The sequence below is a fragment of the Pseudomonas sp. HUK17 genome, from assembly GCF_001566765.1.
This window is the reverse complement of sequence record NZ_LSMW01000001.1, coordinates 113,500-227,519: the sequence shown is the minus strand read 5'-3', so window position 1 is coordinate 227,519 and position 114,020 is coordinate 113,500. Positions and strand designations below refer to the sequence as shown.

Here is a 114,020-nt window from a genome sequence, read left to right as displayed (position 1 = left end):
TGCCTGGAGGAACTCCTGCAGCCGGGTCTTGGGATCCTTGTTGGTATCCACCGGCGTCAACTCGCGTAGTTGCGGCCCGAGCCAGGCCATGACCCGATCCTTGGCGGCGTCCATGCCGGCATCCAGATAGATGCCGCCAATCAGAGCTTCCATGGCATCGGCGAGGATGGATTCGCGGCGAAAGCCACCGCTCTTGAGTTCACCGGAGCCCAGGCGCAGGTAATCACCCAGTTCGAAACTGCGAGCCAGCAGCGCCAGGGTCTCGCCCTTCACCAACTTGGCCCGCAGACGGGACAGCTGACCTTCGCGGGCCTGAGGGAAGTGATCGTAGAGGGCTTCGCCGATGATGAAGTTGAGGATGGCGTCGCCGAGAAATTCCAGGCGTTCGTTGTTGCGACCGGCAAAGCTGCGGTGCGTGAGGGCGAGCAGCATCAGGTCCGGGTCCTTGAAGGTATAACCCAGCCGACGCTCGAGGCGATCTAGAGATAAAGTCACGGGAGATTTATACGGAAATCACGATTGAAACGAACGACCAGATCGATGTTGCGGATCAGGTGTTCACGTTTTTCATAGTCGAGGTGGATCTGCAGGTGATTGCCTTCGGCTTCGACGCGCATGGCCTTTTGCAGATCGAGATCACGGATGTCGTTTACCTGCATCCCCTTCCCCACATAGCTGTAGACGTCGGACACGCTGCGAATCTGGTTATCGGGATTGTCGCCGATGGATTCGATGACCTTGGTCAGAGCATTGTAGTCCAGGTAATGGGGCGCGAGTTTCATGGCCGTACTGGCCAGGAAAGCGATGATGCAGAGTGCGAGCAGACCACCGAGAAACGACAGCCCCTGCTGACGCGACGGACGACCAGGCACTCTGCGTTCATTCATCTGATGATACCTACGCGAGACAGGGTGGGCATGCTCTGCAGCTTGGGCTCCGGCCAGCTCAGCCAGACGGCGAAGGCCTTGCCGACGATGTTGCGGTCGGGAACCATGCCGAGCAGGTCACGGGGAATACTGGGATCGTCCCAGTAGCGACTATCGTTGGAGTTGTCGCGGTTGTCACCCATCATGAAGTAGTGACCGGCAGGCACCTTCCACTCATGGTCGGGTTCCACGCGGTAGCGGGTCATCTCTTCGCGAATCAGGTGCTCGGCCTTGCCCAGTTGTTCCTTGAACAGCTTGACGCTGCCCAGCGAACCCGGCTCGTCGCCCACCAGCTCCTCGCTGACGCGCTGGCCGTTGACGTACAGCTGCTTGTCGCTGGTGTAGCGGATGGTATCCCCCGGCACACCGATGACGCGCTTGATGTAGTTGACGCTGGGATCGCTAGGATAGCGGAACACCATGACGTCACCACGCTGGGGATCGCCGATCGGGATGACCTTGAGATCGATCACCGGCAGGCGAATGCCATAGGCGAATTTGTTCACCAGGATGAAATCGCCCACTTCCAGGGTCGGCTTCATGGAGCCCGACGGAATCTGGAAGGGCTCAACCAGGAACGACCTCAGGATCAGCACGATGGCGAGGACGGGAAAGAAGGACTTTCCGTACTCGACCAGCGCCGGCTCCTTGTTCAACTGCTCCAGTACCGCCGGATCGGGCTCGCTGACCTGCTGCCCGTAGGTCTGGATCGCCTTGCGACGACGCGGTGCGAGCACCAGCAGGTCGATGAGGGCCAGGGCGCCGCAGACGGCGACCGCGAGAACCAGCAACAGAGGGAAGTTCAAAGACATGGGCTTCAGCTATCCACCTTGAGCACGGCCAGGAAGGCCTCCTGAGGAATCTCCACGCTACCGACTTGCTTCATGCGCTTCTTGCCCGCCTTCTGCTTTTCCAGCAGCTTGCGCTTACGGGAGACGTCACCGCCGTAGCACTTGGCCAGAACGTTCTTGCGCAGCGCCTTGACGGTGGTACGGGCGACGATCTGACCGCCAATCGCCGCCTGGATCGCCACGTCGAACATCTGCCTGGGAATCAATTCCTTCATCTTCTCGGTCAGGGCGCGACCCTTGTAGTGCGCCTTGTCACGATGGACGATCAGGGCCAGGGCGTCGACCTTCTCGCCGTTGATGAGGACATCGAGCTTGACCAGGCTGGCGGCTTCGAAGCGATCGAAGCTGTAGTCCAGCGAGGCATAGCCACGGCTCACCGACTTGAGGCGGTCGAAGAAGTCCAGCACCACCTCGTTCATCGGCAGGTCGTAGCTGACCTGCACCTGGCTGCTGAGGAACTGCATGTCGCGCTGGACGCCACGCTTCTCGATGCACAGGGTGATGACGTTGCCCAGGTGCTCCTGGGGCACCAGGATATTGGCGCGGACGATGGGCTCGCGCATCTCGGCGACGGAGGCCAGGTCCGGCAGCTTCGACGGGTTGTCGACATAGATGGTGCTGCCATCCTTGAGCACCACCTCGAAGACCACGGTCGGCGCGGTGGTGATGAGGTCGAGATCGTATTCGCGTTCCAGGCGCTCCTGGATGATCTCCATGTGCAGCATGCCGAGGAAGCCGATGCGGAAGCCGAAGCCGAGGGCCTCGGAGCTTTCCGGCTCGTATTGCAGGGCCGCGTCGTTGAGGGTGAGCTTCTGCAGCGCTTCGCGGAAGTCCTCGAAGTCATCGGAGCTGACCGGGAACAGACCGGCGTAGACCTGCGGCTTGACCCGCTGGAAGCCCGGCAGCATGGCCACGTCGGGGGTGGCACTGAGGGTCAGGGTATCGCCGACCGGGGCACCGAGAATTTCCTTGATGCCGGCGATGATGAAGCCCACTTCACCGGCCTTCAGATCGGGCATTTCGGTGTGCTTGGGCGAGAAGACGCCGACGCTGTCGACCTGGTGCACCTTGCCGGTGGACTTGACCAGGATCTTGTCGCCCTTCTTGACCCGCCCGTGCTTGACGCGCACCAGCGAGACGACGCCCAGGTAGTTGTCGAACCAGGAATCGATGATCAGCGCCTGCAGGGGCGCGTCGATTTCCCCTTCGGGCGGCGGGATGACCTTGACCAGTTGCTCCAGCACCTCGGGTACGCCCATGCCGCTCTTGGCGCTGCAGGGCACGGCGTCGGTGGCGTCGATGCCGATGATGTGCTCGATCTCGGCCTTGACCTTGTCCGGCTCGGCCTGGGGCAGGTCCATCTTGTTCAGCACCGGCATGACCTCGAGGCCCTGCTCAATGGCGGTGTAGCAGTTGGCGACCGACTGGGCTTCCACGCCCTGGCCCGCATCCACCACCAGCAGCGCGCCTTCGCAGGCGGCCAGCGAACGGCTGACTTCGTAGGTGAAGTCGACGTGGCCGGGGGTATCGATGAAGTTGAGCTGGTAGGTCTTGCCGTCCTGAGCCTTGTAGTACAGCGTGACGCTGTGGGCCTTGATGGTGATGCCGCGCTCGCGCTCGAGATCCATGGAATCCAGGACCTGGGCCTCCATTTCTCGGTCGCTCAAACCACCACAGATCTGGATAAACCGATCCGCAAGCGTCGACTTGCCGTGATCGATGTGGGCGATGATGGAGAAATTGCGGATATGGCTCAGATCACTCACGAATCAGCACTCGAATAGCCAGCAGCGGAACATCCGCCGGGAAAATAGCGGGGGAGTTTACCTGAATGCGGCAAACAAGGGGACTCGCGCCGTTCGAGCGGACAAAAAGAAGGGGCAGTCACCTGCCCCCACTCCCCTACCCGGTCCTTACTTGCCTGGCAGCTTGAAGGTGATGAAGCTGGCGCGGCCCTCGCGCACCACGCGCATCGAGATGGAGCGACCCGCCGGCAGTGCCGAGGTGATCTTCTCGAAGGCCGTGGCGGATTCGATGGGCTGGTTGTTCAGATGGGTGATGACATCGCCCGGACGCAGACCGATGGCCGCGGCGGGACCGTCGCCACTGAGCTTGTTAATGACCACACCGCTCTGGATATCCATGGTCTTCTTCTGCTCGGCGGTCAGGTTGGCCACGGCGATCCCCAGGCGATTGCTGGCCCGATCGGAACCGCGTTCGCCACCGGACGTGGCCTGGTCGTCCTTGGGCATGTCGCCCACGGTGACGCTGAGGTTCTGCCGCTTGCCTTCGCGGATGACCTCCATGTCGGCCTTGGCGCCCGGCTTGAGGTTGCCGATCAGGTGCGGCAGGTCGGCGGATTCCTCGATCTTCTGGCCGTTGACCGAGAGGATGACGTCGCCGACCTTGATGCCGCTCTTGGCTGCCGGGCCGTCGTCCAGAATCTGGGCGACCAGGGCACCGGCCGGACGATCCAGGCCGAAGGACTCGGCGAGATCCTTGTCCACTTCCTGGATGACCACACCGAGCCAGCCACGGCTGACCTTGCCTTCGGTCTTCAGCTGATTGGCCACGTTCATGGCCACGTCGATCGGGATGGCGAAGGACAGCCCCATGAAGCCACCGGAGCGGGTGAAGATCTGCGAGTTGATCCCGACCACCTCACCCTTGAGGTTGAACAGCGGGCCACCGGAGTTGCCCGGATTGATGGCAACGTCGGTCTGGATGAAGGGCACGTAGCTTTCGTTGGGTAGGCTACGGCCCTTGGCGCTGACGATACCGGCGGTGACCGAATGATCGAAGCCGAAGGGCGAGCCGATGGCCAATACCCATTCGCCGACCTTCAATTGATCGGAGCTGCCCAGCTTGAGGGTGGGCAGATCTTTGGCATCGATCTTCAGCAGGGCCACGTCGGTACGGGGATCCGCGCCGATCAGCTTGGCCGTGTGATCGCTGCGATCGGAGAGACGCACCAGGATCTCGTCGGCATCGGCGACCACGTGGTTATTGGTCAGGATGTAGCCATCGGCAGAGATGATGAAGCCGGAACCCAGCGACTGGGCCTGCTCCTGCTTGCCACGGGGACTGCGCGGCATTTGCGGAATGCTGCGCTCGAAGAATTCACGGATGCCCGGCGGCAGACCTTCCAGGTCCGGCATGGTCATGGCGCCAGCGCCGCGACCTTCGGGAATTTTCTGTCGGGTGCTGATATTGACGACCGCGGGAGACGCTGCCTCGACCAGGCCGGTGAAATCCGGCAGATCGGCCCGAGCCATGGCCGTCAGTCCCATCAGCCAGAGCCCCATCAGGGCCGCCGTGTAATGCTTTAGATTGCGCATGCGCATGCAGCTCCACTCTATCCAATGACTTGAACACATCGCTGGCGACCAGCCCTTCCCGGATGGGAGGCATAGTCAGTGACGACTGGCAGCAGAAATAGCACGCCCTTGCTGAACGATAGCTTTCGAAGCTTTTTTGCGACCTGGTCGAAAATCCTTCAGGCAAAAAAAGGGCACCTGAAGCTTAACTCCAGGCGCCCTTTCTGCGGTGAGACCAGCGAATCAACGCTGGGCAGGAACATCCTGCTTTTCACCAACCGCCGGCTGATCAGCCTTGGCTTCGGCGTTGGCCTTGGTGCTTTCTTCGCTGAAGCTGGCCAGTACGGCCGGGCTACGCGCAGGTTGCGGCACGGTCAGCTGGCTCGGCGCCTGCTGGGCCAGACCCTGGGTAGAGACGTCAGACTGATTGTACATCCGCACACCCGCCAGTACGGCGAAGGTCACGGACGCGGCAACCGCGACACGACCCAGGCTCGACCAGCGACCCTTGCTGACCTGAGCAGCGACGGGCGCTGCCGGGGCTGCGGCGACCTCATCACGCTCCAGCGTGGTGGTAACGCCCTTGGCGATGTCCAGATTCGGCATCATGGGCTCGCCGCGAATCACGGCGCTGACCATGGCGTAGCGCGACCAGGTGGCGCGCAATTCCGGGTCCTTGCTGACCTCGGCGATGACACGCCGGGTTTCGAATTCGTCCGCTTCGTTATCCATAACAGCGGACAGGGATTCCAGCAGGGCTTCACGACTCATACGTATTACCTCTCTAAAAGCTGTCGCCGCTGTCTATGCATCACGCAGCAGGGGCTGCAATGCTTTGTCTATCGCTTCCCGAGCTCGGAAAATCCGAGACCGGACCGTTCCAACCGGACACTGCATGACATTAGCAATGTCTTCGTAGCTGAGGCCTTCGAACTCACGAAGGGTCAGCGCGGTACGCAGATCTTCCGGGAGTTGCTGGATGGTACGGTGCACGGTGGCCTCGATCTCATCCCGCAAGAGGGACCGCTCTGGGGACTCGATATCCTTTAGAGCATGGTCGCCTTCATAAAATTCCGCATCTTCGGCACTGACGTCGCTGTCCGGTGGACGACGACCCCGGGCAACCAGATGGTTTTTCGCCGTGTTGATGGCGATGCGATAAAGCCAGGTGTAGAAAGCGCTATCACCGCGGAAGTTCCCGAGCGCGCGATAGGCCTTGATAAAAGCCTCCTGAGCGACGTCCTGGGCTTCCTGGGTATCGTGGACGAAACGCACGATCAGACCGAGGATCTTGTGCTGATACTTGAGCACCAGCAGGTCGAAGGCACGCTTGTCACCACGCTGGACGCGCTCGACAAGTTGTTGATCCTGCTCCTGGGTGGGCAGGGCTTGCTTGCTGTCCTTGGCTTGCAGCTCTTTATCGTCCTTGCTTTCACTATCGACGCGCGCTGCTAGACTGGGCTGTTGCACGAAAGTTCTCCCCTCCACAGCAGTTGATGAGCGAGCACTAATATGGCTGCTGATCGCTCCTGGGTGTCACTGATTTAGCTTTGGCAGATGGCTCATTCTCGTCTGGGCATTCCCGCCGCACGGATGAGCAATTATCTGTACATAGACCCTGCTCCACGCCCGCGAGTTCCCTGCTCGATGCCGCGCGATGGCTATGCCGTCAGCCGCCTTGTTCCTATACTCGCCGTCTCGGTGAGAAGGAAACGTCATGGCGCGTCATCTGGAATTCGATGTCCTGGTAATCGGCAGCGGCGCCGCGGGCCTGACGCTCGCGCTCAATCTGCCGGCGACGCTGTCGATCGCGGTCTTGAGCAAAGGCGAATTGGCGCAAGGCTCGACCTATTGGGCCCAGGGTGGCGTCGCCGCCGTGCTGGACGAGGGCGATACCGTCGAGGCGCACGTGCAGGATACCCTAATCGCGGGCGCCGGACTGTGTGACGAAGGGGCCGTGCGCTTCACCGTCGAGCACAGTCGCGAGGCCATGCAGTGGCTGATCGACCAGGGCGTGCCCTTCACTCGCGAACAGGACACCGGCAAGGGCGGCCTGGGCTTTCACCTGACCCGTGAAGGCGGCCACAGCCACCGACGCATCATTCACGCCGCCGATGCCACCGGCATGGCCATCTTCGACACCCTGCTGCGCATCGCCGAAGGCCGCCCCAACATCCAGCTGCTCAGCCAGCGCGTGGCGGTGGATCTGATCACCACGGAAAAGCTCGGCCGGCCGGGCGCCCGTTGCCTGGGCGCCTATGTGCTCGACCGGACCAGCGATCAGGTGGACACCCTGCACGCACGCTTCACGGTGCTGGCTACCGGCGGGGCCAGCAAGGCCTACCTCTATAGCACCAACCAGGACAGCGCCAGCGGCGACGGTATCGCCATGGCCTGGCGCGCCGGCTGCTCGGTGGCCAACCTGGAATTCAACCAGTTCCATCCCACCTGCCTCTATCACCCCCATGCGCGGAGCTTTCTGATCACCGAAGCCCTGCGTGGCGAGGGCGCGGTGTTGCGCCTGCCCGATGGCGAACGCTTCATGCCGCGCTTCGACCCCCGCGCCGATCTGGCACCGCGGGACGTGGTGGCCCGCGCCATCGACCATGAGATGAAGCGCCTGGGCGTCGACTGCGTCTTCCTCGATATCAGCCACAAGCCGGCGGACTTCGTGCAGGAGCACTTTCCCACGGTCCATCGGCGCTGCCTGGAGCTGGGTATCGACATTACCCGCGATCCGATCCCGGTGGTACCGGCGGCGCACTACACCTGTGGCGGCGTGCGGGTCGATGCGCATGGGCGCACGGATCTCGCCGGCCTCTACGCCATCGGCGAGACCAGCTGCACCGGTCTGCATGGGGCCAATCGCATGGCCAGCAATTCGTTGCTGGAGTGCTTCGTCTATGCCCGCTCGGCGGCGCTGGACATCCAGGCGCAGGAGGCCGAGATCGTCATGCCGCGCGACCTGCCCGACTGGGATGCCAGCCAGGTGACGGACTCGGACGAGGACGTGGTCATCGCCCACAACTGGGACGAACTGCGGCGCTTCATGTGGGACTACGTCGGCATCGTGCGCACCACCAAGCGCCTGGTACGCGCCCGCCATCGCATCCGGCTGCTGATGGACGAGATCGACGAGTTCTATAGCAACTATAGAGTCAGTCGCGACCTGATCGAGTTGCGCAACCTGGCGCAGGTGGCGGAGCTGATCATCGAGAGCGCCCTTGCCCGCCAGGAAAGTCGCGGCCTGCATTTCACCCTGGACTATCCGCAGCTCGCCAGCGACGCCGCCCGGGACACTATTCTGGTGCCGCGAACCGGCGCGGGGCGAAGCGAAGCCTGACCCGCAGGCGGCGATGGGCGTCCGCGGTCAGGCTGTCACGGGCGATGCAGAGACTGCGAGTGAGTCTTTCGCCAGGCAGGCGATAGCGCAGGACCACCAGCAGCGGCAATGCCAGGCTGTCCGGGCATAATTGCACAGCCTGCCAGCCACTGGCCGGCGACCAGAGCTGCCACCCCTCGGCGCCATGCCGTAGCCGCCGCGGAACCTCCGGATAGCGCTGCTGGAGCTGCCGCTGGCGCACACGCTGCCAGGACCAGAGCACCAGCAGCGTCAGGAGAGCTTTGAGCGTCCAGGGAATGGCCGTCAGCCAGGGGCTGATCCCTGCAGCGAACGCCGCTACGGCATGCAGCCGCAGGAGGCCCGCCGAGGCGCTCCAGCGGCATTCGAAGGGCTCAAGCCGGCTGGACACGGTCCAGGATCATGCGCACGATGATCTGCAGGTCGGCGTCTTCCGGTTCGCCGCGCTGCATGAACCAGTGGAACATGTCCTGATCCTCGCACTCGAGCAGCTTGCGATAGCGCGCCTGGTCTTCGGCAGTCAGGGAGGAATAGACCTCCTTGACGAAGGGCACCAGCAACACATCCAGCTCCAGCATGCCGCGGCGGCTGTGCCAGTACAATCTATTGAGTTCGGTAGCTTCGGTACTCATGGGGACTCCTGCGACAATCGGCGCAGTATAAGCCTGAAGCGCCCCATCGCGCAGTGCGCCTGACATTCACTCTGGGCGCGCCTATGATGAGCGGCTTCACTCGACACGGAGCTGCAGCCGCAATGGCCAACTCGCCGTATTTCTGCCGCTTGACCCACGAAGGCGTCCTGGCCATCCGCGGGGTCGATGCGACCAAGTTTCTCCAGGGGCAGCTGACCTGCAACCTCAATTATCTCGCTGACGACCAGGCCGGTCTGGGCGGTCGCTGCACGCCCAAGGGCCGTCTAGTCTCCAGCTTCCGCATCGTCAAGCAGGCCGACGGCTATCTGTTGGCGATGGCCGCGGAACTGGTCGAGCCACTGCTGGCCGATCTGAAGAAATATGCGGTCTTCTCCAAGTCGACGCTCGCGGATGAAAGCGCCCAATGGCAACGCCTCGGGCTCTCGGCTGCGGGCTTCGCCAGTGCCTATCCCGACATCGCGCTGGGTGACCAGGCCAATGCCGTGGCGCCGCTCGATGACGGCTTCGCCCTGCGGCTGGAGGATGGCCGGGTCGAGACCTGGCGCGCGGCGGACGCAGCGGTGCCGGCCTTGCCGGAGGTCGCGCTCGATGAGTGGCTGCTGGCCCAGGTGCGGGCCGGCGTGGGCCAGCTGTTCGGCGCGACCCGCGAGCTGTTCGTCCCACAGATGATCAACCTGCAGGCCCTGGATGGCGTGAGCTTTCGCAAGGGCTGCTATACCGGCCAGGAGATCGTCGCGCGCATGCAGTACCTGGGCAAGCTCAAGCGGCGTCTCTATCGCCTGGCCGGCAGCGACCAGCCCCCTGCCGTGGGCACCGAGCTGTTCTCGCCAGTCCATGGCAGCAGCGTGGGCGAGGTGGTACTGGCCGCGCCAAGCGCCGAGGGTTGCGAGTTCCTGGCCGTGCTGCAGGGCGATGCCGTGGCTGACGGGCGCATCGCGCTGGGCAGCTCGGACGGGCCAAACTGCCGTTTACTCGATTTGCCCTACTCTCTCGACAGCGATCGTGAAATAAAGCGCTGAAGGTTGGGATCGCCTTTTCCGCTCCTCACACAGGTATGTCATGACTCCTCTTGCTGAAAAAGTTGTTCAGGATCTTCTCCACGCGATAGACACGGACCGCGTGGTGCTGCCCACCCTTCCCGAGGTGGCCCTGAAGGTCAGAGAAGCGGCCGAAGACCCCAACGTGGGCGTCGCCGAGCTGAGTCGGGTGATCGCCATGGACGCAGCCCTGACGGCGCGCCTGATCAAGGTGGTCAACAGCCCGCTGCTGCGCACCAGCAAGGAGATCACCGACCTGCAGATGGCGGTCGGACGCCTGGGCATCAACTACACGGCGAATCTGGCCACGGGTCTGGCCATGCAGCAGATGTTCCAGGCCACCAGCGACGCCGTAGATCGCAAGATGCGCGAGGTCTGGAGCCAGGGCACCGAGATCGCCGCCATCAGCCATGCGCTGTGCAAGAGGTACACCCGCCTGATGGCCGACCGCGCCCTGCTCGCCGGCCTGGTGCACCAGATCGGCGTGCTGCCGATCCTGACCTATGCCGAAGAGCAGGAAGAATTGCTGGCCAACGCCATCACCCTCGATCAGGTGACCGCGCGCATCCATCCGCAGATCGGCGAACGCATCCTCAAGGTCTGGGATTTCCCGGCCGACATCGCCTGCGTACCCCGGGAGTACCTGGCGCTGGAGCGCCAGCCCGCCGCGGCCGACTATGCCGATATCGTGCAGGTCGCCTCGCAGCTGCACGCGCAGCGTCAGGGTCAGGGTCAGCAGGAGAGCTCGGTCCAGACGCTGCCCGCCGGCATCCGCCTGGGGCTGAACAATCAGCCGGACCCCGCTCAGGATCCGGCCTTCTGGGACGCGGTGGAACAGTCGCGCACCCTGCTCGGCTGAGTCTAGGCCTGTCTGAAAAGTCGCCGAGCGAAGGTCAGGGAAGGCAAAAATCCGTGAGGAAGCGGACCGGGCTCGCGAACGAGTTTACGAGTGGTAAATGAGCATTCCGGCCGGGCTGGCGATCCAGCGAATTTTTAACGCAGCATGGCCAAGCACAGGCACTCTTAGACAAGGCCTAGGCTTCCTCGGCGGGAAATTCGACCCTTACCCGTAGCCCGCCGAGCGCGCCGTCCAGCAACTGGATGCGGGCGCGATGGGCGGCGCAGATCTCACCGACGATGGCCAGCCCCAGGCCGGCACCACCGGACTGGGGATCCAGGCGCTGAAAGCGCTCGAAGACCTTGGCCCGCGCGCTGGCGGGAATGCCGGGACCGTCATCCTCGACCTCCAGCACCGCCGGGGCCAACACCCGCACCACGATGTTGCCACCTGACTGGCTGTGGGCCAGGGCGTTTTCCACCAGATTGCAGAGCAGCTCGTTGAGCAGCGTCGGCTCGCCGATCACCGGCGCCTTGGCGAACGGCTCGAAGGCCAGGGCGACGCCCTTGGCATGGGCCAGCGGGGCCAGCGCCATGGCCAGCTCCCTGGCCAGCTCGCTGAGTTCCAGGCGCTCGGCGCCCCCTTCGGCGATGGCTTGGGCACCACTCTCGATCCGTGCCAGCGACAGCAGCTGATTGGCCAGGCGCGCCAGGCGATCGGTGCTGGTGCGGGTTTCTTCCAGGGTGGCGTACCAGGCCTGGGGCTCGCGTTCGCGCAAGCCCAGTTCGACCCGCGCCTTGATCGCTGCCAGCGGGGTGCGCAATTCATGGGCGGCGTTGGCGATGAAGTCGGCCTGGCGCTCGAACAGTCGGCGCAGACGCAGGGTGAAGCCTTCCAGGGCATGCACCAGCGGCAGCAGTTCCTGGGGCGCGCGCACCTCGGGCAGCGGGCGCAGGTCGTCCACCCCACGCTCTTCCACGGCCTGGCGCAGGCGCTCCAGGGGACGCAGAGCGGCGCCCACCGCCATCCACACCAGCAGGATGGCACCCAGCCCCATCAGCCCCAGGCGGATCAGGGTGTCGGTGAGCAGGCTGCGGGCCACCTCTTCGCGGGCTTCGGCGGTCTCGGCGACACGAATCTCGGCCATGCCGGTGAGATCCGGCTGGCTGACCGGCTGGGCCAGGCTGACCACCCGCACGTCCTTGCCGCGATAGGTGCTGTTGTAGAAGCGCGCCAGGGCCGGATAGTCGCGGGTCAGGGCTGCGTCCGGTGGAGGTGGCGGGATCTCCTCGTAGCCGGAAATCAGTCGGCCACGGGTGTCCAGCACCTGGTAGAAGATGCGTCCGACGTTGTCGTAGGCGAAGTTGTCCAGGGCGATGTAGGGCACATCGGCACGCAGGGTGCCGTTGCTGGCGGACAGGCCCGCGGCGATGGTACGGGCCGAGGCCAGCAACGTCCGATCATAGGCCACGTCGGCCAGGCGCCGGCCATTGAGATAGGCGGCCAGGCTGCTGACCGCCAGGATCACCGCGAGCAGGATGACCATGCGCAGCAACAGGCGGCCACGCAGGCTGCCAGCGGCCTTCGCCACGTCAGCCATGCTGCTCTTCCAGCAGATAGCCCAGGCCGCGGAAGGTGACGATGCGTACCGCGCCGGCTTCCAGCTTCTTGCGCAGGCGATGCACATAGATCTCGATGGCTTCGGGACTGGCTTCCTCGTCCAGGCCGAAGACTTGCGAGGCGAGCTGCTCCTTGCTCATGACCCGGCCGGGGCGGGCGATGAGCGCAGCCAGTACGGCGTGCTCGCGGGAGGTGAGCGACAGTGCTTCCTCCGCCAAGGTGAAGCGCGAGGTATTGAGGTCATAGATCAGTGGACCGCAGCGTTGCTGGCGATCCCCGCCCAGCACGCTGCGGCGCAGCAGGGCCTTGACCCGGGCTTCCAGTTCGGTGAGCTCGAAGGGCTTGGCCAGGTAGTCGTCGGCACCGAGATTGAGGCCCTGCACCCGATCCTTGACCTCGCCGCGGGCGGTCAGCATCAGCACCGGCAGGCGATCACCGCGCTCGCGCAGGCGCGCCAGGACCTCGAAGCCGTCCATGCGCGGCAGGCCGACATCAAGGATGGCCAGGGCGTAGCTCTCACTCTGCAGGGCCAGATCCGCGGCCACGCCATCGTTGAGCAGATCGACGTTGAGCCCGGCATTCTTGAGCGCCTGGGCGACGCTTTCGGCCAGTGGCGGATGATCTTCGACCAATAGGATGCGCACGCTGACAGCTCCCGCTCAAAAGATTCGAGTTTACCGGATACCGGCCAGCTGGCCTGTAGCCGGAACCGCACTATTGCTGCCTTTCACGATTGAAAGGCTGTTGAAAGCTTGGCGGTCTAGAGTGAAAGGTAGCGGTCCCAGAACCGCATGATGCTTGCCCAAGCGCCACCCCTGGTTGGCCAACAACAATAACAAGCGGAACGACATCCATGCTCGCCCTCGCGCAGCTCCACGTGCTCACCCTTCTCTTCTGTGAACGATCGCCGCCCTGGCGAGCCTGAGCCGTGTCCGCCTGTCAGCTTCTGAAATAACAACAAAAGGAAGACGTCGATGAGCACCACCTTGCGCAACCTCACCCTGACCCTGGCCGCCTCCGTGCTGCTGTCCGCCCAGGCCGTGGCCGAACCCAAGCGTCCCGAATGCATCGCCCCGGCCTCCCCGGGTGGTGGCTTCGACCTGACCTGCAAGCTGGCCCAGAGTGGCCTGGTGGAAGCCAAGTTGCTGGACAAGCCCATGCGCGTGACCTACATGCCCGGCGGGGTAGGCGCGGTGGCCTACAACACCGTGGTGGCTCAGCGTCCGGCCGATGGCGACACCATCGTCGCCTTCTCCAGCGGTTCGCTGCTGAACCTGGCCCAGGGCAAGTTCGGTCGTTTCGACGAGAAGGCCGTACGCTGGCTGGCGGCGGTGGGGGCCAGCTATGGCGCCATCGCGGTCAAGGCCGATTCGCCCTACAAGACCCTGGGTGATCTGGTCGAGGCGCTGAAGAAGGACCCGAGCAAGGTGGTCATCGGCTCCGGTGGTACCGTGGGCAGCCAGGACTGGATGCAGACGGCCCTGATCGCCAAGGCCGCCGGTATCAATCCCAAGGAACTGCGCTACGTGGCCCTGGAAGGCGGCGGCGAGATCGCCACCGCGCTGCTGGGCGGCCACATCCAGGTCGGCAGCACCGACATCTCCGACTCCATGCCCCATGTCGAGGCCGGCAACATGCGCCTCCTGGCGGTCTTCGCCGAACAGCGTTTCGACGAACCGGCGATGAAGGACATCCCCACCGCGCGTGAGCAGGGCTACGACATCGTCTGGCCAGTGGTCCGCGGCTTCTATGTCGGCCCGAAGGTCACCGACGAGCAGTACAACTGGTGGAAAGCCAGCTTCGACAAGCTGCTGGCGTCCGACGACTTCGCCAAGCTGCGTGATCAGCGCGAACTCTTCCCGTTCGCCATGACCGGTGCCGAACTGGATGCCTATGTGCAGAAGGAAGTCGCACGCTACCGCGGCATGGCCAAGGAATTCGGCCTGATCCAGTAACAGAGCCCCCGCCCCTGGCGCCCCTCCGGGCGCCTTCGAGGATGTCGACATGATCTTCCAACGCGCCTTCATGGCGGTCTGGCTGGTGGCCGGACTCGTCATGCTGTTCATCGCCCGGGATTACCAGGCGCCCTTCTCCTACGAGCCGGTCGGTCCGCGGGCCTATCCGATGCTGATGTTCGGGCTGATGAGCCTGGGCCTGGCCTATCTGATCATTCGTCCCACGCCGATCGGCGACGGCGAGGACCAGAAGCCGCTGGACGCTTCCTCGCTGCGCAAGGTGGTGGCTTGCTGCGTCATCCTGCTGGGCTATGCCCTGACCTTCCAGCCGCTGGGCTTCCCCCTGAGCGCCTTCCTGACCGCCACCCTGTGCGGCCTGCTCTATGGTGGCCGCCTGATGCCCTGCGCCCTGGTCAGCCTGCTGCTCTCGGTAAGTCTCTATGTGCTGTTCGACCGGGTGATGGAAGTCCCCCTACCTCTTGGCGTGCTGGAATTCCTGGAAGGCTGACATGGAAACCTTGAATTTTCTGATGCAGGGCTTCGGCGTCGCCATGACGCCGACCAACCTGATCGTGGCGCTGATCGGCACCCTGATCGGCACCGTGGTGGGTCTGCTGCCGGGTCTCGGGCCGATCAACGGCATCGCCCTCTTGATCCCGGTGGCCTTCGCCCTGGGCCTGCCGCCGGAAACCTCGCTGATCCTGCTGGCGGCGGTCTATCTGGGCTGCGAATACGGCGGCCGGATCTCCTCGATCCTGCTGAACATCCCCGGCGAAGCCGCGACCATGATGACCTGTCTGGACGGCTATCCGCTGGCACGCCAGGGCATGGCGGGCGTAGCCCTGTCGCTGTCGGCCTGGAGCTCCTTCATCGGCGCCTTCATCGCTACCTGCGGCATGGTGCTGTTCTCGCCGCTGCTGGCCAAGTGGGCGATCGCCTTCGGTCCCGCGGAATACTTCGCGCTGATGGCCCTGGCCATTCTCAGCCTCTCCGGCATGGCCGCCGAAAAGCCGGTCAAGACCCTGGTCGCCGCGCTGTTCGGCCTGGCCATCGCCTCCGTGGGCATCGACGCCAACAGCGGCGTCTATCGCTTCACCTTCGACAACGTGCACCTGGCCGACGGCATCGACTTCGTGATCCTGGTACTGGGCCTGTTCTCGGTGAGCGAACTGCTCCTGCTGCTGGAGCAGACCCACCACGGTCAGGTCGCGGTCAAGGCTACCGGGCGCATGCTGTTCAATGTGCGCGAAGCGCGCAGCGTGTTCATGGTCAACCTGCGCAGCTCGGTGAGCGGCTTCATCATCGGCGTGCTGCCGGGCGCCGGCGCGACCCTGGCCAGTGCCCTGGCCTACACCACCGAGAAGCGCATGGCCGGTGCCGATGGCAAGTTCGGCAAGGGTGACCTGCGTGGTCTGGCCGCACCGGAAACCGCCATCGGCGCGGCGGTGTGCGGCAACATGATTCCCATGCTGACCCTGGGCATCCCCGGCTCGGGCACCACCGCGGTGATGATCGGCGCCCTGACCCTGTACAACATCACCCCCGGCCCGCTGCTGTTCCAGAACGAGCCGAATCTGGTGTGGGGCCTGATCGCCTCGCTGTTCATCGCCAACGTGATGCTGCTGATCCTCAACGTGCCCATGGTGAAGATGTTCACCAAGATCCTCGATGTGCCGAACTGGTCGCTGGCCCCGGCCATCGCCATCATCACCGGCATCGGCGTCTACGCGGTGCACGCCACCACCTTCGACCTGGTGTTGATGGTCTGCGTGGGCATCTTCGGCTACATCATGCGCAAGCTGGACTTCCCGCTCTCACCGCTGCTGCTGGGCTTCATCCTCGGCGAGCTGATGGAGACGAGTCTGAGACGCGCACTGTCGATCTCCAACGGCGAAGTGGGCATCCTCTGGCAGAGCGGCATCAGCCAGGCCATCTGGATCGTCTGCATCCTGATGGTGGCCCTGCCCTTCTACCGTGCCTGGCGCAAGCGTCGCGCGCCCAAGGCCGCGACCGTCTGAGGTAGGCGACACCCGCGCCCGCGGCCGGAGTCCTTCCGCCCGCGGGCTTTTTCATTCAGGAAGATTTGAAGCTCTTCTTAGGATAGATGTCGTAGCGGCTGGACTTGCCCTCCAGCACATAGCCCGGCTTTACCCCTTCGATGGCCGGCGCCTTGCGCGGGCGCTTGACCACCACCCGGTGACTGGCGCGGGCCAGGGCAGCGGCGAGCAAGGCCGGGGCGTCCAGGTCGTCGCCCACCAGCGGCCGGAACAGACGCATCTCCTTCTTCACCAAGGCGCTCTTGTCGCGGTGCGGGAACATGGGATCCAGATAGATCACCTCGGGCGTCTCGCCCTGCTCGCCTTGCAGGTAGGCGGTGGAGTCGGCCGGCACCAGGGTCATCAGGGCGGCAATGCCGGCCGCCTCGGGGTCCCGCGCCGCGCGGGCCAGGCCGTCTTCGAGCAGGGCGGCGATCAGCGGCTGGCGCTCCAGCAGCGTCACCGGGCAACCCAGGGTGGCCAGCACGAAGGCGTCGCGGCCCAGACCCGCGGTGGCATCGAGGATACGCGGGCGCACACCCGGCCCGACCCCGACCGCCTTGGCGATCATCTGGCCGGCGCCGCCGCCGAACTTGCGTCTATGGGCCGCTGCGCCCTCGACGAAATCCACCCGCACCGGACCCGGCGCCTCCGGGCCGCGCTGGACCAGTTGCAGGCCTTGAGCGCCGAACTGCAGGGCGAACTCTTCGGTGGTGGCGGTACCCAGGGGCAGGCCCAGGCGCGCGGCCCAGGCAGCGGCAGCCTCCGTGTAAGCGGGTTTCAGGGCTTCGACGATAAGCGCGGGGCGGGCGGTAGACATGGGCGACTCGCTGGCGAAAAGACCGTGCATTCTACCGGCAGACGCGAAAGCCACCCATGTCGACATGGAAATGATCGCGGTGCGCCGCGTTGTAGTCCGGTCCCAGGGTGGTATTGAAGGAGCGGCAGGCCCCGTCGCGTACCAGCCGCAGAAAGCGCTGGGCCTGGGGATCGCCCTTCCAGTCCCGCGCCACGCTGATGCGCCGACCGTCGGCCAGGCGCAGCCCGGCGATGTCCAGCGCATTGGCGGTGGCGTGCTGACTGCGCCGGCCGCTGGCGCGACCGTAGGTGTTGCGGCAGGCGAAGCTGCCATAGTGCTCCACCTCGGCGACCCGCTGGCCATAGACGGCTTCGGCGGCCGGTTGCAGGGCCTGGCGTTCGAACAGCGCGAAACTCACCGCCAGCGGACAGCTGGCGACGAAGCTGCCGTTGAGGCGCACCCCTTCCCCCCGCTGGATGCGTACCGCCCGCTCCAGCGGGCAGTCGGCCGAACCGGGATTGCCGCGCAATTCGCGAAAGCTGAGCGCCGAGGTGGCCAGGGACGCCGCGCAATAGTCGGCATCGGCCTGCAGACGCCAGAGCTTGAGCCGGGTGACGGCATTGGCGGGTGCCTGGATATCCAGTGGCGCCCAGGGGTTATAGGCCGGCGGGATGCGCAGCCAGCCCTGGTCGAAGGCGGTGTGCAGACCGCTGTAGAGCAGGATGACGAGACCGAGCAGGTGTCTGGCTTTCATGCGGCGCGCCGAAGAGGATTCGCAAGGCGAAGTCTTCATCAGACCGGAGCGGCCAGCGGGAATGCCGGCGAAAACGTCGCCAAACGTATCGCGGCGGACGCCAGGGGCTAGAGCAGGCCGAGTTGCTCGGTGTCGGCGGTGCTCAACTCGGGCAACGCCGGCAGGCCGGGCAGGCGTTCGCGCAGCTGGGCATGGAATCTCAGGGCCAGTTCGGGCGCCTGGCGATTGTCTGGGGTGTGCAGGAAGACATAGGGCACCTTGCCCCCTTCGATCCAATCGGCCACCCGGGTCACCCACTTGGCCAGGTAGTAGTCGTTCGCCGCCAGCTCCAGGCGACCGATGAAGCGCACCTGGGGATGCTCGCTGAAAGCCAGGGCACGGGCCGGTACCCGCGGCTTCTTGGCCTGGGCCAGGCGCACGGCCGGCTCACTCGGATCGGCGCTGAACAGGACCGCGGAATCCAGGCCGACGCGTTCCACACCCAGCTCCATGAGCAGGCGATTGAGCGCGCGCTCGGTTTCGCCCTTGTCGAAAAAGGCCAGGTGCCTGACCTCCACGGCCAGGGCGCAACGCGGTGCCATGGCCGAAAGAAAGACCTTCAGCTCATTGAGCCGATCCGGACCGAAGCCCGCAGGCAGTTGCAGCCACAGCGGACTGGCCCGTTCGCCCAGGGGCGCCAGCAATTCCAGAAAGGTGCGGGCGCTGGAGAGTTGCACCCGCAGATCCTCGGCATGGCTGATGTCCCGGGGAAACTTGGCGCAGAAGCGAAAGCCGGCCGGCATCAGCTCGGCCCAACGGCGAATGGTGTCCGCCGAGGGCCAGGCATAGAAGGTGGTGTTGCCCTCCACGGCGTTGAACACCTGGGCATAACGCGACAGGAAGTCACCCGGGCGCAGGCCGTGGTAGAGGCTTTCGCGCCAGGCGTTGTCGTTCCAGGAGGGACAGCCGAGAAAGTACGGCAGCATCAGGCGTAGAGATCGAGGCCCACGACGCTGGAGGAGCCATCCGGCTCGGCGCCGAGGGCGGCGGTGCTGCCGTAGCTGGCCAGCGCCTGTTGCGCACGTGCGGTGAGCTGACTGGCGAAGCGCCCTTCGCGCTCGCTGAGCACCAAGCCATTGCCACCGCCGTTGCCGGTATCGGTCGCCGCGGCCGCCTCGACGCGGCGCACCGGCTCGAGCTTGGGCTGAGCGTTGTTGGCCGCTTCGCGGGCGATGGCGTTTTGACGGGCGGCCTCGTCCTGCGCCACCTCGCGTACGGGCGTGACCGCGCGCGAGGAACGATTCAGGGGGTAAGCAGAGGAGGAATAGCCGCTGTCAATGCGCATGGCAGGTCCCGAACGGATGGCACTACTCTAAGTAGGGTCGAAAGCTATGACAATCAAGGGCCGGACGCCCGTCGCGACCGGCGGACGAGCGGCATATACGGCTTGGACGTCAGACTATTACGCCGGGTTTCCTGACGTCAGACCGACTGCTTGGGAGTGGCGACCCGATCACGCAGATAGACGGGTTGCGCCGCTTCGGATTCGGCCGACACGGCTTCGCCGCGCTGCCAGGCCGAGGCCGCCAGCACCGCCAGATCCTGCGCATGGGGCAACAGGCTGGCATCGCTCTCGACCAGCGGCACGGCCATGCGGCCGGCATAGCCCCAGCCGGTGCCGGCTCCGAACCAGTCACCGGTGGCAGCCTCCGGCAGGGCGATGGCCTCGGGTGCCAGCACGGCTTCCGCCCCCGCCAGCACCATGGCTGCGCCGTCCAGGCGATAGCAGCCCCAGTAGACCTCATCCATGCGCGCATCGATGGCGGCGGCCACCTGGGTCACACCCCGCTCGCGCCAGGCGCGCTGGGCGATGATGGCCAGATTCGATACCGGCAGCACCGGCCGGTCCAGCCCGAAGGCCAGGCCCTGCACCACGCCGATGGCGATGCGCACGCCGGTAAAGGCGCCAGGGCCACGACCGAAGGCGATGGCGTCCACCTGCGCCAGACTCAGACCGGTCTCGGCCAGCAGCTCCTGCACCATGGGCAGCACCCGCTGGGCATGCAGGCGCGGCGCGATCTCGTAGCGATGGATGATCTCGTCGCCCAGATGCAAGGCGACCGAGCAGGCTTCGGTGGCGGTGTCGAGGGCGAGCAGGATGGACATGGGGTAGATCCGCAACTGGGGAAAAGGGCTGCGCATTCTAGAGGAAGACGGGTCGCGAGGGGACCCGCCCATCGATCGTGACGCCAGGACGGCGCCGCGACCGGACCGCCTGCAGGCACAGGCGGTCGTTACCGGCTTTTAGCTCAGGGCCTGCAGCACCTTGGCGGTGATGGCGTCCACCGAACCCACGCCCTCGATGCGGCTGCACTTCGGCGTGCCCTGGGCGGCGCCCAGCTTCTGGTAGAAGTCCACCAGCGGCTTGGTCTGGGAATGATAGAGGTCCAGACGCTTGCGAATGGTGGCTTCGCGGTCGTCTTCGCGCTGTACCAGCGGCTCGCCGGTCAGGTCGTCGGTGTCGGCGACCTTCGGCGGATTGTGCTCGATGTGATAGACGCGCCCCGAACCCGGATGCACGCGGCGACCTGACAGGCGCTGGACGATTTCTTCGTCATCGACGGCGATTTCCAGCACGTGGTCGATCTTGACGCCCGCGGCTTCGAGGGCTTCGGCCTGGGGAATGGTGCGCGGGAAGCCGTCGAACAGGAAACCCTTGGCGCAATCGGCGTCGAGGATGCGTTCGCTGATCAGGGCGATGATGATCTCGTCGGAGACCAGACCGCCATTGTCCATGATGTCCTTGACCTGCAGACCCAGGGGCGTGCCGGCCTTGACCGCGGCCCGCAGCATGTCGCCGGTGGAAACCTGCGGAATGCCGAATTTCTCAGTGATGAACCGGGCCTGAGTACCTTTGCCGGCACCGGGCGCTCCCAGCAGGATTACGCGCATCTGTTGCTCCTTAGAATGGTCTCGGACTGGCAGCCCACGCAGGGCGCTGTCGCGATGATTGTTGTCGACGACACGAGACGGCCAAAGGGACCAACCATACACAGCGCCCCCTGGCCGCACAAGTTACCAAGCGTCGCAGGTGCCGGGCCCGTCCAGACGACCCCGGGCACCGGCAAAAGCGACAGTCTGCTCAACCGGTATTGCGCAGTCCCGCGGCGATCCCGGCCACGCTCACCAGCAGGGCCTGATCGAGCGCCGCCGGCTGGCTTTCGCCCGCCGCCCGCGCCCGGGCCAGCAACTCGATCTGCAAGAGGTGCAGCGGATCGAGATAGGTGTTGCGCACGGCGATGAACACCAGGGTTTCCGGATGGTGTTCGAGCAATTCCCCCTGCCCGGTCAGCCGCAGTACCGCCACGCCGGCCTGGCGCAGCCGCTCGCGCAGCTGGCTGCCCAGCACCTGCAGGTCGGCCTCCACCAGGCGCTGGTCATAGAGCCGCGCCAGTTCGGCTTCGGCCTTGGCCAGCACCATCTCCAGCATGTCGATGCGGGTCTGGAAGAACGGCCAGCCTTCGCGCATCTCGCGCAGCAACGGCGATTCGCCACGGCGTTCGGCCTCGTCCAGCGCCTTCTCCCAGCCGAGCCAGGCGGGCAGCATCAGCCGGGTCTGAGTCCAGGCGAAGATCCAGGGGATGGCCCTGAGGCTTTCCACGCCGCCTTCGCGGCGCTTGGCCGGGCGACTGCCCAAGGGCAGCCGGCCCAGCTCCTGCTCCGGAGTGGCCTGGCGGAAATAGCTGACGAAATGCGGATCCTCGCGCACCACGCCGCGATAGGCCTGCAGGCTGTCGCGGGCCAGGCGATCCATCTGCTCGCGCCAGGCCGGTTCCGGCGCCGGCGGCGGCAACAGGGTGGCCTCCAGCACGGCGCCCAGGTACAGCGCCAGATTCTGCTCGGCGATGGCCGGCTGGCCGAACTTGAAGCGGATCATCTCGCCCTGTTCGGTGGTACGGAAGCGCCCGGCCACCGAGCCCGGCGGTTGCGAGAGGATGGCCGCATGGGCCGGACCGCCGCCACGCCCCACGGTGCCACCGCGGCCATGGAACAGCAGCAACTCCACGCCACGGCTGGCGCAGATGTCCACCAGGGCTTCCTGGGCGCGGTACTGGGCCCAGGCCGCCGTCAGGGTGCCGGCATCCTTGGCCGAATCGGAATAGCCGATCATGACCTCCTGGGGACCGGCCAGACGCGCCCGGTAGTCGGGCAGATCGAGCAGACTGGCGATGGCGCTACCAGCCTGATCCAGGTCGTCGAGGGTCTCGAACAGCGGCACCACGCGCATCGGCTGGCGCACCCCGCATTCGCGCAGCAGCAGCTGCACGGCGAGGACGTCAGATGCGGCACCGGCCATGGAGATGACGTAGGAGCCCAGGGCATCGGGCGGCGAGGCGGCGATGACGCGGCAAGTGGCGAGCACCTCCTGGGTGTCGGCCTCCAGCTCGGCGTCCAGCGGCAGCAAGGGACGCCGGCTGCCGAGTTCGCCACGCAGGAATTCCAGACGCTGCGCCTCGCTCCAGGCGGCATAGTCGCCCAGGTCCAGGTAGCGGCAGATGTCGGCCAGGGCCGCGGCATGGCGCGCGGCGTCCTGGCGGATGTCCAGACGGACCAGATAGAGGCCGAAGGTACGGGCCCGGCGCAGGGTGTCGAGCAGGGAGCCGTCGGCGATGACGCCCAGGCCGCAGTGCTGCAGGGAGTCGTAGCACAGCTGCAGCGGGGCGATCAGCTCGGCGTTGTCGCTGAGAATATGCCGGGCGCCGGCGTGGGGATCGGTGATGGCATGGGCCGCCCAGCTGCGGGTGATCTGCAGCCGCTCGCGCAGCACCTTGAGCACCTTGCGATAGGGTTCGGGATGATCGCCGGCCTGCTCGCGCAGGGCCGGACTCGCCGCCTGCATGGACAGCTCGGCGGCCAGCCGATCGACATCGCGCAGGTAGAGATCGGCGGCCATCCAGCGGGCCAGCAGCAGCACCTCGCGGCTGATGGCGGCGGTGACATTGGGGTTGCCGTCGCGGTCGCCGCCCATCCAGGACGAGAAGCGTACCGGCGCTGCCGTCAACGGCAAGCGCTGGCCGGTACGCTCCTGCAGGCAGTCGTCCAGCTTGCGCAGCAGGCTGGGGATCGCCTGCCAGAGCGAATTCTCGATCACCGCGAAGCCCCACTTGGCTTCGTCCACCGGCGTCGGGCGCTGGCGGCGGATCTCCTCGGTATGCCAGGCCTCGGCGATCAGCCGGCGCAGCCGGGCCTCGATGGCAGCCACCTCGGCGGAAGTCAGGTCGCGATGATCGAGGGCCGCCAATTGCGCGCTGATCTCGTCGTATTTCTGGATCAGGGTGCGCCGCGAAACCTCGGTGGGGTGGGCGGTCAGCACCAGATCGATGTCCAGCGCCGCGACCCGCTCGGCCAGCTCCTGGCCGGAGTGACCGGCCGCGGCCAGGCGCTCCAGCAACTCCGGCAGCACCTGCTGCTCGAAGGGTGGCGGCTCGTCTTCGGTGCGCCGTCTGACCCGGTGATATTCCTCGGCGATATTGGCCAGGTTGAGGAAATGGCTGAAGGCTCGCGCCACCGGCAGCAGTTCGTCTTCGGCCAGGGTATCCAGGGTGTCGCCCAGCTGGCGGGCACCCTCCGCGGAGCCGCCACGGGCGGCCTTGGCGCCCTTGCGGATCCGCTCGATCTTGTCGAGAAAGGCCGCGCCATGCTGGTCGGCAATGGTCTGCCCCAGGAGCTCACCCAGCAACCGCACCTGCTCGCGCAGGCGAATATCGATTTCCACCATCTCGTGCTCCTCGAAAGTACCGGTTCGGACCTCACGGCAACCGCTGCGGTCTAGCGCAGAGGACAGCACCCTAGTGACGCGGTTGCAAGCTCCGGTCGTTGCAGGGTGCCCAGCCGCGTCCGACCTGAATATCCGACCTTTGCCTAAGCCACGGGAGATACCCATGAAGATTCGCGAACTCGCTCACCAATGGGAGCAGCAGGCCACCACCTCCGGCACCACCCGCAGCTACCGCCTCGACTTGGAAGTCGAGACCGCGGCCCGTCTCGAGGCCCTTTGCGAACTCTATCCCCAGCGTACGCCCGAAGCCTTGCTCAGCGAGTTGCTGGCGGCCGCCTTCGAAGAACTGGAAGCCAGCTTTCCCTATGTGCAGGGCGAGGAAGTGGTGGCCACCGATGAACTCGGCGACCCCCTCTACGCCGATGCCGGCACGACGCCGCGCTTCCTGGAACTGGCGCGCAAGCACCTGCATCGACTGCAGTCCGACACGGCGGATTAGCCGCCGACCTGCAGCTTTACCTACGCCGCTACCGCTCTGCCAAGCACCTCCACGCCACGGCAAAATTCGATAGCCAGTGAACATTTTTGTCGGATGAGCGGTCACAGAGTCAGACCGCAGCGCTGGACGAGGGCTGGTTGTCAGCACCCGCCACGGACCTCTCGGGGTCGCGCCGGGCTTGTTTCCACATGCGGCTTTCCATGACCAGGCGCCCGCCCTGCCCGTGCCGGCGGCGCGCTTTTCGGATCAACAACGGAGCTTGAATCCATGAAGAGTGCCACTGCCCAAAAGTCCCTTTCCAAAGCCTGCACCCTGAAACTGGCAGCCCTTGCCCTGGGCAGCTCGCTGTTGCTGGCCGGTTGCGCCGGCAATCCGCCGACCGCGCAGATGGCCGTGACCCAGTCCGCCGTCAACGAGGCCGTGAGCTCCGGTGGCAACCAGTTCGCGCCCATCGAGACCAAGTCGGCCCAGGACAAGTGGACCCAGGCCCAGACCGCCCTCTCCAACGAGAAGTACGACGAAGCCAAGCAACTGGCCGAACAGGCCGAGTGGGATGCCCGCCTGGCCACCCGCAAGACCCAGGCCGCCAAGGCCGACGCCGCGCTCAAGGATGCCCAGAACAGCATCCAGCAGATCCGTGAGGAAGGTCAGATCAACCTGCAGCTCCAGCAGAACCTGCAGAAGAAGGTCCAGCAGTAAGCGACCGCCCCTTTCCTCCCTTCACGAATTCAAAGGACGACCATCATGCGTAAACACATTCTGATCCCTGCCGTGTCGCTGCTCAGCCTGGCCCTGGCCGCCTGCTCCACGCCGCCCAACCCGAACTTGGAACAGGCCAAGTCCGACTATTCGGCGCTGGAATCCCAGCCTCAGGCCGCCCAGCTGGCCGCCCTGGAAACCAAGGACGCCGGTGCCTGGCTGCAGAAGGCCGAGAAGGCCTACAAGGACGGTGAAAACGAGAAGACCGTCGACCAGCTGGCCTACCTGACCAACCAGCGCATCCAGACGGCCATGCAGACCATCAAGCTGCGCATGACCGAAGCCCAGATGCAGAATGTCGATGCCGAGCGCACCCAGGCCCGCCTGGACGCTCGTACCGCCCAGCTCAAGCAGCTGCAGGACGCCCTGCAGGCCAAGCAGACCGAGCGCGGCACCGTGGTGACCTTCGGCAATGTGCTGTTCGACTTCAACAAGGCCGAACTCAAGCCTCAGGGCTACGCCAATGCCCAGAAGCTGGCCGATTACCTGAAGCAGAATCCCGAGCGCAAGGTGATCGTCGAGGGTTACACCGACAGCGTCGGCAGTGACTCCTACAACCAGCAGCTGTCCGAGCGTCGCGCCCAGGCCATCCAGACCGCCCTGGTCAGCGCCGGCGTCGAGCCGAGCCGCATCCAGACCCGTGGCTATGGCAAGGCCTTCCCGGTGGCCAGCAACAGCAACGCTTCCGACCGAGCCCTGAACCGTCGCGTGGAAGTGACCATCTCCAACGACGCCAACCCCGTCGCCCCGCGCATGTAATGGCGGTGTGAAAGCAAAAGACCCCGCCAGGCGGGGTCTTTTTTTGCCTGCGAATCGGCTAGCGGCGCTTGCCGCCCAGCAAGGAGCCGAGCAGCCCACGCACCAGCTGCCGCCCGAGCTGATTGGCCGCCTGGCGCGCCGCGCTCCTGAGCGCGCTCCCCGCGAGCTCCCCCACCAGATCGCTAAGGGCACCGCCCTGCCCGGCCTTGGTCTGTGCCGCTGCCGGCGCCTCCGCCGGTACCCGCTCGGCCTGACGCTCGCGCAGGATCTCGTAGGCCGATTCGCGATCCACGGCCCGGTCATAGCGACCCGCCTGGGGCGACTGGCGGATCAGCGTCTGGCGCTCGGCTTCGCTCAGCGGGCCGACCCGGGATTGCGGCGGGGCGATGGCCACGCGCTGGACCATCGCCGGCGTGCCCTTGTCTTCCAGGCTGCCCACCAGGGCCTCACCGATGCCCAGCTCGGTCAGCACCTGCAGGCTGTCGAACGCCGGATTGGGCCGGAAGCCGTCGGCCACCGCGCGCAGGGCCTTCTGCTCCCGGGCGGTGAAGGCGCGCAAGCCGTGCTGGATGCGCAATCCCAGCTGGGCGAGGATGGCGTCCGGCAGGTCGCTGGGCGACTGGGTGACGAAATAGACGCCAACGCCCTTGGAGCGGATCAGTCGCACCACCTGCTCCAGGCGATCGCGCAGGGCCTTGGGGGTGTCGCCAAACAGCAGATGGGCCTCGTCGAAGAACAGCGCCAGCACCGGCTTATCGGCATCGCCACGCTCGGGCAGTTGCTCGAACAACTCGGCCAGCAGCCAGATCAGAAAGGTGGCATAGACCTTGGGCGCCTCGTGCACCAGGCGACTGGCGTCGAGCAGATGAATGCGTCCGCGGCCGTCGGCCTCCGGGCGCAGCACCTCTTCCAGCTGCAACGCCGGCTCGCCGAAGAAGGCCTCGGCGCCCTGCTGCTCCAGGGTCGCCAGCCGGCGCAGCAGCGCCTGGGCTGAGGCGCCGGTGAACAGAGCACGGTCTTCGCCAAGGATCTCGGGCTGTTCGCGCAGGTGATTGAGGACCGCCTTGAGGTCCTTGAGGTCGAGCAGCAGCAGGCCTTCGCGATCGGCTACGGTGAAGGCAGCGTGCAAGGCGGCCTGCTGGCTGTCGGTCAGCTCCAGCAGATTGCCCAGCAGCAGCGGCCCCATCTCGCTCAGGGTGGTGCGCAGCGGATGACCGCGCTGGCCGTCGACGTCCCAGAGGGTGACCGGATAGGCGCGGGACAGATGCGCCAGGCCCTGGGTGGCGATACGCTCGGCCAGCTTGCCCTGGGGCGCGCCGGCCGCGCCAAGGCCGCAGAGATCGCCCTTGATGTCGGTGGCGAAGACGGCGACGCCAGCGTCGCTGAAGGCCTCGGCGAGGCGCTGCAGGGTCACGGTCTTGCCGGTGCCCGTGGCGCCGGCGATCAGGCCGTGGCGGTTGGCCAGCTTGAGGGGGTGGCCAAGGGGGTGGCCAGCGTTCTGGTCAGCTGAAACGGCGGTACCCAGGATCAGCAGGGTCGTCGAGGACATGGCGCAGCTCCGTAGCGGTTCTGCGCCAGCTTAACCCGAGCGTCCGCGCTCAGGTACGGTTGCGGATGCGCTCGACGATGGCGGTGGTGGAGCTGTTTTCCACCAGGCCGAGGATGCGTACCTCGCCACCATAGGCCTGCACGATCTGGGCGCCGACCACCTCTTCGACGCTCTTGTAGTCACCACCCTTGACCAGCACATCCGGACGCACCTGCTCCAGCAGGCGCTCCGGGGTGTTCTCGCTGAAGGGGATGACCCAGTCCACCGCGCCGAGGCCGGCCAGCACCGCCATGCGCCGGTCGACGCTGTTGATCGGTCGGCCCGGGCCCTTGAGGCGGGTCACGGAGGCGTCGTCATTGACCGCCACGATCAGGCGATCGCCCTGGGCCCGCGCCTGTTCCAGGTAGGTCACGTGACCGGCGTGGAGGATGTCGAAGCAGCCGTTGGTGAAGACGATCTTCTCGCCGTGGGCGCGGGCGTCCTCGATGGCCAGCTGCAACTGCTCCAGGGTCAGGACGCCGCGCTCGGAGCCTTCCGAACGCTGCACCGCGCGCCGCAGCTCGGGGGCGCTGATGGCGGCGGTACCCAGCTTGCCGACGACGATGCCGGCGGCCAGGTTGGCCAGCCCCACGGCCTGGGGCAGGTCTTCACCGGCGGCCAGGGCAGCGGCCAGGGTGGAGATCACGGTGTCGCCTGCGCCGGTGACATCGAACACCTCGCGTGCGCGCGCCGGCAGGTGCAGGGCCGGTTGAGCGGGACGCAGCAGGGTCATGCCATGCTCGCCGCGGGTCACCAGCAGGGCGCCCAGGTCCAGGCGCGACATCAGTTCGCTGCCCTTGGCCACCAGTTCGGCATCGTCGGCGCAGACGCCGACGATGGCTTCGAATTCGGACAGATTCGGCGTGATCAGACTGGCGCCGCGATAGATGGAGAAGTCCTTGCCCTTGGGATCGGCCAGCACCGGGATGTTGCGCGCCTTGGCCAACTGGATGAGGGCCTGGTGGTTCTTCAGCGCGCCCTTGCCGTAGTCGGACAGCACCAGCACCTTGACCCCGGCCAGCATGGCGGCGGTGTCCGAGGCCAGCGCCTGGGCATCGGTGTCGAAGGGCTCTTCGAAGTCGACGCGGATCAGCTGCTGATGGCGACTCATGATGCGCAGCTTGACGATGGTCGGCTGCTGGGCGATGCGCTGGAAGCGCACCTGCACATGGGCGGCTCTCAGGCTGTCGGTGAGGGCATCGGCGGCTTCGTCCTGGCCGGTGACGCCGACCAGATAGGCCGGTGCGCCCAGGGCGGCGATATTGAGGGCGACGTTGGCCGCGCCACCGGGACGATCCTCGTGCTGGTCGACCCGCACCACGGGCACCGGCGCCTCGGGGGATATCCGCGAGGTGGTGCCGTGCCAGTAGCGGTCGAGCATCACGTCGCCGACCACCAGGACCGGCGCGAGATCGAAGCGAGGCATGGTCAGCTTCATAGGGACAGGCTCCAAAGCGCGAAAATGGCGGCGATCATAGCATAGGGGCCAAGGCGCCCCGGAAGCGCCTGCCAGCGGGAGACGCCGGGGTCAGGGCTCGTCGCGGCGGCTTATCCAGAACAGCTCGTGACGGCGCACGGCCTTGCGGAAGAACTCGTCTTCGCCGGTGCGCGGCCAGCGGCGTCCAGCCAGCAGCCACTGGATGGCCCGACGCAGGCGCTTCTTGGCCGGCAGCGGCACCAGCAGGTCGTGCTGCATACCCAGGGCCATGGCCTTGTCCAGCCGCCGCTCGGGCGTCAGCAACGGACTCCAGGGTACCAGGGGCGTGGGCGTTTCGATGGCCGGCGGCAGGGCGATGCCGCCCTCGGCCGGGCCCATGGGCCAGCGGTCGTTGTCGTGCAGGTGGTTGGCGTAGAGCAACTCGAGCTCGGGCTGCCACTGACTGAGGGTCAGGGCCTCGCGCAGGGCCTGGGTGCTGGCCACGTGATCGGCATGGGGATCGATCTGCGGATGCGGCAGCACCACCACCTCGGGGCGAAAGTGCTCCAGCAGCGCCACCAGGTCGGCGACCAGATTGCGCCAGGTGGGGGCGCCGTCGACATCGCCGGGCAGCTGCAGGGGATTGTGGCGCCGGGCGCTGCGCACATCGCTGTCGCCGGACTCGCGTGAGCCGAAGGCCTCCGCCGGCGCCTGGCGCATGGCCGGCAGCTGCAGGCAGTAGTAGCCCAGCTGCACGCAACGCGCTGGCGGTACCCCGCCCCACAGCGGCGTGACCAGACTGTCCCAGGTACGCAGTCGGCCCTTGAGCCGGGCCGCGGCCTGGCGGTCGAGGCCCAGGCGCTGGTAGTGCTCGGCCTCGATCTCGCCCTGAGTCAGGGTGACGATGCTGGCTTCCCGTGCCTGGCTGTAGAGCCCGAAGGCGGCCAGCTCGGCATCGTCGGCATGGGGCGCGATGACTATGACCCTTTTTTCGCGTAGATCCGGCTGGGCGAAGACATGCAGGCGCAACTCGCCCTGCAGCCGACAGAAGCGTGTCCAGAGGTGCAGCTCGCCACGGCGCAGGGCCTCGGCATAGCCGCTGAGATTGACATAGCGCCGCCCGGCGACGCCGCGCTCGAAGTCCTGGCGATCACTGTCGTCGCCCGCCCGCAGCCGCACCTGGGGATCCAACAGTCGGCCGAGCCAGCCGGCACGCAGGCGGCATTCCAGGAACAGCGTCAGCTCGCCCGGCGGTAATTCCACCGCGGCCAGGCGACCGTGCTGCAGATGCAGGCCCAGCACCAGGGTGTCGGTGGGGAACTGGTAGCTGTAGTTGTCACGCGGCGAATAGAAGAGATGGTCGGCGAACCAGGCCTCGTGGCCGAGCCAGACCAGCAGCGCCAGCAGCGGCGCGCTCCACCAGGGCCCCAGCGCCAGGCAGCCGAGCAGCACGACGGCGATGACCGCCAGGGCCAACCGCTTGTGCCGGCGGTGACGTTTGAGCAGGGCTTGTTTGCGGGCGGTCATCTCAGCTCTCGAAGACGGTGACGCGATGGCACCAGCGGTCCTTGTAGTCGCGATCGGCGCGGCCGAAGGAATAGCGCAAGGCCTTGCCCAGGGCGCGGGCATCCTGCCAGGCGGCCTGGGTATTCAAATAGGTGAGGACGCTGCCGGGACTCAGGTCGCTGGAAGCAGGGTCGACACCGCCGTTGACGTATTCGACGCTGATCCATTCGGGCGCTTCCACCCGATAGAGCACCTGGATGGCCACCGGGCGCTCGCCGAGCATGAGCAGCGACCCGGTCATGAACTCCCGCAGCAGGGCGAACACCTCGGCCAGGCGCTCCTTACCCGGGACCTCGAAGCCCCAGCGCGCCTCGAACAGCTCGGCATAGATCCGCGCCTGCTCGGTGCTGTCCAGCTCGGCCATGGGTACAGCACGACCGCCAGCATCTTCGAAGAGCCGCTGCTCGCGACGCTGGTTGTAGCGGAATTTCTTCGACCAGGCTTCCGGCTCGCGGAGCATAGCCAGTTCTTCGCTCTGCCGACGCAGACCAGCGAAACGCTCGTCGCACAGTGGCGACAGATAGCGGGCGCGCTGCCGCAGGGGCGCCGCGCTACCCGGCGCAGCGGGCAGGATGATCTCGGCATTGCCCAGGTCGAACAGGGCGCGCTGGCGGCGCTTCTTCAGCACGCTGCGCGAGAGCGCCAGTTCACGCCCCCAGCAGGGTACCGCGGCCTGCAGACCGTCCGCGCCGGGCCAGCCCAGGTAGCGCACCGGAATGCCGGCCAGTTCGGCCAGACGCGCGACGATCTCGGGGTGAGTCGCGACGCTGCCGCCATGGCGCTGCCAGGTGGCGGCATAGTCGGCCGCGGAGATCGTCGTCCAGCCGCGTTCGCGCCAGAAACGGAAGCTATTCAGCATGGGACGTGGGCGCCACGGGAGCGACTTCCTCGAATTGCTTGGCGTGCAGGCGCGCATAGTAGCCGTTCAGCGCCAGCAGCTCGCCATGGCTGCCACGCTCGACGATGCGGCCATGGTCCATCACCAGGATCAGGTCGGCCTTCTCGATGGTGGAGAGGCGATGGGCAATCACCAGGGTGGTGCGCCCCTGCATGACCCGGTCCAGTGCCGCCTGGATATGGCGCTCGGATTCGGTGTCCAGCGCCGAGGTGGCTTCGTCGAGGATCAGCAGCGGCGCGTTCTTCAGCAGCGCCCGGGCGATGGCCAGGCGCTGGCGTTGACCGCCGGAGAGCAGCACGCCGTTCTCGCCGACCTGGGTGTCGTACTGCTGCGGCAGGCGCTGGATGAATTCGTCGGCATAGGCCGCTTCGGCCGCCGCCTTGACCTGCTCCATGGGCGCCCCGGCCAGATCGCCATAGGCGATGTTGTTGGTGACGCTGTCGTTGAACAGGGTGACGTGCTGGGTCACCAGGGCGATGTGCCGGCGCAGGTTGTGCAAGCGATAGTCCTGGATCTCCAGGCCGTCGAGGAGGATCTCGCCCTCTTCGTGCTGGTAGAAGCGCGGAATGAGATTGGCCAGGGTCGACTTGCCGCTGCCCGAGCGACCCACCAGGGCCACCATCTGGCCGGGCTCGGCGACGAAGTCGATGCCTTCCAGTACGGGCTTGTCGGTGCCCGGGTAACGGAAGGTCAGGTTGCGTACCTCCAGCCGACCCTGGACGCGCTCGCGTTCTTCACGGCCGTCGTCGCGCTCGGCGGGCTCGTCGAGTTGTTCGAAGATGCTTTCCGCACCGGCCACGCCGCGCTGGATGGTGGAGCTGACTTCGGAAAGCTGGCGGATCGGCTTGGGCAAGAGGCCGGCCATGGTGATGTAGGCCACCAGGTCGCCGGCGGAGGCTTCGCCGCGCAGCCAGAGCACCAGGAACATCAGCACCGCCATGGCCGAATAGATGACCAGCTGCAGCATGGGCGTATAGACCGCGCCGGTCTTGGTCATGGTCAGCTGCTTGTCGGTGTTGGCGGTGCTGGAATCGAGGAAGCGCTGCTGCTCGTAGGTTTCGCCGCCAAAGCTGCGCACCACCCGATAGCCCTGGATGGCCTCGGAGGTGATGTGGGTGACGTCGCCCATGGCCGACTGGATCTTGCTGCTCTGCTTGCGGAACTTGCGACTGGCGCTGGTCACCATCAGGGCGATCAGCGGCAGGATGGCCACCATCACCAGGGTCAGCTTCCAGTTCATCCACAGCAGCGAGGCGAACAGGAAGATCACGGTCATGCCCTCGCGGATCACCACCTTGATCGCCTCGGTGGCGGCGCCGGTCACCATGGTGACGTTGAAGGTGATACGCGAGATCAGGTGGCCCGAATTGTTGGCGTCGAAATAGCGATTGGGCAGGCGCAGCATGTGGTTGAACAGCGCCACGCGCAGGTCGTGCACCAGGCCGAGGGAGACCCGCGCCAGGAAGTAGTTGCCGAGAAAGGAACCGACGCCCTGCCAGGCGGCGATGAGGATGATCATCAGCGGCACCGCCTGCACCAGGTGCAGACCACCGACGATGGGCCAGCCCGGGAACATGGAGGCGTTGGGGTTGTTCAGGCCATCGACGAAGTACTTGAGGATGCCCGCCAGCATCGGCTGGGTGGAGGCGAAGATCAGAAAGCCGACGATACTCAGGGCGAACATGCCGATGTAGGGCCGCACGTAGCCGAGCAGGCGGAAATAGATCTTCAGACTGGAGGTCTGCGCAGGGGAGTCTTGGCTCATGGTCTCGTCGTGACGCAAAAGCGCCATGTTAACACGCACCCGCCGCTGACCCAGCCAGGGGATTTTCCGCTAGGCTGGCCCTCCCCCGCCACGGAACACCTAGCATGCCGCCGCTGATCGCCACCTTCGCCGAACTCAAGGATTACTGGCGCCTGGAGGTGCTGGACGCACCCGGCAAGCCCTTGCGACTCAAGCGTCTGCTCCGGCGCGTCACTGCGGGAGAGAGTCCGAGCTTTCTGTTCTGGTATCGCCTGGCGCAATTCCTCTACTGCCGCCCGCGTGGCCTGCTCAACTATCGCAAGCTGGCCGAGCGGATCAATCGCCGGCTGATCCGCCGGCACAACATCGAGATCCTGCTGGGCGCCCGTATCGGGCCCGGGCTGCGCCTGCCCCATCGCATGGGTATCTGCGTGTCCAATCTGGCGGTGATCGGGCGCAACGTGATGATCCGTCAGCACACCACCATCGGCATCAAGAGCGACGATCCGGCGCAACTCGTCGGCATCTTCATCGGCGACAACGTCAGCTTCGGCGCCCACGTCTGCATCGTCGGCGACCACCTGACCATCGGCGACAACGTGGTGATCGGGGCCGGCGCCCTGGTGATGCGCGACATCCCCGCCGACAGCCTCTACTACAGCCGCCACGAGGCGGTGATCCGGCCGCTGCCGGGCGCTACGCCCGGGGATGCCGCCCGCTGAGGATGGTCCGCAGCATCCGCGGCAGCACGCCATACAGATAGAGACGATTGCCTAGCAGCTGCCGCCCCAGGTAGCGCAGCACCTTGCCGCGGGAAGCGCCCTTGTAGTGCAGACGCAGCAGCAGGGCGACATAGAATTTCTCGATGTCGCGAAAGCGCCGCTGGGCCGGGGTTTCCGCTTCCAGTTCGGACAGCGAATGGTCGAGGATGCCCGCGCAGAGCAGCTCGACTGACTCTTCCCGGGCCAGCGCCTGGACGCGCAGGAAAAAGGAGACATCGACGCCATAGAGGGCGAAGCGCTCGTCGAAGACATCGCCGTGGCGGGCCGCGATACGCGCGGCCAGGCCCTGCGTCAGGCACAGGCCCGAACTGATGGTCACGGTGGCCTGGGGATCCAGAGGTCCTTCGGTGGTCACCACCGCCTTGTACTGGTGGGGATAGCGGATGGCGCCGGCCCCCAGCACCAGGGGGACCAGCAACTCGGCCTCCTGGCCGAGCGCCTGCAGATAGCGCCCGTCCACCACGGTGTCCTGGTCGAAGATCACCAGGCGCTCCGCGCCCTGCCGCAACGCCAGGTTGTAGACCCGACTCAGGGGTGGATTGCCGACGTCCTCCCGGATGAGCACCTCCGCCCAGCCCGGCGCGGCCAGCAGGCGCTGCCGCTCGGCGTCTTCCAGAGGCCGAGGACCGTTGTTCCAGACCAGCAGGGCACTGTCGGCCGGCAGGCTGGCCGGGGGCTGGGCCAGCAGGCTGGCGAGGGTGGCCGACTCCCCGGGACGCAAGCCATAGAGGACGACGAGAAAGAGCGTTCGCATGGGCTTTCCTGAGGATGGCGGCCTAGCCGCGCACCCGCTTGCGCAGGTAGTCGAGGGCCGCGCTGGCTTCGTCGGCCAGGTGCGGACGCGGCAGGTCGTTGGGCCAGATGCCTTCGGCGAAGGCCTGGCGATCACCGCCGCCCAGGCGCTCGCTCAGCGCCCGCTCCCACCAGACGTGGCGGCAGGCGCGGGCATAGCTGTCCTGGGGCGCCAGGCAGCCATAGAGCAGCTTGCGTCCCAGGCTCGCGCGCTGTTTGTCCAGTCCGGCCAATTGCCACTTCACCCGCAGCCGCGTCCAGACATCGGGCAGCGGCTTGGTCAAGGGCACCTCTTGCCAGCTGCTCTGCAGCGTTGGGGAATAGTCTTCGCCATAGCGTTCGAAGAAGTGCGCCAGCATGAAGTGCAGAAAGCGCTTTTCCGCATAGTAGTGGCGAATGGATCCCCGGGCCTCGCTGATGGCCAAATCCGCCAGGCTGAATGAGAGGGCGATCTGCTCCAGGGTATGGACCTCCTCGTCGTGGCCATGCCAGTCGTCGATCAGGGCGATGGCCCGCTCGACCCGCGGCAGATGAGCCCGCGCCAGACCGCAGACGCCGCTGTTATAGAGCCGGGTCTCTTCCGCCGGCTCCTGGCCCCGCGCGGCCAGGGCGGCGGCGAAGCGGGCGAATTCCGGGCGGGTACGGGCCTTGCGCCAGGACCACTCCTCGATGTCCAGCAGCCCGCGTCCGCTGTCGATGCCGTCAAACAACGACGCCAGCGGCGCCTGGACCACGGTGTCGCTGTCCAGGAACAGGGTCCTGTCGGCCCGCGGCAAGGCCCAGGCGATGGCGCAGGCCTTGCTGCGGTGCAGATAGCCGTGCTGCCCCTGCCACTCCCTGAGCGTCGCGGCCTCGATGGCCACTACTTCCGCCGGCCAGCCGCGATAGTCCTGCGGCCGATCGGTCAGGATACGGAGGGCGATGTCCTGGCCCTGCCGCCAGTGCAGGGCGCTGAGCAGGCTGAACTTCAGCTCCTGCCGATAGGCCTGGGCACCGCCGTAGACGAAATACAGGAGTTGGCGTGTGGGGCGCATGTAAAGCTGCCGGCAAAAATCTGATTCTAGCAACAAGCGGCCGGATAGGTCGCAGGGGTCACTTCACAGCCTGCCACCTTCGGGTAACATGCACGCCCTGACGTTGACGGGTCCTGCATGAAGCCTCTCGAACATTCGCGCTATCTCGAACTGCGCGACGCCGCCCAGGTAGTGGAAGCCGACCACCACGGCGACAAGGTCCTGCGCCTCACCGATGGCAGCTACCTCAAGCTGTTCCGCCGCAAACGGCTGCTGACCTCGGCCGCTCTGTTTCCCTATGCCCAGCGCTTCGCCGACAACGCCCGCCAGCTGGCCGAACGCGGCATTCCCTGTCCGCGGGTGCTGGAGGTCTATCGCGCCGCCTCGCTGCAGCGCGACCTGGTGCACTACAGCCCGCTGCCGGGCGACACCCTGCGGCAACTGCGCAACTCGCCCCAGGCCACGGCGCTGCGCCCTGCCCTGGGTCGCTTCATCGCTGAACTGCATGACAGCGGCGTCTACTTCCGCTCGCTGCATCTGGGCAACGTGGTGCTGACGCCCGACGGCGAGCTGGGTCTGATCGACATCGCCGATCTGCGCTGCCATGCGCGGCGTCTGCCGCTGCGCCTGCGGGTGCGCAACTTCCATCACCTGCTGCGCTACGGCGAAGATCGCGACTGGCTGTTCGAACCCGGTCGCGAACCCTTCCTCAGGGCCTATGCCGAAGCCTGCCGCCAGCCCCTGGACTGGCGCGAACTCGACCGGCAGCTGCAGGACTAGATCAGGACTGGACCGGCACCGCCTGTCCCAGCGCCAGCTTGCGCCGGCGCTGCACCTCGGCGCCGACGATCATCGCCGCGGGCAACAGCACCAGCGGCCACAACTCGTCCGGATTGCCGATCAGCTTGGCGCCGTCGAAATTGAGCATCAGCAGGGCCACGGCCAGATAGAGTCCCCAGGGATCGCGCTGGCGCAGAGCCGCGCCCAGGCTGGCCAGCATCAGCACGCCGAAGATCAGCAGCGACACCAGGCCGGTATAGATGCCGAAGGAGACGAAGATGTTATGCGGGTGCTGGATGGCCTCGGTGCCATGCAGCAGGTCGTGACTCTGGTAACCCAGGCCGCAGCCCAGCCACCAGCCGCAGGACTCCCAGTCCTTGATCATGAAGTGGAACAGCTCGATGCGTCCGGAATCCGCCCGGCCCCAGAAGGCGACGAACCAGGCTTCGGTATGCACCACCTGGACCACTCCGGCGATGAGGGCACTGACCAGGGCAACCAGCGCCAGGGTGCGCAGCGGAAAGCGCGGAAAGGCGAAGAGCACGCCGAGGGCGGCCAGGAAGCCGATGCCCACCAGGCCGGTACGGGTCTGCAGAGCGAAGGAGATGCCGACGATGCTGACCACCACCGCCGCCAGCAACTCGATCCAGCGCCGTTCGCGGATCCAGGTGGGCGCGGCCAGACCGCCCAGGCAGACCATCCAGATGCTCACATAGATGGGATTGGAGATGCGTCCCGGCAAATGGATGACCCGCTGGCCGACCGCATAGTGGCCGGTGAGCCAGAACACCAGGCTGGAGCCCACGGCATAGGCGCAGACGACCCAGAACGCCAGGCGCACGAAGCCGGGGCGGCGGAAGAAATCGCCATCCACCAGGCAGGCCACGGTCAGCACGAACAGCAGCACATAGAGAATATGCTTGAAGAACTGTCCCTCTTCGGCCCGCACTCCCGGCACGATGAACCAGGCGAGAAACACCAGCCAGAGCAGCAGCAGCGGCGAGCGCCAGTCGATCAAGCGCGGCCGCAGGACGAAGAGGATCAGCGCCGGCAGGGCGATCGCCGCATAGAAGTAGCTGTTGATCAGCTTGGCCGTGGGGATGCACAGGTAGGCGGCCATGAACACCAACACCGCCAGGGTGAAATAGCGGCTCTGCTGCAGGCGATCGAGCAAGGGTGTCACCACAACAGGGCTCCCAGGAGTGCACCGACCAGGAAGGCCAGTGCCAGTTTGATGCGTTCCATCCGCCGACGCTTCTGCTTGTCGTTGCGGTCCTTGTCGCTGACCACGTGCTGGCCGAAGCCGGTATGCAGCACGGCATCGTTTTCCAGGATCAGCGCATGGCGATGGGCGTCGGCATAGCGTCGGGACAGCTCCTTCTCGCCGCTCAACTCGCCATAGGGGGCGTGTAACAGATAGTCGGCACGCCGGCGCAGACCGGGATTGAAGGAAAAGCCCTGCCATTCGGGCTTGTGCGAGCCGACTTCATGGAAGGCGATGCCGGCATGCACCTGCCGCGGCTTGAGATAGACGTAGGGGCTGTGGATCGCCAGGTCATGGGCATGGCTGCGCAGCCAGACCTGCAGCGCCTGGGGATCGGCCTCCAGCAACGCCTGGGAATCCTCAATGAAGCTGGGGCGATAGAAGGCCCAGTCGTCTTCGCAGTGGAAGATCCAATTGGTCTCGACCCGACCATAGGCGGCGTCGACACTGCGCATCTGGCCAAGCTTGGGATTGTTGACGATGAACTCGGTGTGTTCGCGCCAATGGGCGGGGATGCAGTCCCGTACCGCTTCGTCGCCGGAGTCCTCGGTGATGAAGACGCGGCGGATGGGCGCGGTGTTGAATTCGTCGAAGGTCGCCAGCGTCTGCCGGAGCAGGTCGAAGCGCCCGCAGCTGGTGACGACCACAGAGATGTCGCTGTCGGCGGAAAACTGCACGTTCTACCCTTTCTGCCAGTGGAGTCGAAAGCCGGACCTAGCGCGGCGCATCAGCGTCCCAGCCTGCCCAGCAGGCGGTGCAGGAACCCGGGAGCCACTGCCGGTCGCAGCGCTGGGGTTATAGCCGAAACGATGCGCTCACCCAAGTGGCCGAAGGCGAAAGAGTGACGCGCCAGGGCCTCTCCAGCCCTGGCGATGGCCGCGGCGTGCGCCGGGTCCCCGCGCAGCCGGGCGAGTTTCTCGCGCAATTCGTCCAGCGAGCGATAGAGCACCACGTTGACGCCATCCTCGAAACCTAGCGCCCGGTTCTCTTCTTCGCCCTGATCGAAGGTGAAGAGCACGCAGCCGCAGGCCATGGCCTCGAAGTTCTTGATCATGTATTCGCCCATGCCGACATCGGCGCCGACGAAGAAGCGGATGCGGTTGAGGGTCTGCAGGTATTCGTCGCCCGAGCGGGTCTTGGTGATCAGCAGCGGCTCGACCTTGGCCAGGTCTTCCAGCAATTGCTTGCGCCCGCTGTAGGCCACGCTGCCGAGGCTGCCGACGAAGCCCAGTTCGATGTCGCGCTCGACACCCAGGTCGCGCAGGCGGCTGTCGTCATAGCCCTTGGGCACGAAGTGGGCGTCCACCCCCTCCTCCTGCAGCCGCCGCGCCACGCCGGCGCCGGAGACCAGCACCCGGACGTGGGGCATGGCCTGGTAGTAGCGACTGAACTTGCCGGTGTACTTGCAGGGGATGAAATTCTGGTAGGCGTCGTGTTCCAGCTCCACCAGATTGGGCAGGCTGCGGATGAACGAGACCTGCCTGAGCTGCTTCTTGAATCTCAGGAACAGCAGGATGCGGTCGTATTGCTCGGGCTGGGGCACGGCGCGGCGGAAATAGGCGCGCAGATCGGCCTGTTCCTCGTCGCTCAGCCAGCGCAGGTCGCAGTTGCAGTGGGCGGCGATGCTGGCATAGAAGTGGTCCAGCAGGATGCGTTGCTCCTTCTGGACCAGGAACAGGACTTTCACGGCGCCGGGGCCTTGAAGGCGGCGACCATCGGCAGGCGCCAGAAATCACGGCGCACGGCCGCGTCGGAGAAGCGTTCGGCCAGGCGCTCGCGCATATGCTGCACACAGGCACGTCGCTGGCTTGGCGCCAGCCGACCCAGGTGCTGCAGCCCCTGACCGAGGGCTTCGGCATCGCCCAGGGGAAAGAGGAAGCCGACGCCTTCGACGATCTCCCGGGCGCCGCCGCAGGAAGTGGCGATCAGCGGCACGCCGGCGGCCATGGCTTCCAGCAGGACCATGCCGAAGGGCTCGTGATCGGAACTCAGGGCAAAGACGTCGAAGGCCTTGAAGTAGCGCCGGGCGCCTTCCACCTGGCCGAGGAACAGTACCCGGTCGGCGATGGCCAGCTCTCGGGCCAGGTCCTTGAGATCGTCTTCCAGGCGGCCCTTGCCGAGAATCGCCAGCAGGGCATTGGCTGGTAGATTCGGCAAGGCGGCGGCGAAGCCGCGCAACAGAGTGGCCTGGTCCTTGTCCGGATGCAGGCGGCCGACGTTGCCGACGATCCAGGCCTCCTGGGGCAGCTTGAGCTCGGCGCGGGCCTGATCGGCCGGCAGCAGCTCGCGCTCCACCGCCTCGACATCCAGGCGGTTGTAGAGGGTCTCGATACGCTCGGCCGGCCAGTCCTTGAGGCGCTGGCGGATCTCGTCGCGTACCGCATCGGACACTGCCAGGAGCGTCAGGCGCTTGCTCATCAGCTTGGCGAACAGCCGCCGGCCGAGCCGGTCGTAGTCGCCAAAGGCATGGTGCACGCCGATCACCGGCAGATTGGTGGCTAGGCAGGCGATCCAGATCGGCTTGAATCTATGGGCGATGACGAAGCGGATGCCCCGCGAGCGGACGATCTCGCGCAGCGCCTGGATGGCGCCGAGCTTGAGGCCGCGCACGTCGCGCGAGGAATACTCCAGGAACAGCACCTCATCGCTGCCGCAGCCGGCCGCTACCTCGGCGTCGGCGGTGCCGGTGAGAAAGACCGTGGTGACGCGATAGCCGCTGCCCGCGAAGAGGCTGGCGGTCTGGCGGGCGCAGTCGAGGAAGGGACCGTCGTAGCCGTGACAGAACTGCAGCACCCGCGGTTCGGCGGAACGCGTCATACGCTAGCCCCCTCCTTGACCACCAGGATGTCTTCCATGATCAGGTACTGCAGATCCGAGCCGAAGAACATGTTAAGGGCATCAGTGGGCGAGCAGACCATGGGTTCGCCGCGGCGGTTGAGCGAGGTGTTGAGGGAGACGCCGTTGCCGGTGAGCTTCTCCAGCTCGACCATGAGGTCGTACCAGCGCGGATTGTGCCGGCGCTCCAGTACCTGGGCGCGGGAGGTGCCGTCTTCGTGGACCACCTCGGGCACCCGGCTCTTCCACTCCTCGTTGACCTCGAAAGTAAAGGTCATGAAGGGCGAGGGATGATCGACCTTGAGCATCTGCGGCGCCACCGTATCGAGCATGGACGGGCAGAACGGCCGCCAGCGCTCGCGGAACTTAATCTGGGCGTTGATGCGATCGGCCACGCCCGGCACGCTGGGGCAGCCGATGATGGAGCGACCGCCCAGGGCGCGCGGACCGAATTCCAGGCGACCCTGGAACCAGGCCACCGGATTGCCGGCCACCATGATCTCGGCGATGCGCTGGGGCATGTTGTCGATCCGCTCCCACTTGGGCGCGTTGGGATGGCGGGCGCAGGCGGCGATGACGTCTTCGTTGCTGTAGCCGGGGCCGAGATAGACGTGTTCCATCTTCTCCACCGGCACGCCACGGGCGTGGGAGACATAGGCGGCGGCGCCAACGGCGGTACCGGCATCGCCCGAGGCGGGCTGGACGAACAGTTCCTTGACCTCGGGACGGGCGATGATCTTCTGGTTGAGCTTGACGTTGAGCGCGCAGCCGCCGGCAAAGGCGAGCTTGCCGGTCTGGCGGATGATGTCGCCCAGGTAGTAGTCCATCATCTCCAGCGCCAGGCGTTCGAACAGCGCCTGCATGCTGGCTGCGTAGTGGATGTAGGGATCGTCGGCGATGTCGCCTTCCCGCTTGGGTCCCAGCCACTCGATCAGCTTGGGCGAGAAGTAGTAGCCCTTGCCCTTTTCCTTGTAGCGACGGAAGCCGATGACGTTGGCGTAGTCAGTGTTGATGATCAGCTCGCCGTTCTCGAATTTCGCCAGGCGCGAGAAATCGTACTTGCTGGCATCGCCATAGGGCGCCATGCCCATGACCTTGAATTCGCCGTCGAGCATCTCGAAGCCGAGAAATTCGGTGAGGGCGCCATAGAGGCCACCCAGGGAATCCGGGTCGTAGAACTCCTTGATCTTGTGGATCTTGCCGTTCTCGCCGTAGCCGAAGAAGGTGGTGGCGTACTCGCCCTTGCCATCGATGCCGAGGATCGCGGTCTTCTCGCTGAAACCCGAGCAGTGATAGGCACTGGAGGCGTGGGCCAGGTGGTGCTCGACGGCTTCGAGCTTGACCTTCTTCAGATCGAAGCCGAGCTGTACCAGGCACCACTCGATGCGCTTCTGGTAGCGGTGGTAGCGGCGATTGCCGAACAGGATGGCGTCCAGGGCGCGATCCGGGGCGTAGGCGTAGCGCTTGGCGTAGTGCCAGCGGGCTTCGCCGAAGAGACTGATGGGCGCATAGGGGATGGCCACCACGTCGACATCGGCGGGGGTGATCCCGGCCTGCTCCAGGCAGAACTTGGCCGACTCGTAGGGCATGCGATTCTTGGCATGCTTGTCGCGTACGAAGCGTTCTTCTTCCACCGCGGCGATCAGCTTGCCGTCGATATAGAGCGCGGCGGAGGGATCGTGGCTGAGGGCGCCGGACAGGCCAAGGACGGTCAGGGACACAGGTAAAGCCTCTGTACAGGGCGAAGCCAAGAGGAGTTCGCCGGGGTTTCGCGAGGCCGCTGCAGGCCCGCCTCGCCTCAAAAACGGCGAATTATAGCCGTTCAGGCAGGCCACGGGTAATGGCCGCACGCCGGAGCGGGGCCTAGCGCACGGCGATTCAGCCCCGGTACAGATGGCGGGTCGGCGCTCAGGCCGGCGGCAGGCGCTCGTCGAGCAGGCGATGCAGGGCGCTGTCGGCCGGCCAGTTGCGCAGCAGCCGGGCGCGGTCGCGGGCATAGGCGGCGGCGTAGGCACGGTCGCTGCCATGGGCCTGGAGGGCGTCGAGGTCGATCACCAGCCAGCGACCTTCATGCCAGATCAGGTTGGTGCCCTTGAAATCGCCATGGCCAAGGCGCTCGCGACGCAGGGCCTCGACCAGCGCCAGCAGGGCCTCCAGCTCGACCGCAGGCGGCGCCGACTGCACATAGGGCGCGAAGCGCTCCAGCAGATTGGGCCCGTCGACGAAGGGCGTCACCAGATAGGCCCGCCCGCGCAGGCCGAGAAAGCGGCGCTCACGCACGGCCAGGGGCTCGGGGGTGGGAATACCAAGGAAGCGCAGCCGGTGCCCTTCGCGCCAGCTGTGCCAGGCCCGGCTCGGCCGCCAGAAACGCGTCAGCCAGTGGCCGAAGCCCTTGATGTTGTATCGCTTGAGCACCAGGTCCTGACCCTGCCACTGCAGCCGGGCCACGGTGGCGGCGCCGCCGTCCTTGAAGGTCGGCAGACCGGCCAGGGCCGCATCGGGATCGGCCAGCAGGCCTTCCAGGCGATTCAGCCAGGTGCGCCGCACGGCGATCAGGCCAAAGGCGCTGCGGGTGACGGCGAACAGGGTGCACTCCCGGCCGCTCTTCTTGAGGTAGTCGGCCAGGCGCCAGCGACGAATCTCGGCGGTGCGCGCCAGCAGGGCCTCCAGGCGCAGGGCGTGTTCGGCATTGACCAGCAGGTAGTGGATCAGCAGCTCTTCCAGCTGGGCATCCAGGGTTGCAGGCAGCTGGGCGAAGAACACCGCCAGATTCTCCTGCACCTGGGCCTGGGACAGCGGCTGGCCGACCGTTTCGGCCTGGATGTCCGCCGCGTCTATGACCAGGGCGGCGCCGTCCTTGACCAGCAGGTTGTCCAGGTGCAGATCGGCCTGCCAGAGGCCCTGGGCGTGCAACCGCGCCAGGGTGGCGAGGGCCGCGCCGAGCAGGTCGTTCTGCGCGGGAGACAGGGGCGGCTCGCCAGCGATCCGCTGCCAGAGGTGCTCGACGCTGGGCGCCGCCTCGATGAAGTCGAACAGCAACCAGGCGCCCTGCCCGCTCGCCTCGCCGCTGTCCAGCAGCGCGGGGGTCGCCGCCGCGGCTGCCGCCAGCAGGCGACAGCCCTCACGCTCGCGGGCGAATTGCCGACTCGCGCGCTCGCCGACCAGTAGCTTGGCCAGCACTCGCCGGCCCTGCCAGCGGGCCTCGCCGACATAGCGCTGACCGGGCAGCACCCTGAGCAGCGACAGCAGTTCCAACTCGCCACTGGGCAGTTCGATACGCAACGGCAGGGTCAGCGCACGACCGGCCTTGGTCAGTTGCTCCAGGGTCATGCCTTGCGCTCCTTGTGGCGGCGACGCCCGGCCAGACGCCGACTCCAGTCGCGCACGGCGACGCTGTCCAGCGGCTGGTCCAGATAACTCGCCAGCAGGCGGGCGATGTCCTGCTCGCTCCATTGCGGCGCGCGGCGCAGCAGGGGTTCGAGATCGCGCAGGCGATCACGCCGGCCGAACAGCAGCGGCCGGGTCTTTTCCAGATCGATCAGCCGCGCGATCAGGCCTTCGCCCTGACGCTGCAGGAACAGATGCTTGGGATAGAAGCAGCCGTGCACCTGGCCGGCACCGTGCAGCTGGCGCGCCAGTTCGCCGACGGCGACCAGCACCGCCTGGCGCTCCTCGGGGGCCAGGTGCGTCCAGACACGCAGCCAGCTGTCGAGGTCGCGCCAGTCATCCAGCGCCCGGGTCAGCAAGATGGCGCGCCAGCCCTGGTCATCGCGGCGCTCGCCGTAATAGGCCAGCTCCAGCGCCGGGATGCCGCGCTCGGCGTAGCGGCGGATATTGCGACTCTCGCGGGCGAAGGTCGGCTCGCCCAGCGGGCGGGCCAGGGTGCGGGTCAGGTAGTCGCGCTGGCGCTTGAGGTAGTAGCCATGACCGTTAACGTCAAGGCGAAACACCTGGCTGAAACCGCCGCGTCCCTGGTTGGGTTCGTCCACCGCGGTCAGCTCCAGCGCCCACAGCGCCGCGAAGCTGTCCAGGCCCTGGCCGGCCAGCACGGTCCGATCATCGGCCGTCCATACCTCGTTCATTCCCGCCCCTTGAAATAGTCCAGCACCTCGCGGATGCGCCCCTTGTCGTTGTCGCTGAGGCACGCGCGACCGCGGTATTGCAGATAGAACCGGAGGCGCTGGGTGCGTGACAGCTGGTACTTGGCCACCTTGTCCAGGCAGGCTAGGTCCTTGACGATGCGCCAGCGCAACCAGTGGCCGACCCAGAAGGCGCCGGCCGGGCAGTCGATGAGATAGAGCACGCCCTGGCCATCCACCAGCAGGTTGCGCCACTTGAGATCGTTGTGGACGAAATGGTGATCGTGCAGGGTACGGGTCGCCGCGGCCAGCTGACGACTGACCTTGTCCACCCAGACCCGGTCGCGCAGCCGCGGATCCTCGCGCCTGGCCAGTTCGGCGAGATCCAGGGTATCGGGAATCTCGCGGGTGATCATGGCGCCACGGGTGAACCCCCGGGGCGAGCGCTCCATCCCCCAGGCCACCACCGGCGCGGTGGCGATGCCCCACTTGGCGAAACGCTTGAGATTCTGCCATTCGGCCTTGACCCGCGGCCGCCCGACATAGCGCCGCAGTCCCTTGCCGGCGCCGTGGTAGCGCTTGACGTAGTAGCGGATGCCGTCGCGCTCGATGCGCACCACTTCCGACAGCGGATCGCTGGTCAGGCGTTCGCCGGTCAGGGCGAACACCGCGTCCAGGGTCGCGAATTCGGGCAGGTGGGCGACGCTGGAATCGATGCGCCAGTCAGCCATCAGAGCCGGTCCCCGTAGCGTTCCTTGCGCTCCAGCAAGGCGGCGGCCTTGCGTTCCAGCCGCGCCAGCAGCGGCGCCTCGTCGCGCAGGATCTCGCGCAGCGGCCGCTGGAAGTAGCCCTGCAGGAAGCGCAGGAAGTCACGTCGCGTCAGGCCGATGCCCAGGGCGGAGAAATACAGCCCGGCCAGGTCCTTGTCGCGCCAGCGCCGGGGCACCTGGGCGCGGCACTGGGCGCGGTGCAGGTCGATCAGCCAGAGCTGCAGATTGGCCACGGTGACCGGCTGGGCGGTGTCGAGCAGGAAATGGCAGATGTAGCAGTCGCGATGGTTGACACCGGCCCGGTGCATCGCCCCGGTCATGCGCGCCACCTCGGCGATCAGCGCCCGCTTGAGCAGGGGCTCGGGCGGCTGGCGGACCCAGTCGAGACTGAAGTCTTCGAGGCTGACGGTGGGGGCCAGCTCCTCGGTAATGATGAAGGAATGCTGGGTCGCCGGATTGGCGCCGCGCTCGCCAAAGGCCACCGCGGTCATGGTCGGCACGCCGACCTGGTGCAGGCGCTCGATGGCCTGCCATTCCTGGCGCGCGCCCAGCACCGGCTGCTTGGCCTGCAGCAGATTCTTGGCGATCTCGCCCCAGCCGATGCCGCGGTGGATCTTGACGAAGTAACCCCGCCCGGCCACCTCGGTGCGCAGGGTACGGCGCCCGTCCAGCTCGCGATAGACCTGGCCCTGCAAGGCCTCCACGGCGACGAAGGGATCCTGGCCGGCCCAGAGGCTGGCGAAGGGCTCACGCAATTCCAGGGTCATGCCACCCCCAGGATGACATCGGCGGCGCGCTCGGGCAGCGAATAGAGATCGGCGCTGTCGGCGAAGGCCAGGCCGTTGCGACCCTGCACCGCGCGGCGCTCGGGATCGGCCAGCAGTTCGGCCAGCATCCGGTCCAGGGTCTCCTGGACGAAGGGCGACGGCACCACCGCGCCGGCGCGGGCCTCGTCGATGTAGTGGGCATAGCCGCAAACGTCGGTGACCAGCACCGGCAGTCCGGCGACCAGCGCCTCCAACAGCACGGTACCGGTGTTCTCGTTATAGGCCGGATGGATCAAGAGATCGGCGCCGAGCAGGAAGCGCGGGATGTCGCTGCGGCCCTTGAGGATCTGGACGCGATCGCTCACGCCCAGGGCCTTGGCCTGCAGCAGGAAGGGCTTGGGATCGTCCTGGCCGATGGCGAAGAGTCGAGTGCGGCGGCGCAGTTCCTTGGGCAAGGACGCAAGGGCCCGCAGGCTGCGATCCAGGCCCTTGGTCTTGAAGCCGGAGCCGATCTGCACCAGCAGCAGCTCGCCTTCCTCCAGCCCGAATTCGCGACGGAAGTCGGCGCGGATCTCGCTGGCATTGGCCGGCGCGCGGCGGTCGGCGGCGATACCCGGCGGCAAGAGGTGGAAACGCGGTGCAGGCGTCCCATAGTGCTTGACGAACAACGGCTGCTGCACCTCGGAGATCATCAGGATCTCGGTCGGCGACTCGGGGGCGAACACCGCACGCTCGTACTCAGCGAAATGACGATAACGACCCCACTGGCGGTAGAGCGGATTGCGCAGGGTCTGGGCCTTGTCCTCGAAGCAGGGGTCGGCGGCGTAGTAGACGTCCAGCCCCGGCATCTTGTTGAAGCCGATCACCCGGTCCACCGGATCACGGGCCAGGTCCGCCTGCAGCCAGGCGTGGAATTTCTCGTTGCGGCGGTGATTGAACAGGGCGCTGACCCTGGCCACCCGCACGTCGAAGCCCTCAGGCACCGGGCCTTCCCAGATCAGGGTGTAAACGCGGATGGCATGGCCCCGGCGCTGGCACTCCTGGGCGATGCGCAGGAAGTCCCGCTGCAGGCCGCCAAAGGGAAAGTACTTGTAGAGCACGAAAGCCAGGGTCATGCGGGGAGGTCTTCCAACAGCAGGGTTTCCAGTTCTAGTTCGACCCGCTCCGGGGTCAAGGCGGCCAGACTGGCCGCGGGCTGGTCGCGCGGCTCGTCGGTGCCATCCAGGCCCACGGCACTCAGGTGCACCTGGGCGCGGCCATAGGCACCGACCTTTTTCGGACTGGTCGGGCCATAGAGCGAAACGGTGGGCACGTCCAGGGCCGCAGCCAGGTGACCGAGGCCGGTATCCACCGCCACGCAGGCACGGGCGCCGGCCAGCACCTTGGCCACCCCGGCGAGATTCAGTCGCGGCAGCACCTGGACGCCATCCAGGCCGTCGGCGATGCGTTCGGCACGGGCATGTTCCGCCTCGTTGCCCCACAACAGTCGCACCGGCCAGTCCAGTTGGCTCATGCGCTCGGCCAGTTCGCGCCAGTGGGCCTCGGGCCAGTGCTTGCTGACCCAGGTGGTGCCGTGCAGGAACACCACATAGGGTGTCTCGTTGGGGCCGGCCAGGCGTTGTCGATCCAGGCCGTAGTCACCCACGCCCGCCGGCAGTGGATAATCCAGCGCCTGGGCGAACAGCTGGCGGATCCGCTCCAGGGCGTGCTGCCCCTTGGCGACGTGATAGCGCTCATCATAGAAGCGGCTGGCCAGGGGCTCGCGGGCGGAGTTGCGGTCGAGACCGGCCACCGGCGCCTCGGCGTAGCGGGTCAGCCAGGCACTCTTGAGCAGGCCCTGGGCATCGATCACCCGGTCATAGCGCTGCTCGCGCACGCGCGCCTTGAATTCGCCCCACTCGCCACTGGCCCAGGCGGAAAAGGGCTGCTTGCGCCAGCGGCGCAGGGCCACCGGAATCACCTGACTCACGGCCGGGTGCCAGGCGGGAATCTCGGCGAAGCCCTCCTCCACCACCCAGTCGAAGCAGATGCCGGGAATGGCCCGGGCCGCATCGGTCAGCGCCGGCAGGGTATGGATGACATCGCCGAGGGAGGAGGTCTTGACCAGCAGCACGCGCATCTAGCCCACCTCGACCGGATCGGCGACCAGGCGGCCGAGGGCCTCCTGCACTAGGCTCGGCTGCAGCAGACGCAGGCAATCGTAATGGCCGAAGCGACAGGTACGGTCGAAGCAGGGGCTGCACTCCAGCCCCAGGCGCACCACCTCGACCTGACTGGCCAACGGCGGCGTGAAGCCCGGCGAGGTGGAGCCATAGACCGCCACCAGCGGGCGATCCAGGGCAGCGGCCACGTGCATCAGACCGGAATCGTTGCTGATCACCGCGCTCGCGCAGGAGAGCAGGTCGATGGCCTCGGCCAGGGAGGTACGCCCGGCGAGGTTGTAGACATCCTCTTCGAAGCCGGGGGTGACCCATTCGCGGATCTCTTCGCCACCCGGGGCATCCTTCTGCGAACCGAACAGCCAGACCTGCCAGCCCTGACGCAGCCGGGCATCGGCCACGGCGGCGTAGTGCTCGGCCGGCCAGCGCTTGGCCTCGCCGAACTCGGCGCCCGGGCAGAGCGCCAGCACCGGCCGGTCCAGACTCAGCCCGAAGCGCTCCAGGGCGGCGTCACGGCTGGCCGGGTCGATGGCCAGTCGTGGCTTGGGATAGGGTTTGGGCAACTCCGCACCGGGCGCGTAAGCCAGCGCCATGAAGCGCTCGATCATCAGCGGATAGCGCGCCTTGTCCAGGGTGCGGATGTCGTTGAGCAGGCCGAATCTCATCTCGCCGCGCCAACCGGTACGCTTGGGGATGCCGGCGAAATAGGGCACCAGCGCCGACTTCAGCGAGTTGGGCAACAGGATCGCCTGGTCATAGCGACCGCGCAGCTGCTGGCCGATGCGCCGGCGGGTGGCCAGTTCGAAGGCGCCGTGGCCGAGGGGAAAGCTCAGGGCTTCGCGCACCTCGGGCATGCGCTCGAGCAGCGGGCGACTCCACTCGGGGGCGAGGACGTCGATCTGGCAGTCGGGGTGCTGGCGCTTGAGACAGACGAAGAGGGTCTGCGCCATCACCATGTCGCCGACCCAACTGGGTCCGATGATCAGAATATTCATGCTGGAAGGCGATCGGCACCTAGCGGGTGGCCGACTCCCACTCCCTCAGGCCCGGCCTGATCGAAAGCTCGCGCACGGACATCGACATCTTGCCTCTCCTTACTGATGGCGGCCTAAAAGGTGGCCGGATTGCCGGACGGCGTGTCCAGCCCCAGGCCGTGCCAGATACGGCGCACTTCGTCGCGCTCGGCGAGAAAGCCGTCGGCCGGTACCTTGCCCGGCTGCTTCTGCAGGACCAGGCGGTGCAGCGCGGCGCGGTAGGCCTTGTAGGCTTCGCGCAGGGCAATGGCGTCCGTGGCCGGTACCAGACCAGCCGCTTCGAGGGATTCCAGGATGCGGATGTTGTCGGGAAAACGCAGCAATTCGGGATGCTGCCACGACCAGGCCAGAACGGCATATTGGACCATAAATTCGATATCGACGATACCGCCGGCATCCTGCTTGAGGTCGAACAGCTGCTCCGGCCGGCGCGCGTTCGGCCCCAGTCCGCCGGCGGTCACCGCGGTGCCGAGGTTGTCGAGCATCTTGTCGCGCATGCCGGCCACGTCGGCCTGCAGGGTCGCCAGCTCCCGCTGCCGACCGAGGATGCGCGCCCGCACCTCGTCGAAGCGTTCTCCTAGACGTGGACAACCCGCCACCACCCGCGCCCGCACCAGCGCCTGGTGCTCCCAGGTCCAGGCCTCGCTCTGCTGGTAGCGCTCGAAGGCCTCCAGCGAACTCACCAGCAGCCCCGCCGCGCCGGACGGCCGCAGGCGCATGTCCACCTCGTAGAGGGTGCCCACCGGGGTGGTGGTGGTGAGCAGATGGATGATGCGCTGGCCGAGGCGATTGAAGAACTGGGCGCCATCCATGGGCTTGGCGCCATCGGTCTCGGCCAGGGGATCGGCGTCGTGGATGAACACCAGGTCGAGGTCCGAGCCGTGGCCCAGCTCGATGCCGCCGACCTTGCCGTAGCCGACGACGATGAAGTCCGGCTGGCAGGGCGAGCCGTCGCGCCGCTGCGGCGTGCCATGGCGCTGCACCAGCTGGCGCCAGGCCAGGCCGAAGACCTCTTCGAGGATCACCTCGGCCAGCCAGGTCAGGTAGTCGCTGACCTTCATCAGCGGCAGGCTGCCGGCGATCTCCGCCGCCGCCACCCGCAGGCTGTGGGCGCGCTTGAAGTGGCGCAGCACGTCCATCTGCTGCTCCAGGTCCTCTTCAGGCAGGCGCATCAGACGTTCGCGCAATTCGCCAGCCAACTCCGGCTTCTGCGGCGGATGATAGAGCCGACCCTCGTTGAGCAATTCGTCGAGCAACGCTGGATAGCGGGCGATCTGCTCGGCCACCCAGGCACTGGCCCCGCAGAGTTCCAGCAGCCGTGCCAGGGCCGGCGGATTCTCGCTGAGCAGGACCAGGTAGGCGGAGCGTCGCGCCACGGCTTCCACCAGCGGCAGCACCCGCTCCAGGGCGCGATCGGGTTGCTCGTCGGCACTGACCGCATCCAGTAGCCGCGGCATGAAGGCATCCAGGCGTTCGCGACCGGCGCGCTGCATGGCGCGCACCTGGCCACTGGCACGCAGGTTGGCCAGCAGTTCCAGCGCCTGCTCCGGCGTCTGGAAGCCCGCCTCGCGCAGTCGCGCCAGGGACTCCTCGGGGTCGAGCAGGTCTTCCCACAGCGGCAGCCAGCTGTCTTCCAGCTCGGCGCTCTGGGTCTCCTCCTCGGGATCGGCGATGGTCTGCTGGAAATGCCAGTCGATGCGGCTGCGCCAGGCGTCGAGCGCCGCGCTGAATTCATCCCAGTCGGCATAGCCCATGAGGAAGGCCACCCGCGCCCGCCCTTGGGGATCCACCGGCAGGGTCTGGGTCTGCTGGTCGGCGATGGCCTGCAACCCATGCTCGACATAGCGCAGGAAGCAGTAGCCCTCGCGGAGTTCCGCTTCGGCCGCGGCCGGCAGATAGTCGCGCTCGCGCAGACTGGTCAGCACCCTGAGCAGCGGTCGCTGTTGCAGCGCCGGATCACGCCCGCCGTGGATCAGCTGGTAGGCCTGGGCGATGAACTCCACCTCACGGATACCGCCCGCACCCAGCTTGACGTTGTCGGTCATGCCGCGTCGGCGCACCTCCTGGCGAATCAGCTGCTTCATGCTGCGCAGGGCTTCGATGGCGGAAAAATCCAGATAGCGCCGATAGACGAAGGGTCGCAGCAGGGTCAGCAGCTCGGCGCCGCTGACCTGGTCGCCGCCGACCACCCGTGCCTTGATCATGGCGTAGCGTTCCCAGTCGCGGCCCTGGTCCTGGTAATAGAGTTCCATGGCGGCAAAGCTCAGCACCAGGGCGCCGGCGCTGCCATAGGGCCGCAGGCGCATGTCGACGCGGAAGACGAAGCCCTCCACCGTGGTGGCATCCAGCGCCTTGATCAGGCGCTGCCCGAGGCGGGTGAAGAATTCCTGGTTGTCCTGCTCGCGCCGTGCGCCGCGGGTCTCCCCGGCCTCGCCATAGGCGAAGATCAGGTCGATATCGGAGGACAGATTGAGCTCCCCCGCGCCCAGCTTACCCATGCCCAGCACCACCAGTTGCTGTGGCTGGCCACTGTGGCGCCCGGTCGGCACGCCGAACTGGGCGCACTGCTGGGCGTAGAGCCAGGCGCAGGCCTGGTCGATGCAGGCATCGGCCAGCTCGCTGAGGTCGCGGCAGGTCTCCACCAGATCGGCCCGGCGAGTCAGGTCGCGCCAGACGATGCGCACCTGCTGCAACATGCGGAACCGCCGCAGCCGGCGCCCCAGCTCGGCCTCGTCCGGGCAATCGACGAGCGCCTCGCGCAACCGCTGCGCCATCTCGCCCGGTACCAGTGACAGCTCCAGATCGCCACTGTCGACCAATGCCAGGCAGGGCTCGGGCAGGCGGCAGAACTGCTCGACGACGAAGTCACTGAGAGCGGCCACCCGCCGCCAGTCGGCACGCTGCGCCGCGGACCAGTCTGCCTGGCGGGCGGCGGCCGCGGGCAGCGGGGACAGGGCGTCGGCCAGGCGCCGGTCGGCGAGCTCGGCACAGGCGACAAGAGTCGGAGGCAGATCGGGACGAAGGAGGGGTATCATGGGCAGTCCTGCGCAGGGACGGTCGAACCCCACCACCCTGCCGCGAACCCCATGCCAGGGACATTCCGACGGACCACCTGGTCCGAGCGGGAACCGTTTTCACGTCCGCGGTTCGGAGTTCGCGAGCCCATGAGCAGCGCGTTCGACAAACGTCGAATTGTTTTTTATCGCATTACAGCTCGGAGCTGAAACGGATTTGAATTTGTAGTAAAACTACACGCCGATCGGAACCGTCCGGTCATAAATCCAAGAATTTTCGCTGCCCCCAAGAGGCCGGCGGCGACCCTGAGGCGACCGATTTTGGAAGCCTTTCCGCCCTGGAGCAAGCCATGCAAGATCTCGATCCCGTCGAAACCCAGGAATGGCTGGACGCCCTGGAGTCCGTCCTCGACCACGAAGGCGAGGAGCGCGTTCATTATCTGATGACCCGCATGGGCGAACTGGCTACCCGCAGTGGTACCCAGCTGCCCTACTCCATCAATACCCCCTATCGCAACACCATTCCAGTGACCAAGGAAGCCCATATGCCGGGCGACCTGTTCATGGAGCGGCGCATCCGCTCGCTGGTCCGCTGGAACGCCCTGGCGATGGTCATGCGCGCCAACCTCAAGGATCCGGATCTGGGTGGCCACATCTCCACCTTCGCCTCCAGTGCCACCCTCTATGACATCGGCTTCAACTATTTCTGGAAGGCGCCCAACGAAGAGCACGGCGGCGACCTGATCTACTATCAGGGCCATGCCTCGCCTGGCGTCTACGCCCGTGCCTTCCTGGAAGGCCGCCTCTCCGAAGACCAGATGAACAACTTCCGTCAGGAAGTGGACGGCAAGGGGCTGTCGAGCTACCCGCACCCGCACCTGATGCCCGACTTCTGGCAGTTCCCGACCGTGTCCATGGGTCTGGGTCCGATCACCGCCATCTACCAGGCCCGCTTCATGAAGTACCTGGAGAACCGCGGCTACATCCCCGCCGGCAAGCAGAAGGTCTGGTGCTTCATCGGCGACGGCGAGTGCGACGAGCCGGAAACCCTGGGTGCCATCTCCCTGGCCGGCCGCGAGAACCTCGACAACCTGATCTTCGTCATCAACTGCAACCTGCAGCGCCTCGACGGCCCGGTACGGGGCAACGGCAAGATCGTCCAGGAACTGGAAGGCATCTTCCGCGGCGCCGACTGGAACGTCACCAAGGTCCTCTGGGGCCGCATGTGGGATCCGCTGTTCGCCCGCGACACCGAAGGTCGCATGCAGCAACGCATGGACGCCGTGGTCGATGGTGAATACCAGAACTACAAGGCCAAGGACGGTGCCTATGTGCGCAAGCACTTCTTCGGCGCCAATCCCGAGCTGCTCAAGATGGTCGAGGACCTGTCCGACGACGAGATCTGGAAGCTCAACCGTGGCGGTCACGACCCCTACAAGGTCTATGCGGCCTACCACCAGGCGGTCAACCACAAGGGCCAGCCCACCGTCATCCTGGCCAAGACCATCAAGGGCTACGGCACCGGTGCGGGCGAAGCCAAGAACACCGCGCACAACACCAAGAAGGTCGATGTGGAGTCGCTGAAGAAATTCCGCGATCGCTTCGACATCCCGCTGAACGATTCCCAGCTCAGCGAGCTGCCCTTCTATCGTCCGGCCGACGACAGCGCCGAGATGAAGTACCTGATGGGCCGCCGCGAGTCCCTGGGTGGTCACCTGCCCCAGCGTCGCGCCCGCAGCATCAGCATCCCCACACCGCCCCTGGAAACCCTGAAGGCGGTGCTGGACGGCTCCGGTGATCGCGAGATCTCCACCACCATGGCCTTCGGCCGCATCCTGTCGCAACTGGTCAAGGACAAGGACCTGGGCAAGCGCATCGTGCCCATCCTCGCCGACGAGGCCCGTACCTTCGGCATGGAAGGCATGTTCCGCCAGTTGGGCATCTACTCGCCCCACGGCCAGCTCTATGAGCCGGTCGATCGCGACCAGGTGATGTACTACCGCGAAGAGAAGGACGGCCAGATTCTCCAGGAAGGCCTCAACGAGGCGGGCGCCATGTCCTCCTTCATCGCCGCCGGTACCGCCTACAGCAACTACAACCAGCCCATGCTGCCGGTCTACATCTTCTATTCGATGTTCGGCTTCCAGCGCATCGGCGACCTGGCCTGGGCGGCGGGCGATGCCCAGACCCGCGGCTTCCTGCTGGGCGGCACCTCCGGCCGTACCACCCTCAACGGCGAAGGACTGCAGCACGAGGACGGTCACAGCCACATCCTGGCCGGTACCATCCCCAACTGCCGCAGCTACGATCCCACCTATGCCTACGAGCTGGCGGTGATCATGCGCGAAGGCATCCATCAGATGATGGAACTGCAGCAGAGCGTCTTCTATTACATCACCGTGATGAACGAGAACTACCAGCAGCCGGCCATGCCCGAGGGTGTCGAGGAAGGCATCATCAAGGGTATGTACCTGCTGGAAGAAGAAAAGGGCGACTTCAAGCACCGCGTCCAGTTGCTGGGCTCGGGCACCATCCTCAACGAGGTCCGCGCTGCCGCGAGCCTGCTACGCGAGATGGGCGTCGGCGCCGATATCTGGAGCGTCACCAGCTTCAACGAACTGCGCCGCGAAGGCCTGGCCGTGGATCGCTGGAACCGCCTGCACCCGCTGGAAGAGCGCCGCCTGACCTACGTCGAGCAGTGCCTGGGCGAGCGCCAGGGTCCGGTCATCGCCTCCACCGACTACATGAAGCTGTTCGCCGATCAGATCCGCCAGTGGGTCCCCACCGAATTCCAGGTGCTGGGTACCGACGGCTTCGGTCGCAGCGACAGCCGCAAGAAGCTGCGTGATCACTTCGAGGTCGATCGTCGCTGGGTCGCCGTCGCCGCTCTGCAGGCGCTGGCCAACCAAGGCAAGCTGGAACGCAAGGTCGTGGCCGACGCCATCACCAAGTTCGGCATCGACACCGAGAAGCGCAATCCCCTGGATTGCTGATGCGGCACACGGATAAGAGGAAACAATTGTGAGCGAGACCATCCGCGTACCCGACATCGGCAGTGGCGACGGCGAAGTCATCGAGCTGCTGGTGAAGGTCGGCGATACCGTCGAGGCCGAACAGAGCCTGGTGGTGCTGGAGTCCGACAAGGCCAGCATGGAGATTCCGGCCCCCAAGGCCGGCAAGATCGCCGCCCTGCACATCAAGGTCGGCGACACCCTCAAGACCGGTGATCTGCTGATCGACCTGGAAGGCGAGGACGCCGCCACCGGCAGCGAACCCGCCGCCGAACCCAAGGCCGAGTCCAAGCAGCCCCAGGTCGAGGAAAGCGAAACCCCGACGCCAGCCGGCGACGAGGACGCTTCGGCGTCCGCCGGCGAAGGCGAGTCCCAGGAAATTCACGTTCCGGACATCGGCTCCAGCGGCAAGGCCAGCATCATCGAGGTGGCGGTCAAGCCCGGCGACACCATCGCCGCCGAGCAGACGCTGATCACCCTGGAATCCGACAAGGCCAGCATGGAAATCCCCTCCCCCGCCGCGGGCGTGGTGGAGAGCGTTTCCGTCAAGGTCGGCGACGAAGTGGGCACCGGCGATCTGATCCTGGTGCTCAAGGGCGCCGCCAATGCCAAGCCGAGCAAGAGCGTCGAATCCAAGGCCGGCGACAAGCCCGCCAAGGAAGCCGCCGAGCCCGAGCTGCACGAGGAAGCTGCCGCCGAGCCGGCCGGTGAGTCGGTCGAGGAGATCAAGGTCCCCGACATCGGCTCCACTGGTAGTGCCAACGTCATCGAGGTGCTGGTCAAGGCCGGTGAGCAGGTCAAGGCCGAGCAGTCGCTGATCGTGCTGGAGTCCGACAAGGCCAGCATGGAAATCCCGGCGCCCAAGGCGGGCGTGGTGGAAAGCGTCGCCATCAAGGTCAATGACCAGGCCAAGACCGGTGATCTGATCCTGACCCTGAAGGTGGCCGGTGCCGCGCCCAAGCAGGCGGCCAAGCCGGCTGCCGGCAGCACCGCCGCCAGCGCGCCGGCTGCCGAGAAGAAAGCCGAGGCTCCGGCCAAGGCTGCCGCCCCGGCCAGCGCACCCGCCGCCGGCATGGGCAAGAAGGTCCATGCCGGCCCGGCCGTGCGCATGGTCGCCCGCGAGTTCGGCGTCGATCTGGGCGAGGTCACCCCGACCGGTCCCAAGGGCCGCATCCTCAAGGAAGACGTCCAGGCCTACGTCAAGGATCAGCTGCAGAAGAGCAAGGCGGCTCCGGCCGCGGCTGCAGGGGCCACCGGTGGCGCCGGCATTCCGCCGATCCCCACCGTGGACTTCAGCAAGTTCGGTGAGATCGAAGAGGTGCCGATGACGCGCCTCATGCAGGTCGGCGCCAACAACCTGCATCGCAGCTGGCTGAACGTGCCCCACGTGACCCAGTTCGACCAGTCCGACGTGACCGATCTGGAAGCCTTCCGGGTCGGCCAGAAAGCCGTCGCGGAAAAGGCCGGCGTCAAGTTGACCATCCTGCCGTTCCTGCTCAAGGCCTGTGCCCATGTGCTCAAGGAACTGCCGGACTTCAACGCCTCCCTGGCCCCCAGCGGCAAGGCGGTGATCCGCAAGAAGTACGTGCATATCGGCTTCGCCGTGGACACCCCGGACGGCCTGCTGGTCCCGGTCATCCGCAACGTCGACCAGAAGAGCCTCCTGCAACTCGCCGCCGAAGCCGCCCAGCTGGCGGAAAAGGCGCGGACCAAGAAGCTCAGCGGTGACGACATGCAGGGCGCCTGCTTCACCATTTCCAGCCTGGGTCACATCGGCGGTACCGGCTTCACGCCGATCGTCAATGCCCCGGAAGTGGCGATCCTCGGCGTGTCCAAGGCCAGCATGCAGCCGGTCTGGGACGGCAAGGCCTTCCAGCCGCGCCTGATGCTGCCGCTGTCGCTGTCCTACGATCACCGCGTGATCAACGGGGCAGCTGCCGCGCGCTTCACCAAGCGCCTGGGCGATCTGCTGACGGAAATCCGCAGCCTGCTGCTGTAAACGCCACAGGACGGTAATGGCTTCCCGCTACCGTCTTCTGGTGTAGCAAGAACCCCGCTCATGCGGGGTTTTTGCTGCCAGATCAACCGAAAGATCCAGGAAAAAGGTAGGATGAGCGCCCTGAGCGTCGCCCCTTGCATGCCCTGGGCCCTATCGGGCAACCTTGACAGCTATCCCAGAGCGCTGGCGAGACGGAGAGGAAGAAGGATTAATGATTTGTCTGTCCTTTCCGATAACCCTAGGACATTTTTCCGTCTTCACAAGGACGCGGACCCTCGCATGAGTATTCACTCCGATGCTGCCGATGCCGCGGTAGCCGATCAGGCGGGCGCGCTCAGCGCTCCTGCCCGATTGGGCTTGCTGCGCTTCGAGCGTCTGAATGAAGCCTCCTGGGCGATGCTCTATCTCGACTCCCGCTGTGAGGCCAGCCTCGGCCTGCCCGCCCAGGCGCTGTGTTCGCTCATCGATGCCCCCTATGCCAGCCTGATGGAGCCCAGCGTCCGTCATCGCCTGCACGAGGACATCCAGCTGCAACTCGCCGAGCATGGCAGCTATCAGGTGCGTTACCTGTTCCATTCCACCACGGCCCCCTGCCAGGTCGTCGAGGTGGGCGAGAGCCTGCAGCGTCATGGTCGCCCCCTGCTACGCGGCTATCTGCTGCGGGTGATGAACGACGATGCCCTGGCCGGCGAATGGGAAGCCCACAACCTGGCCCTGCGGTCGACCCTGGCGCTCCTGCAGGAAAGCCAGGACCACAGCCAGCAACGGCTGGGGATGGCCCAGGCGCGGCAGACCCTGCTGCTCGAATTGTCCCGGCTGGCCCTGAGACAAACGCCGGTCGACGACGAACTGGTGCAGCTGCTGCGTGCCCAGGGCCCGGCCGCCTTTGCCGTGGATGAGCTCAGCCTGTGGCGCTACGAAGGCAATGGCCTCGTCACCCTGTGCAAGGAAGAGCGCCTGCCCACGCTGTGCAGCGACCACCGCCGCCGGTTGCGTGAGCAGGGCGTGATCGAAGACGCCAGCCAGGTGCTGCACCCTTCCCATACCGGGGGCGGAACGGCCCTGGACGTGGCGCTGCTGCACGAGAATCAGCTGATCGGCCTGCTCTGCCTGAGACGGGACCGGCCAGCTACCTGGGAGGCCGAGGACGTCGCCTTCGCCCGCAGCCTGGCGGAATGTCTGGCTGCCCTGCTCCAGCAGCCGGAGCGCTTGCCGAAGGTCGCCCACCCCCTCACCCGGGTGATGGAAGCCAGCAACGATGCCTTCCTGCTGCTGGATGCCGGCGGTCGCCTAGAGCACGCCACCGACAGCTTCGCCCGCATCACCGGCTATCCCATCGCCAAGCTGCAGGGCCTGCACGTCGAATCCCTGCCGGCCCTGGAGAACTGGAGCGAGCTGCTCTACGAAGCCTGGCAGCACCTGGCGCACCAGGACAGCTGGCAGGGCGAATTGCGGTGCTATCGCCGCGACGGCGAGACCTACTGGGGCCAGCTGTCGCTGTCCAAGATCCAGCAGCCCAACGGCGACCTGCAGGGCTATCTGGGTATCTTCCAGGACACCAGCAAGACCCGCTTCGCCCAGCAGCACAACGACGAGATGGTGTTTCGCGACAGCCTTACCGGGCTGGCCAACCGCAGCCACTTCATCGCCCGCCTGGAAGAGCGCCTGGAGCAGTCCAATCCGAGCAGCGAGCACTCGCTGCTGCTGGTGGACGTCGACAACTTCAAGAGAGTCAACGACAGCCTGGGTCATCGCATCGGCGACCAGCTGCTGGTGGGCCTGGCCCGGCGCCTGCGCAGCGCTCTGGGCAAGGGCGCGCTGATCGCGCGCATCGCCAGCAACGAATTCGCCGTGCTGCTCGACGGCATGGATGCGGTGTCCGCCACCAGCCTGGCTCGCGACACCCTGGTAGCCCTGGATCCGCCGCTCTATGTGGAAGGCCACCCGACCCTGATCAGTTGCTCCATCGGTCTGACCACCGCCAGGCCGCACGAAACCGATCCGCAGACCCTGATCAAGCACGCCGGCCTCGCCCTGCACAGGGCCAAGGCCACCGGCGGCCATCAGGTCCAGGTGTTCACCGAGGCGCTGATCGCCGAGGCCATCAACAAGCTGTTCGTGCAGAACAACCTGCGCCGCGCCCTGGAGCAGAACGAATTGCTGGTGCATTACCAGCCCAAGGTCTGCCTGAAGCGCGCCAAGCTGCTTGGCCTGGAAGCCCTGATCCGCTGGCAGCATCCGGAAAAGGGCATGATCCGCCCGGACCAGTTCATCAGCATCGCCGAGGAAACCGGGCTCATCGTGCCCATCGGCAAATGGATCATCCGCGAGGTCTGTCGCCAGCTGCACCGTCTCGACGCCGCCGGCTTCGACGACCTGCAGATTGCCATCAACCTGTCGCCCAAGCAGTTCACCGATCCCGACCTGGTGCAGTCCTTCGTCACCATCCTCGACGAGGAAGGCATCGCGCCCAAACGACTCGAGCTGGAGCTGACCGAAAGCCTGCTGCTGGATGCCACCGACGCTACCCGCAACACCCTCGAAGCCCTCAAGCGGCTGGGCATGAGCCTGGCGATGGACGACTTCGGCACCGGTTATTCGTCGCTCAGCTACTTGAAAAAATTCCCCATCGACATCATCAAGATCGACAGGAGTTTCATCAAGGACATCCCGGACAACCAGGACGACATGGAAATCACGTCCGCGGTGATCGCCATGGCCCACAACCTGCGGCTGCAGGTGGTTGCCGAGGGCATCGAGACGACCGAACAGCTGGCTTTCCTGCGCCATCATCGTTGCGATATCGGCCAGGGCTATCTGTTCGACAAGCCCATCCCGGCCGACCAGCTCGACGCCGCCCTGGCGCGTTACCTGCCGACGCGCTGACCCGCCGAGCGGACTCGACCCCGCTGCAGCGATTTTGCGTACACTGAGCTTTTCGCCTGGCCCTTTCCCACGAGGTATCCCATGGTCCTGCGTTCCGAAATCCTGACCAAGAAGACCCACCTGCCCGCCGCCGAGCAGGCGCTGCCCGGCCGCGAGACGGCCATGGCCGTACCCGCCGCCCACTACGTCAACGGTAATCCGTTGCAAGGCCCCTTCCCCACCGGGCTGCAGAGTCTGGTGCTGGGCATGGGCTGCTTCTGGGGCGTCGAGCGGCGTTTCTGGCAACAACCGGGTGTCTGGACCACCGCCGCCGGTTACGCGGGCGGCCATACCCCCAACCCGACCTACGAAGAGGTGTGCTCCGGCCTGACCGGTCATACCGAGGTGGTGCTGGTGGTGTTCGATCCGGCCCAGACCTCACTGGAGGCGCTGCTGAAGATCTTCTGGGAAGCCCACGACCCGACCCAGGGCATGCGCCAGGGCAATGATGTCGGTACCCAGTATCGCTCGGCGTTGTATTACAGCGACGACAGCCAGCGCGAGGCCTTCGAAGCCAGCCAGGCCGCCTTCCAGGCTCAATTGGCCGAGGCTGGTTATGGCGAGATCACCACCGAGATCGCTCCTTTGCCGCCCTTCTACTACGCCGAGGCCTATCACCAGCAGTACCTGGCGAAGAATCCCAACGGCTATTGCGGTCTGGCCGGCACCGGCGTGTGCTTGCCGCCCAGTCTGGCGGTCTGATCGCACTTCGCTCGGCTTACCTGGGGATCGTTGGGCTTCGGCGATAGAGCTGCCTCAGCCCAACCTACGCCAAGCTGTTCGTAGGTTGGGTTGAGCGCAGCGAAGCCCAACGTTGCCCCTCCCTTATTCCGCGATCAGCCAGTCCAGCCGCCAGCTGCCTTCGCCCTGGGCCAGATGCTCGGCCAGCCAGGGCAGCAATTCGCGTAGTTCTTCCTCCAATCCCCACGGCGGATTGACGACGGCCAGTCCCGAGCCATTGAGCCGGGTGGGGTCGTCCGCCGCGCGGATCAGCAATTCGACGTTGAGCAGCTTGGGCGCGCTGCTGGCCTGCAGACCCGCATGGAAACGCCTGAGCTGGCGGCGATCCTTGATCGGATACCAGAGGGCGATCACCGTCTGGCGCATCCGGCCGATGGCCTCGGTGACCGCTTTGACGCAACGCTCCAGCTCATCGGCCTTCTCGAAGGGCGGATCGATCAGCAGCAGTGCCCGGCGCTCGGGCACCGGCAGCAGCGCCCGCGGCAGCAGCCAGCCGTCCTTCTGGTGCACCGCCACCCGGCGATCACCGGCCATGTTTTCCTTGAGCAGGCGACCATCCTCGGGGTGCAGTTCGTTCAGCAGCAGCCGATCCTGAGGCCTCAAGGCCTGGCGCATCAACTCGGGCGAGCCGGGATAGTAGCGCAGCGCGCCATCGGGATTGAGCGCCGCCACCGCTTCGCGATAGCCGACGAAGGCGGCCGGTGCGGCGTCCAGCGCCCACAGCCGACCGATCCCTTCGCGCCATTCGTCGGTACGACTGGCCTGGTCGCCGGCCAGGTCATAGCGACCCACGCCGGAATGGCTGTCCAGATAGGCGAAGGGTGCCTCCTTGCGCGCCAGCAGCGCGGCCAGGCGCAACAGGGTGGCGTGCTTGAAGACATCGGCGTGATTGCCGGCATGGAAGGCGTGTCGGTAATTCATGGGATACTCCAGCGTCAGCCCTACAGTGTACCGCCTTCCTCGGGCGCCAGCGGCGTCGCGCTTTGACACCCTGGCCGTGCAGCGGGTTAAATCCCCAGGTTCTTCATTTCTTTGCCCCAGGAGTCACGCTTGGACGCCGTCACCATCAACAGCTTGTTCTTGATCGGTGCGGTGCTGATCGGCCTGTCGATTCTGGTCAGTTCGATTTCCTCGCGGGTCGGCATCCCGATCCTGGTGATCTTCCTGGTGGTCGGCATGTTCGCCGGCGTCGACGGCCCCGGTCACATCGCCTTCGACAACTATCCGATGGCCTACCTGGTGGGCAATCTGGCGCTGGCGGTGATCCTACTCGACGGCGGCATGCGCACCCGGGTATCGAGTTTCCGCGTGGCGCTCTGGCCGGCGCTGTCGCTGGCGACGGTGGGGGTGATGATCACCACTGGCCTGACCGGCTTGGCTGCGGCCTGGCTGTTCGATCTCAGCCTGCTGCAGGGCCTGCTGATCGGCGCCATCGTCGGCTCCACCGATGCCGCGGCGGTGTTTTCCCTGCTCGGAGGGCGCGGCCTCAACGAACGGGTCACCGCCAGCCTGGAGATCGAATCCGGCAGCAACGACCCCATGGCGGTGTTTCTCACCGTGACCCTGATCGAGATGCTCGCCAGCGGCGAGAGCGGCTTCAGCTGGAGCCTGCTCGGTCATTTCGTCAGCGAATTCGCCATCGGCGGGGTGATCGGCCTGGGCGGTGGCTGGCTGCTGCTGCAGCTGATCAACCGCATCCACCTCGCCGACGGCCTCTATCCGCTGCTGGCCATCAGCGGTGGTCTGCTGATCTTCGCCCTGACCAACGCCGCCCATGGCAGTGGCATCCTCGCGGTCTACCTCGCCGGTCTGCTGATGGGCAATCTGCCGATCCGCAGCCGCCATGGCATGCTGCACATGCTCGACGGCATGGCCTGGCTGGCGCAGATCGGCATGTTCCTGGTGCTGGGCCTGCTGGTGGAGCCGCACAACCTGCTGCCCATCGCCCTGCCCGCCCTGGGCCTGGCGCTGTGGATGATCCTGGTCGCCCGCCCGCTGTCGGTGGCCATCGGCCTCTTGCCCTTCCGCGCCTTCCATGACCGGGAAAAGGCCTTTATCGCCTGGGTCGGGCTGCGTGGCGCGGTCCCCATCATCCTCGCGGTGTTCCCGATGATGGCCGGACTGCCCCAGGCCCAGCTGTTCTTCAACGTGGCCTTCTTCATCGTGCTGGTGTCGCTGCTGGTGCAAGGCTCCAGCCTGCCGCTGGCCGCCAAGTTGCTCAAGGTGACGGTGCCACCGGAGCCGGCGCCCTTCTCCCGCGCCGGCCTGCAGGTCCATCCGACCAGCGAGTGGGAGTTGTTCATCTATCGCCTGGGCGCCGAAAAATGGTGCATCGGCGCCGCCCTGCGCGAGCTGAAGATGCCCGAGGGCACCCGCATCGCCGCGCTGTTCCGCGGCGAGACCCTGCTGCACCCCTCCGGCAGTACCACCCTGGAAGCCGGTGACATCCTCTGCGTGGTCGGCCACGAGCACGATCTGCCCGCCCTGGGCCGCCTGTTCAGCCAGGCGCCGCAGCAGACCCAGAGATTCTTCGGCGACTTCGTTCTGGAAGCCGATGCCGAACTCAGCGCGGTGGCCGCGCTGTACGGCCTGCAACTGGGCGAAGTGGACGGTAACCAGCGTCTCGGCAGCTTCATCACCCACCAGATCGGCGGTGAACCCATCGTGGGCGACCTGGTGGAGTGGAATGGCCTGGTCTGGATCGTCGCGGCCATCGAGAACAAGCGCGTGCGCAAGGTCGGCGTGAAGTTTCCCGAAGGCAGCAGCAGCGGACCTGCGCTCTTTCTTTAACGGTGGATGAACGGGGTTCGCGGCTTGAGGGCCGCCGCCTTGCACCCCAGGCAGCCTGGCTTTAACCTCGCGCCTTTCCACTGCCCGACGCCTGCCGCATGCACCGCCTGTCCGCTCTGCTTCGCGCCGCCGCCCTCTGCGGCTGCCTGTTCACCCTTCCCGCCGTGGCTCAGGATTCCGGGCCGCCGGATGCCCAGCAGGTCCAGCAGAATCTGAGCGCTCTGGCCGATCGCAAGCTGCCCGCCGCCGAGCAGAGCGCCGCCCAGGAGAGCCTGCAGCAGACCCTCAAGCTGCTCGACCAGCGCGACCAGTACGTCAAGCAGCTGGCCGATCTGCGCCAGCAGCTGGCCCAGGCACCGCAGCAGACCAAGGATGCCCAGCGACAACTGGCCCGCCTGCGCGCCGAGCCGATCAAGCCCGCCGAGCAGCGCTATGCCGGCGCCACGCCCCAGGCCCTGGAGCAGCGGCTGAGCGAGACCAGTCTGGCGCTCAACAGCGTGCAGGACGATCTGAACGCCGCCAACAGCCTGGTGATCAATGCCCAGACCCGCCCCGAGCGTGCCCAGGTGGACATCGCCAATTTGCAGACGCGCCTGCAGCAGATCGCCGATCTGCTCAAGAGTGGACGCGAGAACGCCAAGGCGTTGACCGCCGAGCGGCGCGGTCAACTGCTGGCGGAGCAAGCGGCGGCGGGCGCGCAGATCCAGCTGTTGCGCCAGGAGCTGGCGGGCAACAGCGTGCTGCAGGATCTCGGCGCCATTCGCCGGGAGCTGTTCACCGAGCAGGTGAAGCGTTACGAGCAGGAGACCCTGGACCTGCAGACGCTGATCAGCGGCAAGCGGCGCCAGCAGTCGGAAAAGACCCTGGCCGAAGCCTCGCGGGAGTCGGAGAAGACCGCCGGGGACGATGTGCTGTCCCAGGAGACCGGGCTCAATCTGCAACTGTCCGACTACCTGCTGCGCGCCACCGATCGACTCAACGATCTCAATCGCCGCAATCTGGAGTCCCGTCAGCAGCTGGATCAGCTCAAGCAGACCAGCGAGAACATGGAACAGCAGATCGGCGTGCTCAAGGGCAGCGTGCTGCTGTCCAAGCTGCTCTACCAGCAGCGTGCCGCGCTACCTTCGGTCAAGGTCAACAAGGATCTCACCGACGACATCGCCGATCTGCGCCTCTATCAGTTCGAGCTCAACCAGCAGCGCGCCCAGATCGCCAATCCGGATGCCTACGTCAGCAATCTGCTGGCCCAGCAGCCACCGGAAAAGACCACGCCGCAGCTACGCCAGCAATTGCTCGACCTGCTCAAGACCCGCAGCGAATTGCAGGAGCGCCTCAACACCGAGCTCAATGCCCTGCTCAGCGAGTCCATCGACCTGCAACTCAACCAGCGTCAGTTGCAGACCACCATCAGCAGCCTGCGCGGCACCCTCGACGAGCAGATGTTCTGGATTCCCAGCAACAAGCCGCTGGACTGGAACTGGGTCAAGACCGCACCCCGCAAGCTGATGCAGCAACTGCGCGACGTGCCCTGGGGCTCCAGCCTGCATGAACTCTATGTCGGCCTGGCCGAGCGCCCGCTGCTGCTGCTGCCGCTGGTCCTGGCCTTCGCCACCCTGATCTGGCAACGGCCCCGCATCCATGCCCAGGTCAGCAAGCTCAACCAGGATATCGGTCACTACCAGCGCGACAGTCAGCTGCACACGCCGCAGGCCGTACTGCTCACCATTCTCCTCGGCCTGCCCGCGAGTCTGGTGCTCTGGCTGGGCGGCGTGGCCCTCGAAGGGGACGAACGCGGCGTCAACGCCGCCATTGGTGCGGCGCTGCTGGAAATGGCCGCCGGCTGGCTGGTGTTCTACACAGTGTATCGCCTGCTGGCCTCCGGCGGCGTCGCCGAGACCCACTTCCGCTGGGCCCGACCCCAGGCGCAGTCCCTGCGCCGGCTGGTCAGACGCGTGGGCCTGCTGGCCCTGGCACTGATGGCGGTGGTGGCCATCGCCGAACGCCAGCTGGCCGGTCTGGCCGACGATGTCCTGGGCATTCTCATCGTCCTGATCGCCTATGCCAGCCTGGCCTGGATGCTGGGTCGCTCCTTGCTCAATGCCACCGCCCGCGAGCGCCTGCCGTTCTTCCGCCTGTTGCTCGGCCTGATGATCACCGCCATTCCAGCCGTGCTGTTCTTCGCCGTGCTCTTTGGCTATTACTACACCGCGCTCAAGCTCACCGATCGCCTGGTGGACACCCTCTATGTGCTGATGGCCTGGATCATCCTCGAAGCCACCCTGGCCCGTGGCCTGAGCGTGGCCGCGCGGCGCCTGGCCTACCAGCGCGCCATCCAGAAGCGCCAGGCGCAGCAGGAAGACGCCGAAGGCGTGGAGGTGGTGCAGGAGCCGACCCTGGACATGGAGCAGGTCAACCAGCAGTCCTCGCGACTGTTGCGCCTGACCCTGCTGCTGGCCTTCCTCGGCGTGCTCTACCTGGTCTGGGCCGACGTGGTGGCGGTGTTCTCCTACCTGGACAACGTCACCCTCTACCAATACACCAGCGGCACCGGCGCCGCCGCCACCCAGGTGCCCCTGACGCTGCGGGTGTTCATCATCGCCCTGGTGATCGCCGGTCTCACCGTCGCCCTGGCGCGCAATCTGCCCGGCCTGCTGGAAGTCCTGGTGCTGTCGCGCCTGAATCTGGCCCAGGGCAGCGCCTACGCCACCACTACCCTGCTCTCCTACGTCATCGTCGGCTTCGGCACCGTGACCACCCTGGCGACCCTCGGGGTGAGCTGGGACAAGCTGCAGTGGCTGGCCACCGCCCTCTCGGTCGGTCTGGGTTTCGGCTTGCAGGAGATCTTCGGTAACTTCATCTCCGGCCTGATCATCCTCTTCGAGCGCCCGGTGCGCGTCGGCGACCTGATCACCATCGGCAACGTGACCGGCACGGTGAACAAGATCCGCATCCGCGCCACCCACATCACCGATGCCGACCGCAAGTCGGTGGTGGTACCGAACAAGACCTTCGTCACCAGCCAGCTGATCAACTGGACGCTGACCGACACCGTCACCCGTATCGTGCTGACCTTCGGCATCAATCGCGGCAGCGATCTGGCCGAGGCCCAGCGGTTGATGATGCAGGCGGTCAAGGAGAATCCGCGGGTGCTGCATGACCCCGAGCCCTCGCTGCACATCACCCACTATGGCGCCAGCACCCTGGACCACGAATTGCGCATCTATGTGCGCGAACTGGGCGATCGCAGCGCCGCCACCGATGAGCTGATCCGCCGGGTCGACCAGTTGCTGCGCGATGCCGGTATCAACCTGCTGTCCACGCCGCAGATGGAGATCACCTTGAAGAATCGCCACGGTGCGGAGAAACAACTGGGCAAAAAGCCTCTCCTACCTGAAGGGGATGCCCAGCAGGAAGCCGAGGATCCCAAGCCATCCAAGGCCTGACGGCCCCCTGCGCGGATATCTCGGGACACCCATGAAACAGCTGCTCGATCTGACGTTCGACAACAGATTCGCCCGCCTGGGCGATGACTTCTCCACCCGCATCGACCCTCGGCCGCTGGACGATCCACGGCTGGTGGTCGCCTCACCCGCCGCCCTGGCGCTGCTGGACCTGGATCCGGCGGTGGCCGAGACTCCTGAATTCACTCAGGTGTTCGCCGGGGCCCAGCTCTGGGACAGCGCCGAGCCCAGGGCCATGGTCTATTCCGGCCACCAGTTCGGCTCCTACAACCCGCGCCTGGGCGATGGCCGCGGCCTGCTGTTGGGCGAGGTGGTCAACGACCGCGGTGAGCATTGGGATCTGCACCTCAAGGGCGCCGGTCTCACGCCCTTCTCGCGCATGGGCGACGGCCGCGCCGTGCTGCGCTCCTCCATCCGTGAATTCCTCGCCTCCGAGGCCTTGCACGCCCTGGGTATCCCGACCACCCGGGCGCTGTGCGTGATCGGCTCCGCCACCCAGGTGGTGCGCGAACGGCTGGAAACCGGCGCCACCCTGCTGCGCATGGCGCCCAGCCACGTGCGCTTCGGTCACTTCGAGTACTTCTACTACACCCGCCAGCATCAGTTGCTGGAGCAACTGGGCGAGCATGTGTTGGTCGCGCACTTCCCCGAACTGCTAGCCACCCCCGAGCCCTGGGCGGCGCTGTTCCGCGAGGTAGTAGAACGCAACGCCCGGCTGATCGCCCATTGGCAGGCCTATGGCTTCTGCCATGGGGTGATGAACACCGACAACTTCTCGATCCTGGGCCTCACCTTCGACTTCGGCCCCTTCGCCTTCCTCGACGACTTCGACGCCCAGTTCATCTGCAACCATTCCGATCACACCGGGCGCTACTCCTACAGCAACCAGGTGCCCATCGCCCACTGGAACCTGGCGGCCCTGGCCCAGGCCCTGACGCCCAAGGTGGCGGTGGAGACGCTGCAGGAGAGCATCGCCCTCTTCCTGCCGCTGTATCAGGCGCACTACCTCGACCTGATGCGCCGGCGCCTGGGCCTGCAGGAGGCGCGAGACGAAGACCAGGAGTTGGTCGAGCGCCTGCTGGCCCTGATGCAGCAGGGCGGTGTGGACTATCATCTGTTCTTCCGCCACCTGGGCGAAGACCAGCCTGCCGCCGCCCTCGCCCGGGTGCGCGAAGACTTCATCGACCTGCGTGGCTTCGACGACTGGAGCCAGGCCTATCGCGCCCGCCTGGACGCCGAAGGCGGTGCGGCAGCCGACCGTACCGCGCGCATGAACGCGGTCAATCCGCTGTATGTGCTGCGCAATTACCTGGCCCAGCAGGCCATCGAACAGGCCGAAGCAGGCGACTACAGCGAAGTGCGCCTGCTGCACGAGGTACTGTCACGCCCCTTCGAGGCCCAACCGGGGCGCGAACGCTTCGCCCAGCGGCCGCCGGACTGGGGCAAGCACCTGGAGATCAGCTGCTCGTCTTGAAGTCCGGCTCCGACCAGGCGCCGGACTTCAGGCGCCGTTGACCTGGAAGACGTGCCGCAAATAGTGCAGGAAGTCCGGTTCGCCGCCCTGGGCCTTGCCCGGGGCGTCGGAGATCTTGGCCACCGGCTGGCCATTGCAGCGACTCATCTTGAGCACCATGTTCATCGGCTGCACACCCGGGATGTCACAGGTGAAATGGGTGCCGATGCCAAAGCTGACGTTGATCCGCTCGCGCAGGGCACGAAACAGCGCGAGCGCCTTTTCCAGATTGAGCGAATCGGAAAACACCAGGGTCTTGGTCAGGGGGTCGATGCCCAGCTGCTGGTAGTGGGCGATGGCCTTCTCCGCCCACTGCAGGGGATCGCCGCTGTCATGGCGCAGGCCGTCGAACAGCTTGGCGAAGTAGAGATCGAAATCGCGCAGAAAGGCATCCATGGTGATGGTATCGGTCAGGGCGATGCCGAGCTGACCGCGATACTCGCGCACCCAGCAGTCGAGGGCGGCGATCTGACTGTCGATCAATCGTGGCCCCAGTTGCTGGTGCGCCATCAACCACTCGTGGGCCATGGTGCCCAGGGGCGCGACACCCAGCTTCCACGCCAGGTGGACATTGCTGGTACCGACGAAGCGACCGGGAAAGTCGTCCCTCAGGCTGCGCACCACCATCTCCTGCACACCATAGGAAAAACGCCGCCGGGTACCGAAGTCGGCCATCTTGAATTCGGCCAACTCGTCGGTGCCCGCTTCCCGCGCCAGCCAGTCGAACTTGCGATAGAGCTGATCGCGTGCCAGCTGCAGGGGTAGGTCGGCATGGCGCTGGCGATTGCGCACCTCGCTGATCAGCGCCAGGATCGGTACCTCGAACAGGATCAGGTGCAGCCAGGGCCCCTTCAGGGTCAGGGTGAAGCGCCCCTCCTCCTCGCCGAGGAACACATAGGAGGGATTGAAACGAAACAGCCGCAGAAAGCGGATAAAGTCGGGGGTGATGAAGGGAATGCGTTCGAGAAAGTCCAGCTGGCGATCACTGATGGCGACATCGGCCAGGTCATCGATCTCGGCCTGGATGGCCGCGTGATAGGGCCGCAGGTCTTCGTCGTTGCGGCAGCGAAAGGCCCACTCGACTTCCGCATTGGGATAGTTGTGCAGGACGGCCTGCATCATGGTGAGCTTGTAGAAGTCGGTGTCCAGCAGGCTCTGCACGGCCTGCTCGGAAAAACTATCGGCCATCATCGGCGGGGGCTCGGCAGCTAGAAGTCAGACGACAGGATGCCGAACTTGCCGGGGAAGCGAAAGGCGCTTGACGGTCCGAGGCCTAACGATTGTGGGTCTGGGTCATGCCGAAGAGGAATAGCAGCAGGTCCTGGCTACCCGTGCTGGAGGTGTTCAGAGTGCGCGCCACGGGGGTCTGGCAGTAGTCCAGGCCTTCGCTACCGACGACCACGGCCGCCGGTCTTAGCCAGCTCGCATAGGCCAGCGTGGTGACCCCGCAAAAAGCCGCGATCAGCAAACCTCGAGTAATTTGTGAAGTCATGGCTCCAACCCTCTGATCTTCCGTCCCAACGCCTGTTGGTAAACGTAGAGCAGAGTTCGCCATTGCGCAGCGTTCCACGACGAATGGCGGCGTAATTGCAGCATATCCCGACGGGCGGCCGTGTCTATAGCCATTCGTTGGCGACATTTCTCCAGATCGAGCAAGGCGATGGAGAATTGCTTGCCCTCCGGCCCCATGCGCTCGGCGACGAAGATATGTTTGGGATAGAGGCAGCCATGCTGCCAGCGGTGACGGTGCATGCGCGCCAGCACCTCGCCCAGAGTGGTCAGGAAGCGCTCGTGCTCGGCTTCGCTGAGCGCCTGGCCACCGCCTTCGGCGTACCAGTGATCGAGATCCTGATAGCCTTCCAGGGCGGCGCTCACCAGCAACGCGCGCCAACCACCCTGGGCTTGCTGGGCATCGCAGAAGAGCAACTCGGGAACCTGGATACCCAGGTCGCGAAAGGCGATCAGCGCATCCCGCTCACGCAAGGCGGTGGGCCGCCCCAGGGGATGACGCAAACTACGATAGAGATGACCGACCTGACGCTTGACGTAGGCCAGGGTCCCGTCGGGAAGCTGCAGGCGCTGGACACCGCTCTCGCCGCCCCGACGGACATTGGGCGCTTCCACCCAGTCGCCTGCGGTGTTCCACCAGCGATCGAAACGCTCTTCGCCCTGCGTCACGGCTCCCATCGGCTGCCTCTCTTATTCTAGATAGCTTCAATTGGCCTTGCGCAGGACATAGACCCGCCACATGGCATAGCCCGGCAAAAAATCCAGGGCTCGGTCGACCACGAAGCCGGCCTGAGCGACTTCCGCCTCGAACTGGCTGCGCTCGACGATGAATCGGTTCTGGTAACCGCCGCGGTCGCGGCCTTCGGCCTGGCGCCGACGTTCCAGTGCCTGGCGACGCCAGGCCTTGAAGTTGCCATCCACCCACAGCGACAGGATGACGCTGTCACGGGTCACCCTGTGGAACTCCTGCAGCAGCGCCAGACGGTCCGCTGATTCGCCCACATGGTGAAACAAACGCATACAGAAAATGCAATCTACAGAATTGTCGGACAAGTCGATAGCGAAAGCCGACGTCTGCAGCGTTTTTACCCGGGCCACGACCTCGGCGGGCTGCTGCGCACGGGCAGTGGCCAGCATGTTTTCCGAGTAATCGGCACCGATGATCAGACGATTGCGCTTCTCCGCCAGCAGCGGCCAGAAACGACCGGCACCACTGGGCAGATCCAGCACCAGATTGGGCTGGCCGGCGATGCTCAGGGCCTGCCGCGCCAGTTGCTGGTCGCGCCAGTTGGACAGGCGCCGGGCCAGACCGTCCTGATGCTTCAGGTAATACTGGCGGGCGTGTTCGGCGTCGTACTTTTGCGAAAAGGGCAGGTCGATGGGCGCTTTCACGGAGGCGGCTCCTGAGGGAGTGGAGAAGTGCCGCTACCCTATCCAGGCCGCTGTCAAACCCCGGTCAAGTCGTTGTGAAAATTCTGTAACGCTAGTCGGCTACCCTTTCGCTGCCAAGAGCGATATCGAAGCGGCACCCCCCTGCCGCGCTGTCGCCCAGGGTCACGCTCCAGCCCTGCAGCTGACAGATCCGCCGGACCAGCGACAGGCCCAGCCCCAGTCCCTCGCCACGGCCCTCGGCGCCACGGACAAAGGGCTGGAACATCGCCTCACGCTGCTCTTCAGGAATGCCAACGCCACTGTCTTCCACCACGAAACCCGCAGCCCCGACCTGCAGGCTGATGTAGCCGCGTTCGGTGTAGTGCAGGGCATTGCGCAACAGATTGCTCATCACCGACCGCAAAAATGGCTCGTGCCAGAGCAAGCGCTCGGCCTCCGGCGCCACGCTCAGGCGCCATTGCAGCCCCTTGGCCTCCACCGCCGCCTGCCATTCCTGCGTCTGGCGCCGCGCCACCTCGGCCAGGGTGGCACGGGGTGCCTGGGTATCGCTGTCGCCCTGGTTGCGCGCCAGAGCCAGAAAGGTCTGCACCAGTTCCTGCATCTCCCGCGCCGCGCGCGTCATGCGCTCCAACGGGCCCTTCGCCCGAGGTGGCAGATCCGGCGTGGCCTCCAGCAATTCGCAGGACGAATTGATCACCATCAGCGGCGTGCGCAATTCATGACTGACATCGCTGGTGAACAGCCGCTCGCGCGCCAGGGCGGCACGCAGGCGATTCAGGGCATCGTCGAAGGCACCGGCCAGTTCACCGACCTCGTCCTTGGCATAGTCCGGCGCCAGGGGCGGGGTCACATCAAGGATCTGGTCACGCCGCCGTACCTGGCGCGCCAGCCGCACCACCGGCGCGATCACCCGCCGTGCCAGGGCCCATCCCAGCAGCCAGGCCAGGGCCACGCTGATCAGGAACCCGATCAGCACCACCTTGTAGAGCAGCCGCTCGCGCGCCTCGAAATCGCTCTGGTTCTGCAGCAGGACGAAATGGTTGCCCTCCAGCTCGGCGACGTAGGCATAAAAGTACTGCTGGTCCTCCTCCACCTCGCTGAAGCCCGCCGGCAGATCGCGCAGGTGCGCGGGCAACTGCGCCACCTCGGCGAGGGGCACGAAATACAGACGCATGTCGGGATCCAGCACCGGCTGGCCACCGCGTCTCATGTCGCGCTGGACCATGCGCTCCAGTTCGTTGTGCAGATCGGTGGAGATCAAGCGCTCCTCGACGGTGTGTACCACCGCGACGATACCCAGGGAAAAGACGCCACCCACCAGAAAGGTCATCAGCACGAAGGCGATGACGATCCGCCGCGACAGGCTCAGGTGATATTCCATGGCTAATCCTGCTCGACCAACTTGTAGCCCACCCCATGGATGGTGCGCAGCAGCGGCTGCGCGAAGGGCTTATCGATCACCTGGCGCAACTGGTGGACGTGGCTGCGCAGGCTGTCGCTGTCGGGGTAGTCCTCGCCCCACACCGCCTCCTCCAGTACCTCGCGACGCACCACATGGGGCGACTTCTGCATCAGCAGGGCAAGGATCTTGAGACCGATGGGATTGAGCTTGAGCGACTTGCCGGCACGACTCACCTCCAGGGTGTCCAGGTCGTAGCTGAGATCGGCGACCTGCAGCTGGCGACGCCCGCCCCCCTTGGTCCGGCGCATCACCGCCTCGACGCGCGCGGCCAATTCCGACAGGGCGAAGGGTTTGACCAGGTAGTCGTCGGCGCCGGAGCGGAAGCCTTCCAGACGGTCATCGAGCTGATCGCGGGCGGTGAGCATGATCACCGGGGTGTCGCGGCGGGCATCCTGGCGCAGCCGCTGGCAGAGGGTGTAGCCGTCAATGCCGGGCAGCATGATGTCGAGGATGAGCAGATCGTAGTGCTCGGTCGCGGCGAGGTGCAGCCCCGACAGGCCATCCTGGGCGCAATCCACGCTGTAGCCCTTGAGACTAAGGTAGTCCAGCAGGTTGCTGAGGATGTCTTTGTTGTCTTCCACCACCAGGATACGCATGTCGCTGACCTCGTTGGCGAGCCACCCGGGGCCCGCACGCTTGCTGTTCGGCACAGAGCCTAACCGCGTCCGCCGGGCGCGACCAGCACCAGGCGGGCCGGAGACCGGCCATAAAAAAACCCCGGTGTCCGCGAGGAGCACCGGGGTTGGGCTCGGCCCGGGGGCCGGAGCGGTTCTTACATCATGCCGCCCATGCCACCCATGCCGCCCATGTCGGGCATGGCCGGAGCTGCGTCGTCTTTCGGCAGCTCAGCCACGATGGCTTCGGTGGTGATCAGCAGACCGGCGATGGAGGAAGCGGCCTGCAGCGCGCTGCGGGTCACCTTGGCCGGGTCGATGATGCCGAATTCCAGCATGTCGCCGTATTCGCCAGTGGCGGCGTTGTAGCCGTAGTTGCCGCTGCCCTGCTTGACCTTGTCCAGCACGACGGAGGCTTCGTCACCGGCGTTGGTCACGATCTGGCGCAGGGGAGCTTCAACAGCGCGACGCAGGATGTTGATACCGGCATTCTGCTCTTCGTTGATGCCTTTCAGATCCTTCAGCGCGTCCAGGGCACGGACCAGAGCGACACCGCCGCCAGGCACCACGCCTTCTTCCACGGCAGCGCGGGTGGCGTGCAGGGCGTCTTCAACGCGAGCTTTCTTCTCTTTCATCTCGACTTCGGTGGCAGCGCCAACCTTGATCACGGCAACACCGCCAGCCAGCTTGGCCAGACGCTCTTGCAGCTTCTCTTTGTCGTAGTCGGAAGAGGTTTCTTCGACCTGGGCACGGATCTGCTTGATACGCGCCTGGATGTCGACTTCCACGCCCGCGCCGTCGATGACGGTGGTGTTTTCCTTGTTCAGGACCACACGCTTGGCTTGACCCAGGTGCTCCAGGGTGGTGCTTTCCAGGCTCAGGCCGACTTCTTCGGAGATGACGGTACCGCCGGTCAGGATGGCGATGTCCTGCAGCATGGCCTTGCGACGATCACCGAAGCCCGGCGCCTTGACGGCTGCGACCTTGACGATGCCGCGCATGTTGTTGACCACCAGGGTGGCCAGGGCTTCGCCTTCGACGTCTTCGGCGACGATCAGCAGCGGACGACCGGCCTTGGCAACGGATTCCAGCACCGGCAGCAGTTCGCGGATGTTGGAGATCTTCTTGTCGACCAGCAGCAGCAGCGGGCTGTCCAGCTCGGCCGACATGGTGTCGGGCTTGTTGATGAAGTAGGGCGACAGGTAGCCACGGTCGAACTGCATGCCTTCGACGACGGACAGTTCGTTTTCCAGGCCCGAGCCTTCTTCGACGGTGATGACGCCTTCTTTACCAACCTTCTCCATGGCTTCGGCGATGATGTTGCCGATGCTGTCGTCGGAGTTGGCGGAGATGGTGCCTACCTGGGCGATGGCCTTGCTGTCGGCGCAGGGCTTGGACAGGTTCTTCAGCTCGGCGACGACGGCGGCGGTGGCCTTGTCGATGCCGCGCTTCAGGTCCATCGGGTTCAGGCCGGCGGCCACGGACTTGAGGCCTTCGGTGACGATGGCCTGAGCCAGCACGGTGGCGGTGGTGGTGCCGTCACCGGCCGCGTCGTTGGCCTTGGAGGCCACGTCTTTCACCAGCTGGGCGCCGATGTTCTCGATGCGGTCCTTGAGCTCGATCTCCTTGGCGACGGACACGCCGTCCTTGGTGATCAGGGGAGCACCAAAGCTGCGCTCCAGCACCACGTTACGGCCTTTCGGGCCCAGGGTGGCCTTGACGGCGTCGGCCAGGGTGTTGACACCGGTCAGCAGCTTCTTGCGCGCGGAGTCACCGAATTTGACGTCTTTTGCAGCCATGTTCTGTTTCCTCTAAGAAATTCGAAAAGTGAGCGGGGATCAGCCTTCGATGACGGCCAGGATTTCGGACTCAGCCATTACCAGCAGTTCTTCGCCATCGACCTTGATGGCGTTGCTGCCGGAATAGGGACCGAAAACCACCTTGTCACCCACTTTCACCGCCGGAGCACGGACGTCGCCGTTGTCCAGTACGCGTCCAGTGCCTACGGCAACCACTTCACCGCGGTTCGGCTTTTCGGCAGCCGAGCCCGGCAGCACGATGCCGCCAGCGGATTTGGTCTCTTCTTCGCTGCGACGAATCACAACGCGATCATGCAGAGGACGAAGCGCCATTGTCGTATCTCCCAAAGTTCTAAGTGTTTCCAGCGCCGATGACTGCATCGGCAGTTTGTTTTTACCGGCTGCGCCGGGTGCGCCCCGTGCATGACAGGACGCGAAACCTGCTCGCCTTGCGGCGACAACCTTGCGGTGTCCGCTACATGAGGTTGTCGCCAGGCATTTCAAGGGCGACGGGCAAAATTTTTAGCGCTTTTGCTCGTCGCGGTGCACTACTTCACCCTCGATCACCTCGGGACGATGAGGTGCGCCCTGCCCAGGGCCCGGTTGGTAGCCCTGGGCACCGGGATTGCGCCGGGTCACCCGACCAATCACCGCGCCCAGCAGGGCCTTGCGGGTCACCGGCAAGAGGCAGATGAGCGCCAGGCCGTCACTGATGAAGCCCGGAAAGATCAGCAGGGCGCCGGCGATCGCCAGGGTCAGCCCCTGGATGACTTCCTGCTCGGGCATCTGCCCCTGAGCCAGGCGCATGCGGATGCGCCAGAGGGTGGTGAAGCCGGCGACGCGCAGCAGGGCGACGCCGACCAGAAAGCTCAGCAGCAGCAGGGCGAAGGTGGCGAGCACGCCGATTTCGCTGCCGATCTTGATGAGCACGGCCAGTTCCACAAAGGGGAACAGCAAGAAGAGTAAGGCGGTCACGCGCATCTCAGGTCCTTCACGGTGGAAACCGATTGAAAGACAGGAGATGGAGGCGGCCGAGCCGATTTCAAGGTGGCTGCCCGGCACCGGCTGGAAACGCGAAGGCCGCGAAAATCGCGGCCTTGACGGGTTGGCGGGCGCCTAGGGAAACATCGGGTTACCAGGAAACGCCGACACCGGCGGTGTACTCGGTCTGGTTGACGTTGCCCTCGGCTCCGCTGGTCAGCTCCTTGGACGCCTTGAGGTTCAGCGACGCCCAGTTGGTCACCTTGTATCTCAGGCCGACATCGCCATCGAAGGTGAGATTGGCGGTGTTGTCCAGCGGCCGGCCCAGTTCACCCGTGGTGAAGAACTGGATGGTCTGTCCATACAGATAGCGGTTGTAGTCCCACTTCATGCTCGCCGAGAGGAACTGGTCGGAGCCACCGTCCGCGTACTGGTAGCGGTTGTGGTTGAGCAGGCCGGTAAGGGAGAAAGAGCCCAGCTCGTTGTCCCAGAACTGGTAACCGGGACCGGTACCCAGGGTGCGCTGCTTGGCCAGGTCCTGGATCCAGTCGCGCTTGTATTCGGCGCGGCCCTGCCAGAAGAATTTCTCGTCGAAGAAGCGATCCAGGGCGTACTGCAGGCCGTACTTGCTGGTCGAGACCACGTCGTCGGTCTTGTAGCGGTCGTAGCTGCCATTGGCGTTGTGCCGCCACATGCCGTGCCGGGCCTGGGTCTTGAAATCGATATCGTATTTTTCGCTGTCCTGGGACGAGCTGATGTAGTCCAGGCCGGCATCGATGTTGCCTTTCCAGGCGAAGTCGCGCAGGAAGGGCCGCGGCGGCACGATCTGGGTAATGCTCGCCAGGGGCACGGTCTGCTGGCCGTCGGTGGTGCTGACCACTACCTGGCCATCCTCGGCCGGCTTGAGGCTTTCCACGGGGAAATCGGGTTCGTACTTGCCGCGCTGGACGATCACGGGCTTGTCACGCTGCAAGGTCTTGATCTTGTCCCACGACAGGGGAATGTTGCCGCCGTATTCGGTCTGCAGGAGCAGCTTCTTGCTGTCGAGCAACTTGATGGTTCCGGTCAGACGATCGCCGTTCTTGAGCCAGACGGTGTCGGCATGGGCGAAGGAGGCGAGTGACAACAGCGCGAGCGAGGAGAGGAATCGAAAACGCATGGGCACCAGGACACCTTTGGGTGGACTTGGGTGGAAAGGTAACGAAACGAGAGGGCGCGATTATCCGGGTGCCAGAGGCCCGCGCAACCATTCCTGGGTAAAACTTAGGCAAGTTTCCGGAAATACTGCCCAAAGGTCGGACATCTTGGGAGAATGTGACAGCTCGACACGTTTCAGCACCACCGTAACCAAACTTTTCGGCACACTGGCACTCTCTCCCCGAGCAGCAGGGCGTCATGAGCGCATCCCCTCCCCCCGAACCCCGTCGCCAGGCCGTGTTTTTGGCGCTGGCCGCCATTCCCGCGGGGCGGGTGGTCAGCTATGGCCAGTTGGCGGAACTCGCCGGTCTGGGCCGCGGGGCGCGCTGGGTGGGCTGGGTACTGGGGCGCTTGCCGGAGGGCAGCGCCCTGCCCTGGCATCGGGTGATCGCCGCGGATGGTCGGCCGAGCCTGCCATCCGACAGCCCCTCTGGCCGGGAGCAACGCGAACGATTGCGGGCCGAGGGTGTGCCGCTGCACGAGGACCGGGTGGACATGCGTCGGTACCGGTGGAATCCAGCTGAGAGTGTCGAGTAGAGTGCGCGTTTTTTCCGAGCCCAAGGGCATGTTTGCACGTTTCTGGCGAGAAGCCGTCACCACCTACAAATCCAAGGCCTGCCTGGCCCTGCTGCTGCTGGGTTTCGCCGCGGGGCTGCCGGCCATGCTGGTGTTTTCCACCCTGTCGGTGTGGCTGCGCGAAGCGGGCGTGAGTCGCGAGACCATTGGCTACGCCAGCTGGATCGGCCTGGCCTATGCCTTCAAGTGGGTCTGGTCGCCCATGCTGGACCTCTGGAAGCTGCCCCTGATCGGCAAGCTCGGCCGCCGACGCTCCTGGCTGGTGCTGTCGCAGATCCTGGTGGGCCTGGGCCTGATCGGCATGGCGCTGTGCAATCCACAGCAGCACCTGGAGCAGTTGATCGCCCTGGCGGTGCTGGTGGCCTTCGCCTCGGCCACCCAGGACATCGCCGTGGATGCCTATCGCCTGGAGATCGCCGACGATGATCGCCAGGCCGCCCTCGCCGCCTGCTACATGACCGGTTATCGCATCGCCGCCCTGCTGACCAGCGCCGGCGCGCTGTTTCTCGCCGAGGAGCTGGGCTCGTCCAAGCTCGACTACAGCCAGAGCGCCTGGGCCACCACCTACATGCTGTTCGCCCTGCTGGTGCTGCCCGGCCTGGTGACCAGCGTGCTGATTCGCGAACCCGAGCCGGTGGCGCCCATGGCCATGGCTGAATCGCGCTTCGGCTTCAATCACCAGCTGGTGGCGGTCGCCCTGCTGCTGGTGATGCTGATCTCCATCCCCGCCGCCATCAATGCGGCCATCGCCCAGGCCTGGCCGCGCGCCTTGCTCTACAGCCTGTTCATCGTCGGTTGCCTGTCGCCCTGGGGCCGTTATTGCTCCAAGCCGCTGAGCGATCTCATGCGGCGCATGCGCGAGCCCCTGCGGTTGCGCGACGCGGCCAATGCCGAGGAGCTGCCGCGCTTCGACTTCGTCCACCAGATGGTCTCGGTGATCCTGCTGATCGTGCTGATCGTGGCCGCCACCGGCGGCCTGTCGGCCCTGGCCGGCGGCTACTGGCCGCGCGGCCTGATGTACGGCCTGATCGTCTGGCTGTGCCTGACCGCGCCCGGGCGTCGGCTGATGGCACCGGTGCTCACGCCCATCACCGAATTCATCCAGCGCTACCAGTGGCAGGCGCTGCTGCTGCTCGGCCTGATCTCCACCTATCGGCTGTCCGATACGGTCATGGGGGTGATGGCCAGCGTCTTCTATATCGACGTGGGCTACAGCAAGGAAACCATCGCCGGTGTCAGCAAGATCTTCGGGGTGTTCATGACCCTGTTCGGCGCGGGCCTGGGCGGCGTGCTGATCACCCGGGTGGGGATCCTGCCGATCCTCTTCCTCGGCGGCGCCGCCTCGGCGCTGACCAACCTGCTGTTCGTGGTGATCGCCTCCACCGGCGCCAACGTGCCGCTGCTGATCGCCACCATCTGCGCCGACAACGTCAGTGGCGGCATGGCCACCTCGGCCTTTGTCGCCTATCTGTCGAGCCTGACCAACCTCAGATTCTCGGCCACCCAGTACGCCATGCTCAGCTCGCTGATGCTGCTGTTGCCACGCCTGCTGGGTGGCTATTCGGGCGCCATGGTGGAGCACGTCGGCTACAGCTCGTTCTTCTCGCTGACCGCGCTGATGGGAGTGCCGACGCTGCTGCTGATCGCGGTGCTCTGGCTGCGCCAGCGGCGGACCGCGGTGCCGAGCGGTTCCTCCAGCGGCGGTCACTGAGGCGGCCGGCGGCCGCCCCATCCCGCTTCAGGCTTCGCCGCGCGCCGCGGCCGCAGCGCGTTCGTCACCCTTGTCGTCGAGCACCTTGACCACCCGGCTGGGCAGCGCGATGTCGATGCCCTCGGCACGCAGCCGATCGCGGATCTGCTCGTTGAAGGTGAACTGGGTGCCCCAGAAGTCACTGTTGGCGGTCCAGCAGCGTAGCGACACGGTGATGAAGGTGTCGCCCAGCCCGGCCACCACGATGGCGGGCGGCGGCGTTTCCAGCACCCGCGGATCCTTGGCCATATCGGCCAGCACCTGCTTGGCCTTCTGCAGATCGGCGTCGTAGCCGACCTTGACGTCGAAGACGATCTGTCGGGTCGGCTGGCGCGACTGGTTGGTGATGATGCCGTTGGACAGGTTGCCGTTGGGCACGGTGATGGTGCGGTTGTCGCCGGTACGCAGCACGGTGTGAAAGATCTGGATCGAATCCACGGTGCCCTGCACGCCCTGGGCCTCGATGTAGTCGCCAATCTTGAACGGCCGGAACAGCAGGATCAGCACCCCGCCGGCGAAGTTGGCCAGGCTGCCCTGCAGCGACAGGCCGATGGCCAGGCTGGCCGCGCCGAGAGCGGCGACGAAGGAGGTGGTGGCGATGCCGATCATGGAGGCGACGCTGATCACCAGCATGACCTTCAGACCGATGTTGACCAGGGTCACCACGAAGGTTTCCAGGGCCTGGTCCATGTGCCGCGCGGTGAACAGCGCGGCCAGGCGCCCGGTCAGGCGATTGATGACCCACCAGCCGATCCACAGGGTGATCAGGGCCAGCACCACGTTGCCGCAATACTGCAGAATGACCGGTAGCCAGGCCATGAAGGCCGTCAGCAGGTGATCGGTCTGGGCACTCAAATCCATCGTCTACCTCTCCACGCACAAGAAAAAGTCGGGCGCGACCTGAATGGCGGCGCCCTATGTGCGACGGACGGTAGACCGAGAGGTTCCGAAGACGGGCTCAGTCGCGGAAGTTGTCGAACTGCAGCGGCATGCCCAGGGATTGGCCGCGCAGCAGGGCGATGACCTCCTGCAATTCGTCGCGCTTCTTGCCGGTGACGCGCACCTGCTCGCCCTGGATGGCGGCCTGGACCTTGATCTTGCTGTCCTTGATCAGGGCGACGATCTTCTTCGCCAGCTCCTTGTCGATGCCCTCGCGCAGGGTGGTTTCCTGTTTCACGGTCTTGCCGGAGGCGTAGGCATCCTTGACCTCCAGGCACTGGACGTCGATCTTGCGCTTGGCCAGGTTGACCTTGAGGATCTCCAGCATCTGTTCGAGCTGGAAATCGGCATCGGCGGTCAGGGTGACGGTAAGGTCCTTGGCCTCGAAGCTGCCCTTGCCGCGTAGGTCGTACCGGCGCTCGAGCTCCTTCATGGCGTTGTCCACGGCGTTGGTGACTTCGTGCTTGTCCAGCTCCGATACGACGTCGAAGGAAGGCATGGATTTTCTCCTCGGTTGCGATGGGGCAGCCTTGACGCTGCAGCCTGACCGACCATTATAACGACTGGCCCTCTTCCTCAGGAATCCGACCATGCGCAAGGAATCGACACTGGAGTCACAGCTGTGAGCTGGCACGTACTGGGCGCCGGCAGTCTCGGCGGACTCTGGGCGGCGCGGTTGTTTCGCGGGGGCGAGCCGGTCCGGCTGATCCTGCGCGATCGCACGCGCCTGGCGCAGTACCGCGCGGGTGGCGGACTGCGCCTCAGCGAAGGCGACACCACCAGCCTCTATCCGCTGCCCGCCGAGACGCCCGAAGCCGGCAATCCGATCCGCCGACTGATCCTGGCCTGCAAGAGCTACGACGCCGAAGAGGCCATCGCCAGCGTCGCCGCGCGCCTGGAGCCGGAAGCCGAGATCCTGCTGCTGCAGAACGGCCTGGGGAGCCAGGACGCGGTGGCCGCTCGGGTACCGCGAGCGCGCTGCCTGAGAGCCAGCACCACCGAGGGTGCCTATCGCGAGACCGACTTCCATGTGGTGGCGGCCGGCGCCGGGCAGATCTGGATCGGCGACCAGCTCGGCAGCCATAACCCGCCGGCCTGGCTGAATACCCTCACCGAGCTGGGCTTTCCGGTGCGCTGGACCGACGACATCGACGCGCGGCTATGGCGCAAGCTGGCGATCAACTGCGCCATCAATCCGTTGACCGTGCTGCATGGCTGCCGCAACGGCGAACTGCGCCAGCATCTGTCGGAGGTGGCGGCGCTCTGCGCCGAACTCACCGCTCTGCTGGAAGCCATGGGACTCGCCCCGGCGGCCCAGGGACTGCAGCAGGAGGTCGAGGCGGTGATCGCCGCCACCGCCCACAACCGCTCCTCGATGCTGCAGGACGTGGAGCGCGGCCAGCGTACCGAGGTGAGTTACCTGCTTGGCCATGCCCTGCCGATCGCCGGACGGCTGCGCCTGGCGGTGCCGCGCCTGACCGAGCTGCAGCAGCGCCTGCAGACCCGGCTCGCGGAGCGCGGATTGCCCGAGGACTAGCTGCGGGCTACCCTGCCCGCTTCCCTGTTGCCACGGCTGCGCCATGATCCTCGCCAAACGCCTGAAGAATCTCCCGGTCGGCCGCAAGTTGCTGGCCGCCCTGCTGGTGATGATGGTCGCGGTGTTGGTGGTGGCCAATGTGACCTTTATCAGCGCCGCCTACTGGATCTCCCAGGAAAGCGTGGCGCCCCAGGCGCTGCAGACCCTGGGCCGGCTGTTCGCCAGTCCGGTGCTCAGCCGTGAGGTGCTGGCCTCGCCAGCGGCGGCCGAGGTGCAATTGCGGCAACTGGACGGCTATGCGCCGCTGCGCCTGGCGGCGGTCTACGACAGCCAGGGTCAGCGCCTGGCCGAGTTGCACAACGGCGATCGGCTACAGGTGCCGGCGCGCTTCGAGGAGTTGCAGACCTGGCGCCTGCGGGAATTCCGCACCAACCTGCTGGTGGAGCTGCCGCGCCCCGAGGGCGCGCCGGGACACCTGCTGCTGGTGGCCAGCAGCGAACTGCCAGGCGCCTTCTATCGCGGCACCCTGACCGCCAGCCTGGCGATCCTGACCTTCAGCATCCTGCTCTGGCTGGTGGTGGCCCGGCAGATCAAGCGACTCATCACCCTGCCGATCCGCGAATTGGAAGAACTCTCGCGCCAGGTGACCCGCGAGGAAAACTATTCGCTACGCGCCAGCAAGGGTAGCGAGGACGAGCTGGGCCGTCTGGCGGAGTCCCTCAACACCATGCTCGGCCGCATCCAGGGTCGCGAGCAACAGCTCAAGCGCGCTCGCGACGATGCCCAGTACGCGGTGCTGCAGGCCCAGAGTCTGGCCGAGGAAACCCGCCGCTCCAACCGCAAACTGGAACTGGAAGTGCAGGTCCGCGGCAAGATCGAGAAGAAGCTCACCGGCTTCCAGAACTACCTCAACAGCATCATCGACTCCATGCCCTCGGCGCTGATCGCGGTGGACGAGCAGTTCTACGTCACCCAGTGGAACCAGGAAGCCACCCACCTCTCCGGCACCCAGTTGGACGAAGCCCTGAACCAGCCGGTGTTTCTCGCCTTTCCCTCGCTCAAGCCGTTCCTGCCGCAACTGAGTCGCACCGCCGAATTGCTGCGGGTGGAAAAGGTGGAGCGAGTGACCTGGGCGCTGACCGACACCCCACGTCACTACACCCTGACCTTCTACCCGCTGATGGGTGGCGCCGGGCGCGGCGTGGTGATCCGTATCGACGACATCACCCAGCGCCTGAACATGGAAGAGATGATGGTGCAGTCGGAAAAGATGCTCTCGGTGGGTGGCCTGGCGGCCGGCATGGCCCACGAGATCAACAATCCCTTGGGCGCCATCCTGCACAATGTGCAGAACATCCGCCGGCGCCTGTCGCCGGAGTTGCCGAAGAATCTCGAGCAGGCGGCCGAATCCGGCGTCGAGCTCAATGCGGTGAACTGCTACCTGGAGAGTCGGCAGATCCCGCGCCTGCTGGACGGCATCCATCAGGCCGGCAGTCGCGCGGCCAAGATCGTCAGCCACATGCTCGCCTTCAGCCGCCGCAGCAACCGCAAGATGGAAGCCAGCGAGCTGCCGCCGCTGATCGACCAGGCCATCGAGATCGCCGGCAACGACTTCGACCTGGCCGAGGGCTTCGACTTCCGCACCCTGTCGATCCTCCGCGAATTCGACCCGGCGCTGGGACCGGTGCCAGTGATCGCCAACGAGCTGGAACAGGTGCTGCTCAATCTGCTCAAGAACGCCGCCCAGGCCATCCACCTGCGCGACGACGAGGAAGAAGGCGAATACGGTCGCATCACCTTGCGCACCAAGCTACGCGGCGGCTGGGCGGAGATCCAGGTGGAAGACAATGGCATCGGCATCCCCGAGGACATCTGCAAGCGCATCTTCGAGCCCTTCTTCACCACCAAGGAGGTGGGCCAGGGCACCGGCCTGGGCCTGTCGGTGTCGTACTTCATCATCACCAATAATCACAAGGGGCAGATGGAGGTGCACTCCACGCCCGGCGTAGGGACCTGCTTCACCCTGCGCCTGCCCCTCGTCCAGGCCGATTTCGAATCCGTCTAGGACCCAGCCAGGAGCCACGCCATGGGTTTTCGCCTCACCGAGATCTACACCCGCCAGGGCGACGCCGGCGATACCGGGCTCGCCGACGGCAGCCGGGTGCCCAAGGACCATCCGCGCATCGAGGCCATCGGTGCGGTCGACGAACTCAACAGCGCCCTGGGCCTGTTGCTCGCCGAGCTGGCGGAGGACGCTCGCCTGGCCGAGGTGAGCGAGGCCCTGGCGCCCTGCCAGCACCGGTTGTTCGACCTTGGCGGCGAACTGGCCATGCCCAGCTATCGCGCCCTGCAGCCGGTGGAGATCCAACGCCTGGAAGGCGCCATCGATCACTGGAACGCCGAGCTGGGGCCGCTGGAAAATTTCATCCTGCCCGGCGGTTCCCGCGCCGTGGCCCAGGCCCATGTCTGCCGCACCCTGGCCCGTAGCGCCGAGCGGCGCTGCCGCAGCCTGCATGCGGCGGAACCCCTGGAAGGCCAGGGCCTGCCCTATCTCAATCGCCTGTCCGACCTGCTGTTCGTCGCCGCGCGCATCGTCGCCCGGCGCCAGGGGGTGAGCGAGGTGCTCTGGCAGGCCGCGCGGCCATGAGTGCGCCGGCCACGCCCGCCGCGCCACCCGCGCGTCGCCACGAGGGGCTGCTGGCCCTCTGGGACGGCCTCATCCTGATCCTGGTCTGCGTGAACCTGGCGCTGATCCTGTTCGACAGCCTCTATGCCCTGGGACCGCTCAACCAGGCCCTGGCCGCCGTGCTGCCCGGTTTCCACGCCTTCTACGGCGAACGCATCCACGCCCACTTCACCCGCATCGACCTGGTGTTCGTCGCCTTCTTCATCGCCGACGTACTGCTGGGCTGGCTGGTGGCGGTGGTCGAGCGCCGCCATGCGCGCTGGTACCACTATCCCTTCATCCACTGGTACGACGTGCTCGGCTGCATTCCCCTGGGCGGCTTCCGGCTGCTGCGGGCGCTACGCATCATCTCGCTGCTCCTGCGCCTGCAACGCCTGGGACTGATCGACATGCGCGGCTGGCGGCCCTATCGACTGTTCAACCACTACTACCAGCTGCTCATGGAGGACCTGTCGGATCGGGTGATGATAAAGATCTGCGGTGAACTGCAGGACGAGCTGAATACCCGCGACGACTTCTCCCAGAGCGTGATCGACCGCGTCATCCGCCCGCGCAAGCAGCGGCTGATCGACGGCATGGCGCTGCGCATCCAGGCGATGGTGGAACAGGGCTACAGCCAGAATCGCGCCACCCTGGAACGGCTGGTAGGCGACGTGGTGCAACGTGCCCTGGACGAGAACCCCGACCTGGCCCGCCTCAAGCGGCTGCCCATGGGCGAGCGCCTGGCCGACACCCTGGACGGGGTGCTCACCGATATCGTCAACGGCCTGGTACGGGAGGCGGCGGCCAGTCTGCGCACCCGCGACTTCCGCGCCCTGGCCAGTCGCCTGGCCGATCACGGCTTCGATCAGAGTCTGCCCAGCGGCGCCCAGGACAATGCCCTGGACGAGGTGCTGGTGGAGATCCTCGAAGTGTTCAAGCAGAAGGTCCTGCAGCGCCGGCTCGATCAGCTCGACGGCGAGCTCTGGCCGCAGGAATGGCAGCGTAGCGAGATCGATCCGATCAACGCGCCCCGGCGCTGATCTGCTGCTGCAGATTCTGCACCTGGGTCTGCAGGGTGGTGATGTTGCGGGTGGTCTGCAGGCGGAAGGCGTCGAATTCCTTGCTGTCCGGTCCGACCGGGCGGGCGTCCAGCTCGCTGCGCAGCACCAGCAGGTCCTGCTGCATCTCGCCCAGGGCCTGACTCTGGGCACTGGGTTTCTTCAAGGCGGCGATGTCCGCCTGCAGCGCCTTGTTCTGCGCGGTCAGGCTGGCGACCTGCTCGGCCAGGCTGCCGGTCTGCGCCAGGCCATTCTTCAGCGCCGCCTGTTCCTCGGCCAGGGCCTTCAGCCGGGTGTCCACCTCGCCACTGCCGGTCTGCAGCGCGCTGGAAAGATTCTGCAGGCGATTGTCCTGGGCCTGCTGGTTGTCGCTCACCCCCTGCTGCTGACGCGTGAGTTCGGCGACCTTGGTCTGCAGTGTCTTGACCTGCAGCAGCAAGGCCTCGCGGCTGGTGGTGCCGGAGGATTCGCTTTCCACCAGCTTGCCGGAGATGTCACGCAGCCGGCCTTGGGCATCCTCGCTGATGCGCGCGAAGTTCTCCTGGGTGGCCACCACCTGCTCCTGCATCAGCACCAGTTGCTGGTGACTCCACCAGGCGACGCCGGCCAGGGCCAGGGTCAGGGCGGCGACCAGTACCCACAGCGGCGCCGTGGAGGGGCCGCGCCGGACCGGGCGGGCATGAACGGCGGCAGGCTCGTGATAGACCTCGTCGGCCTCGACCGGCCGGCGACCAACGGGGCGACGGTCGTCGCGCTCCGGTGTCAGGCTCGGGACGTTGTCCATTTCATCGAGAAGATCGTTGCGCATGGCAGACCTGTGAGCAGAGGCGAAAAGACGGAATGGCGGCCAGTATAACGGTCGTCACGGCCGACGCGGGGCAGTCGGCCGAGGCTTTCGTTGCGGGATCGTGCACCGAAACGCAGTCTGCGTCGACATCACTGCGCCATCACGACGCAGAATCAGCCGCGGTAGCCCTACCAAGCCCGCTGTTCCTGGCGCCAGCGCTCCTGGTACGTGATTTGCGTCACGACCAACCTCAAGCCAAACGGGAGGTGAGCATGGAATACAACAAGGCGTTCTTCGATTGCCTCGGCGCACTGCGTCGTCGACTGCGGCAGGAGCAAGGCATGGTGATTCGCTTCGACGAAGCCGAGGCGGTTCCGCGAATGCTGGCGGCCAGCCAGGCCTCGGACGATCCTGAGACCCGTGAACTCGGCGAGCGCCTGGCGAGGCTGTGCGGCTTGATGCCGGTGGTGACCCCTCTGCCGTCCATGGCGGAGATGGCAGGCTCGACCTATGTCAGCCAGGAATTTCTCGCGGCCACTCGCCGCTACACCGGCCCGCTGCGCGGCTGACGCCGAGCTGGACGATATTCCTCCAATGCTGTCCAGGAGGCGGCCTCCGGACGAAAGCCGAAGGCCTCCTGGGCGGCGCGGATGTCGAGGGTGAAGGGACTGTCGAGCAAGTCGGGCCAGCGAGCTTCCTGGCGCAGGGTACGCAGCCGCGCATAGAGCGCGCGTGGACTCAGGGTCTTCGCCTCGGTCACCGTCGGCAGCTCGAAGCGCCGCAGCAGGAAGTTGACCGCATCCCAGCACACCAGCGGCTGGCCGTCGCTGAGGTTGAACACCTTGCCGCTAGCCGCCGCCGGCTGCTCCAGCAGCAGCGTCACCAGCGCCTGGCGCAGATTGCCGGCACTGGTGAAGTCCCAGCGATTGAGGCCGTTGCCGCGGCGCCCCAGTTGTTTGGCCTTGGCCTGCTCCAGCAGCCCGCGCGCCCAGTCGCGATCGGCCAGGCCGAGCACCTGGGCCGGCCGCAACACCGTGACCTGAGGGCCGAATTCACCGGCGGCCAGGGCCAGGCGCTCCAGTTGCAGACGGCGCTGGGCCTCACGGCCCTTGGGCTTGGCCGGCACCTGGTCTTCCTTGAGCGCCTCGCCACCCCGTTCATAGACACGGGCGGACGACACATAGACGAATTGCGCGACCTGCTGCTGCAGGGCGGCTTCGATCAGCACCTGGCCGTGGTCCAGATCGGCCGCGCTCGGCACGCCGGCCACGTCGGTGCAGTGGGCGATGGCGTCGATGTCGTCGCACAGCGCCAGCACCTGCACGGGCTGGTCGAGCAAGGCGGGATGATAATCGGCGCCACGCTCGACCAGGGCATCCAGGGTCGCACCGGGACGGCCGTGCACCCGCACCAGTTGGCCGCGGTCGAGCAGATCGCAGGCCAGGCCCGCACCGAGCGCCTCGCTGGCGCCCGTGATCAAGATACGCATGTCGCTGGGATTCCCGAAGCTATCCGCGGTCGCCCGCGGCGACCCATCGGCCAGTGTAACCAAAGCTTTCGACAGCCGCCGCTAATCGCGCACCAGCCACTGACCGGCAACCTGTTCAAGGTGCCGGGTCAGGGCCTGCAAGGCGGCGCCACCGTTGCGCCAGTGGTGCCAGAACAGGGGGACGTCCACCCATTGGCCGGGCGCCAGATCCACCAGCTCGCCGCACGCCTGGGCGGCCGCGCTCTGGATATCCGGCAGGAGCCCCCAGCCGATACCGCCCAGGGTCATCTGCAGGAAGCCCTCGGCGGAAGGACAGAGGTGGTAGTCGAAGGGCTGGGTGACGCCGAGCTGCTCCAGATAGCGATGCTGTAAGCGGTCATCCGGGCCGAAGACGATGGCGGGCGCCCGCGCCAGGGCCTGGGGATCAGGCAACCCGGCCAATTGCCGCGTGCGGAATTCCGGGCTGGCCAGGGCCCGGTAGCGCATGGCACCCAGGGCGCTGACCCGCGCCCCGGCCAATGGCTGGCCGTTGGCGCAGAGACAGGCGGCCACTTCGCCGGCGCGCATGCGCCTGAGCACCACATCCTGATCCTCCACCACCAGATCCAGCAGTACACCCTGCGCCCTGACCCAGGGACCGACCGCCAGCGGCCACCAGTTGGCTAGGCTGTCGGCATTGAGGGCGATGCGCAGTCGCTGTGGCGCCTCCTCGGCCAACCCCGGCACCGCGCTGCCCAGATCGGCCTCCAGCAGCCGCACCTGCTGGATATGGCGCAGCAGGCGCAGACCCGGCGCCGTCGGCTGGGGCGGCGTTTCCCGCACCAGCACCGCCTGGCCGACCCGGGCTTCGAGCAGCTTGATGCGTTGGGACACCGCCGATTGCGACAGGCCCAACCGCCGCGCCGCCCGCTCGAAACCACCCTCTTCCACCACCACCGCCAGGGCTTCCAGCAATTTGTAGTCGATCATCGATCTGGCTAATGCTGCATAAGGAATATTGGTTTTTCTTATACACCCAGACCCGGCAAGGTGGCAGCCATTCCAGGATGACAAGGCAAGCCCCCGCCATGAACAGCTACTTCACCGGCCTCTTGACCATGGCCAGTCTCATCATGGCGCTGGGCGCCCAGAACACCTATCTGCTGGCCCAGGGATTGCGCCGCGAGCACCATCTGGCCATTGCCGCCTTCTGCCTGACCTGCGATGTCATCCTGGTGGCCGCTGGCGTGCTGGGGCTGGCCGCGCTGATCCAGCACAGCCCGCTATTGGTGGTCATCCTGCGCTGGGGCGGCGCGGCCTTTCTCATCTGGTATGGCGCCCAGGCGCTGCGGAGGGCCTGGAAGCCGGCGGCAATGGGCAGTCTGGAGACCACGAGTCCGCGCAGCCGGCGCCAGGCGCTGCTCGCCGCCGCCGCCGTCTCCCTGCTCAACCCCCATGTCTATCTGGACACGGTGCTGCTGGTGGGCTCCCTCGGCAGCCAGCAGGCCGCGCCCCTGGCCTATGTCTTCGGCGCGGCCACGGCCTCCATGCTGTGGTTCTTCGGTCTCGCCCTGGGCGCTGCCTGGGCCGCGCCCTATCTGGCCCGCCCGGGGGTGTGGCGGCTGATCGATCTGCTGGTGGCGCTGGTGATGTTCGCCGTCGCGGCGCAGTTGCTGGTCTCGACCTGAGGCTGGTCTTCGCCGGGCGAGCGCCCTAAGCTGCGGCTCTGCGTTTTCTGTCGAGAGTCCCCATGCCCTTCGCCCGTTCGCTCCGTAGTCAGAGCCTGCTCCTGTTTGGCGGCAGTCTGCTGCTGATGCTGCTGATCGCCCTGGCCGGCTTCGGCCTGCTCTCCCGCGAGCTGCACCGCTACCAGCATCTGATCGAAGGGCCGCTGGAGCGGCTGGTGGAGATCGACGACACCCACCTGACCTTCAAGATCCAGGTGCAGGAGTGGAAGAACTTTCTCCTGCGCGGTGGCGATGCCGCGACCGCAGAGCGCTATTGGCAGGCCTTTCTGACCCGCGAAGCGGAGGTCGACCAGCGCCTGCAACAGCTGACCACCCGCGTCGACCCCGAATTGCAACCGCGGCTCCAGGCGCTGCGCGCCCAGCACGGGCGTCTGGGCGAGCGCTATCGCGCCGGCCATGCCGCCTATCTGGCTCATGACCGCGATCCGCGCCGCGGCGATGCCGAGGTTCGGGGTATCGACCGGGAGACCGCCGAGGGCTTCGCCGCCCTGGTCGACGACCTGCATGGACACACCGCCGCGCAGATCGCCGCCATCCGCGCCGAGGCCCAGCGCGACATCCTGCTCGCCGGCCTGGCCCTGCTGCTCTGTGGCGGCGGCCTGCTGTTCCTCGGGGTACGGCTGGTGGAGCGTCGACTGGTGGATCCGCTGGTGACCTGCGCCCGGCAACTGGGTCTGCTGGCCCGCGGACGTTTCGGCGAACGGCTGCCCAGCGGGCGCGATGACGAACTGGGCCGCCTGACCCTCAGCACCAATCTCCTGCGCGAGGCCGCCGTGCAGCACACCCACGACCTGCGCCACCAGGCCAACGAAGTCGGCGCCCTCAGCGCCCTGCTGGCCAGTCAGTTGCTGACCGAACCAGGTCAGCCAGCGCGCGACATCGATCCGCAGGTACTCAAGGACGTCAGCCGCCGCCTCGCCGACATCGCCGGCGATCTGCAGGAGGCCGCCAGCCAGCGGCAGGACTGAGGTGCGGCGCTAGAGCTGCGCCGGTACCTCGCGCCATTGCCCCGGTGCCAGGTCGTCCAGCGCCCAGGGACCGATGCGTATCCGCACCAGGCGCAGGGTCGGCAGACCCACTGCGGCGGTCATGCGCCGCACCTGGCGATTGCGGCCTTCGCGGATAGTCAGCTCGATCCAGGCGGTTGGCACGCTCTTGCGAAAGCGCACCGGCGGATCGCGCTCCCAGAGCACCGGTGGCTCGCCCAGCAGGCGGGCTTCGGCCGGCAGCGTAGGGCCGTCATTGAGTTCGACGCCCTGGCGCAGGCGCTGCAACTGCTCGTCGCTGGGAGTGCCCTCCACCTGCGCCAGGTAGGTCTTGGGCAGCTTGTGCCGGGGATCGGCGATGCGCGCCTGCAACTGGCCATCGTTGGTCAGCAGGAGCAGGCCTTCGCTGTCGCGATCCAGACGGCCGGCGGGATAGACCCCTGGCACCGCGACGAAGGCCTTCAGGGTCGTGCGGCCGTCATCGTCTGCGAATTGGGTGAGCACATCGAAGGGCTTGTTGAGCAGCAGCAGCCGCGGCGTGACCGGCGGTGCCTTGGCCTGGCGACGGGGCCGCTGACCGGGGGTGGAACGGGTATTTCGCGACATGGGGATCGATGGCGGTTAGGGTAATCTGAATGGCCCAGTCTATTCGTCCGAGGTCCCATGCGCATCTTTCGTCCGCTGTGGCTGATCCACCTGCTCACCCTGGCCGGCTGCGCTTCGTCCGCCTACGAGGGTCCGCGCTCCGATCACTTCGACGGCGCGCGCTTCCACAACCTGGCGCCACGCGAGGACAAGAGTCTCTGGACGCTGCTGAAATGGCAGTTCACCCGCACCCGTCCCGAGTGGACTTGGCAGGACGGCCCAGCCGTGCCGACACGGCCGGCGACGCGGGTCGAGGGCGGTGAGTTGCGGGTGACCTTCGTCAACCACGCCACCCTGCTGATCCAGCACCAGGGCCTCAACATCCTCGCCGATCCGGTGTGGTCGGCGCGGGTCAGTCCCTTCAGCTTCATCGGGCCCCGGCGCCATCACGCGCCCGGCGTGGCCCTGGACGACCTGCCGCCGCTGGATCTGATCTTTGTCAGCCACAGTCACTACGATCATATGGATCTGGCGACCCTGAGGCGCCTGGCCGAGCGCGCGCCCCTGACGCCGGTGGTGACGCCCTTGGGCAATGCCGAGCTGATCCGCCGCGAGACCGGCTTCGTCACGGTCAGCGAACTGGACTGGTGGCAGAGTCTGCCGCTCAAGGACGGCATACGCCTGCACCTGGTGCCGGGCCAGCACTGGTCGGCGCGCAGTCGCCTCGACACCAATCGCCGGCTGTGGGGTGGCTTCGTGCTGGAAGCGCCGACCGGGCCGGTCTATTTCGCTGGCGATACCGGCTGGGGCCCGCACTTCGCGCTGATCCGCGAACGCCTCGGCGCACCGCGCTTCGCCGCGCTGCCCATTGGCGCCTATGAACCCCGCTGGTTCATGCAGGACAGCCACCTCAACCCGGACGATGCCGTACGCGCCCATCAGGCGGTGGGCGCTGCCAGCAGTCTGGGCATCCACTTCGGCACCTTTCCACTGAGCGACGAAGGGCAGTTCGCCCCGCCCCGCGATCTGTCCCATGCCCGGACACTGCATGGGCTGGCGGACGAGGCATTCAGGACGCTGGCACCGGGTGAGGTCTGGTCGGTGCCCTGAGGTCAGCCGCCGACCTTTGCTGTTTCGATCAAAGGCGGTAGAGAAGAAGCGCTGAGCCAATCCATGAGGGTGGCTCTCATACCGATTCCCCAATGCTGGTCATAGAGCATCCAGGCCCCGGTGACCACGATGGCCCAGAGAATGCTGAACAGCGAACCGACCAGAAAGTATTCGGCAAAGTCCCGCTGATCCAGCTCCTTGAAGCGAGCGACGGTCTTGAGCGCTATCACCGCCGCGAGGATTTCCCAGCTGTTGCTCAGCAGTCCCGCAGCCAACACCAGGCGTTCGAGCCAACCGATGAGGCGTCCCGCGGAAAAGGCGCCATCGGCGGATGAGTCTGGCACCTCTGGTCGTCGCATGCGGATGAGCATCCTGCGACACAAGGCATTGCCGAGCTCGGTCAACAGGACCAAGGCCAAGAGCGTATAGGCCAGTGCATGCAATCCTTGCAGCAACCCGTTCACTGTTCAGCCTCCCTGCGATCCAGATCTGTCAGTACCTCCAGCACGGCGTTCCACTGTTGGCTATAGGCGTCAAAGTGACCGGAGGTACGTACCTTGTAGATGCTATGGACCGATACCTGACGCTGCTCTGCCAGCTCCGCTGGCGACTGTCCATTCAAGAGTGCCGCGATATCGCTCAACTGACGTTGCGTCCAACCCTTCTCGATAACCGTCAAGCCAACCCCTAGCGCATCGAGGGCGATCTCCAGCAGTGGCTCCTGTGGCAGCGAGAAACCATAGCGGCAGAGCGCACGCTTTTCATTGAGCTTGTGCCGACTGCGGCTAAGGCCCGGCCCCATCATGTTCCAGGCCTGTTGCGGATTCACCGCCGTTTCTATCCGGGCCAGCCCCAGGACGAAGCGGCAGTCGATATCGCGCTGCAGGAGATCCAGCCTGATGTCACGCAACAGCCGAGCGCCGGCATTCAAGGAGGTCACCAGACCCTGAAATTCGTCTCCAAGGGTGATGGTCAGCGGTGACGCCAAGACGTCGGCATAACGCCTGTTGTGCTGCACTACCGCTTCATTGAAGGCCTTGTGTAACTGCGCAATATCGGCGGCGTGCTCGCTGTGCACCAAGTCGCCCATTACCACTGCGAGCGTTCTGGCGGTTTTTACCTGCTTTGGGGTCATTTTCGTGATGTAACTAAAAAAGGGTCAACAAGCGCTTTTTACCCAAAAATGGTATGACTCGCCTAGTGCTAGCTATCACCAGTAACCAGCAGGCAAGAGACAAAGGCAGCCAGAGCTTTTGAGGACACCCTCAACGCCTCGCCGCTTCCGCCCGTTGATTCTGGTTACTCCACCAGCCCCTTGTCCCAGAGCCGCACCAGTTCGCTGGGCGCCCGGTCCTCGGGGATCAGCAGGGTCAGTTCGTCTTCCTGCTCGGCGGGTTGCGGGCGAAAGCGCAGCTCCACCTTGAAGTAGCGCTGATCGCCACGCCCGACCTGGGTCGGTTCGCCGGATTCCGGCAGACAGCGTTCCAACACCGAGCAGATGCGCCCGCGCTGGGCGCTGTCGTATTGGCCGAACTCGATCTCCCGCGGCTTGCTCAACGCATGCAGGGGCGCGAAGCCGCCCTGACGTGAGAGCCGTACCACGGTGTCCTTGCCCAACGGGGGAAGTTCGCGCATTGCCCTGTTCCTCTAGCTAAGGGTGACGCCTACGCCGGCCCAGGCTTCCTCGACGGCCTGGACCTCGGCCGACTCGGCACCGAAGCGGCGACCGGCGTTGGATACGGTCAAGCGGGCGAAGGCGGCGAAATCCGCATCGTTGGCCAGGCGGCTGTCGCAGAGGGTGTCGTACCAGATCGGTCCGGCCTTTTCCCAGGCATGACCACCCAGCGCCAGCGCCGCCAGGTAGAAGGCCCGATTGGGAATACCCGAGTTGAGGTGGACGCCGCCGTTGTCTTCGCGGGTCTCGATGTAGTCGCGCATATGCCCGGGCTGGGGATCCTTGCCCAGGGTCGGATCGTCGTAGGCGGTGCCCGGCTCGGCCATGGACCTCAGGCCCTTGCCGTTGATCTTTTGGGTGAGCAGCCCGGCGCCGATGATCCAGTCCGCCTCGGCGGCGGTCTGCTTGAGCTCATACTGCTTGACCAGGATGCCGAAGACATCGGACACCGACTCGTTGAGCGCACCGGACTGGTTGAAGTACACCAGCCCCGCCTCGCTCTCGGTGACGCCATGCACCAGTTCGTGGGCGATGACGTCGAGGGCGATGGTGAAACGGTTGAAGATCTCGCCGTCACCGTCGCCGAACACCATTTGCTCGCCGTTCCAGAAGGCGTTCTGGTATTCCTGGCCATAGTGGACGGTGCCGGCGAGCGGCAGGCCCTGGCCATCGATGGAGTTGCGGCCGAAGACCTCGTTGAAGAATTTGAAGGTGGCGCCCAGGTAATCATAGGCCTCGTCCACCGCGATATCGCTCAGCGGCGGCTGCCCCTCCTGGCGCACCAGCCGCCCGGGCAGCTGCATGGCATTGCCAGCATCGAAGATGCTGCGCTGCGGACTGGCATCATCGGTGCGCGGCAGAGCCCCAACCGGGGCCTGGCGCACTCCGGGCCGACCCGGATTGTGCAGCAGACTCTGGACATGACTCAGGGTGGTCAGGGCGCAAGAACGCTGGTGTTCGTCGCCATGATCGATGATGCGGCCAAGAATGTAGGGGGGAATCACCCCCTGGATGGTGCCCGGGTTACGAGACATGCGCGCCCTCCTCCTCTGGGGGACAAAGGTCCCCGATCACCGCAGCGTGCGGTCCTGCTGATTGGACCACGAAACGACCAGACGACTCCCGCCTCTTCACCCGGAGGCAGGCTTCTGGTACAAAGGCACCCCACGCGGGCGTCGTATAATGGCATTACCTGAGCTTCCCAAGCTCATGACGAGGGTTCGATTCCCTTCGCCCGCTCCAAATCCAGACGGCCTCCAATCAGTCCTTGCGGACCCGCTGATTGGGGGCCGTTGCGTTTCCGGGCCCTGCCCAGGGGTTTCGCGCGCGCGAAACCTAGCCCGCCACCAGACCCTTCACCCGCTGCGCCAGGGCCTCCACCGCGAAGGGCTTGGTCAGGATCGCCATGCCCGGCTCCAGGTGGCCGTCGCTGAGCAGCGAGGTCTCGGCGAAGCCGGTGATGAACAGGACCTTGAGCGCCGGGCGGTGGACGCGGGCGGCGTCGGCGAGTTGGCGGCCGTTCATGCCCCCGGGCAGGCCCACGTCGGTGACCAGCAGGTCGATACGGGCATCGGAGTGCAGCACTTCCAGGCCGCCGGCGCCGTCGGCGGCCTCGATGATGACGTAGCCCAGCTCGCGCAGCAGATCGGTCACCAGCATGCGCACCGTGGGTTCGTCGTCGACCACCAGCACCGTGGCATTGGCGCCTTCCAGCGGACAGGGTCGACCATCGGCCAGGGGCGTCTCGCCTGGCTGCTCTACCGGCCGCAGTGGCAGGTAAAGGCAGACGGTGGTGCCCTCCCCCGGCGTCGAGCGCAGCCGCAGCTGACCGCCGGACTGGCGGGCGAAGCCGTAGATCATCGACAGCCCCAGGCCCGTGCCCTGGCCCATGGGCTTGGTGGTGAAGAAGGGCTCGAAGGCCTTGGCGGCGACCTCCGCTGTCATGCCGCTGCCGGTATCGGTCACGCTCAGGTGCAGATAGCGTCCAGGTGGCAGCTCGAAATCGCGGGCATCTCCGTCACCGAGAATGCGATAGCTGGCGGCGATGAGGATGCGCCCACCGTTGGGCATGGCATCGCGGGCGTTGATGCACAGATTGAGCAGGGCATTCTCCAGCTGGGACTGATCCACCAACAGCGGCTGGTCGTTCGGCAGACTGGTGAACTGCACCTGGATGGCGGGCCCCACGGTGCGTTGCACCAGATCGAGCATGCCGCCCACCAGCTGGTTGACCACCGTGGCCTCCGGAGCCAGGGTCTGGCGGCGGGCGAAGGCCAGCAGGCGATGGGTCAGGGCGGCGGCGCGCTTGGCGCTGCCCTGGGCGGCCAGCAGGTATTTTTCCAGCTCGGTGAAGCGCCCCTGGCCGATGCGCAGGCCCATGAGGTCGAGGCTGCCGGAGATTCCGGCAAGCAGGTTGTTGAAGTCATGGGCCAGGCCGCCGGTGAGCTGGCCGACCGCTTCCATCTTTTGCGACTGGCGCAGGGCTTCTTCCGAGCGGCGGAGGTCTGCGGTGCGTTCTTCGACGCGCTGCTCCAGGGTGGCGGTCAGGTCGCGCAGCTCCGCCAGGGCACGGTCACGCTCGTCGGCCAGGGCCCGGCGGGCGTCCACGTCCAGCAGCACGCCGGGAAAGCGCAGCGGGGCGCCGTCCGCCGCCAGCTCGACATGGCCGTTGGCCTCCAGCCAGTAGTAGCGACCGTCCCTGCGGCGCACCCGGTACTGGTGGGCATAGCGCCCGCCGCGCCCGAGCACGTCGGCGATGGCCGCGGCCAGACCCGCCTGGTCGTCCGGATGCACGTTGGCGACCACCTGCGCCAGGCTCAGCCCATCGCGGCCCAGCGCTGGGTCCAGGCCGAAGTGGCTGGCGAAGGCTTCGTCGACGGTGAATCTGTCGGTGGGCAGATCCCAGTACCAGGTGCCGATGATGGCACCGGCGGCCAGGGCCAGTTGCACCCGTTCGGCCGCCGCCAGCACGCTGCTCTCCGCGGCGCGGGCGCTGTCGCGTTCATCGATGCGCGCCGAGAGCTCCTGTTCGAGGGTCAGGTTGTGTCGGCGCAGCGCGGCTTCGGCGATGTCGCGCTGGCGATGGGCCTGGACGCTGGCGGTGGTCTCGGTGGTGATGTTGAGCATGCCGACGATGCGCTCGCCGTCACGCAGCGGACTATAGGAAAAGCTCCAGTAGGTGTCCTCGGGATAGCCGTTGCGGGTCATCACGAAGTGCTTGTCGACGAAGTGCAGCGCCTCGCCGGCGCGTGCCCGGTCGATCAGCGGGGCGATCTCGTCCCACAGCTCCACCCAGACCTCGTGGATCGGCTGCCCCAGTGCCGCGGGATGCCGCGCACCGAGAAAGGGGGCGTAGGCCTGGTTGTAGATCAGCGTCTGCTCGGCGCCCCAGGTGGCGCACATGGCGAAGGGCGAGGCCATCAGCAGATCGTAGGTGGTCCGTAGCGCGACGGGCCAGCCAGCACGGCCACCCAGCGGCGTGGATTCCCAGGCGAAGGTTTCTAGGTAGGACAAGGAACGACTCACTGGCAGAGGCACTGAGGGATCTCGTGGCCGTCCGGACCCTCTGCAAGGCGCCCGGATGCCCATGATAGGCAGGTACGGGAGTCCCTGCCAGAGTTCCAGGTGACCGACGGCGCAGCCCTGCCCATCGATGGTCGGGCCGGCCCTGCGGCATGCTGTCCCGGTGAAACGACTGGCACCGGCGACGTGCATCTCTTACCGTGTGGCCCCCGCTGTCGCTGTCAGGTATCCGCTCGTCATGTCCGCGTCTTCCACCCCGCCCGAGGGGCTGCAACGCAGCCTGTCCAATCGCCATCTGCAACTGATCGCCATCGGCGGCGCCATCGGCACCGGCCTGTTCATGGGCTCGGGCAAGACCATCGCCCTGGCCGGTCCCTCGATCCTGCTGGTCTATCTGATCATCGGCAGCGCGCTGTTCTTTGTCATGCGCGCCCTGGGCGAACTGCTGCTGTCGGATCTGGAGTACAAGTCCTTCATCGACTTCTGCACCGACCTACTCGGGCCCTGGGCCGGCTTCTTCTGCGGTTGGACCTACTGGTTCTGCTGGATAGTCACCGCCATCGCCGATGTCATCGCCATCGCCGCCTATGCCCAGTTCTGGTTTCCCAGCCTCGCGCCCTGGATCCCGGCGCTGCTCTGCGTGCTGCTCCTGCTGGGCCTCAACCTGGTCACGGTGCGACTCTTCGGCGAACTGGAATTCTGGTTCGCACTGATCAAGATCGTCGCCATCTGCGCCCTGATCGTCACCGGCTTCGGCCTGGTGCTCTGGGGTTTCCAGTCGCCCTCGGGCAACGTGGCGAGCCTGAGCAATCTGTGGAACGACGGCGGCTTCTTCCCAATGGGCCTGGGCGGCTTCTTCGCCGGTTTCCAGATCGCCGTGTTCGCCTTCGTCGGCATCGAGCTGGTCGGCACCACCGCCGCCGAGACCGCCGATCCCCGGCGCAACCTGCCCCGCGCCATCAACTCCATTCCGGTGCGCATCCTGGTGTTCTATGTGTTGGCGCTGGTGGTGATCATGGCGGTGACGCCCTGGCGCCAGGTGGTGCCGGACAAGAGTCCCTTCGTCGAACTCTTCGTGCTGGCCGGCGTGCCCATGGCCGCCAGCCTGATCAACTTCGTGGTGCTGACCTCGGCCACCTCCTCGGCCAATAGCGGCATCTTCTCCACCAGCCGCATGCTCTATGGCCTGGCCCGCGAAGGCCATGCGCCCCGCGGCCTCACCCAGCTTTCGCGGGCGGCGGTACCGGCGCGCGGACTGGTGCTGTCCTGCCTGTGCCTGCTGCTGGGCACGGTGCTGATCTACCTGATCCCCAACCTGGTCACCGCCTTCACCCTGGTCACCACCCTGGCGGCGGTGCTGTTCATGTTCGTCTGGTCGCTGATCCTGCTGGCCTGGCTGGCCTATAGACGCAACCGCCCGGAACGCCATGCCGCCTCGGCCTTTCGCCTGCCCGGCGGGCGCTGGGTGTGCTACGGGGTGCTGGCCTTCTTCGCCGCGGTGCTGGTCTTGCTGACCCTGCAGGACGACACCCGCCAGGCGCTGCTGGCCAGTCCGCTGTGGTTCCTGCTGCTGGGGGTGGGCTACTGGTGGCGCGGGCGGACGCTACGCGGCGGCTAGCCAGGTACTGGTCGCTCAGCCCACCGTCCAGAGTTCATCGAGCCGGGTGGTGTAGCGCGGGCTGAGCAGGTCGCGGCGCATCTGCCAGGCGGGATCCCGGGGAATCCGGGCTGGACGCAGGGTTTCGCGACCGAACTTGCCGTTGATGGCGTCCAGCGTTGCCATCAGCCGGGTAGCGGCCGGATCCGGTGCGGAAGCGAAGAGATCCGCGGCCACCTCGCTACGGCCGTAGAGATCGAGCAGCAACACCTCGGCCTTGGCATAGCCGAAACCGTCGCGAAAGATCTCGCGCAGGCCGGACTGGGCATAATCGTTGAGCACCCGGGTGTCGTCGCTGGGCACCGGCAGATTGAGCAGGGCGGCATTGGCATAGCGAGCCTCGTCGGCGCCGTGCATCCCGGTCTGGATGCTGACCCTCAGGGTGCGACAGAGCGACCCCTGGGCGCGCAGCTTTTCCGCGGCGCGGGCGGTGTAGCTGGCCACCGCCTCGGCCAAGGCGCCGAACTGGTACTGGCGACGGCCGAACATGCGGCTGCTGCAAATGGTCTGCCGCGGCGCCTCCAGTTCTTCGAGACCCAGACAGGCCAGCCTGCGCAATTCCCGGGCGGTCTTCTCCAGCACCACGCTGTAGCGCTGGCGCAGTGACCAGGCATCCTGCGCGGCCAGCTCCCAGGCAGTGGTGACGCCCTCGCCCCGCAGGCGCGCGGCCAGGCGCCGGCCGACACCCCAGACGTCTTCGATCGGCGAGTGTTTCAGCACCCAGTCATGCACCACCGGATCGCGCAGATCCAGCACGCCACCGGTGCGCTCCGGCCAGCGCTTGGCGGCGGCATTGGCCAGCTTGGCCAGGGTCTTGGTACCGGCGATGCCGACGCTGACCGGGATGCCCGTCCACTTCTGCACCCTGGCCTGCAGGCGATGACCGAGGGCGTCCAGGGGTTCGGGCAGGCCAGCCAGATCGGCGAATACCTCGTCGATGCTGTAACGCTCCAGGCGCGGCACCAGAGTCCCCAGGGTGCGCATCACCCGGTCGCTGAGGTCGCCATAGAGAGCATAATTGGAACTGAAGGCCGCGACCTCGCCACGCTGGGCCAGCTCGCGCACCTGAAACCAGGGCGCCGCCATGGCGATGCCCAGGCGTTTGGCCTCGGTCGAGCGGGCGATCACGCAGCCGTCGTTGTTCGATAGCACCACCACCGGGCGCCCGGCGAGATCGGGGCGGAAGACCCGCTCGCAACTGCAATAGAAGGCATTGCAGTCGATCAGCGCCAACACCGACTCAGCCATGGCCAAAGCGCCTCAGGCTGTGGGTGGCCACACCCCAGACTTCGAAGTCATCGCGCTCGCCGATGACCAGGGGTGCATAGGCGGGGTTTTCCGCCAGCAGGACGAAATGGGCGCCTTGCCGACCGAGGCGCTTGAGGGTGGGCTCGCGGTCGCGCACCGCCACCACGATATCGCCCACCCGCGCCGGACGGGCGCGGTCAATGATCACCAGATCGCCAGGAAAGATGCCCACCCCGGTCATGCTGTCGCCACTGACCTGGATGACGTAGGTATGAGGAGCGCGCAGGTCGACCAGTTCGTCCAGCGAAACCTGGCGCTCCAGATGATCCTGGGCCGGCGAAGGAAAGCCGCACGGCAGGCGAAAATCATAGAGCGGCAGCTGGGTGGCGGACGACGCCAGACAACCCAGGACGGTAACGGACATGACAAGGCGCTCCTGCGGATAACTGTGTATTTATACAGTTATCCGCAGCCGCCAGGTTGTAAAGTCCGACCTGATTTCCGCCGATGAGTGGCGCCCTCAGGCGCTGAGGCGGAAGCGCGAGACGATACCGCGCAGATCCTGGGAAAGGCCGGCGATACGCTCGGCGGTACCGGCATCGGACTCGATTCCGCTCAGTACCTGCAGGGTACTGGCACGGATGCCGGTGGTGTTGCGGTTGATGTCCTCGGACACCGCGGCCTGCTGCTCCGCGGCGCTGGCGATCTGCACATTGACGTCGACGATGCGCCCCACGGCGGAGCCGATGCTGGTCAGGCTGACGCTGGCCTGCTCGGCGGCCGCGACACCGGTCAGGGCGTGGCTACGACTGCCCTGCATCTGGCCGACGGCTTCGGCGGTAGCGCCCTGCAATTGCTCGATGATGCGGCGGATCTCCTCGGTGGAGGTCTGGGTACGGGAGGCCAGGGTGCGGACCTCGTCGGCCACCACGGCGAAACCGCGACCCTGCTCACCGGCCCGTGCGGCCTCGATGGCGGCGTTGAGGGCCAGCAGATTGGTCTGCTCGGCGATGGTACGGATCACCGCGATGACCCCACCGATGGCCTGGCTGTGACTCTCCAGGGCGGCGACCTTGGTGGCGCTGAGATCCACCTCGGCGGCCAGGGCTTCGATGGCCTGTTGGGTCTGCTGCATCACCCGGGCGCCGTCGCGGGTGGCCTGATCGGCCTGCTGGGCAGCCGCGACAGCGCCTTCTGTGTTGTTGGCGACGTCCGCCACGCTGGCGGTCATCTCGGTGATGGCCGTGGCCACCTGGTCGGTCTCGCCCTGTTGCGCCTGCATGGTCGAGCGTGCCTGACCAATGGAGCCGGCCAGGGCACCGGATGCCTGGGCGACTGCCTGGGAAGCCTGATCGACCTCGCGCAGCGAGCGACCGAAAGCCTCCAGCATCTCATCCAGGCTACGACCTATGTCGGCGATCTCGTCACGCCCGGACAAGGCTGCCCGGCGGCTCAGATCGCCCCGGGCAGCGGCGGCGGTCACCTCGACCAGCTCGGCGATCCCCAGGCGCAGGGCCTGGTAGATGCCGGCGAAGGTGTAGCTCAGCAGCAGCAAGGCCCCCAGGATCATGCCCAGCATCATATTGCGCAGCGCGGTCTCATGGGCCAGGCGCTCGGCCAGCATCTGGGACAGAAGGCCCTGGGCCTCTTCCAGAACCTTGTAGTAGCGGGCGACCACGGCATTGCCCTGGGCACCCAGAGCGCGCCCGGCAACTACACCCTCCCCGCTCATGGCGGTCAGCATGCCCTGGCGGAAGTTGGCATAGTCGTCCGCCGCGAGCGCCAGGGAGCCCTTGAGGCGTTGCGCCAATTCAGGCGCCTGGCGCGCCAGCAGCCGCAAACCCTGCTCCAGTTCGTCGGCGGTCTGCCGCTCCTGGCGCACCAGGGTACGCGCCACATTGAGGGTGGCCGGATCGAAGTTGTTGGTAGCGCTCAGGCCGCTCGCCAGGCCGCGCAGCTGGCCGATGAGATTGATCTCCCGCGGCAGTCGCAGCGAGGTGATATCGATGAGAAAGAGGCTGGTGTAGTCGGCATCCAGCGCCAGGCCCGAGGTGGCCGAGACGTAATAGAAGAAGTTGAGGGTCTTGGTCAGCTGCTCATTCCAGCCTTCGAACACCTCCAGGGAGTTGCCTGAGGTGCCCTGCAACAACCGTTCGGCTCCCAGCCGCAGCTGGCTGACGCGATCGCCGGTTTCCAGCTTACCGCCGAGTTCACGATCCAGCTGCCCCAGGTCGTCATAGGCCTTGAGCAGGTTGTCGCGATTGTTCTGCCAATCCTGCTGCGCCGAGGTGTCGCCATCCTGGACACGCTTGGTCAGGGCACGCTGCAACATGCTCAGTCGGGCGACCGGGGTCAGCTGCGTCAGATAGCGCTGACCGTCGATCTCCTGGGTCAGGCTCACGCGCTGCTCCTGGATATCCTGATAGAGGTAGACGCTGAGAAACAGAAGCGGCACCAGAACGATGGTGGCGAGGCAGACGAACTTGGCGGGAAACCTCAGGCGATTCATTATCGTTACAGCAGGGGTCAGCAGATTCATGGCTAGCTCGGGCGGCGGCGAAAGGGGTCATTAGGGCTATACCGCCCTATTTGTGACGTAATAGACAAAAATTCTTGTAACAGTTTCGTCTCTATCGAGCTGTCGCTTCGCTTCCCTGGCTATTTGCCACTCGGCGGTCGAAAGCCGCCCCTCAACGGTCTTCGGATAGCTCTAGCATGCATGACTTATTGATTCGCAATGCCTTGGTGCTGGACGGCCACGACCGTCCGGGCAGGCCGCTCGATGTCGCTATCGCAGCCGGACGTATCCAGAAGCTGGGCGACCTGTCCACTGAACCAGCCCGAGAGGTCCGCGACGGCAGCGGCCTGGTGCTGGCGCCTGGCTTCATCGACGTCCACACCCATGACGACACCATGGTCATCCGCCGCCCCGAGCAGTTGCCCAAGCTCAGCCAGGGAGTCACTACCGTGGTGGTGGGCAACTGCGGCATCAGCGCCGCCCCGGTGCGGCTACGTGGCGAGCCGCCGGACCCGCTGAATCTGCTCGGCCCGGCCATGGCCTTCGTCTATCCCACCTTCGCCGCCTACCGCACCGCCGTGGAACGGGCGCAGCCCGGCGTCAACGTGGCTGCCCTGGTCGGCCACACGGCGTTGCGCAGCAACCACCTGGACGATCTCCAGCGTGCCGCCACTCCGGCCGAAATCGCCGCCATGCGTGCCGAGTTGCGCGACAGCCTGGCCGCCGGTGCCCTGGGGCTTTCCAGCGGCCTGGCCTATGCGTCCGCCGCGGCGGCCCCGACCGACGAGGTGGCCCAGCTGGCCGCGGAGCTGGATGCCGTGGGCGGACTCTATGCCACCCATTTGCGCAGCGAATTCGCCGCGGTCCACGAAGCGCTGGACGAAGCCCTGGCCATCGGTCGCCAGGCCCGGGCACCGGTGGTGGTCTCCCACTTCAAGTGCGCCGGGGTGGACAACTGGGGGCGCGCACCGGAACTGCTCGGCGCCCTGGCCGAGGCCGCGCAGACCCAACAGGTTGGCTGCGACTGCTATCCCTATGCCGCCAGCTCCTCCACCCTGGATCTCAAGCAGGTCACCGACCGGCATCGCATCACCATCACCTGGTCCACCCCGCATCCCGAATGCGGCGGCCGTGACCTCGACGCCATCGCCGCCGACTGGGGGCTGGACCTGGACAGCGCCGCACGCCGCCTGCAACCGGCCGGGGCCGTCTACTACGGCATGAGCGAGGCCGATGTGCGGCTGATCCTCGCTCATCCGCTGAGCATGATCGGCTCCGACGGCCTGCCCGAGGATCCCTTCCCCCATCCGCGCCTCTGGGGCGCCTTTCCGCGGGTGCTCGGCCATTTCAGCCGTGACCTCGGTCTCTTCCCCCTGCACACCGCCGTGCACAAGATGACCGGCCTGTCCGCCGCGCGCTTCGGCCTCAAGGATCGCGGCCTGATCGAACCGGGCGCCCATGCCGACCTGGTGCTGTTCGATCCCCAGCGCATCCGCGACGTGGCCGACTTCAGCGACCCGCAACGGCCTGCCGAAGGCATCCACGCCGTCTGGGTGAATGGCCGCTTGGCCTATGCGCCGGGCCGGAGCATCGACGAGCGCCATGGCCGCTTCCTGCCCCGTGCCGGGGACCTGCGGCAAACCTTCCCACGCTGCTGATCGAACGCTACCGGGTAACGTCCTGACCTGATGCACCGCCGTTACCTTCCGCCACTTCCCGGTGCCACCCAAGGCACCGGGAGCCGCTTCTTTGCCCGTCGTTCAAGCCAAGCCATTGATTTGCAAAGCCGTCGAAAAAGCTGGCACAGTCGCTGCAATCCATTCCGTTGTTACGAACCTAATTCCGCTATAACGGAAACGGAGAGACGCTATGATAGGCAAGACGAAGGGGTGGAAAGCGCTGGGGCTGCTGATCGGTCTGGTCGCCATGACCGGCGCCCAGGCGGCCAAGCTGGATGACGTGCTCAAGCGCGGCCATCTGGTGGTGGGTACCGGCAGCACCAACGCCCCCTGGCACTTCCAGGGCGCCGACGGCAAGTTGCAGGGCTTCGATATCGATATCTCCAAGGTCATCGCCAAGGGCCTGTTCAACGATCCGGAAAAGGTCGAATTCGTCGTCCAGGGCTCGGATGCGCGGATCCCCAACCTGCTCACCGACAAGGTCGACATCAGCTGCCAGTTCATCACCGTGACCGCCAGCCGCGCCCAGCAGGTGGCCTTCACCCTGCCCTACTACCGTGAAGGCGTGGCCCTGCTCCTGCCGGCCAATAGCCGCTATCAGCAGATCGACGACCTCAAGGCGGCCAAGAGCGACCTGACCGTGGCCGTGCTGCAGAACGTCTATGCCGAGGAACTGGTGCACCAGGCGCTGCCCGGCGCCAAGGTCGACCAGTACGACAGCGTCGACCTGCTCTACCAGGCCTTGGGTACGGGCCGTGCCGACGCCGTGGCCACCGACCAGTCCTCGGTCAAGTACCTGATGACCCAGAATCCCGGCCGCTACCGCTCGCCCGACTACGCCTGGAGTCCCCAGACCTACGCCTGCGCGGTCAAGCGCGGCGACCAGGACTGGCTGAACTTCGTCAACACCGCCCTGCACGAGGCCATGACCGGTGTGGAATTCCCCACCTACCAGGCCTCCTTCAAGAAGTGGTTCGGCGTCGAGTTGCCGTCCCCGGCGATCGGCTTCCCCGTCGAGTTCAAGTGATCCTGGCCCCGGCGCGGCCTGTCCGCGCCCTCTAGGTAGACGTCGAGCATGAACTACACCCTCAACTTCGCCCCCGTGTGGCAGAACCTGGACCACCTGCTGGCCGGGCTCGCCCTTGGCCTGCAGTTGGCCCTGGTCGGCATCGCCATCGGCTGCCTGATCGGCCTGGCCACCGCCTTCGCCCTGCTCTCGCCGGTGCGGGCACTGCGCTGGCTGGCGGCGGGCTACGTCACCCTGGTGCGCAACACCCCAATCCTGGTGCTGATCCTGTTGCTGTACTTCGCCCTGCCCAGCGTCGGTATCCGCCTGGACAAGCTCAGCTCCTTTCTCATCACCCTGGCGCTCTATGCCGGCGCCTACCTGGCCGAGGTGTTTCGCGGCGGCCTCATGGCCATTCCCAAGGGCCAGCGCGAGGCGGGCCTGGCCATCGGCCTGCGCGAATGGCAGATCAAGGCCTACGTCATCATTCCGGTGATGCTGCGCAACGTCCTGCCGTCACTTTCCAACAGCTTCATCTCGCTGTTCAAGGACACCTCGCTGGCGGCGGCCATCGCCGTCCCGGAACTGACCTACCAGGCGCGCAAGATCAACCTGGAAAGCTACCGGGTCATCGAGACCTGGCTGGTGACCAGCGCCCTCTACATCCTCACCTGCTACGTCATCGCCCTGCTGCTGCGCCAGCTGGAGCGACGGCTGAGCCTGACCCGCTAGGAGCCCGATCGTGTACGAAGCCCCCTCCTGGTTCCTGGAATTGTGGAACGCGCGCCAGACCCTGGCCGCCGGTTTCGCCACCACCCTGGCCTGCTCCGTGATGGCGGTGCTCGGCGGCACCCTGCTCGGTACCCTCGGCGGCCTGGCGCTGACCTATGGCCGCTGGCCGCTGCGCCTGCCCTTTCGCGTCTATGCCGACCTGATCCGCGGCACCCCGGTGTTCGTGCTGGTGCTGGCCTGCTACTACATGGCGCCGGCGCTGGGCCTGAGGCCCACGCCCTTCCAGGCCGGCACCGCGGCGCTGCTGCTGTTCTGCGGCTCCCACGTGGCGGAGATCGTCCGCGGCGCCCTGCAGGCCATCCCCCGTGGCCAGCACGAAGCGGCCAAGGCCATCGGCCTGACCTTCGCCCAGAGTCTCAAGGAGGTGCTCCTGCCCCAGGCGCTGCGCCAGATCCTGCCGACCTGGGTCAATGCCTCCACCGAGATCGTCAAGGCCTCCACCCTGCTCTCGGTGATCGGCGTGGCCGAGTTGCTCCTGAGCAGCCAGCAGGTCATCGCCCGCACCTTCATGACCCTGCAGTTCTATCTGTTCGCCGGGCTGCTGTTCTTTCTCATCAACTTCGCCATCGAGCGGCTCGGCCGCTATCTGGAAAAACGGGTGACCCTGCCATGACCGATTCCAATGTCCCCCTGCTGAGCATCAACGACCTGCACAAGAGCTTTGGTCAGGTGGAGGTGCTCAAGGGCATCGACCTGTCCCTGGAGCGCGGCGACGTGGTCACCCTGATCGGCTCCAGCGGCTCGGGCAAGACCACCCTGCTGCGCTGCGTCAACCTGCTGGAAGACTTCCAGGGCGGCAGCATCCGGCTGGCCGGCGAGGCCATCGGCTATCGCGAGGAAGGCGGTCGCCGCCAGCGCCTGCCGGAGCGCGAGATCGCCCGCCAGCGGTCGCTCACCGGCATGGCCTTCCAGCAATTCAATCTGTTTCCCCACCTCACCGCCCTGGAAAACGTCACCCTCGGCCTGCGCAAGGTCAAGAAGATGAACAAGGACGAAGCCGTGGCCATCGGCGAGCAGTGGCTACGCCGGGTCGGCCTGATCGAGCGCCGCGATTATCATCCCGGCCAGCTGTCCGGCGGCCAGCAGCAGCGGGTGGCCATCGCTCGCGCCATCGCCATGAATCCCAGCCTGATGCTGTTCGACGAACCCACCTCGGCGCTGGACCCGGAGCTGGTCGGCGAGGTGCTGGCGGTGATCAAGGACCTGGCCCAGGATGGCATGACCATGCTGCTGGTGACCCACGAGATGAGATTCGCCCATGAGGTGTCGGATCGCATCGTCTTCATGAGCCAGGGTCGCATCGAAGAGCAGGGTCCGCCCCGCGAACTCTTCGAGCGGCCGCGCTCCACCCGTCTCGCCGAATTCCTCGGCCGGACCTCTTTTTGAATCCCATCCCCGCTACAGGAGCATTCTTATGAGCATCATCCGTTACGGCGCCGGCGAACGCGGCGCAGGTGGCCAACCCCTGCCCTTCGCCCGCGCGGTGGAAGCCGATGGCTGGCTGCACGTCTCCGGCCAGGTGGCCATGGAGAATGGCGAGATCATCGACGGCGGCATCGTCGCCCAGACCCACAAGACCATGCAGAATCTGATCGCCATCCTCAATGAAGCCGGCTACGGTCTGGAGCACGTGGTACGCGCCGGCGTCTGGCTGGACGATCCGCGTGACTTCTGGAGCTTCAACAAGGTGTTCGCCGAGTACTTCGCCGGTAACGCGCCGGCGCGCGCCTGCGTGCAATCCTCCATGATGGTGGACTGCAAGGTCGAGATCGACTGCATCGCCTACAAACCCAAGGCCGGAGACAAATCGCACAGATGACCGAACCTACCCGCCAGAGAGCCCGCGGCCTGGACCGCGCCTTCGACATCCTCGATCACCTCAAGCGGGTGGGTCGGCCGCTGCGCCCCAACGAGATCGCCGCGGGCCTGGGCATTCCCAAGTCCACCGTCTACGACCTGGTCGGCCTCTTGCTGGAGCGGCACATGCTCGATGCCGTGGGCCGCGACGGCCAGGTCTACCTGGGCCGCGAGCTGTACTTTCTCGGTCAGGCGCACCTGCGCCACTTCGACCTGGCCCGCGAGGCCGGGCTGCTGCTGGACGACATCGTCGCCCAGACCCGCGAGACCGCCCAGCTGTGCCAGCTCAACGGCCGCAAGTACACCGTCTCGCTGATGAAGGAAGGCGCTCGCGCCTTTCGCATCTCCTCCAACGTCGGCGAGGACGCGCCCATTCCCTGGACCGCCTCCGGCCGATTGCTGCTCGGTCACCTGAGCGATGCCGAGATCCTCGCCCTGATCGATCCGGACGACTTCATCCTGCCCGACGGCAGCCGCCTGCCCCCGGCGACCTTCATCGCCGAGATCCGCAGCGCCTGCGCCGAAGGCTTCTTTTCCTTCGACAGCATCGCCGACACCTATACCCATTGTTTCGCCGCTCCGGTGCAGGATGCCAGCGGCCTGAACATCGCCACCCTGTGCATCGTCGCGCCCCGCGCCGACGCCCAGGCCCACCATGCCGAGTACCGCCAGGTGCTGGTCGACAGCGCTCGCCGCCTGTCCCAGCGCCTGGGCGGCCAGGAGAATCCATGACCGCTCTACATGCCCCCGAGAAAGGCGCCGCCAGTCCTGGTGCCAGCCTGCTCCGCGACATTGCCCTGCCCGCCCTGGTCATCCATCAGCGGGCGCTCGACCACAACATTGCCTGGATGCAGGCCTTCGCCAGCGACCGCGGTGCCGAGCTGGCGCCCCACGGCAAGACCAGCATGGCGCCGGCGCTGTTCCAACGGCAGCTGGCGGCCGGTGCCTGGGGCATGACCCTGGCCACCGCGGTGCAGACCCGCGCCGCCCAGGCCCACGGCGTGCGCCGGGTACTGATGGCCAATCAGCTGGTGGGCGCGCCGAACATGGCGCTGATCGCCGAACTGCTCACCGCCGATCCGGACTTCGACTTCCATTGCCTGGTGGATCATCCCGACCAGGTCAGCGCCCTGGGCGCCTTCTTCGACGCACGCGGCCTGGCGCTGCAGGTGATGATCGAATACGGCGTGCCCGGTGGTCGTTGCGGTTGCCGCAGCGAAGCCGAGGTGCGTGAACTGGCCCGCGCCATCGCCGGACAACCGGCGCTGCGGCTGACCGGCATCGAAGGTTACGAGGGCGTGATTCACGGCGCCGAGGCAGTGACCGACATCCGCGCCTTCGCCGATTCCCTGGTGCGTTTGGCCGAGGAGTTGCGTGGCCAGGGCGCCTTCGCCCTCGACCGGCCCGTCGTCACCGCTTCGGGCTCGGCCTGGTACGACCTGATCGCCGCTGCCTTCGACCAGCTGGAAGTGCGCGAGCGCTTTCTCGCCGTCATGCGGCCCGGCAGCTATGTGGTCCATGACCACGGGATCTATTGCGATGCCCAGTGTGGCGTCCTGGCCCGCACCGGTCTCGACGAGGGCCTGCAACCGGCGCTGGAAGTCTGGGCCCACGTGCAATCCATGCCCGAACCCGGTTTCGCCATCCTCGCCCTGGGCAAGCGCGACATTGCCCACGATGCCGGCCTGCCACTGCCACTACGCCGCTATCGACCGGGTCAGGCCGCCAGCGAAGCCGTCGATGTCAGCGACTGTACCGTCACCGCCATCATGGACCAGCACGCCTTCATGGTCGTGGCCCCGGGGACCGCGCTGGCCATCGGCGACATCATCGCCCTGGGTACTTCCCATCCCTGCCTGACCTTCGACAAGTGGCGCCAGGGCTGCATCGTCGACGAGGGGCTGCAGGTGGTCGAGACCTTCGCGACCTGCTTCTGAGGCGCTAGGGACGCAGCTCGCCCTCTTCCTCGCCATCCCAGTAGCGGATGCGCTCGGCATGCACCTTGATGAGGATCATGCCGGGCGTGTCGGTGCCCTGGGGAAACCAGCGATTCAGATTCTTGGTCCAGTGGGCCTCGAACTGCGCCTTGTCACGGATCAGTTCGGCGCGGCCCTCGATGCCGATGAAGATACCGGGCTTGCCCAGCAGGCTCTTGCCCTCGCTGAAGCTAAGGCCCACCGCCGGATCCTGTTCGATGTCGCGGATCTTGGCCGAGTCGTCATAGGCGTAGAACCAGGAATCGCCGTCGTACTCGACGTCGCCGTTGTTGCTCATCGGCCGGCTGGTCAGGCGTCCGGTGCCGGTGGTCAGCATGCAGAAATCCAGATCGCTCATCGCTTTGGACAGGTCGTGCAGAGTCTTGTCGGCCATGGGTATCGCTCCGGTAGGGGGCAGGCAGTGCCCGTCTGAATTCAGACCCGGAGCTGCTGCCGCTTGGTTCCGACGCGCAGCCGCCGACCCGGCTTTTCAGACAGACTGCGCTGCCGACTTCAGGTCCCCCTGGGCTTGGCCCGCGCCGTCGGTTCGGCGATCAGCGGATCGTCCGGCCAGTAGTGCTTGGGATAGCGACCCTTGAGGTCCTTCTTCACCTCGCCATAGGTGTTGGCCCAGAAGCTGGCCAGGTCCTGGGTGACCTGCACCGGACGCCGCGCCGGGGAAAGCAGGTGCAGCTTGACCGCCAGGCGCCCACCGGCGAGGCGCGGGGTATCGGCCAGACCGAACAGTTCCTGCAGCCGCACCGCCAGCACCGGCGGCTGCTCGCTGTAGTCCAGGCGGATGTTGGAGCCGGAGGGTACCACCAGGGTGCGCGGGGCCAGCTCGTCCAGCTGCCGCGGCAGCGGCCAGGGCAGTAGCCCCTGGAGCATGGCTGCCAGATCCAGGGTAGCGAAGTGGGCCAGGCGGATGACGCGGTCCAGGTAGGGCAGCAGCCAATCTTCCAGGCTGGCCAGCAGGGCAGCGTCGCTGACGTCCGGCCAGTCGCTCGCCTGCTTCTGCTGCAGGTCTAGCTGGCGCAGCAAGGCCACCCGCGCCTGCCACTGGCGCAATTCCGGCGTCCAGGGCAGCAACTCCAGGCCCTTGCGCCGCACCAACCCCAACAGCGCGCGGCTGCGGGCCGCAGCGTCCAGGTTCTTCAGCGGTTCGCGACTCAGCACCAGATGGCCGACCCGTCGCTGGCGCTCGGCGCGCAGGACGCCTTCGCGCTCGTCCCAGTCCAATTCATCGTGACTCACGACCTGCTCGGCCAGCGGCCCCTCGAACAACGCCGGATCCAGTTCGGCGGCCAGGTAGATGCGCTCCTCGCGCTGCCCCTGGCGGCTGCCCAGGTCGGCCACCACCAGCCAGGGCGATTTCATCAACCCGTCCGGCTCGCCAAAGCTGGCGGCCCGGCCATTGGCCAGGCGATAGTCCTGGCCGCCGGCCTTGCGCTGCTGGGCGATGCGATCCGGATAGGCGCAGGCCAGCAGGGCGCCGGTCCAGCGCGGGTGCTCGGGATCGGCTACCGCCCGCTCGGCCTGGCCACGCAGCAGGCCACGGTACTGGCGGACCAGCTGGCGAATGCGCGCCACCCCGCCACGCGGGCCGCGCCCCTCACCGGCCAGGAGCAGCAGACGGGTATGCAGGTCGGCGCCCTGCCCTGGCGCCAGGTCGCGCTCGCCCAACAGTGCGGCGATCGCGCAGGCGCGCTCGGCCAGGCCCCAGGCCTGACCACGCAACAGCAGGTGCGCCAGCCGCGGATGGGCCGGCAGACCGCTCATGGCCTGGCCATGAGGGGTGAGCACGCCCTGGTCGTCCAGGGCGCCCAGGCGCATCAGCAGGTCGCGGGCCTGGGCCAGGGCGGCGGCGGGCGGCGCATCGAGCCAGGCCAGCTCCTCGGCGTTCATGCCCCAGCGCGCCAGTTGCAGGGCCAGACCAGCCAGATCGGCCTGGAGGATCTCGGCGCTGTCGTAGGCTGGCAGCTGCTGATGCAGCTCTTCCGACCAGAGTCGATAGCAGACCCCCGGTTCCAGGCGGCCGGCGCGACCCTGGCGCTGGGTCGCCGAGGCACGGGAGATGCGGCGGGTGGTCAGACGGGTCATGCCGCTGCCGGGATCGAAGGCCGGCACCCGCGCCAGGCCCGCGTCCACCACCACCCGCACCCCTTCGATGGTCAGGCTGGTCTCGGCGATATTGGTGGCCAGCACCACCTTGCGGCTGCCGGCCGGCGCCGGCTCGATGGCGGCGCGCTGGGCCGCCAGCTCCAGCTCGCCATGCAGCGGACAGAGCAACACCCCGGCAGGCAGCTGCTCCGTCAGGCGCTCGGCGGTGCGGCGGATCTCCGCCTGGCCGGGCAGAAAGACCAGCAGGCTGCCAGTCTCCTCGTCCAGTGCCTGCAGCACCGTGGCGGCCACCCGCGTCTCCAGGCGCTCGTTCTGGCCGAGCGGTCGACTCCAGCGGGTCGTGACCGGAAACATCCGGCCTTCACTGCGCACCACCGGCGCGCCCCCGAGCAGCGCGGCGAGACGCTCGCCTTCCAGGGTGGCGGACATCACCAGCACCTTGAGCGGCGTATCGCGTAGCAGCTCTCGCCCGCTCAGGGTCAGTGCAAGGGCTAGATCGGCGTCCAGGCTGCGCTCGTGGAATTCGTCGAAGATCACCAGGCCGACACCGTCCAGCGCCGGGTCGTCCTGCAGCCGGCGGGTGAGGATGCCCTCGGTGACCACTTCGATGCGGGTGCGGGGCCCTACCCGGCTTTCCAGGCGGATGCGATAGCCCACCGTCTCGCCGACGCCTTCGCCCAGTTCCGCGGCCAGGCGCTCGGCGGCAGCGCGAGCCGCCAGCCGGCGCGGCTCCAGCAGCAGGATGCGCTGACCGGCCAGCCAGGGTTCGTCCAGCAGCGCCAGGGGCACCCGGGTGGTCTTGCCGGCGCCGGGCGGCGCTTCCAGCACGCAGTCATCACGGCGGGCGAGGGCCTGGCGCAGCTCGGGCAGGACAACATCGATGGGCAAGGGCGTCATGGGGCTCGGCCGGTGGTCTCAACGGGGCGGGCAGTATAAGAG

The 114,020-nt window shown here is 66.2% G+C and carries 102 protein-coding genes and 1 tRNA gene (1 of these 103 running past the window's edge); 38 read left to right on the top strand and 65 right to left on the bottom strand.

Annotation, left to right across the window (positions count from 1 at the left end):
• From rnc to rpoE, 7 genes are all read right to left on the bottom strand, one after another.
• Positions 1-495 carry the 5' portion of a ribonuclease III gene (rnc, locus tag AX284_RS01015; RefSeq protein ID WP_064307342.1) on the bottom strand. 195 nt of this gene lie to the left of the window's left edge, so the window shows 495 of its 690 coding nt (coding positions 1-495); the start codon lies at positions 493-495; its stop codon lies beyond the left edge, outside the window.
• The gene (locus tag AX284_RS01010; protein ID WP_017640150.1) at positions 492-887 is read right to left on the bottom strand and encodes a DUF4845 domain-containing protein; all 396 of its coding nucleotides are present in this window, start codon (positions 885-887) and stop codon (positions 492-494) included. Before AX284_RS01010 ends, rnc begins: the two co-directional genes overlap by 4 nt.
• Positions 884-1,738 carry a signal peptidase I gene (gene lepB, locus AX284_RS01005; RefSeq protein ID WP_017640149.1) on the bottom strand — a complete coding sequence of 285 codons (855 nt, stop codon included), beginning with the start codon at positions 1,736-1,738 and terminating at the stop codon, positions 884-886. The genes AX284_RS01010 and lepB overlap by 4 nt, the downstream gene beginning before the upstream one ends.
• A 5-nt stretch (positions 1,739-1,743) precedes the next feature.
• A complete protein-coding gene (gene lepA / locus AX284_RS01000) occupies positions 1,744-3,543 on the bottom strand; it encodes a translation elongation factor 4 (RefSeq protein WP_017640148.1) in 1,800 nt (599 codons plus the stop codon).
• A gap of 147 nt (positions 3,544-3,690) precedes the next feature.
• A complete protein-coding gene (locus AX284_RS00995) occupies positions 3,691-5,115 on the bottom strand; it encodes a DegQ family serine endoprotease (RefSeq protein WP_026083737.1) in 1,425 nt (474 codons plus the stop codon).
• Between the two features lie 222 nt (positions 5,116-5,337).
• On the bottom strand, positions 5,338-5,865 hold the full coding sequence (locus tag AX284_RS00990) for a sigma-E factor negative regulatory protein (protein WP_017640146.1): 528 nt from the start codon (positions 5,863-5,865) through the stop codon (positions 5,338-5,340).
• A 33-nt stretch (positions 5,866-5,898) separates the two neighbouring features.
• Positions 5,899-6,480 carry an RNA polymerase sigma factor RpoE gene (gene rpoE / locus AX284_RS00985; RefSeq protein ID WP_026083736.1) on the bottom strand — a complete coding sequence of 194 codons (582 nt, stop codon included), beginning with the start codon at positions 6,478-6,480 and terminating at the stop codon, positions 5,899-5,901.
• Positions 6,481-6,811: 331 nt separating this feature from the next.
• On the opposite strand from rpoE, the gene nadB reads away from it, so the two are divergent.
• Entirely contained in the window at positions 6,812-8,437 is a 1,626-nt protein-coding gene (gene nadB, locus AX284_RS00980; protein ID WP_017640143.1) for an L-aspartate oxidase, read from the top strand.
• Here nadB and AX284_RS00975 read toward each other — a convergent pair.
• Together AX284_RS00975 and AX284_RS00970 are read right to left on the bottom strand one after the other, a co-directional pair.
• Positions 8,394-8,846, bottom strand: coding sequence for a protein YgfX (locus AX284_RS00975; RefSeq protein WP_017640142.1), 453 nt, complete (start codon positions 8,844-8,846; stop codon positions 8,394-8,396). The two genes, nadB and AX284_RS00975, sit on opposite strands and share 44 nt — an antisense overlap.
• Positions 8,830-9,087, bottom strand: coding sequence for an FAD assembly factor SdhE (locus AX284_RS00970; RefSeq protein ID WP_068383084.1), 258 nt, complete (start codon positions 9,085-9,087; stop codon positions 8,830-8,832). The genes AX284_RS00975 and AX284_RS00970 overlap by 17 nt, the downstream gene beginning before the upstream one ends.
• Positions 9,088-9,209: 122 nt before the next feature.
• Here AX284_RS00970 and ygfZ point away from each other — a divergent pair, with 122 nt between their 5' ends.
• Entirely contained in the window at positions 9,210-10,127 is a 918-nt protein-coding gene (gene ygfZ / locus AX284_RS00965) for a CAF17-like 4Fe-4S cluster assembly/insertion protein YgfZ (RefSeq protein ID WP_068383082.1), read from the top strand.
• A 40-nt stretch (positions 10,128-10,167) separates the two neighbouring features.
• Entirely contained in the window at positions 10,168-11,004 is an 837-nt protein-coding gene (locus tag AX284_RS00960) for an HDOD domain-containing protein (protein WP_026083735.1), read from the top strand.
• Between the two features lie 175 nt (positions 11,005-11,179).
• Here AX284_RS00960 and AX284_RS00955 read toward each other — a convergent pair whose 3' ends face one another.
• Both AX284_RS00955 and AX284_RS00950 read right to left on the bottom strand, forming a co-directional pair.
• Positions 11,180-12,583: a sensor histidine kinase gene (locus tag AX284_RS00955; protein WP_068383080.1), complete on the bottom strand. Its 1,404-nt coding sequence runs from the start codon at positions 12,581-12,583 to the stop codon at positions 11,180-11,182.
• Positions 12,576-13,247 carry a response regulator gene (locus tag AX284_RS00950; protein WP_017640137.1) on the bottom strand — a complete coding sequence of 224 codons (672 nt, stop codon included), beginning with the start codon at positions 13,245-13,247 and terminating at the stop codon, positions 12,576-12,578. Before AX284_RS00950 ends, AX284_RS00955 begins: the two co-directional genes overlap by 8 nt.
• Positions 13,248-13,577: 330 nt before the next feature.
• On the opposite strand from AX284_RS00950, the gene AX284_RS00945 reads away from it, so the two are divergent.
• From AX284_RS00945 to AX284_RS00935, 3 genes are read left to right on the top strand one after another with little or no spacing between them, the layout of a single operon-like run.
• Positions 13,578-14,558 (top strand): Bug family tripartite tricarboxylate transporter substrate binding protein, encoded by a 981-nt coding sequence (locus AX284_RS00945; protein WP_017640136.1) that lies wholly within the window; start codon positions 13,578-13,580, stop codon positions 14,556-14,558.
• A gap of 49 nt (positions 14,559-14,607) precedes the next feature.
• Positions 14,608-15,066: a tripartite tricarboxylate transporter TctB family protein gene (locus AX284_RS00940; protein WP_017640135.1), complete on the top strand. Its 459-nt coding sequence runs from the start codon at positions 14,608-14,610 to the stop codon at positions 15,064-15,066.
• Between the two features lies 1 nt (position 15,067).
• Positions 15,068-16,576 (top strand): tripartite tricarboxylate transporter permease, encoded by a 1,509-nt coding sequence (locus AX284_RS00935; RefSeq protein ID WP_064307347.1) that lies wholly within the window; start codon positions 15,068-15,070, stop codon positions 16,574-16,576.
• A gap of 55 nt (positions 16,577-16,631) precedes the next feature.
• On the opposite strand, the gene AX284_RS00930 is transcribed toward AX284_RS00935, so the two are convergent.
• The 7 genes from AX284_RS00930 to ppc form a co-directional block, all read right to left on the bottom strand.
• Positions 16,632-17,414, bottom strand: a complete 783-nt coding sequence (locus tag AX284_RS00930) for a class I SAM-dependent methyltransferase (RefSeq protein ID WP_068383091.1) — start codon at positions 17,412-17,414, stop codon at positions 16,632-16,634.
• A 31-nt stretch (positions 17,415-17,445) separates the two neighbouring features.
• On the bottom strand, positions 17,446-18,147 hold the full coding sequence (locus AX284_RS00925; protein ID WP_068383078.1) for an extensin-like domain-containing protein: 702 nt from the start codon (positions 18,145-18,147) through the stop codon (positions 17,446-17,448).
• 107 nt (positions 18,148-18,254) lie between these two features.
• On the bottom strand, positions 18,255-19,112 hold the full coding sequence (locus AX284_RS00920) for a DUF72 domain-containing protein (RefSeq protein WP_068383076.1): 858 nt from the start codon (positions 19,110-19,112) through the stop codon (positions 18,255-18,257).
• Positions 19,112-19,471, bottom strand: a complete 360-nt coding sequence (locus tag AX284_RS00915) for a hypothetical protein (protein ID WP_064307350.1) — start codon at positions 19,469-19,471, stop codon at positions 19,112-19,114. Before AX284_RS00915 ends, AX284_RS00920 begins: the two co-directional genes overlap by 1 nt.
• Before the next feature lie 137 nt (positions 19,472-19,608).
• Entirely contained in the window at positions 19,609-20,292 is a 684-nt protein-coding gene (gene tsaB / locus AX284_RS00910) for a tRNA (adenosine(37)-N6)-threonylcarbamoyltransferase complex dimerization subunit type 1 TsaB (RefSeq protein WP_068383074.1), read from the bottom strand.
• Positions 20,293-20,430: 138 nt separating this feature from the next.
• Positions 20,431-21,078 (bottom strand): adenylate kinase, encoded by a 648-nt coding sequence (gene adk, locus AX284_RS00905; protein ID WP_017640128.1) that lies wholly within the window; start codon positions 21,076-21,078, stop codon positions 20,431-20,433.
• A gap of 190 nt (positions 21,079-21,268) precedes the next feature.
• Positions 21,269-23,905: a phosphoenolpyruvate carboxylase gene (gene ppc / locus AX284_RS00900; protein WP_068383072.1), complete on the bottom strand. Its 2,637-nt coding sequence runs from the start codon at positions 23,903-23,905 to the stop codon at positions 21,269-21,271.
• Between the two features lie 163 nt (positions 23,906-24,068).
• Here ppc and AX284_RS00895 point away from each other — a divergent pair, with 163 nt between their 5' ends.
• The 3 genes from AX284_RS00895 to AX284_RS00885 all read left to right on the top strand — a co-directional run bounded on the left by AX284_RS00895 (position 24,069) and on the right by AX284_RS00885 (position 25,922).
• Positions 24,069-24,404: a hypothetical protein gene (locus AX284_RS00895; protein ID WP_017640126.1), complete on the top strand. Its 336-nt coding sequence runs from the start codon at positions 24,069-24,071 to the stop codon at positions 24,402-24,404.
• Positions 24,405-24,671: 267 nt separating this feature from the next.
• A complete protein-coding gene (locus tag AX284_RS00890; protein ID WP_007161972.1) occupies positions 24,672-25,103 on the top strand; it encodes a DUF4398 domain-containing protein in 432 nt (143 codons plus the stop codon).
• A 45-nt stretch (positions 25,104-25,148) separates the two neighbouring features.
• The gene (locus AX284_RS00885; protein ID WP_017640124.1) at positions 25,149-25,922 is read left to right on the top strand and encodes an OmpA family protein; all 774 of its coding nucleotides are present in this window, start codon (positions 25,149-25,151) and stop codon (positions 25,920-25,922) included.
• 58 nt (positions 25,923-25,980) lie between these two features.
• On the opposite strand, the gene AX284_RS00880 is transcribed toward AX284_RS00885, so the two are convergent.
• From AX284_RS00880 to msbA, 5 genes are all read right to left on the bottom strand, one after another.
• Positions 25,981-27,471, bottom strand: coding sequence for a helicase HerA-like domain-containing protein (locus tag AX284_RS00880; RefSeq protein ID WP_064307352.1), 1,491 nt, complete (start codon positions 27,469-27,471; stop codon positions 25,981-25,983).
• A 49-nt stretch (positions 27,472-27,520) separates the two neighbouring features.
• A complete protein-coding gene (gene hldE / locus AX284_RS00875) occupies positions 27,521-28,948 on the bottom strand; it encodes a bifunctional D-glycero-beta-D-manno-heptose-7-phosphate kinase/D-glycero-beta-D-manno-heptose 1-phosphate adenylyltransferase HldE (RefSeq protein ID WP_064307353.1) in 1,428 nt (475 codons plus the stop codon).
• A 90-nt stretch (positions 28,949-29,038) separates the two neighbouring features.
• Positions 29,039-30,454 (bottom strand): PIG-L deacetylase family protein, encoded by a 1,416-nt coding sequence (locus tag AX284_RS00870; protein ID WP_064307354.1) that lies wholly within the window; start codon positions 30,452-30,454, stop codon positions 29,039-29,041.
• A 1-nt stretch (position 30,455) separates the two neighbouring features.
• A complete protein-coding gene (locus tag AX284_RS00865) occupies positions 30,456-31,352 on the bottom strand; it encodes a GNAT family N-acetyltransferase (RefSeq protein WP_064307355.1) in 897 nt (298 codons plus the stop codon).
• Positions 31,342-33,156 (bottom strand): lipid A export permease/ATP-binding protein MsbA, encoded by a 1,815-nt coding sequence (gene msbA / locus AX284_RS00860; RefSeq protein ID WP_064307356.1) that lies wholly within the window; start codon positions 33,154-33,156, stop codon positions 31,342-31,344. Before msbA ends, AX284_RS00865 begins: the two co-directional genes overlap by 11 nt.
• Before the next feature lie 104 nt (positions 33,157-33,260).
• Here msbA and AX284_RS00855 point away from each other — a divergent pair, with 104 nt between their 5' ends.
• A complete protein-coding gene (locus AX284_RS00855) occupies positions 33,261-33,857 on the top strand; it encodes a serine acetyltransferase (RefSeq protein ID WP_017640118.1) in 597 nt (198 codons plus the stop codon).
• On the opposite strand, the gene AX284_RS00850 is transcribed toward AX284_RS00855, so the two are convergent.
• Both AX284_RS00850 and AX284_RS00845 read right to left on the bottom strand, forming a co-directional pair.
• Complete coding sequence (locus AX284_RS00850; protein ID WP_064307357.1) at positions 33,832-34,671, bottom strand: hypothetical protein; 840 nt, start codon at positions 34,669-34,671, stop codon at positions 33,832-33,834. The two genes, AX284_RS00855 and AX284_RS00850, sit on opposite strands and share 26 nt — an antisense overlap.
• A gap of 22 nt (positions 34,672-34,693) precedes the next feature.
• Positions 34,694-35,743, bottom strand: a complete 1,050-nt coding sequence (locus AX284_RS00845) for a hypothetical protein (protein ID WP_064307358.1) — start codon at positions 35,741-35,743, stop codon at positions 34,694-34,696.
• A 117-nt stretch (positions 35,744-35,860) separates the two neighbouring features.
• Here AX284_RS00845 and AX284_RS00840 point away from each other — a divergent pair, with 117 nt between their 5' ends.
• On the top strand, positions 35,861-36,502 hold the full coding sequence (locus AX284_RS00840; protein WP_068383070.1) for a lipopolysaccharide kinase InaA family protein: 642 nt from the start codon (positions 35,861-35,863) through the stop codon (positions 36,500-36,502).
• A gap of 1 nt (position 36,503) precedes the next feature.
• On the opposite strand, the gene AX284_RS00835 is transcribed toward AX284_RS00840, so the two are convergent.
• The 13 genes from AX284_RS00835 to glnE form a co-directional block, all read right to left on the bottom strand.
• Positions 36,504-37,688: an O-antigen ligase family protein gene (locus AX284_RS00835; protein ID WP_177329636.1), complete on the bottom strand. Its 1,185-nt coding sequence runs from the start codon at positions 37,686-37,688 to the stop codon at positions 36,504-36,506.
• Entirely contained in the window at positions 37,682-38,443 is a 762-nt protein-coding gene (locus AX284_RS00830; RefSeq protein WP_068383067.1) for a glycosyltransferase family 2 protein, read from the bottom strand. Before AX284_RS00830 ends, AX284_RS00835 begins: the two co-directional genes overlap by 7 nt.
• A 50-nt stretch (positions 38,444-38,493) precedes the next feature.
• A complete protein-coding gene (locus tag AX284_RS00825) occupies positions 38,494-39,453 on the bottom strand; it encodes a glycosyltransferase family protein (RefSeq protein ID WP_068383065.1) in 960 nt (319 codons plus the stop codon).
• Positions 39,450-40,583 carry a glycosyltransferase gene (locus tag AX284_RS00820; protein WP_017640111.1) on the bottom strand — a complete coding sequence of 378 codons (1,134 nt, stop codon included), beginning with the start codon at positions 40,581-40,583 and terminating at the stop codon, positions 39,450-39,452. Before AX284_RS00820 ends, AX284_RS00825 begins: the two co-directional genes overlap by 4 nt.
• Positions 40,580-42,322 carry a carbamoyltransferase family protein gene (locus AX284_RS00815; RefSeq protein WP_068383063.1) on the bottom strand — a complete coding sequence of 581 codons (1,743 nt, stop codon included), beginning with the start codon at positions 42,320-42,322 and terminating at the stop codon, positions 40,580-40,582. Before AX284_RS00815 ends, AX284_RS00820 begins: the two co-directional genes overlap by 4 nt.
• Before the next feature lie 187 nt (positions 42,323-42,509).
• The gene (locus tag AX284_RS00810) at positions 42,510-43,931 is read right to left on the bottom strand and encodes a lipopolysaccharide kinase InaA family protein (protein ID WP_068383061.1); all 1,422 of its coding nucleotides are present in this window, start codon (positions 43,929-43,931) and stop codon (positions 42,510-42,512) included.
• Positions 43,928-44,683: a lipopolysaccharide kinase InaA family protein gene (locus tag AX284_RS00805; RefSeq protein WP_068383059.1), complete on the bottom strand. Its 756-nt coding sequence runs from the start codon at positions 44,681-44,683 to the stop codon at positions 43,928-43,930. The genes AX284_RS00810 and AX284_RS00805 overlap by 4 nt, the downstream gene beginning before the upstream one ends.
• Positions 44,680-45,411 carry a lipopolysaccharide kinase InaA family protein gene (locus tag AX284_RS00800; protein WP_068383057.1) on the bottom strand — a complete coding sequence of 244 codons (732 nt, stop codon included), beginning with the start codon at positions 45,409-45,411 and terminating at the stop codon, positions 44,680-44,682. Before AX284_RS00800 ends, AX284_RS00805 begins: the two co-directional genes overlap by 4 nt.
• Positions 45,411-46,217 (bottom strand): lipopolysaccharide core heptose(I) kinase RfaP, encoded by an 807-nt coding sequence (gene rfaP, locus AX284_RS00795; RefSeq protein WP_068383055.1) that lies wholly within the window; start codon positions 46,215-46,217, stop codon positions 45,411-45,413. The genes AX284_RS00800 and rfaP overlap by 1 nt, the downstream gene beginning before the upstream one ends.
• Positions 46,214-47,332 (bottom strand): glycosyltransferase family 4 protein, encoded by a 1,119-nt coding sequence (locus tag AX284_RS00790; RefSeq protein WP_064307366.1) that lies wholly within the window; start codon positions 47,330-47,332, stop codon positions 46,214-46,216. The genes rfaP and AX284_RS00790 overlap by 4 nt, the downstream gene beginning before the upstream one ends.
• The gene (waaC, locus tag AX284_RS00785) at positions 47,329-48,336 is read right to left on the bottom strand and encodes a lipopolysaccharide heptosyltransferase I (protein WP_068383053.1); all 1,008 of its coding nucleotides are present in this window, start codon (positions 48,334-48,336) and stop codon (positions 47,329-47,331) included. Before waaC ends, AX284_RS00790 begins: the two co-directional genes overlap by 4 nt.
• Positions 48,337-49,371 carry a lipopolysaccharide heptosyltransferase II gene (gene waaF, locus AX284_RS00780; protein WP_068383051.1) on the bottom strand — a complete coding sequence of 345 codons (1,035 nt, stop codon included), beginning with the start codon at positions 49,369-49,371 and terminating at the stop codon, positions 48,337-48,339.
• 113 nt (positions 49,372-49,484) lie between these two features.
• The gene (gene glnE, locus AX284_RS00775; protein ID WP_068383049.1) at positions 49,485-52,445 is read right to left on the bottom strand and encodes a bifunctional [glutamate--ammonia ligase]-adenylyl-L-tyrosine phosphorylase/[glutamate--ammonia-ligase] adenylyltransferase; all 2,961 of its coding nucleotides are present in this window, start codon (positions 52,443-52,445) and stop codon (positions 49,485-49,487) included.
• A gap of 329 nt (positions 52,446-52,774) precedes the next feature.
• Between glnE and aceE the strand changes: the two genes are divergently transcribed.
• From aceE to msrA, 4 genes are all read left to right on the top strand, one after another.
• The gene (aceE, locus tag AX284_RS00770) at positions 52,775-55,417 is read left to right on the top strand and encodes a pyruvate dehydrogenase (acetyl-transferring), homodimeric type (RefSeq protein ID WP_064307370.1); all 2,643 of its coding nucleotides are present in this window, start codon (positions 52,775-52,777) and stop codon (positions 55,415-55,417) included.
• Positions 55,418-55,445: 28 nt separating this feature from the next.
• On the top strand, positions 55,446-57,434 hold the full coding sequence (gene aceF / locus AX284_RS00765; protein WP_068383047.1) for a dihydrolipoyllysine-residue acetyltransferase: 1,989 nt from the start codon (positions 55,446-55,448) through the stop codon (positions 57,432-57,434).
• Positions 57,435-57,713: 279 nt separating this feature from the next.
• Complete coding sequence (locus AX284_RS00760) at positions 57,714-60,320, top strand: putative bifunctional diguanylate cyclase/phosphodiesterase (RefSeq protein ID WP_068383045.1); 2,607 nt, start codon at positions 57,714-57,716, stop codon at positions 60,318-60,320.
• Positions 60,321-60,401: 81 nt separating this feature from the next.
• A complete protein-coding gene (gene msrA / locus AX284_RS00755; RefSeq protein WP_017640098.1) occupies positions 60,402-61,061 on the top strand; it encodes a peptide-methionine (S)-S-oxide reductase MsrA in 660 nt (219 codons plus the stop codon).
• Between the two features lie 123 nt (positions 61,062-61,184).
• Here msrA and AX284_RS00750 read toward each other — a convergent pair whose 3' ends face one another.
• Positions 61,185-62,021, bottom strand: coding sequence for a 23S rRNA (adenine(2030)-N(6))-methyltransferase RlmJ (locus tag AX284_RS00750; RefSeq protein WP_068383043.1), 837 nt, complete (start codon positions 62,019-62,021; stop codon positions 61,185-61,187).
• 129 nt (positions 62,022-62,150) lie between these two features.
• Here AX284_RS00750 and AX284_RS00745 point away from each other — a divergent pair, with 129 nt between their 5' ends.
• The 3 genes from AX284_RS00745 (at position 62,151) to selO (ending at position 68,825) form a co-directional block, all read left to right on the top strand.
• The gene (locus AX284_RS00745; RefSeq protein WP_017640096.1) at positions 62,151-63,890 is read left to right on the top strand and encodes a potassium/proton antiporter; all 1,740 of its coding nucleotides are present in this window, start codon (positions 62,151-62,153) and stop codon (positions 63,888-63,890) included.
• 98 nt (positions 63,891-63,988) lie between these two features.
• A complete protein-coding gene (mscK, locus tag AX284_RS00740) occupies positions 63,989-67,333 on the top strand; it encodes a mechanosensitive channel MscK (RefSeq protein WP_064307374.1) in 3,345 nt (1,114 codons plus the stop codon).
• A 31-nt stretch (positions 67,334-67,364) separates the two neighbouring features.
• A complete protein-coding gene (gene selO, locus AX284_RS00735; protein ID WP_064307375.1) occupies positions 67,365-68,825 on the top strand; it encodes a protein adenylyltransferase SelO in 1,461 nt (486 codons plus the stop codon).
• A 27-nt stretch (positions 68,826-68,852) separates the two neighbouring features.
• On the opposite strand, the gene pncB is transcribed toward selO, so the two are convergent.
• From pncB to AX284_RS00685, 10 genes are all read right to left on the bottom strand, one after another.
• Positions 68,853-70,055 (bottom strand): nicotinate phosphoribosyltransferase, encoded by a 1,203-nt coding sequence (pncB, locus tag AX284_RS00730; RefSeq protein ID WP_017640093.1) that lies wholly within the window; start codon positions 70,053-70,055, stop codon positions 68,853-68,855.
• An 82-nt stretch (positions 70,056-70,137) separates the two neighbouring features.
• On the bottom strand, positions 70,138-70,356 hold the full coding sequence (locus tag AX284_RS00725) for a hypothetical protein (RefSeq protein ID WP_173150096.1): 219 nt from the start codon (positions 70,354-70,356) through the stop codon (positions 70,138-70,140).
• Positions 70,353-71,051: a lipopolysaccharide kinase InaA family protein gene (locus tag AX284_RS00720; RefSeq protein WP_017640091.1), complete on the bottom strand. Its 699-nt coding sequence runs from the start codon at positions 71,049-71,051 to the stop codon at positions 70,353-70,355. Before AX284_RS00720 ends, AX284_RS00725 begins: the two co-directional genes overlap by 4 nt.
• 27 nt (positions 71,052-71,078) lie before the next feature.
• Positions 71,079-71,765: a class I SAM-dependent methyltransferase gene (locus AX284_RS00715; protein ID WP_068383041.1), complete on the bottom strand. Its 687-nt coding sequence runs from the start codon at positions 71,763-71,765 to the stop codon at positions 71,079-71,081.
• A 91-nt stretch (positions 71,766-71,856) separates the two neighbouring features.
• Positions 71,857-73,146 (bottom strand): sensor histidine kinase, encoded by a 1,290-nt coding sequence (locus AX284_RS00710; RefSeq protein WP_068383039.1) that lies wholly within the window; start codon positions 73,144-73,146, stop codon positions 71,857-71,859.
• Positions 73,147-73,148: 2 nt separating this feature from the next.
• Entirely contained in the window at positions 73,149-73,823 is a 675-nt protein-coding gene (locus AX284_RS00705; protein ID WP_017640088.1) for a response regulator transcription factor, read from the bottom strand.
• 176 nt (positions 73,824-73,999) lie between these two features.
• Complete coding sequence (gene groL, locus AX284_RS00700; protein ID WP_017640087.1) at positions 74,000-75,640, bottom strand: chaperonin GroEL; 1,641 nt, start codon at positions 75,638-75,640, stop codon at positions 74,000-74,002.
• 39 nt (positions 75,641-75,679) lie between these two features.
• Positions 75,680-75,973 (bottom strand): co-chaperone GroES, encoded by a 294-nt coding sequence (locus AX284_RS00695; protein WP_007161933.1) that lies wholly within the window; start codon positions 75,971-75,973, stop codon positions 75,680-75,682.
• A 189-nt stretch (positions 75,974-76,162) separates the two neighbouring features.
• Positions 76,163-76,621, bottom strand: coding sequence for an FxsA family protein (locus tag AX284_RS00690; RefSeq protein WP_017640085.1), 459 nt, complete (start codon positions 76,619-76,621; stop codon positions 76,163-76,165).
• Positions 76,622-76,772: 151 nt separating this feature from the next.
• Positions 76,773-77,780, bottom strand: a complete 1,008-nt coding sequence (locus AX284_RS00685) for a DUF481 domain-containing protein (RefSeq protein WP_017640084.1) — start codon at positions 77,778-77,780, stop codon at positions 76,773-76,775.
• Positions 77,781-78,016: 236 nt separating this feature from the next.
• On the opposite strand from AX284_RS00685, the gene AX284_RS00680 reads away from it, so the two are divergent.
• Together AX284_RS00680 and AX284_RS00675 are read left to right on the top strand one after the other, a co-directional pair.
• Positions 78,017-78,355 (top strand): MGMT family protein, encoded by a 339-nt coding sequence (locus AX284_RS00680; protein WP_068383037.1) that lies wholly within the window; start codon positions 78,017-78,019, stop codon positions 78,353-78,355.
• Positions 78,356-78,383: 28 nt separating this feature from the next.
• Positions 78,384-80,105, top strand: a complete 1,722-nt coding sequence (locus AX284_RS00675; RefSeq protein WP_068383089.1) for an AmpG family muropeptide MFS transporter — start codon at positions 78,384-78,386, stop codon at positions 80,103-80,105.
• Positions 80,106-80,132: 27 nt separating this feature from the next.
• Here AX284_RS00675 and AX284_RS00670 read toward each other — a convergent pair whose 3' ends face one another.
• Together AX284_RS00670 and AX284_RS00665 are read right to left on the bottom strand one after the other, a co-directional pair.
• Positions 80,133-81,005, bottom strand: a complete 873-nt coding sequence (locus AX284_RS00670; RefSeq protein WP_017640081.1) for a mechanosensitive ion channel family protein — start codon at positions 81,003-81,005, stop codon at positions 80,133-80,135.
• Positions 81,006-81,102: 97 nt separating this feature from the next.
• Positions 81,103-81,582, bottom strand: a complete 480-nt coding sequence (locus AX284_RS00665; protein WP_017640080.1) for a YajQ family cyclic di-GMP-binding protein — start codon at positions 81,580-81,582, stop codon at positions 81,103-81,105.
• 123 nt (positions 81,583-81,705) lie between these two features.
• Between AX284_RS00665 and AX284_RS00660 the strand changes: the two genes are divergently transcribed.
• From AX284_RS00660 to AX284_RS00645, 4 genes are read left to right on the top strand one after another with little or no spacing between them, the layout of a single operon-like run.
• On the top strand, positions 81,706-82,620 hold the full coding sequence (locus AX284_RS00660) for a putative 2-dehydropantoate 2-reductase (RefSeq protein WP_064307381.1): 915 nt from the start codon (positions 81,706-81,708) through the stop codon (positions 82,618-82,620).
• 43 nt (positions 82,621-82,663) lie between these two features.
• Positions 82,664-84,685: a sensor histidine kinase gene (locus AX284_RS00655; protein ID WP_064307382.1), complete on the top strand. Its 2,022-nt coding sequence runs from the start codon at positions 82,664-82,666 to the stop codon at positions 84,683-84,685.
• 21 nt (positions 84,686-84,706) lie between these two features.
• On the top strand, positions 84,707-85,267 hold the full coding sequence (locus AX284_RS00650; RefSeq protein ID WP_064307383.1) for a cob(I)yrinic acid a,c-diamide adenosyltransferase: 561 nt from the start codon (positions 84,707-84,709) through the stop codon (positions 85,265-85,267).
• Positions 85,264-86,328, top strand: a complete 1,065-nt coding sequence (locus tag AX284_RS00645) for a hypothetical protein (RefSeq protein WP_068383035.1) — start codon at positions 85,264-85,266, stop codon at positions 86,326-86,328. The genes AX284_RS00650 and AX284_RS00645 overlap by 4 nt, the downstream gene beginning before the upstream one ends.
• Here AX284_RS00645 and AX284_RS00640 read toward each other — a convergent pair.
• Entirely contained in the window at positions 86,309-87,154 is an 846-nt protein-coding gene (locus tag AX284_RS00640) for a hypothetical protein (protein ID WP_064307384.1), read from the bottom strand. The two genes, AX284_RS00645 and AX284_RS00640, sit on opposite strands and share 20 nt — an antisense overlap.
• A gap of 251 nt (positions 87,155-87,405) precedes the next feature.
• Here AX284_RS00640 and AX284_RS00635 point away from each other — a divergent pair, with 251 nt between their 5' ends.
• Entirely contained in the window at positions 87,406-87,702 is a 297-nt protein-coding gene (locus tag AX284_RS00635) for a hypothetical protein (protein ID WP_068383033.1), read from the top strand.
• On the opposite strand, the gene AX284_RS00630 is transcribed toward AX284_RS00635, so the two are convergent.
• Both AX284_RS00630 and AX284_RS00625 read right to left on the bottom strand, forming a co-directional pair.
• Positions 87,678-88,622 (bottom strand): NAD-dependent epimerase/dehydratase family protein, encoded by a 945-nt coding sequence (locus AX284_RS00630; RefSeq protein WP_068383031.1) that lies wholly within the window; start codon positions 88,620-88,622, stop codon positions 87,678-87,680. The genes AX284_RS00635 and AX284_RS00630 overlap by 25 nt on opposite strands.
• Positions 88,623-88,703: 81 nt before the next feature.
• On the bottom strand, positions 88,704-89,591 hold the full coding sequence (locus AX284_RS00625; protein WP_068383029.1) for a LysR family transcriptional regulator ArgP: 888 nt from the start codon (positions 89,589-89,591) through the stop codon (positions 88,704-88,706).
• Positions 89,592-89,689: 98 nt separating this feature from the next.
• Between AX284_RS00625 and AX284_RS00620 the strand changes: the two genes are divergently transcribed.
• Together AX284_RS00620 and AX284_RS00615 are read left to right on the top strand one after the other, a co-directional pair.
• Positions 89,690-90,289, top strand: coding sequence for a LysE/ArgO family amino acid transporter (locus AX284_RS00620; protein ID WP_068383027.1), 600 nt, complete (start codon positions 89,690-89,692; stop codon positions 90,287-90,289).
• Between the two features lie 62 nt (positions 90,290-90,351).
• A complete protein-coding gene (locus tag AX284_RS00615; RefSeq protein WP_068383025.1) occupies positions 90,352-91,317 on the top strand; it encodes a HAMP domain-containing protein in 966 nt (321 codons plus the stop codon).
• A 9-nt stretch (positions 91,318-91,326) separates the two neighbouring features.
• Here AX284_RS00615 and AX284_RS00610 read toward each other — a convergent pair whose 3' ends face one another.
• The gene (locus AX284_RS00610; RefSeq protein WP_068383023.1) at positions 91,327-91,941 is read right to left on the bottom strand and encodes a pseudouridine synthase; all 615 of its coding nucleotides are present in this window, start codon (positions 91,939-91,941) and stop codon (positions 91,327-91,329) included.
• 57 nt (positions 91,942-91,998) lie between these two features.
• Between AX284_RS00610 and AX284_RS00605 the strand changes: the two genes are divergently transcribed.
• Positions 91,999-93,030, top strand: coding sequence for an MBL fold metallo-hydrolase (locus AX284_RS00605; RefSeq protein WP_068383022.1), 1,032 nt, complete (start codon positions 91,999-92,001; stop codon positions 93,028-93,030).
• Between the two features lie 2 nt (positions 93,031-93,032).
• On the opposite strand, the gene AX284_RS00600 is transcribed toward AX284_RS00605, so the two are convergent.
• From AX284_RS00600 to AX284_RS00585, 4 genes are all read right to left on the bottom strand, one after another.
• Entirely contained in the window at positions 93,033-93,494 is a 462-nt protein-coding gene (locus AX284_RS00600) for a hypothetical protein (protein WP_068383020.1), read from the bottom strand.
• On the bottom strand, positions 93,491-94,120 hold the full coding sequence (locus AX284_RS00595; RefSeq protein WP_082731487.1) for a SatD family protein: 630 nt from the start codon (positions 94,118-94,120) through the stop codon (positions 93,491-93,493). The genes AX284_RS00600 and AX284_RS00595 overlap by 4 nt, the downstream gene beginning before the upstream one ends.
• Before the next feature lie 209 nt (positions 94,121-94,329).
• Positions 94,330-94,665: a protealysin inhibitor emfourin gene (locus AX284_RS00590; protein WP_017640065.1), complete on the bottom strand. Its 336-nt coding sequence runs from the start codon at positions 94,663-94,665 to the stop codon at positions 94,330-94,332.
• Between the two features lie 12 nt (positions 94,666-94,677).
• On the bottom strand, positions 94,678-95,739 hold the full coding sequence (locus AX284_RS00585; RefSeq protein WP_068383016.1) for a M4 family metallopeptidase: 1,062 nt from the start codon (positions 95,737-95,739) through the stop codon (positions 94,678-94,680).
• 134 nt (positions 95,740-95,873) lie between these two features.
• Between AX284_RS00585 and AX284_RS00580 the strand changes: the two genes are divergently transcribed.
• Positions 95,874-95,947 (top strand) — tRNA-Gly (locus AX284_RS00580).
• 93 nt (positions 95,948-96,040) lie between these two features.
• Here AX284_RS00580 and AX284_RS00575 read toward each other — a convergent pair.
• Entirely contained in the window at positions 96,041-98,107 is a 2,067-nt protein-coding gene (locus AX284_RS00575; RefSeq protein WP_442963833.1) for an ATP-binding protein, read from the bottom strand.
• Positions 98,108-98,465: 358 nt separating this feature from the next.
• On the opposite strand from AX284_RS00575, the gene cycA reads away from it, so the two are divergent.
• Positions 98,466-99,845: a D-serine/D-alanine/glycine transporter gene (gene cycA, locus AX284_RS00570; RefSeq protein WP_064307395.1), complete on the top strand. Its 1,380-nt coding sequence runs from the start codon at positions 98,466-98,468 to the stop codon at positions 99,843-99,845.
• 15 nt (positions 99,846-99,860) lie between these two features.
• On the opposite strand, the gene AX284_RS00565 is transcribed toward cycA, so the two are convergent.
• The 3 genes from AX284_RS00565 to AX284_RS00555 all read right to left on the bottom strand — a co-directional run bounded on the left by AX284_RS00565 (position 99,861) and on the right by AX284_RS00555 (position 103,671).
• Positions 99,861-101,132 carry a Y-family DNA polymerase gene (locus AX284_RS00565; RefSeq protein WP_153015296.1) on the bottom strand — a complete coding sequence of 424 codons (1,272 nt, stop codon included), beginning with the start codon at positions 101,130-101,132 and terminating at the stop codon, positions 99,861-99,863.
• Positions 101,125-101,556, bottom strand: a complete 432-nt coding sequence (locus AX284_RS00560; RefSeq protein WP_064307397.1) for a LexA family protein — start codon at positions 101,554-101,556, stop codon at positions 101,125-101,127. The genes AX284_RS00565 and AX284_RS00560 overlap by 8 nt, the downstream gene beginning before the upstream one ends.
• A gap of 96 nt (positions 101,557-101,652) precedes the next feature.
• Entirely contained in the window at positions 101,653-103,671 is a 2,019-nt protein-coding gene (locus tag AX284_RS00555; protein WP_068383010.1) for a methyl-accepting chemotaxis protein, read from the bottom strand.
• Positions 103,672-103,847: 176 nt separating this feature from the next.
• On the opposite strand from AX284_RS00555, the gene AX284_RS00550 reads away from it, so the two are divergent.
• The 8 genes from AX284_RS00550 to AX284_RS00515 all read left to right on the top strand — a co-directional run bounded on the left by AX284_RS00550 (position 103,848) and on the right by AX284_RS00515 (position 110,921).
• Positions 103,848-105,308 carry an N-acyl-D-amino-acid deacylase family protein gene (locus tag AX284_RS00550; protein ID WP_068383008.1) on the top strand — a complete coding sequence of 487 codons (1,461 nt, stop codon included), beginning with the start codon at positions 103,848-103,850 and terminating at the stop codon, positions 105,306-105,308.
• 268 nt (positions 105,309-105,576) lie between these two features.
• Entirely contained in the window at positions 105,577-106,356 is a 780-nt protein-coding gene (locus AX284_RS00545) for a transporter substrate-binding domain-containing protein (RefSeq protein WP_236712125.1), read from the top strand.
• 48 nt (positions 106,357-106,404) lie between these two features.
• Positions 106,405-107,067, top strand: a complete 663-nt coding sequence (locus tag AX284_RS00540) for an amino acid ABC transporter permease (protein WP_068383004.1) — start codon at positions 106,405-106,407, stop codon at positions 107,065-107,067.
• A 10-nt stretch (positions 107,068-107,077) separates the two neighbouring features.
• The gene (locus AX284_RS00535; RefSeq protein ID WP_068383001.1) at positions 107,078-107,740 is read left to right on the top strand and encodes an amino acid ABC transporter permease; all 663 of its coding nucleotides are present in this window, start codon (positions 107,078-107,080) and stop codon (positions 107,738-107,740) included.
• A complete protein-coding gene (locus AX284_RS00530) occupies positions 107,737-108,513 on the top strand; it encodes an amino acid ABC transporter ATP-binding protein (RefSeq protein ID WP_068382999.1) in 777 nt (258 codons plus the stop codon). Before AX284_RS00535 ends, AX284_RS00530 begins: the two co-directional genes overlap by 4 nt.
• Before the next feature lie 28 nt (positions 108,514-108,541).
• Positions 108,542-108,946, top strand: coding sequence for a RidA family protein (locus tag AX284_RS00525; RefSeq protein ID WP_068382998.1), 405 nt, complete (start codon positions 108,542-108,544; stop codon positions 108,944-108,946).
• On the top strand, positions 108,943-109,716 hold the full coding sequence (locus tag AX284_RS00520) for an IclR family transcriptional regulator (RefSeq protein WP_068382996.1): 774 nt from the start codon (positions 108,943-108,945) through the stop codon (positions 109,714-109,716). The genes AX284_RS00525 and AX284_RS00520 overlap by 4 nt, the downstream gene beginning before the upstream one ends.
• Entirely contained in the window at positions 109,713-110,921 is a 1,209-nt protein-coding gene (locus AX284_RS00515; protein WP_068382994.1) for an amino acid deaminase, read from the top strand. Before AX284_RS00520 ends, AX284_RS00515 begins: the two co-directional genes overlap by 4 nt.
• A gap of 4 nt (positions 110,922-110,925) precedes the next feature.
• Here AX284_RS00515 and AX284_RS00510 read toward each other — a convergent pair whose 3' ends face one another.
• Positions 110,926-111,354, bottom strand: coding sequence for a pyridoxamine 5'-phosphate oxidase family protein (locus tag AX284_RS00510; RefSeq protein ID WP_068382992.1), 429 nt, complete (start codon positions 111,352-111,354; stop codon positions 110,926-110,928).
• Positions 111,355-111,473: 119 nt separating this feature from the next.
• On the bottom strand, positions 111,474-113,978 hold the full coding sequence (gene hrpB / locus AX284_RS00505; protein WP_068382990.1) for an ATP-dependent helicase HrpB: 2,505 nt from the start codon (positions 113,976-113,978) through the stop codon (positions 111,474-111,476).
• Positions 113,979-114,020 lie beyond the last annotated feature (42 nt).

Bases quoted from the DNA above. Each gene is read 5' to 3' on its own strand.
- AX284_RS00585 (WP_068383016.1), bottom strand. From the start codon at position 95,739: ATGTCTCGTAACCCGGGCACCATCCAGGGGGTGATTCCCCCCTACATT.
- AX284_RS00935 (WP_064307347.1), top strand. From the start codon at position 15,068: ATGGAAACCTTGAATTTTCTGATGCAGGGCTTCGGCGTCGCCATGACG.
- AX284_RS00650 (WP_064307383.1), top strand. From the start codon at position 84,707: ATGGGTTTTCGCCTCACCGAGATCTACACCCGCCAGGGCGACGCCGGC.
- AX284_RS00840 (WP_068383070.1), top strand. From the start codon at position 35,861: ATGAAGCCTCTCGAACATTCGCGCTATCTCGAACTGCGCGACGCCGCC.
- AX284_RS00810 (WP_068383061.1), bottom strand. From the start codon at position 43,931: ATGACCCTGGAGCAACTGACCAAGGCCGGTCGTGCGCTGACCCTGCCG.
- AX284_RS00685 (WP_017640084.1), bottom strand. From the start codon at position 77,780: ATGCGTTTTCGATTCCTCTCCTCGCTCGCGCTGTTGTCACTCGCCTCC.
- AX284_RS00590 (WP_017640065.1), bottom strand. From the start codon at position 94,665: ATGCGCGAACTTCCCCCGTTGGGCAAGGACACCGTGGTACGGCTCTCA.
- nadB (WP_017640143.1), top strand. From the start codon at position 6,812: ATGGCGCGTCATCTGGAATTCGATGTCCTGGTAATCGGCAGCGGCGCC.
- AX284_RS00565 (WP_153015296.1), bottom strand. From the start codon at position 101,132: ATGGCTGAGTCGGTGTTGGCGCTGATCGACTGCAATGCCTTCTATTGC.
- selO (WP_064307375.1), top strand. From the start codon at position 67,365: ATGAAACAGCTGCTCGATCTGACGTTCGACAACAGATTCGCCCGCCTG.
- AX284_RS00800 (WP_068383057.1), bottom strand. From the start codon at position 45,411: ATGGCTGACTGGCGCATCGATTCCAGCGTCGCCCACCTGCCCGAATTC.
- AX284_RS00710 (WP_068383039.1), bottom strand. From the start codon at position 73,146: ATGGAATATCACCTGAGCCTGTCGCGGCGGATCGTCATCGCCTTCGTG.
- AX284_RS01010 (WP_017640150.1), bottom strand. From the start codon at position 887: ATGAATGAACGCAGAGTGCCTGGTCGTCCGTCGCGTCAGCAGGGGCTG.
- AX284_RS00725 (WP_173150096.1), bottom strand. From the start codon at position 70,356: ATGACTTCACAAATTACTCGAGGTTTGCTGATCGCGGCTTTTTGCGGG.
- hrpB (WP_068382990.1), bottom strand. From the start codon at position 113,978: ATGACGCCCTTGCCCATCGATGTTGTCCTGCCCGAGCTGCGCCAGGCC.
- AX284_RS00970 (WP_068383084.1), bottom strand. From the start codon at position 9,087: ATGAGTACCGAAGCTACCGAACTCAATAGATTGTACTGGCACAGCCGC.
- AX284_RS00805 (WP_068383059.1), bottom strand. From the start codon at position 44,683: ATGAACGAGGTATGGACGGCCGATGATCGGACCGTGCTGGCCGGCCAG.
- mscK (WP_064307374.1), top strand. From the start codon at position 63,989: ATGCACCGCCTGTCCGCTCTGCTTCGCGCCGCCGCCCTCTGCGGCTGC.
- AX284_RS00575 (WP_442963833.1), bottom strand. From the start codon at position 98,107: ATGTGCGCCACCTGGGGCGCCGAGCAGACGCTGATCTACAACCAGGCC.
- AX284_RS00880 (WP_064307352.1), bottom strand. From the start codon at position 27,471: ATGTCCTCGACGACCCTGCTGATCCTGGGTACCGCCGTTTCAGCTGAC.
- AX284_RS00955 (WP_068383080.1), bottom strand. From the start codon at position 12,583: ATGGCTGACGTGGCGAAGGCCGCTGGCAGCCTGCGTGGCCGCCTGTTG.
- AX284_RS00510 (WP_068382992.1), bottom strand. From the start codon at position 111,354: ATGGCCGACAAGACTCTGCACGACCTGTCCAAAGCGATGAGCGATCTG.
- AX284_RS00560 (WP_064307397.1), bottom strand. From the start codon at position 101,556: ATGTCCGTTACCGTCCTGGGTTGTCTGGCGTCGTCCGCCACCCAGCTG.
- AX284_RS00890 (WP_007161972.1), top strand. From the start codon at position 24,672: ATGAAGAGTGCCACTGCCCAAAAGTCCCTTTCCAAAGCCTGCACCCTG.
- AX284_RS00695 (WP_007161933.1), bottom strand. From the start codon at position 75,973: ATGGCGCTTCGTCCTCTGCATGATCGCGTTGTGATTCGTCGCAGCGAA.
- AX284_RS00845 (WP_064307358.1), bottom strand. From the start codon at position 35,743: ATGCGCCCCACACGCCAACTCCTGTATTTCGTCTACGGCGGTGCCCAG.
- ygfZ (WP_068383082.1), top strand. From the start codon at position 9,210: ATGGCCAACTCGCCGTATTTCTGCCGCTTGACCCACGAAGGCGTCCTG.
- AX284_RS00610 (WP_068383023.1), bottom strand. From the start codon at position 91,941: ATGTCGCGAAATACCCGTTCCACCCCCGGTCAGCGGCCCCGTCGCCAG.
- lepB (WP_017640149.1), bottom strand. From the start codon at position 1,738: ATGTCTTTGAACTTCCCTCTGTTGCTGGTTCTCGCGGTCGCCGTCTGC.
- AX284_RS00885 (WP_017640124.1), top strand. From the start codon at position 25,149: ATGCGTAAACACATTCTGATCCCTGCCGTGTCGCTGCTCAGCCTGGCC.
- AX284_RS00995 (WP_026083737.1), bottom strand. From the start codon at position 5,115: ATGCGCAATCTAAAGCATTACACGGCGGCCCTGATGGGGCTCTGGCTG.
- AX284_RS00945 (WP_017640136.1), top strand. From the start codon at position 13,578: ATGAGCACCACCTTGCGCAACCTCACCCTGACCCTGGCCGCCTCCGTG.
- AX284_RS00655 (WP_064307382.1), top strand. From the start codon at position 82,664: ATGATCCTCGCCAAACGCCTGAAGAATCTCCCGGTCGGCCGCAAGTTG.
- cycA (WP_064307395.1), top strand. From the start codon at position 98,466: ATGTCCGCGTCTTCCACCCCGCCCGAGGGGCTGCAACGCAGCCTGTCC.
- AX284_RS00855 (WP_017640118.1), top strand. From the start codon at position 33,261: ATGCCGCCGCTGATCGCCACCTTCGCCGAACTCAAGGATTACTGGCGC.
- ppc (WP_068383072.1), bottom strand. From the start codon at position 23,905: ATGGTGGAAATCGATATTCGCCTGCGCGAGCAGGTGCGGTTGCTGGGT.
- AX284_RS00525 (WP_068382998.1), top strand. From the start codon at position 108,542: ATGAGCATCATCCGTTACGGCGCCGGCGAACGCGGCGCAGGTGGCCAA.
- msrA (WP_017640098.1), top strand. From the start codon at position 60,402: ATGGTCCTGCGTTCCGAAATCCTGACCAAGAAGACCCACCTGCCCGCC.
- AX284_RS00690 (WP_017640085.1), bottom strand. From the start codon at position 76,621: ATGCGCGTGACCGCCTTACTCTTCTTGCTGTTCCCCTTTGTGGAACTG.
- AX284_RS00540 (WP_068383004.1), top strand. From the start codon at position 106,405: ATGAACTACACCCTCAACTTCGCCCCCGTGTGGCAGAACCTGGACCAC.
- pncB (WP_017640093.1), bottom strand. From the start codon at position 70,055: ATGATGGCCGATAGTTTTTCCGAGCAGGCCGTGCAGAGCCTGCTGGAC.
- AX284_RS00555 (WP_068383010.1), bottom strand. From the start codon at position 103,671: ATGAATCTGCTGACCCCTGCTGTAACGATAATGAATCGCCTGAGGTTT.
- AX284_RS00595 (WP_082731487.1), bottom strand. From the start codon at position 94,120: ATGGGCGACTTGGTGCACAGCGAGCACGCCGCCGATATTGCGCAGTTA.
- AX284_RS00615 (WP_068383025.1), top strand. From the start codon at position 90,352: ATGCCCTTCGCCCGTTCGCTCCGTAGTCAGAGCCTGCTCCTGTTTGGC.
- AX284_RS00675 (WP_068383089.1), top strand. From the start codon at position 78,384: ATGTTTGCACGTTTCTGGCGAGAAGCCGTCACCACCTACAAATCCAAG.
- AX284_RS00605 (WP_068383022.1), top strand. From the start codon at position 91,999: ATGCGCATCTTTCGTCCGCTGTGGCTGATCCACCTGCTCACCCTGGCC.
- AX284_RS00960 (WP_026083735.1), top strand. From the start codon at position 10,168: ATGACTCCTCTTGCTGAAAAAGTTGTTCAGGATCTTCTCCACGCGATA.
- AX284_RS00870 (WP_064307354.1), bottom strand. From the start codon at position 30,454: ATGACCGCCCGCAAACAAGCCCTGCTCAAACGTCACCGCCGGCACAAG.
- AX284_RS00665 (WP_017640080.1), bottom strand. From the start codon at position 81,582: ATGCCTTCCTTCGACGTCGTATCGGAGCTGGACAAGCACGAAGTCACC.
- AX284_RS00820 (WP_017640111.1), bottom strand. From the start codon at position 40,583: ATGACGCGTTCCGCCGAACCGCGGGTGCTGCAGTTCTGTCACGGCTAC.
- AX284_RS00680 (WP_068383037.1), top strand. From the start codon at position 78,017: ATGAGCGCATCCCCTCCCCCCGAACCCCGTCGCCAGGCCGTGTTTTTG.
- AX284_RS00635 (WP_068383033.1), top strand. From the start codon at position 87,406: ATGGAATACAACAAGGCGTTCTTCGATTGCCTCGGCGCACTGCGTCGT.
- AX284_RS00850 (WP_064307357.1), bottom strand. From the start codon at position 34,671: ATGCGAACGCTCTTTCTCGTCGTCCTCTATGGCTTGCGTCCCGGGGAG.
- AX284_RS00920 (WP_068383076.1), bottom strand. From the start codon at position 19,112: ATGCTGCCGTACTTTCTCGGCTGTCCCTCCTGGAACGACAACGCCTGG.
- rfaP (WP_068383055.1), bottom strand. From the start codon at position 46,217: ATGACCCTGGAATTGCGTGAGCCCTTCGCCAGCCTCTGGGCCGGCCAG.
- waaF (WP_068383051.1), bottom strand. From the start codon at position 49,371: ATGAATATTCTGATCATCGGACCCAGTTGGGTCGGCGACATGGTGATG.
- AX284_RS00790 (WP_064307366.1), bottom strand. From the start codon at position 47,332: ATGACCCTGGCTTTCGTGCTCTACAAGTACTTTCCCTTTGGCGGCCTG.
- AX284_RS00530 (WP_068382999.1), top strand. From the start codon at position 107,737: ATGACCGATTCCAATGTCCCCCTGCTGAGCATCAACGACCTGCACAAG.
- AX284_RS00545 (WP_236712125.1), top strand. From the start codon at position 105,577: ATGACCGGCGCCCAGGCGGCCAAGCTGGATGACGTGCTCAAGCGCGGC.
- AX284_RS00620 (WP_068383027.1), top strand. From the start codon at position 89,690: ATGAACAGCTACTTCACCGGCCTCTTGACCATGGCCAGTCTCATCATG.
- AX284_RS00750 (WP_068383043.1), bottom strand. From the start codon at position 62,021: ATGAATTACCGACACGCCTTCCATGCCGGCAATCACGCCGATGTCTTC.
- AX284_RS00760 (WP_068383045.1), top strand. From the start codon at position 57,714: ATGAGTATTCACTCCGATGCTGCCGATGCCGCGGTAGCCGATCAGGCG.
- AX284_RS00550 (WP_068383008.1), top strand. From the start codon at position 103,848: ATGCATGACTTATTGATTCGCAATGCCTTGGTGCTGGACGGCCACGAC.
- AX284_RS00865 (WP_064307355.1), bottom strand. From the start codon at position 31,352: ATGCTGAATAGCTTCCGTTTCTGGCGCGAACGCGGCTGGACGACGATC.
- aceE (WP_064307370.1), top strand. From the start codon at position 52,775: ATGCAAGATCTCGATCCCGTCGAAACCCAGGAATGGCTGGACGCCCTG.
- AX284_RS00645 (WP_068383035.1), top strand. From the start codon at position 85,264: ATGAGTGCGCCGGCCACGCCCGCCGCGCCACCCGCGCGTCGCCACGAG.
- AX284_RS00625 (WP_068383029.1), bottom strand. From the start codon at position 89,591: ATGATCGACTACAAATTGCTGGAAGCCCTGGCGGTGGTGGTGGAAGAG.
- AX284_RS00895 (WP_017640126.1), top strand. From the start codon at position 24,069: ATGAAGATTCGCGAACTCGCTCACCAATGGGAGCAGCAGGCCACCACC.
- AX284_RS00705 (WP_017640088.1), bottom strand. From the start codon at position 73,823: ATGCGTATCCTGGTGGTGGAAGACAACAAAGACATCCTCAGCAACCTG.
- AX284_RS00720 (WP_017640091.1), bottom strand. From the start codon at position 71,051: ATGGGAGCCGTGACGCAGGGCGAAGAGCGTTTCGATCGCTGGTGGAAC.
- tsaB (WP_068383074.1), bottom strand. From the start codon at position 20,292: ATGTCCATCCTGCTCGCCCTCGACACCGCCACCGAAGCCTGCTCGGTC.
- AX284_RS00670 (WP_017640081.1), bottom strand. From the start codon at position 81,005: ATGGATTTGAGTGCCCAGACCGATCACCTGCTGACGGCCTTCATGGCC.
- msbA (WP_064307356.1), bottom strand. From the start codon at position 33,156: ATGAGCCAAGACTCCCCTGCGCAGACCTCCAGTCTGAAGATCTATTTC.
- groL (WP_017640087.1), bottom strand. From the start codon at position 75,640: ATGGCTGCAAAAGACGTCAAATTCGGTGACTCCGCGCGCAAGAAGCTG.
- AX284_RS00640 (WP_064307384.1), bottom strand. From the start codon at position 87,154: ATGCGCAACGATCTTCTCGATGAAATGGACAACGTCCCGAGCCTGACA.
- AX284_RS00520 (WP_068382996.1), top strand. From the start codon at position 108,943: ATGACCGAACCTACCCGCCAGAGAGCCCGCGGCCTGGACCGCGCCTTC.
- AX284_RS00990 (WP_017640146.1), bottom strand. From the start codon at position 5,865: ATGAGTCGTGAAGCCCTGCTGGAATCCCTGTCCGCTGTTATGGATAAC.
- AX284_RS00915 (WP_064307350.1), bottom strand. From the start codon at position 19,471: ATGCGCATTGACAGCGGCTATTCCTCCTCTGCTTACCCCCTGAATCGT.
- AX284_RS00930 (WP_068383091.1), bottom strand. From the start codon at position 17,414: ATGTCTACCGCCCGCCCCGCGCTTATCGTCGAAGCCCTGAAACCCGCT.
- AX284_RS00940 (WP_017640135.1), top strand. From the start codon at position 14,608: ATGATCTTCCAACGCGCCTTCATGGCGGTCTGGCTGGTGGCCGGACTC.
- glnE (WP_068383049.1), bottom strand. From the start codon at position 52,445: ATGATACCCCTCCTTCGTCCCGATCTGCCTCCGACTCTTGTCGCCTGT.
- hldE (WP_064307353.1), bottom strand. From the start codon at position 28,948: ATGAAGCTGACCATGCCTCGCTTCGATCTCGCGCCGGTCCTGGTGGTC.
- waaC (WP_068383053.1), bottom strand. From the start codon at position 48,336: ATGCGCGTGCTGCTGGTCAAGACCTCCTCCCTCGGCGATGTCATCCAT.
- AX284_RS00630 (WP_068383031.1), bottom strand. From the start codon at position 88,622: ATGCGTATCTTGATCACGGGCGCCAGCGAGGCGCTCGGTGCGGGCCTG.
- AX284_RS00515 (WP_068382994.1), top strand. From the start codon at position 109,713: ATGACCGCTCTACATGCCCCCGAGAAAGGCGCCGCCAGTCCTGGTGCC.
- AX284_RS00925 (WP_068383078.1), bottom strand. From the start codon at position 18,147: ATGAAAGCCAGACACCTGCTCGGTCTCGTCATCCTGCTCTACAGCGGT.
- adk (WP_017640128.1), bottom strand. From the start codon at position 21,078: ATGCGCGTAATCCTGCTGGGAGCGCCCGGTGCCGGCAAAGGTACTCAG.